The organism is Bacillus sp. DC4300-2b2, from assembly GCF_049895685.1.
GTDB lineage: Bacteria > Bacillota > Bacilli > Bacillales > Bacillaceae > Bacillus > Bacillus safensis.
This window is the reverse complement of record NZ_JAFCSW010000003.1, coordinates 686819-802161: the sequence shown is the minus strand read 5'-3', so window position 1 is coordinate 802161 and position 115343 is coordinate 686819. Positions and strand designations below refer to the sequence as shown.

Below are 115343 nucleotides of genomic sequence, written 5' to 3'. Positions count from 1 at the left end.
TAGACCAATGGCTATCGTCTCTTTTATACTTAAACTATTTTTCAAAATAGTCCCTCCTCAATCTCAATCAGTGTAGTGTGTCAAGTTAAAATATTCTGACAATTTAAATGTTTATGTGACAATTGCACTATGGATGATATAGTGAAAATGAAAAGTTGTCAACTGCCATTTTCAGAAAATTCTCTGTCTGACTTTATTATGGTAACATATAATTGCATTTATTTTTAAGCTTTTTGTAAGGAGTTACATTTATGATCTATCTTGATAATAGTGCAACAACCAAGCCTTATCCTGAGGTTTTACAAGTATATCAGCAAGTGAGTGAGCGTTATTTTGGAAATCCATCTTCGCTTCATCAGCTCGGAATAGATGCAAGCCGGCTGTTAAATGAAACGAGAAAACAAATGCTTCACTACACGGGCTTAAAACAATATGAGATTATTTTTACTTCTGGTGCTACAGAAGCGAATAACATTGCCATTAAAGGAGCAGCACTTGCCAAAATGAATCGTGGCAAGCACATTGTGACGACAGCAATTGAGCATCCTTCTGTCATTGAATCGTTTGAACAGCTGAAGGCGTTATTTGGCTTTGACATCTCCTATATTCAAGTAAATGAGCATGGCCATGCAGATATGACGCATTTAAAAGAAGTGCTTCGCCCTGATACAGTGCTTGTCAGCATGATGCACGTCAATAACGAAACGGGTGCCATCCAGCCAATTGAAGAAGCTGCTGGCATCATTCGTGAGCATGCCGAAAACGCGCTTTTTCATGTCGACGGGGTGCAGGGAATGTGCAAAGTAGCACTTAATAAACAGCTGGATGTAGATCTTTTGACGATGTCAGGTCATAAAATTCATGGATTAAAAGGCACAGGAGCACTCTTTTTAAAGAAAGATGTCATTCTCACCCCTTTCATTACAGGCGGAGAGCAGGAATTAGGGCTTCGTTCAGGTACTGAAAACCCTGCTGGAGCTGTCAGCTTGGCAAAAGCCATGAAACAATCATTTGAACAGCTTGACAAGCATCATGATGAGATGCTGAACTTAAAAACGCAGCTGCAAAAACAGCTTGGAGACATAGAAGGTATTGTGATGAACACACCGAGGGCGCAAAGTGCGCCGCACATTGTGAATTTTTCAGTGCCGGGTATTCAAATTGAAGTCCTTCTCCATATGCTTGAAAAAGAAGGCATATATGTTTCTACAACCTCTGCCTGCTCAGCCAAGAAAAAAGAGCCAAGCCGTGTACTGCTGGCGATGGGAAAACCAGAGGAAGTGGCCAAAAGCAGTATGAGAATCAGCTTGACGTATGGACAAGGACCAGAGCTTGCATCGCAGATCATCACATCGATCACACAAAGTGTGAAAAAATTAAAAGGAATGAGATAACAGCATGAAATATGATCATATTTTAGTCCGTTTTGGTGAGATCTCAACAAAAGGGAAGAATAGAAAGAAATTCATTGAAAAACTAAGACAGCACATTCGGTTCGTCTTAAAGGATTTTGAAGCATTGAAGTATGCATCTGATAGAGACCGTATCACGATTATGCTGAACGGAGAAGACCCTGAACCGATTTCTGAACAGCTCAAAAGTGTATTTGGCATTCAGAGCTTTAGTCTTGCGGTTAAATGTGAGACGAATCTAGATGCGATTAAAGATGCGGCACTAACAGCGGTACAGGAAGTGTATGAACAAGGGAATTCATTTAAAGTCTCAACGAAACGTTCTTATAAACAATTTGAACTTGATTCAAATGAAATGAACCGCGAAATTGGCGGACATGTTCTAAGGAATACGGAAAATTTAACGGTCAATGTGAAACAGCCGGATGTGCATTTACGCATCGAAATCAGAGAGCAAGCCACGTATATTACATTTAAAGATGTCAAAGGCGCAGGCGGCCTGCCGGTTGGTTCTAGCGGAAGAGCAATGCTCATGCTTTCAGGCGGCTTTGACAGCCCAGTTGCCGGCTATCAAGCAATGAAACGCGGAATTGAAATTGAAGCTGTGCATTTCTTTAGCCCGCCGTATACAAGTGAACGTGCCAAACAAAAGGTCATTGATCTTGCAGAATGCCTAGCAGCATATGGAGGCGAAGTGAAGCTTCACATCGTGCCTTTTACAAAAATTCAAGAGCTGATCCACAAACAAGTACCTGAAAACTATACGATGACATCAACAAGACGAATGATGCTGAAAATAGCTGACAAAATAAGAGAAAAGCGTGATGCCCTTGCGATTATTACCGGAGAAAGCCTTGGACAAGTGGCAAGTCAGACACTTGAAAGCATGTATGCCATTAATCATGTGACCAATACACCAATCATCCGCCCGCTCATTGCTGTCGATAAAAATGACATTATTGATGAAGCGAGAAGAATTGGCACATACGATACAAGCATTCAGCCTTTCGAGGATTGCTGTACGATCTTTACGCCGCCGTCCCCAAAAACAAAACCAAAGCTTGAGAAGGTAGAACGCTACGAAAGCTTTGCTGATTTCGAGCCAATGCTGGATGAGGCAGTAGAGCAAATTGAAACGATTATTGTGACAAATGAAAAGAAAGCGGCAGACGAATTCGCTGATTTATTCTAAAACGAAAATTTCATAATAATTACCATAAAATCAATCGCATGAAGTCATGTGTTTCTACACATTCTATATTCACAAGGAGGTGAGAACACATGGCTCAACAAAACAGACAAAGCAGTTCTAACCAATTACTAGTACCAGGCGCTGCACAAGCTATCGACCAAATGAAGTACGAAATCGCTTCTGAATTTGGTGTAAACCTTGGTGCAGAAACAACATCTCGCGCTAACGGATCAGTTGGTGGAGAAATCACTAAGCGTCTTGTATCTTACGCTCAACAACATATGGGTGGCGGATCTTTCTAAGACACACAATTTAAAAGCTATGGCTTATGAGCGGGATGATTCCCGCTCTTTTCTTTTTGTACATATAAATAGTTAGAATATTTTTAAAAAAGGAGACGGATTTAAAAAATTATGGCATAATACTAGGAGTAGGTCCTAATTCAAGCATTTTTCAGTTATGAGTGTTAGAATAGGTAAATTGAAACATGTTTCGTTTCATAAGAAAGAGGCTAAAAGGAGCTGTACCATGAAAAGAGAAGACTTAATTGCACCAGAACAATATAACTTAGTCAGTGAGATTGAAGCGTTCAGTCATGATCAGGAGAAAATGGCCCTGCACTGGCAGGACGGAAATGGCTACGAAGCGCATGTGACATATGCAGCATTAGTGGAAGAGGCAAATAAAATTGGACATGTTTTATTAAATGCAGGCTTCAAAAAAGGCGATAAAATCATTGTGATGGTGCCGCGCATGCTCGAGGCATACAGCATTTATTTAGCGATTTTGAAAACAGGAATGGTCGTGATTCCTTGTTCTGAAATGCTGCGTGCGAAAGATTTAGATTACCGAATTGAACACGCAGAAGCAAAGGGAGCGATCGTTTATTCTTCATTCATTCAATCGTTCGACGGAACCAAACAGCCGAACGATTTTAAAACATTCTCAATCGGTGAAAACGATCATGGCTGGACAAACATTCTAGCGCAAAAGGAAGAGCAATTAAACGAACTTGAATTGGCAGATACAAAACGCACAGACATGGCGTTTTTATCCTATACATCAGGTACAACAGGGAACCCAAAAGGGGTTGTTCATACACACGGATGGGCGTATGCACATTTACGCACAGCTGCCAAAGCATGGCTCTCCATTAATGAAGGAGATAAAGTATGGGCGACAGCAGGACCAGGCTGGCAAAAATGGGTGTGGAGTCCCCTCTTATCTGTGTTAGGAAGTGGAGCAGAAGGCTTTGTATATGGAGGAAAATTCAATCCAAATACATACTTAGAGCTGCTTCAAAAAAATGAAATCAATGTCCTATGCTGTACACCGACAGAATATCGCTTTATGGCAAAAGTAGATGATTTGAGTCAGTACGCGCTGCCGAAGCTGCATAGTGCTGTTTCTGCGGGAGAACCGCTGAACCGTGAAGTCATTGATACATTCAAAAAGCATTTTGATATAGAAGTACGAGACGGCTATGGCCAAACTGAAAGCACACTGCTTGTAGGGGTGCTAAAAGGAATGGATATCAAGCCAGGAAGTATGGGGAAACCAACTCCTGGAAATGAAGTAGATATCATTGATGAGGACGGAAACGTCTGCCCACCTGGAGAGATTGGTGACATTGCGGTTCATCTCGAAACACCGGCTCTATTTAAGGAATACTATAAAGACGAAGAGCGTACAAAGGCGCAGCGCCGAGGCAATTACTTTATTACGGGTGACCGCGCGAAAAAAGACGAAGATGGGTACTTCTGGTTTGAAAGCCGCAGAGATGACATCATTGTCAGCTCAGGCTATACGATTGGACCGTTTGAAGTAGAGGATGCGCTGATCAAGCATCCAGCAGTGAAGGAATGTGCAGTTGTGGCGAGCCCAGATGAAATCAGAGGATCAATCGTGAAAGCATACGTCGTCCTTCGTGATGGAACTGCGCAAAGTGATGAACTGATCAAAGAGCTGCAAACACATGTGAAAAACACAACAGCACCGTACAAATACCCAAGAGAAATCGAATTCATTGACGAACTGCCAAAAACACCGTCAGCGAAAATTCGCCGTGTAGAGCTGAGAGAAAGAGAGCTTGCACGAAAAAGTAAATAATGAAAAAATGAGAAGCGTTTGGATGGAAGCATCCAGCGCTTTTTTTGTACGGAAAATTAAATTTGTTGAAAGCAGGCAGGGTGCTTTATGTTAAAATATGTAGGAATTTCTGAAAAAGGAGAATGTTAGTAGATGTCGATTGCGATCATTCATGGAATTGTACTTGCCTTTGGTCTCATTTTACCTTTGGGCGCACAAAATGTATTTGTATTTCAACAAGGAGCGCTGCAGCCTCGATTATATCGAGCAATGCCTGTCGTCATCACAGCTGCTCTTTGTGACACACTTTTAATTGCTTTAGCTGTCGTAGGTGTTTCTGTTGTGGTGTTTACCATTCCAGTGCTGCAAATTGGTCTTTATATCGTTGGTTTTTGTTTTTTAGTTTATATGGGATGGTCCGTATGGAACACAAGCTCATCATCAGGTGATCAAGAGAAGCAGAAATTAATGCCTGCAAGAAAACAAATTGTATTTGCTTGTTCAGTTTCTCTTTTAAATCCCCACGCGATTCTCGATACGATTGGTGTCATTGGGACAAATTCGCTGCAATATAGCGGCGCAGAAAAGCTGGCGTTCACACTTGCCTGTATCATCGTGTCCTGGTTATGGTTTATTGGGCTTGCCCTTTTAGGGAAGATGTTAGGGAAGTTAGATACAAACGGCAAATGGATGAACCGTATCAATAAGGCTTCGGCGGTCATGATCTGGCTGGTTGCGTTATACATTGCATATCAATTGATTGTGTAAAGGTACAAGAAGAGTTTGGACGAAATGATCCAGCGCTTTTTTATGTGTTGGAAGTACAATAACCCAATCCTGCATGAGCATAGTGCTCATGCTTTTTTTAGGTCATTTTTTAAAAATCGTTTGATTTAATAGACGGAGAGCTTGTACGATATCATCCATTTGTTCTATATCTGAGGGAGATAGGCTATCTATTAGCATCCTTTCGATATGCTGGAAGGCTTCGTTCATACAGGCCCGGCCTTTGTCAGAAAGTATAATGACATGCTTTCGTTTGTCATTACGGTCTTCTTCTCTAGCAATGAATTGTTTTTCTTGCAGCTTTTTCAGTTCTCTGCTGACATTTGGAAGAGACATATGCTGGCAGTCTGCGATGTCACTAGGGGTAAGCGGTTCGCTGACCGCTAGCTGCTCTAAAATTAAATATTGTAAGGGTGTTAATTCTGGTGGTTTGACTTTGCTCATCATATTATGTTTTAACTCTGAAAAAGTAGAAGCAAATGAGACGAATTCCTTGAAGAAATGTGGATGTTGCATGATGATCACCTCCTACGTAACATATCAAATTTATTATCAAAAAACAATTATCATTTGACAACCAATTGGGTGCGGTGTATCATTTTGTTATCAAATGATAACTAAAGGAGAAAAATATGAATGTACTCATTATTTATACTCACCCTCATCACAATAGTTTAAATGGTGCTTTTTTTAAAGAAATTGTTAGAGGCAGCGAAGAAAATCCAATCGTTGAAGAAGTGAAAATCATCGATTTATATCAAGAAAAATTTGATCCTGTACTTGTTTTTAATGAAGAGAAAAAGAGACGTGATATGCATAAAGATCCTGACATTCGCGAGTATCAGGATAAGATCAAGTGGGCGGATAAAATCGTGTTCGTTTATCCCATTTGGTGGGGGCGACCGCCAGCTATGCTGCTTGGCTTTATTGACCGCATGTTTGCTGCGAATTTCGCTTATCGTCAAGCAGGTGGTCTGCTGCCAGAAGGATTATTAAAAGGGAAAAGTGCCGTTTGTGTATCGACAATGCAAGGACCAACCAACTACCCTTTGTTCTTTTTACAAAATGCGCACAAGATGTTAATGAAACGAGCTCTCTTGCAATATGTCGGAATCAAACCTGTGAAGTTCTTTGAGTTTGGGATGATGGAAAGTCCAAAAGGGAAGCATGACATCAAATTAAAGCGCACATACAACTATTTCAGAAACATCAGCTCTTAATATATTTTGATAAGTCACTTTTCTTCTAATTTGATCCTGTTCTGTTTTAAAATGACATTGAGGCGGGGTCACTTATCCTCGTCATTTGAAAGGGGGATATGGATGAAGAAAACATTGTTTAAAGATGCAGCACTCTTAACACTTGATCCATCTTTAGGTTTTCTTGAAAAGGGAGATTTATTAATTGAAGGGAAACACATTTTAGAAGTTGGACCTTCAATTGAAGTAAGTGATGCAGACATTGTGGATGCATCTGATATGGTCATCATGCCAGGTCTTGTAGATACACATCGGCATGTGTGGCAGTCTGTCATCCGAGGCATAGGGACAGATTGGTCTTTGCAGACATATTTAAGCAAAATCTATTATGGCAACTATGGAGCAATGAGACGCCCATCCGACGATCGAATCGCCAATTATTTAGGGGCATTAGAGGCTTTAGATGCAGGTGTGACCACGTTTTTAGATTGGACGATGATCAATTCAATGGATCATACAGAAGAGCTCATTGGAGGATTAAAAGATGCGGGTATACGAGCTGTTTTTGCTTTTGGTTCCTCTGGAGATGCTGAATATTGGGATAGAGAGAGTACGCTCACCAATATGGAGGACGCAGCACATGTGAAAAAAGCGCATTTTCAATCATCAGATCAGCTTTTAACAATGGGACTTGCGATTCGTGGTCCAGAGTTTTCTTCATGGGAGACGTCGGTATTTGAAATTGAAACAGCCCGGTCTCTAGATGCTCTATGCAGTATGCACATCGGCTTTGGAAATTGGGGAGCGGAGGATCGATCGATTGAGCGGCTTCACAAAGCAGGGCTGCTCGGACCGGATTTGAACATGGTGCATATTAACGCAATCGATGCGGATCAAATGAAGATGCTGGCAGACAGCGGAAGCTCCATCTCCATTACCCCTGAAATTGAAATGATGATGGGTCACGGTTATCCTGTCACAGGACTTGCGATTGAACAAGGTGTTCTTCCAACGCTCGGTGTAGACGTAGTGACAGCGACAGGTGGAGATTTGTTTGCTCAAATGAAATTCGGGCTTCAGGCAGAGCTCGCGATCCAAAATCAATCGTTGTTAATGGATGGGATCATGCCGGGACCTGAACTTGGGCTGTCAGCTCATCAAATGCTTGAGGCTGCGACGATCAATGGTGCTTGTGCATTACAGCTTGATCATAAAATTGGGTCGCTTACACCTGGGAAAGAAGCGGATTTTATTCTGATCGATCGGACAAGCATGAATCTTCTTCCGATGACAGATCCAGCTGGAGCGATTGTTCAAACGGCACATCCTTCAAATGTTGATTCTGTTTATGTGGCTGGAAAAGCAGTGAAACAGAACGGAAAGCTTGTCGGTGTGAACCTAGAAGAGGTCAAACGAAAAGCTTATGCGGCAAGAGACCATATTTTATCACACAAGTTTGAATCGACACCTTCGTAAATAAAATAACCCCATAGGCGATGCCTATGGGGAATTGATTACAAGGATTCTTTAATGACTTTTTTATAATATTGGACAGATAGGAATCCGAAGATAGAATAGAGGGCAGTGTAAATCGACATAACGATAAGCATTGGAGTCCACAATTCTCCGCCGAATAAAAACCAGCCTGATTGTACAGCAAAGTAGCTGTGCAGCAATCCGACGATGAGCGGAATCCCAAAGTTAAACAGCTGTTTAAGCCTGATACCTTTTAACAGGTCCTTCTCAGTAAAACCAAGCTTGCGCAAGATCGTGTAGGAGCTTTGTTCCTCTTCACTTTCATTCATTTGTTTAAAGTATAAAATACAGCCAGATGTGACGAGGAAGCTAAGGCCTAAAAACCCGACCACAAACATCATTAGTCCTATTGTTTGTTTTTGCTGCTGAGCTGAAGCTAGTTGAGACATGCTGTTGTCACCTAGTTTTAAAGATGTAAACACGCTATTTGCTTGTTCAAGATTTTTATCATCTTTTATATTGACTGCGATATATTGGTTATTCTCAAGCTGTAGCTTTGGATCTTTCTGTTGATCGAGCTGCTCAAAAACATCTTGACTCACGACGGCAACTGGTAGACCGCCAAAAGTGAAGTTGTAAGAAATGAGGTAATCTTTCTTCATATCTATGACTTTCAAATCAAGCGGTTTCTTAATGAGAAGCTTCACATCGCCTGAGCTTTGAATCGGCATGAATTTTTTTAATAGATCACTGTAGCCGCTTAAAATAACTTCGTTGTTCTCCACATGAATATTTGGTGCGTTTTTCTCACTGATCACAGGCAGTGTCAATACGCCTGGATCATTCTTCATATTTTTCAACTCTGAATCCACTATTTTTTTCGCATCAAATTTCGCTTGAATCACTTTGACCTGCTTTTGATCATAAGCAATATGTTTGTCAGAAAGTGCACGAGTGAAGGTTGCTGCTTCTTTTTCTGAGCCCATGACGAAATGAGCTGGAATTTGCTGTTCAGCGGTTTTTTCTGCTGAGTAATAGGAAATGTAGCTAAGGGCCAGCAAACCGATGGCAAGTGCAGATACGGTTGTAATAATCGTTAAAAGCAGTGCATTTGATTTTAGCCGGAACATAATGGATGACAGAGACAGGACTTCATGAATGGCGAGATAGCCATTTTTTCTTTTACGTACGATATTGGCAATGAAAGAAACAGAGCCCTTATAAAAAAGAAAGGTACCGATGATGACAGAGGCTAGAATATAAATCATGGCTAAAAGTAACTCAAGCATGGATGTATATGAGCCGGTAAAAAGCTTAGAAGAAATATAATAGCCTGAACTGATCAAGACAATACCGAAAACTCCAATGATGATTTCAAACACAGAGATCTTTTTCACACGCTGTTCTGTCGAAGACGTTGTTCTAAACAAAGATAAAATCGTCTGTTTATTAATAAAGCGTCTATTTCTCAGCATAATCAATCCATAGATGATGAAAAAGACAATGAGTGTTTGCAGAAGGGCCATGCCTGAAAAATGCAGATTGGCGATGGCATTAACACCAGTCACTTTAAATAACACCATCAGCATCAGCTTTGAACCGATAAAGCCGGCAATGATGCCGATAGTCATGGCTGTCACGTATAGGATAAAGTTCTCTGCATTGAGCAGTCTGGAAATTTTTTGTTTCGTCATACCTATGAGCTGCAGGAGACCTATTTCTTTTCCTCTGCGTTTAATAAAAATGCTATTCGCATATAGCAGGAAAATACCGACGATGGCTATAAGCAGAACTGAAGCGGCTTTAATCGAAGCACCGCCTTTAATGGAGCCTTTTACATCATCAAGTGCTGGTGAGTACTGCAAGGTGACAAAGGAAAAATAGAGCGCCACACTAAACACGAGAGCAAACACATATAAATAGTAATTCTTCAAATTTTTCTTCAGGTTACGGAAGATGAGCTGATTAATGTTCATGCTTCACACCGCCTAAGACACCTTGCGTTTTCATAATATCCTCGAAAAACATTTTTCTTTCTAAAGCGCCTTTATTCAACTGTGTATAAATCTGTCCATCCTTGATAAAAATGACGCGGCTTGAATAGCTGGCTGCGACAGGATCATGTGTCACCATCACAATGGTCGCTTTTCGTTTACGATTGAAATCTTGCAGTTTGTTGAGCAGGTCAGATGCAGATTTGGAATCAAGTGCCCCTGTAGGTTCATCAGCGAAGATAAGACTTGGTTCATGAATGAAGGCACGAACCGCCGATGTCCGTTGCTTTTGTCCGCCAGAGAGTTCGTTCGGGTATTTGTCTCTTAGTTCATAAATCCCCATGTCTTCTGCAAGCTGTTGAAAACGTTCAAAAGCTTCTTTTTTTGGCGTTTTGGAGATGGATAAAGGCAAAAGGATGTTTTCTTTGACTGTGAGTGTATCAAGTAAATTATAATCTTGAAAAACAAAGCCAAGCTGCTTTTTTCTAAATTCCGCAAGCTGCTGATCCTTCATTTGGGTCATCTCAGCATCTGCAATACGAATGGATCCGCTGGACACATGATCGATAGACGACAATACGTTCAGAAGAGTTGTTTTCCCCGAGCCTGATGGCCCCATGATACTAACAAATTCCCCGGCTTCAATGGTTAAATCAATACCACTCAGCACCTCTTGTTTATTGAATTTATTTCCGTAGCTTTTATAAATTTTACGAGCTTCTAAAATGTTCATTTGCTGAACCCCTTTTTCTTTTAATTGATAACTCTAGTATAAAAAGAAGCCTGCCAGACGTCCTTCGATTTGGCGAACAAAACAGACGAGCATGTGACATTGTTGTCACATGCTCGCAATATGAACAAAATCATTCTTTTTCGGAAAGGTGAAGGTGAAGGTTGTACCTTGATCTATCGTGGAGTTGACCTCGATCGTGATATGAAGAGCGTCAGCTCCTTTTTTCGTTAAATAGAGTCCCATTCCTGTAGAGGCGGTGTCATTGTGATGTCTTGTCGAGGTAAAGCCCTTTTCAAAAATACGAGAGATGTCTCTTGAATCAATGCCTCTGCCTTGATCTGTGATTGTCAGCATGACTTGGTCATTTATTTGCTTGCTCTTAATGACAATATCAGATGAATGGCTGTATTTGACTGCATTTGTGAGTACCTGTCTGATCATAAAGGATAACCATTTTATATCACTTAATACGGTCCGTTCCTCCAGCGCCAGCTCAAAGCCGATTCCTTTTTGCATGCACCATGATTGGAGCGCTTTGATTTCCTTTGCGATGATGCTTTGCAGGTCCAGCTTTTCAATGAATAAATCATTTTCGATATGACGTACTCTGCTTTGGTGCAGCTGGGCATCAAGTAATAAATGTATTCTGAGCCACTCGTACGTCATATTTGATTTCAGCGGCTGATCTGTTAATCGGTCAATCATTAAGCGCATCGCTGTAAGCGGTGTTTTGACCTCGTGTATCCAAGAGAGCAATTCATCTTTTTCTTCTTCAAGAGCGATTTTCTGCTCTGCTGCCATCTGCCGGTAGCGTGCAATTTGCTCTGACGTCGCATCATGTATGAGCTGCTCAAATGGGGAAGAGGGGGTTAGCCTCATTTGATGCTCAATGTCATCATCCCATTCTTTCAGCCTCTCGTAATAAGCCGTTTCTTTTCGGTATCGGAAAAAGAGAAAGACAATCATGAGAAACGTAGACAATAGCACAATATAAAAAAGAGAAGCAATTGGAATAGTCGTATCCAAATAAGCAACAAATAGAATGAGGAGCTGCAAACTAAGAAAGAAAAGAATCCAGCTTCTTCGTTCTTTTAAAAATGCTTGCAGCATCATTGATCATCCTTTTCTTTTGCAAGATAGCCTTGACCCACTTTTGTCTCAATGAAGGCGCCAAGGGAGATCTCGTCTAGTTTTTTTCTGAGCCGGTTGACGTTTACAGTCAGTGTATTGTCACTGACAAATCGTTCATCCTCCCACAATGCTTGAATGAGTGATTCCCGGCTGACGATATGATTTTTATGCTGAATCAATTCCTTGAGAATAAATAACTCATTTTTTGTTAATTCAACCTCGCCGTGATCATTTGTTACGGTGTTTTTTTCTAGGTCGATGGCAGCACCGCACCACACCTTTAGGCTGGCCGGTTCTGCATTATAATCATGCACGCGGCGAAGAACAGCACTAATTTTGGCAATGAGCACGTCAAAGTGGAAGGGCTTTTGTACAAAATCATCGGCTCCGAGCTGCATCGACATGACCATATCAGCAGGGTGATCTCTTGAGGAAAGGAAGATGATTGGAACATTTGAATGATGCCGAATCATCCGACACCAGTGAAAGCCATCGTATTTTGGCAGCTGTATATCAATAATGACGAGATCAGGCTGGACAGATGTGAATTCCTGCAGAATCTGGTTAAAATCGTGAATCCCATAGACATCATAGGACCAGTTGACTAGACGTTCTTTGATTTCTTGGAAGAGGGTTGTATCATCTTCAATCAGTAAAATTTTAAACAAAATCAGCACCACACTTTTTGTATTCGCTTGTATGTCATTGTAGCGGAAAAAAAGCGCTGCCGCTAGAAGTAGACAAGAAAAAAGCAAGGGAAGAGATCCCTTGCTTCAGCTTATTTACCTAAAAAGTGCTTTTTAAAGAATGAGAGTTGGTATTCAAGTGTGATCGGGTCATTAAAATAGAATTCTTCTGCATTGGCCTCATACACACGATGTTTTTTGACAGCTGGGATGGACTTGTAAATTTCACTGTTTTGATAAGAATTGTCCATTTCGCTGTTTTTACTAATGATCATATAGTCACCAGCAAATTCAGGGATGACCTCCTGCGAAACAGCGTAGTAGCCGGCTTTTAATGCTTTTTCTTTCACTTTCTCAGGCATTTTCAGTTTCATTGCTTGATAGAGAATTTCTGTTCCACGGCCCCATGCATCTCCAAAGACGTAGAGCTCTTTTGTGCCACTTTCAAAGACAGAAACTGTTGCATCTTTACCGATTTTTGCTTTGATTTCTTTTCCAGCTTCATCTGCACGTTTTTTGAAATCTTTTACCCAAGCTTTTGCTTCTTTTTCTTTGTTTAAAACTTTTCCAATTTCAATGTGCTGCTGAAGGTAATCCACTTTGTTATACGTAAACAAAACGGTTGGTGCGATTTTTTTGAGTTTTTCTACATTTTTAGTATTGCTTAAGCCAATGATGACATCAGGCTTTAGCTTCATGATTTTCTCTACATTCGCATCCGATACTTCTTCCACATCTTTTAATTCCTTTTGGAAGCGCGGATTCTTTTTGGACCAAGAGTCAACGCCGACAAGGTTCACACCAAGTGACATGACATTCCCTGTGTAAGAACCAAGAACAACAACACGTTTTGGATGCGCTGGCAGCTTTACAGGGCCATTTTCAGATTGATATGTAATTTTGTCTGATGATGTTGATTGATTTCCTTTATTTGAGGAAGAGCTGCTGCTATTGCCACATGCGCTCAATGCAAGTACGAAGATGAGCATCAGAGGAAACAATATTTTCTTCATGAATGTAGACTCCTTTGAAATCGGCACATAAGCCGGATATTGGTTGTATTAGTGATAATGATAATTATTATCACTTGGATATCATATCATAGGACTGTGGGCTGTTGTCAATGACATTTTGATAGCTGGTAATAAAAAATAAAGGGGGATTTTCGATAAAAAAAAGATCAAGGCAGCATGTGTCCTGATCTTTTTTCTTATTTAAACCAGCCTTTTTCTTTTGAGCGGGTAATGGCCTCGATGCGGTTTTTCACTTCTAGCTTATCTAAAATAATGGAAATGTAGTTCCGGACAGTGCCGCTTTTAATGCTGAGTTCTTTTGCAATTTCTTTTGTGTTTTTACCGTCTGCGACGAGTTCAAGAACCGATTTCTCTCGCTCTGTTAAAGGGTTTTCGTCACTATATAAGTCTTCCATCAATTCAGGGGCATACACCTTTTTCCCTTTCATCACACTGCGAATCGCACTTGCGAGTTCCTCGCTGGGGCTGTCTTTCAGCATATAGCCGCTGACGCCAGCTTTTAACGCTCTTTGGAAATAACCAGAGCGGGCAAAGGTCGTCAAAATGATGATTTTCACATCAGATCCTTTGAGCTCTTCCGCTGCATCCAGTCCGGATTTTCCCGGCATTTCAATATCCATTAAGCAAATATCAACAGGGTGTGTTTTGGCAAAATTGATGGCATCTTGGCCATTCGTCCCTTTCCCAACAACCGTCATATCGTCTTCTAAATCGAGAAGTGAACCGAGTGCACCAAGCAGCATTTGCTGATCTTCTGCGATAAAGATGTTGATCATTTCATTACCTCCTTTTCTTTTGCTGCTGAGTCATTTGGAATGGTCATAATGAGCTTTGTCCCATCCTTTGTCTCAATACGCAGACGGCCATTTGCAAATTCCAATCTTTCTCTTATTCCTAAAAGGCCGTGTCCCTTCGTTTGAGAGGATGGATAGTCTTCTTTAAATGTTCCGTCATCCTCAACGGTGATGATCGCTTCCTTTGATTTTTGGTGAATGGTGATTTTACAAACCGTTGCGCCACTATGTTTGACGACATTCGTCACCGCCTCTTTGATGCACATGCTCACAATATTTTCGTTCAGAAGTGAGATGTGTTTCGGTGCTTCTTTTTCATCATAGATCAATTCAATTCCAGCTGCTTCGAGAATTTGCTCAATGTTTGATATTTCATCTTTGATTCGAATGCCCTTCATGGAGGAAACAATCTTCCGCACTTCATTGAGAGACGTTCTGGCGGTCTGCTGAACGCTTTTGAGTTCGGCACGAGCCTGTTCAGGATCTTTATACACGAGTTTACGGGCAAGATCACTTTTTAAACCGATCAAAGAAAGCTTTTGTCCAAGGGTGTCATGCAGGTCGCGTGCAATGCGCTGCCTTTCTTCAAGCTTCACAAGATCAGCAATTCGTTCATTGGCATATTCTAATTTCTCCTCAAGCCGTTCACGTTCCTTCCTGCTTCGAATGCTTAGGGGAAGAAGGATGGCACTAATCAGTGTGATGACGACAAAAGGAATTTGTGTAAGAAACCAGCCCTTTTTTAAGATCAAACTAAAGTTCACTGCCACGGCGGCGCTCGCCAGATGGATATAGTACAAGATATAGAAGGGGATTTTTCGTTTGATATGTCCGTTAAAATAGGCGATGCAAAAAGCGAAATAAATATAGCTGTAGAGCATCACATAACCAGTTGAAATACCGATCAATAAAAGACCGAAGACATATAAAGACCAGCCTTTTGCGACAAAGGCAAAACGATACACAGCGAAAAAGACGACGTTCAAAATAATCCCGATCACAATGCCTAAAGTCGAAGGTGTCTTAAAGATAAAATAGAAGGGCAGGATGAAAAAAATGGCCCATATATAAGGGGAAATCCCATGCAATTTTTGAATTTTAAACTGTTTTTTCATCCGTGTGCCACCTTTTTCATTCTTTTTCCTTACTTTATCAAATTCAACATGCGGCTGCATCCTGTAAATGATAACAAGCTCCTTCTAGTGTAAGAAAGAGCTTGAACCAATTATGCATTTTTCTTCAGAATGTCTCCTTTGATTACAGGGACGTTCATCTTCTTAGATTGCCTTGCCTCTTTGAAGGTAACGAATGCTTTCGTTTCTTCATCCCACAATCTAAATTTCATGGATTCAATACTAGTTTTTAATGTAATGGTTGGGACATTTTGCAGCGGTTCACTTTGCTCATGGGCATGCTCTAAATGATAATTCGGTACTCTTGGGCTTAAATGATGGACATGATGGTAACCAATATTACCTGTTAACCATTGAAGAAGCTTTGGTAATTTGTAAAAAGAGCTTCCTTCAACAGCTGCCTGCACATAGTTCCAATGTTCATCTGCTTCAAAATAAGAATCCTCAAACGTATGCTGTACATAAAACAACCATACACCGATAGATCCTGAGATTAGGAAGATCGGACCTTGGACAAGCAGGAATTCCTGCCAGCCAAAAAGAAGACATGTTGCGGCTGCTAACGCAATGATGCTCACGTTTGTGAAATACGTGTTCCAACGCTCTTTTTTACGAGCATTTTTGACGTTGAAACGGTTTTTTAAGAGAAAGACAAAGATCGGTCCTAAAATAAACATCACAAAAGGGTTACGATAAAATCTGTAGCGAAATTTCGTCCATGCTGATGCTTCTTGATATTCTTTGACTGTTAATAGCCAAATGTCGCCAGTACCTCGTTTGTCTAAATTACTGCTTGTGGCATGGTGAATTGAATGATCTCGTTGCCATTGAAGATAAGGGAAAAGGGTGAGTACGCCCGTTAAAAAGCCGAACAGGTGATTTAGCGGCTTCTGTTTAAAAAAGGATTGATGGCAGCAGTCGTGAAAAATAATAAAGACACGTACTAAAAACCCAGCTGCAATAACCGCAAAGAAGAGGGTTAAAAGGTAGGAGATATTCAGGCTATAATAGGCAAGAAACCAAAGCCCTAAAAATGGAATGAATGTATTAAAGAGTTGAATGATACTTTTTTTCGAATCAGCACCAGAGAATTGACCCACTTGTTTTCTTAAAGTGGCTTGCTGCTTTGTGTTTGTTGAAGTCGTCATGAACGTTCAAGTCCTTTCCGTTTCTTTCTACTTCCAAGTATAGAAGGAAAGGTGTCATGCTCATAGTAGCACCCATCATGTATTCAATATGACATTTGTCATGTTTGTCATCAAAAAGACTGATGGGATCACGGTTTGTGCGTTTATTTCATCATCAATAAAAAAGTAAAGGCGCTGGGCCTTTACTTTTTATGAACGTGCTTCATGTACTTTTAACTGCTTGCCTTTAATGGTTGTGTGGCGCATGGCATTCAGCACAAGAGGACCTTTGCCGTTTAAAATATCTACATATGTTTTCGTGTCTTGAATTGTAATAATCCCAATGTCATCGAATGCAACGCCATCTATTTTGGCAATGGTCCCAACGAAATCAACAGCTCGCAGCTTCTTTTTCTTTCCACCGTTAAAATAAAGCTTCATAATATCCTTCTCAACGCCTGCCTGTTTATTTTCCTTTTGAATAGGCGTTTCAATTTTCTCTTCAAAGCTTTCTACATGCTTTTCTGCTTCTTCCTTCGTTGGATAAGGCTGAGTTTGAAAATCTATGCCGGCATCCTGCTTTAATTCATCAATAAGCGGCTTAGCATTCTTTGTCATAAACGCAATCGTTTTTCCGCTTTTTCCCGCTCTGCCTGTTCTACCAGTTCGGTGAATATAGCGCTCTTTTTCATAAGGAAGATCATAATGAATGACATGTGTCATATCACTGACATCAATTCCCCGGGCTGCTATATCTGTTGCGATCAGATAACGGAATTCACCTTTTTTAAATTCATCCATCACATCAAAGCGGTCTTCCTGTCTCATGCCGCCGTGAATTTTGTCACAGGGCACATCCCATTCATCCAGCTTCATCGTGAGTTCATTCACCCGGTCCTGTGTATTACAGAAAATAATGCAGCTATCTGGATTTTCAATGACGATCGTACGCTGAAGAAGGGAGAATTTCGATTCTTCTTCTGTCTCAATCACGGTGTGGGAGATTTGCTGTACAGAAGCTTCTTCACGTGCGATTTCAATGACTTTCGGTGATTGTAAAAACTGTTCGCTCAATTTCTCCATATCATCAGACATTGTCGCTGAAAACAGCATCGACATGCGCTTTGGCGGCAGATATTGAATAATAGAAGAGACTTGATCGATAAATCCCATGTTCAGCATTTCATCCGCTTCATCTAACACGAAAAATTTGAGGTTTTCTAAAGAAAGGGTGCCTTTCTCAAGGTGATCCAAAATGCGGCCTGGTGTCCCGCACACAATATGGTTTTTCTGTGAAAGCTCTACTTTTTGCGCTTGAAAAGAGGCTTTTCCATAAATGGCTGCGGCTTTGATCCGTTTGAATCGCCCAAGGCTTGTGAGGTCTTGTTTGACCTGCATGGAGAGTTCACGTGTCGGAACGAGGATAAGGGCTTGAGGTTTATTTTCAGCCCAATCAACCATTTCACAAATCGGCAGACCATAGGCTGCAGTCTTGCCGCTCCCAGTCTGAGATTTGACGATTAAATCCTGCTTTGAAAAAGCAACAGATAATGTCTCGTGCTGAACGGGTGTAGGTGTATGGAAGTGAAGCGCTTCTAACGCTTGTTTCAATTCATTACTTAATGGATATTGATCAAAATGTTCTAATGTCATCGTGTTCTCCTTTTCGTACATTCATACTTGTGACATCATACCATAACCATGACCGTGAATGAAAAGACATAAAAAAAGCCCCGTAAAGGAGCTTTCAGCGCGCGGACAAATTCTCAAAGGAATCTGCGTTTTACTTTTTCCCAGTAAGAGTTGTCTTTTAATTTCACCGTTTTAATCACTTTTCCTGAAAGGCCAATGTCAATTTGTTTGACGTGTTTTGTGCCAAGCGCTTCGTTATCAAGCCCGATAATTGGATGGTCGTTTCCATCTTGCACTACCTTCAGCGTCAGCTTGCGGTCACTGCTCAAGATAAAAGGAGCGCCTAATGTACGGTATGAGTTGTTGTTCAGCGATGCAAGCTCTGTGACTTGCATACAAGGAAGCATCGGATCAACCACGGCGCCACTCACGGATTTATTGTAAGCCGTTGAACCAGTCGGAGTGGAAATAATCATGCCGTCGCCTCTAAAAGTTTCAAAGTGGAAATCATCTATATACACATCGATCACAAATGTTTTAATAATGCTGGAGCGGATTGACAGTTCATTTAAGCAATGGAACTGGTTTGTGCTGTCAACGCTTACATCGATGATCGGATATTTTCTCACTTCAAGCTGTTCAGTATTCATGGCATCAATCATTTTATCAAAATGCTCTAACGAGAAATCGCAGTATAGGTGCGTATTTTCTGATTTTGATACCCCTACATACAAGCAGTCATCCCGGAAGTTTGTTTTACGTACTGCTTGAAGAAATGTGCCATCCCCGCCAATTGAAGCAATAATATGGGCATCCTCTGCACGCTTGACGACGTGAAAGCCCTGATCGGTAGCGAGCTTCTCGAGAGAAGAAATGTGTCCATCCAATTCATGATCTTTTTTGTAAAAGAAAAATACATTGCGACGATTGTCTGTCATTGACGTTCTCCCCTTTGCTGTCAAAAATAATTTTCAATGATAAAGGGCTTACATGAAAACCCTTGCTCACATTTTACACTTTTTTCATATGAAAGTAAAAACTTTAGAAAGAACCTTCTGATGATCGGATTGCTTTATGAGAAATGAGTCGATGTGAGTGATTTGAAATGGCTGAATCCTGAGCATAATTGAATAGCCGTTTTCTCATGAAAGAATGGTTTAGGTGTTTCGTTGCGGTGAAGATCTAGCCTATTAGGTGCAGGGAGAGGATAAAAAAGCCAATTTTCCGTCATGCCCTTGTCTATGTAGACGACGTAAAGTTGATCGTTATTTAAGAGAGGTGCTATCATATGCCTACATGAAATGTAAAAAAACCACAATTCCTGTGAAACATTTCATGTGGGCATTCGTATGAATGAAGTGAGATAAAAAGGAGGAGAAAAAGATGAATGCGAAAAGATGGGTAGCGCTAATTATTGCACTTGGTGTTTTCGGATTTTCAATTGTGATTAGTGTCACGATGGCCTTGTTCGATAGCTTCAATGACAATAAAATGAGCTATCAATTCGGGGATGAAATAGAAGAGAAGGTACTAGAGAATGGCAGCGGTGCAGGCAAGATTGCTGTTCTTGAGATTAATGGAACCATTCAAGATAATGGCGGCGCATCGAGCCTATTAGGCGGAGAAGGTTATGATCATCGTGCATTCCTCAAGGAACTAGATAAAGCGAAAGAGGATGCTTCTGTAAAAGGCGTACTGCTGCGCGTAAACTCTCCTGGCGGCGGTGTCTATGAAAGTGCTGAAATACATAAAAAATTAGAAGAAGTGAAAAAAGCGAAGAAGCCGATTTACGTATCTATGGGTTCAATGGCAGCTTCTGGCGGCTACTACGTGTCAACTCCAGCGAAGAAAATCTTTGCTTCACCTGAAACATTAACAGGATCGTTAGGTGTCATCATGCAAAGCTTGAATTATTCAAAGCTGGCAGATAATTTGGGTATTAAATATGAAACGATTAAGAGCGGGAAATTCAAAGATATCATGTCTCCAAACCGTGATATGACAAAAGATGAGCGCAACATCATGCAAAGCATGGTCGATAACTCTTATGAAGGATTTGTCAAAGTGATCTCTGAAGGACGCGGCATGTCAAAACAGGAAGTCAAGAAAATTGCTGACGGCCGGGTATATGACGGGACACAGGCAAAATCGAACGGATTAGTCGATGAGCTTGGGTATTATGAAGATGCATTAAAAGCGATGAAGAAAAATGAAAAAGGCTTAAAAGGAGCAACAGTGGTCAGCTATTCTCAAAGCTTTGGCTGGAACTCTCTCTTTAATATGAGTGCTAGCAAGCTCTTTAAAAGCGAAATTGATTTTCTGAATTTAAAAGAAACACTGGCTGGCTCAAATGGGTCTAAACCGATGTATCTCTATTCAAAATAAAGGAGGGATCATAGATGGATTCTACATTCGATGAAGTAAGCGAAAGCCGCAGCCAAGAGGAAGAATCGAAGCCGGCCTTTGTGAAGCGCGCTTCAATTGAAGCACAGGCGTTTGCAGGTTTTTGGATTAGATTTTGGGCGTTTATTCTTGATTGGCTCGTCGTCTGGGGTGTCAACCATTTGACGGTTTCTCCAATCTTTAGTCTGTTTGGCTGGTCCAAAGGAGGGGGATGGTTTTCTCCATTTTCCGTCACAACGACGATTGTATTCCTCCTTTATTTCGCCATCATGACGAAAATCTTTCAGCAAACACTCGGCAAAATGGTGTTTGGGATTAAAGTGGTCTCACTTCAGCCTGAGAAGAAGCTGGCGTGGGATGTTATTTTCTTTAGAGAGATTGTGGGACGCTACATTAATACGATCTTTGTTCTCTATGCAATCGTTGGGTTCTCGCCGAAAAAGCAGGGGGTTCATGATTACTTTGCTGATACGGTGGTCGTCCATGAACATTTATATGAAAAAACAGAATCAAACGTATAATCAGAGGAGTTTGGCCGCGTACTGGTCAAACTCTTTTTTTGTTGATTGGGTATAAAATCCAGAATGAGAGCCATAATCGTAGGGGAAGCATCATTTGTTATGGAGGAAGTGAGCACAGTGCTTTACGTTTGGATCGCAGCGTTTTTGTTTCTTGTGATCTTGTTGATTTTCATGAAAGTAACCATTTCGCTGGACTATTCGCATACAAACGACAATGACCATATTGCACTGAAGGTCATCACCTTATATGGATTGGTCAGACTCAAAAAAGAGATTCCGATGGTGAGGGTCAATCCAGAAGACCAAACGATTGATATTCGTGAAAAGAAAATGGAAAGCGCCAAAACCCCTGATCACGAAAAAGAATCGATGCATAAAAAAGTAGGAAAACGTGATATGAAGCAAATCCTTCATCAAATGGAGCGCATCACAAAAGAGATTGTCGATTTAAATCGGATCATGCGCAAGTTCTTCATTCACATAAGGGTTGTCTCATTTCACTGGTCGACATGGATCGGCTTTCATGACGCCGCTTTAACAGGTGTAGCAGCCGGCGGTGTGTGGTCAGTTAAAGGAGCGCTGCTTGCCTTTATGCAGGAGCATCTCACCTTTAAGCATAAACCTGTATATGAAGTCATTCCGGCCTTTCAGCACAATGTGTCACAGACTCAGTTTACATGTATAGCTTATTTTCGTATTGGACATGCTATGCTTGCAGCCATTCGTTTACTTGTTCATTGGTTAAAAGGGAGAAAGGCGAGAAAAAGTGCCTCTCTTCAAGCAACGAAGAATGAATCATCTGTTTAAGGAGGAACCCGAAAATGGCAGATCATCCAATCCAAGGTCTCATGAAGACTGCGATGGAAAACTTAAAAGAAATGATAGATGTGAATACAATCATCGGCGATCCAGTCGAAACCCCTGACGGCAGTGTCATTCTCACTGTGTCAAAGGTTGGTTTTGGATTTGCAGCCGGCGGCAGTGAATTTAACGGGAACCAAAAGAAGGAAAAGCGTTCTGATGATCAAGAACGAAAAGAACCGAGACTCCCATTTGGCGGCGGAAGCGGCGGCGGGGTATCGATTACACCAATTGCCTTCTTAATTGTAGGAACAAACGGAGTTCGAATGCTTCATTTGGATGAACACACACATCTGCTCGATAAAATATTGGATTCTGCTCCTCAAGCAATTGAACGTCTTCAGCACATGTTTAAGAAGGATGAGCGGGAGCACCGTCATAAAGAACGAAAACTAGATGACATAGACCTTTAAAAAGTTAGCTGCGCTGCAGTTAACTTTTTTTTCAAAATGGACGATTAGGCTTTGCAGTTTTTTGCTTTCTCTACTATGATAGAACCATACATTTGAAAAGGGAGGAATTGTTTTGGCATCGATCACATTTAAAGGAAGTCCTGTCACGCTTGTAGGTAATGAAGTAAAAGTAGGCGAGCAGGCTCCTGATTTTACGGTTTTAACGAACTCACTTGGAGAAGTTTCACTTTCTGATTTAGCAGGAAAAGTGACGATCATCTCAGTGATTCCTTCTATTGATACAGGTGTGTGTGACGCACAAACAAGACGTTTCAATGAAGAGGCAGCGGGTTTAGGTCCGGTCAATATTTATACGATTAGTGCAGACCTTCCATTTGCACAAGCACGCTGGTGCGGAGCAAACGGAATTGAAAATGTCGAAACATTATCTGATCACAGAGATATGTCATTTGGTGAAGCATTCGGAGTGTATATGAAAGAATTGCGTTTATTGGCGCGCGCAGTCTTCGTATTAGACCCTAACGGAAAAGTGGTTTACACTGAATACGTAAGTGAAGCAACGAATCACCCAAATTATGAAAAAGCCATTGAAGCTGCAAAATCACTGTTATAAAAGCAGCATCGACAAGAGCTCCGGCTTCATCCTGGGGCTCTTTTCAATGAGAACATATAGCTTTTAACAAAGCGAGGAGAGAAAAGCATTGCAGAAAGATCAAGTAAGTACTATTTTTGAACTGCTCGATACAGCTTCTATTCGATTAAAAAAGGAACAGAGCATTTCCTATATTGAGGCATTGGCAGAAGCAGGAGAAGCCTTTTTCCAAGCAAATGATCGAAACGGTTTATTAAAGGATTTAATAGAGAAAGCAGATTTTGCTTCTTATGATCATGAGCAGATTCGTAAGGCGTTTCAGCTCGCCGTATTGAAAGGTCAAAAGGATATTTCTCATCCAAATCGCCAGATGACGCCAGATACGATTGGACTGTTTGTCAGCTATTTGGTGAATAAATTTTTAGAAGGTCAAAAAGAGCTTGTTGTCTTTGATCCAGCAGCGGGAACAGGAAACTTACTTCTTGCGGTTTTAAACAATCTCACTGCAGAAACAAAGCGCGGCTTTGCGTCTGAAATTGATGATGTGCTCATTAAAATTGCTTGGGCCCAGGCGAATTTAGAGGAGAAAGAAGTCGAGCTTTTCCACCAGGACAGTCTTGAACCGCTTCTGATCTCACCGGCAGATGTCACTGTATGCAGCCTGCCAGTCGGCTATTATCCAAATGATGAACGTGCAGCAGACTTTGAATTAAAGGCAAAAGAAGGACATGCCTTTGCCCATTATTTATTCATTGAACAAAGCCTCCGCTACACAAAAGAAGGCGGCTTCTTATTCTTCATCATTCCAAACGACTTGTTTGAAGGAAAAGAAAGCGTACAATTAAAGGATTTCATCAAAGACCATGCGTATATGAATGCGTTAATTCAGCTGCCAGTGTCCATGTTTAAGGATAAAAAACACGCCAAAAGCTTATTTGTGATGCAAAAGAAAAAAGAAGGGCTGGAAGCACCAAAACGAATGCTGTTTGCCAATCTTCCATCTTTCTCACAAAAGGAAGCAATGGTCGGTGTGATGCGAAAACTAGACCAGTGGTTTATAGAAGAAAAAGAAGCGAAAGAATAGCCAGAGTAATTTCTGGCTATTTTACTATTCAGAAAATAATGACTTATCGATGTAAGCGATAACAGTTTGAAGGTGCACTTGAAATGCAAAGTTTTCAATGTTTAAATGAAAAAGTCAGATATTTTTCGGACTTATCGTTAAACTATAAAAGACCCGTCAAACAGGTTGAATATAGCACCGGAAAAAACGTGAACCTTATATAACAACTGAGTAAAAGGAGCGACAGTAATGTCCAAAATTATTGCAATCAACGCAGGAAGCTCATCTCTTAAATTCCAATTGTTCGACATGCCAGAAGAAACCGTTTTAACAAAAGGGCTTGTTGAAAGAATTGGAATGGACAACAGTATCTTCACGATTTCTGTAGATGGAGAAAAGAAAACAGAAGTGACAGATATTCCAGATCACGCAGTAGCGGTCAAAATGCTGCTTGAAAAACTAACTGAATTTCACATTATCAAAGACTTTAATGAAATTGATGGCGTAGGACACCGTGTTGTTCACGGCGGAGAGAAATTCAGCGATTCTGTACTTTTAACTGATGAAGTGATTAACGACATTGATCAGCTTTCAGAGCTTGCACCACTTCACAACCCTGCAAACGTTGTAGGAATCAAAGCATTCAAACAAATTCTGCCTGACGTACCAGCGGTTGCTGTGTTCGATACAGCGTTCCACCAAACTATGCCAGAGCAGTCTTACCTATACAGCCTTCCATACGACTACTACAAAAACTTTGGTATTCGTAAATACGGATTCCACGGGACAAGCCACAAGTTCGTTACAGAGCGTGCAGCAGAGCTATTAGGCCGTCCACTAGAAGAGCTTCGTCTGATTTCTTGCCACCTTGGTAATGGTGCGAGTATCGCAGCAGTTGAAGGCGGAAAATCAATCGATACATCTATGGGCTTTACACCACTTGCTGGTGTTGCAATGGGGACACGTTCAGGTAACATTGACCCTGCTCTTATTCCATTCATTATGGAAAAAACAGGACATACTGCTGAAGAAGTGCTTTCTACTTTGAATAAGAAGAGTGGTCTTTTAGGTGTGTCTGGTCTGTCAAGTGACCTTCGTGATATCGAAGAAGCAACAGAAGAAGGAAACGACCGTGCAGAAGTTGCTCTTGATATTTTTGCGAGCCGTATTCATAAATACATCGGTTCTTATGCAGCAAGAATGAATGGTGTAGATGCGATCATCTTCACAGCTGGAATCGGTGAAAACAGTTCAGAAGTAAGAGCACGTGTACTTCGTGGTCTAGAATTCATGGGCGTTTACTGGGATCCTTCCCTAAACAACATGAGAGGCGAAGAAGCATTCATCAGCTACCCGCACTCTCCTGTAAAAGTGATCGTCATTCCAACAAACGAAGAAGTAATGATTGCAAGAGACGTTATGCGTTTAGCGTAATCAAGTTTGAAAAGCTCTTTTCCAATAAGGAAAAGAGCTTTTTTCTGTTAAAAGCAGCATGCTATAATGTTGTCCAATATGAAGTAAAAGGGAGCGGTGCGGAAAATGAGCGTGACAGAACATAAACGTGAGGCGAAAGAAAGGCTTTATGTGAAGGTCATTACGGTCAGTGATACAAGAACGAAGGAAACAGATAAAAGCGGGCGCCTAATGATTGATTTGCTCAAAGAACAGGGACATCTTGTTCTTGCATACGATATTGTAAAAGATGATATTGGATCGATTCAAGACGCTGTGCTAGAAGGAACAAGCGAACCGAAAATAGATGCCGTCTTGTTAAATGGCGGAACAGGAATTGCTGCAAGGGATGTGACCATTGAAGCGATTACCCCTCTTTTTTCCAAGGAGCTGCCTGGCTTTGGTGAAATCTTCCGCATGCTCAGCTATACAGAAGACATAGGTTCAGCTGCTATCTTGTCCCGGGCAACGGCAGGGGTCGTCAATCAAAAGGCTGTCTTTGCCACGCCGGGATCTACCGGAGCCGTTCGTTTAGCCATGACAAAACTCGTGATTCCAGAGCTTCCTCACGTCTTACGAGAGCTTGAAAAAGATCAAAAATAGCCCAAAATGACTCTGCCAAGAAAATTTGGCAGAGTTTTTTTCATAAAGGGGTTGAAAAAACAATTTTTCCTTGTTACAGTGTATACATACTAAATGCATGTTTATAAATTAAAACTTATTTTTATGCAAAAAACATTCACAGAATCAAAACAAGCGAGAGGAGCTTTTCAATCATGTCACAAAATAAAAAAGTTGTATTAGCATATTCCGGAGGTCTTGATACCTCTGTTGCAGTTAAATGGTTACAAGAGCAAGGATACGAAGTTGTTGCTTGCTGCCTTGACGTAGGTGAAGGAAAAGACTTGGCATTCGTTCAACAAAAAGCGCTTCAAGTCGGGGCAGTTCAATCATACATGATTGACGCAAAAGAAGAATTTGCTGAAGAGTTTGCACTCACTGCATTACAAGCACACACAATGTATGAAGGAAAATATCCACTAGTATCTGCACTATCCCGTCCGCTAATTGCAAAAAAATTAGTGGAAGTAGCAGAAAAAGAAAATGCAGTAGCAGTTGCTCATGGATGTACTGGAAAAGGGAACGACCAAGTTCGTTTTGAAGTATCCATTAAAGCATTGAATCCAGATCTAGAAGTTCTTGCGCCAGTGCGTGAATGGAAATGGTCTCGTGATGAGGAAATCGATTATGCACAAAAACACGGTATTCCAATTCCGATTAACTTAGACAGCCCATATTCAATCGACCAAAACCTTTGGGGCAGAAGTAACGAATGTGGCATTTTAGAGGATCCTTGGGCTGCGCCGCCAGAGGGTGCATATGATCTGACAAATCCACTTGAAAAAACGCCTGACACACCTGAAATCATTGAAATCACGTTTGAAAAAGGAAAACCGACAGCGATTGACGGAATCCAGTATTCATTATCTGATCTTATCCTTCATTTAAATGAAGTCGCTGGTCAGCATGGTGTTGGCAGAATCGATCACGTTGAAAACCGTCTTGTTGGGATCAAATCTCGTGAAGTGTACGAGTGCCCAGGTGCAGTCACACTTCTTAAAGCACATAAAGAGCTTGAAGACTTAACGCTTGTTAAAGAAGTCGCACACTTTAAACCAATCGTGGAACAAAAAATGGCTGAATTAATATACAACGGCTTATGGTTCTCACCGCTTAAAGAAGCACTAGATGCTTTCTTACAGGAAACACAGCAAAACGTAACAGGTGTTGTACGTGTGAAACTATTTAAAGGCCACGCCATTGTAGAAGGACGTAAATCACCATATTCACTTTATGATGAAAATCTCGCAACTTATACAAAAGCAGATGAATTTGATCATGATGCAGCTGTAGGATTTATTAACCTTTGGGGCTTACCGACAAAAGTAAATAGCATCGTGAATAAAAAGGAGCAGGTTAAAGCATGAAAAAGCTTTGGGGAGGCCGATTTCAAAAAACACCAGAAAAATGGGTCGATGAGTTTGGCGCGTCCATTCATTTCGACAAACAATTAGTCAAAGAAGATCTGACCGGCTCCCTTGCTCATGCAAGTATGCTGAATAAATGCGGTATCCTCGGTGATGAGGAGGCCGTTGCCATCAAAGACGGACTAAATACGCTCATGAAAAAGGCAGAGGCGGATGAACTGGAATTTTCAGTAGATTATGAGGACATTCATTTAAACCTTGAAAAAATGCTCATTGATGAGATTGGTCCGCTTGGCGGCAAATTGCACACAGCGAGAAGCCGGAATGATCAGGTCGCAACTGATATGCACTTATATTTGAATAACCAAGTAGAGCATATCATTGAACTGATCTCTTCCTTTCAAACGGTGCTTGTAGAAAAGGCAGAACAGCACGTTGAAACGATTTTCCCAGGATATACGCACCTGCAGCGTGCACAGCCTATTTCGTTTGCCCATCATATGCTCGCCTATTTTTGGATGCTTGAGCGTGACAAAGCGCGCTTTCAAGATTCATTGAAGCGAATTAACGTATCTCCGCTTGGATGCGGAGCGTTAGCAGGAACGACATTCCCGATTGATCGTGAATATACTGCAGAGCAGCTTGGCTTTGACCACATTTACGAAAACAGCCTTGATGGTGTGAGTGATCGGGACTTCATTTTAGAGTTTTTGTCTAATAGCAGTCTTGTGATGATGCACCTCTCACGTTTTTGTGAGGAAATCATTTTATGGTGCTCGCAAGAATTCAAATTCATTGAACTCGATGATACGTATGCAACAGGCAGCAGCATGATGCCGCAGAAGAAAAACCCGGATATGGCTGAATTAATCCGCGGGAAAACAGGCCGTGTGTATGGCAACCTGATGGGGCTTCTCACGATTATGAAAGGCTTGCCGCTTACGTATAACAAAGACCTGCAAGAAGATAAAGAAGGCATGTTTGATACAGTGAAAACCATCGCTGGCAGCCTGCAAATCTTCACAGGTATGATCCAAACGATGACAGTCAACGAAGATGTCATGAAAAAGGCAACAAAAGAAGATTTCTCAAATGCGACAGAAGTGGCAGACTACCTTGCGAAAAAAGGCATGCCATTCCGTGAAGCACACGAAATCGTTGGCAAGCTTGTGTATACATGTATTCAAAAAGGCATCTACTTAAGTGACCTTCCTTTTGAAACTTTTACAGAAGCAAGCGAGCTTTTTGAACAAGACATTTACACTGTTCTTGATCCGTATGTGGCGGTTGAAAAAAGAACAAGTGCAGGCGGAACTGGATTCAAACAAATCCAGCTCGCTTTAGAAAAAGCAAAAGCCTGTCTGGCATAACTTACCAAAACCATTCGTTTATACGGATGGTTTTTTTGTCATGGAAAAAGGAGATTAATGACCATTGGAGAAAATGAAAGCATACCAGCGTCAAGCAGAAAAGGGAGTGACAGCAGATCATGAAGAAAACGCTTGAGGCTTTGTTTCATCAACCGATCGTATCAGTGAAAACGTTAGGAGAACAATATGACGGACGGGCCAATGATGTGTGGCTGATCTCCTTACAAGATAAAACGGAATATGTGATCAAATCTCCTAAAACTTTAAGAGAAGAAAGTGAATTTGTGTCTGGGATCAATATGATCTATGGAGTAGATGAACGTACTGTACAAGAGCATATCGATCAAATCAATCAAAAGCTGTCTCATACGAATTCCTTTCATATTCCAGAAGTTGTTCGTAAAGTGAAGAAGGCAGGGAGACATTTTTATGTAATGGAAAAAGTAGAAGGAACACCTTTTACATCTTTTGAGGGACGTTCATCAGACTTTTATAAGGATTATGGGAGGAAACTAGCACAACTTCATTCATATCGTACTGACTTTTTTGGTGCAGTATACGGAGCTGAAAAGAAACATTTGAGAGAATTTCATGCGGTGTTAAAAAAGGTTGTACCCAAACTCATAGAGCGTTATTATGCTGATCAGACTGAATTTCACTGTTATGCAGAAATTGTGCTGCAAAAGATTGAAAAGCTTAAGCCTCCTGATTCAGCCAGTCTCATTTTAATTGATTTAGATCCGTCTCAATATATTGAAAAAGACGATCAAGTGACGAGTTTAGTTGATACAGAATATGTCGTATATGGACCAGCTGCGTTTGATTTTATTGCATTGGAATACCTTTTGACGAAAGAAGCTGCCCGCGATGTCCAATTGGGCTATGAAGAAAATTGTCCACTTCCTCGTGATCTTCATGAGGTGAGAGAATGCTATCGTTTTGTTTCGCTGCTTCTCGATATCCATGGCTCATGGGATCTGAAAAAATGGATGAATCACCCTATACTGTTTTACTCATATCGATAAAGGGTTCATAAGTGCGCCAGATGACGGTTTATAGTAAAGTAAAAGATAAGATAAGAAACACGTGAACTTGCAACCTTTGTTTTAGGAGGAGATTGTGTGCGACACGCATTAATAACAGCGGGTTCTAAAGGACTTGGCCGGAAAGTCACCGAGTCTTTACTGAATATGGGGTATTCTGTGACAGTGAATTATCGAAGTGATGATGAAGCTGTCCGGCAGATGAAAGAAGAATTACAGCAGTACGAAGATAAGCTTCAATTTGTCCAAGGTGATGTGACAAAAAAAGAAGATTTAAAAAACATGGTAGAGCTGGCAGCAGAGCGATTTGGGCGGATTGATGCCTTAATTAATAATGCTGGTCCTTACATTTTTGAACGAAAAAAACTGGCGGATTACTCTGAAGATGAATGGTACAAAATGATGGAAGGCAACTTATCAGCAGTATTCCATTTATTCCGAATGGTCATCCCAATGATGAGAAAACAAGGCTTTGGCCGTATTATCACTTATGGCTTTCAAGGTGCAGACCATGCGCCAGGCTGGATGCACAGATCAGCCTTTGGAGCGGCAAAAGTGGGCCTTGCGTCATTGACGAAAACCATTGCGATTGAAGAAGCCGAAAACGGCATCACCGCCAATATGGTTTGTCCAGGCAAAATCGTAGGAGAGATGAAAGAATCGACAATAGAGGAAGCACGTCAGGTCAAAGATGATGAAACGCCGATAGGCAGGTCTGGTACTGGAGAGGATATAGGACGTATCATCTCATTTCTATGTGATGACCGTTCAGACCTCATTACAGGGACCGTCATTGAAGCAACAGGTGGCCTTAACGTCATTCACAGGCATTAAGTTTTTCAGCTTTTTATAGAGGGAATAAATGATATGAGATCAAAATTGAAAGGTGGATATACTACATGAAAGCTACATATCATGGACATTCAGTTGTACACATTGAAACAAACGGATACCATATTTGGATTGACCCATTTTTAAACGGAAATAAGCACACAGATATCAAACCGCAAGATGTGAAAGCAGATGTCATTTTGCTGACACATGGACATGGAGATCACATCGGTGACACCATTGAAATCGCTAAAAACAATGATGCACTTGTTGTCGCGCCTTTCGAACTTGCCACGTATTTAAGCTGGCAAGGGGTGAAAACGCACCCGCTTTCTATTGGAGGCGGACGTGAGTTTGAATTTGGTAAAGTGAAGCTTACGCAAGCGTTCCACGGTTCAGCTGTCATTGATGAAGAGGCACAGACGATTACGTATACAGGGATGCCATCAGGTATTTTATTTACCGCAGAGGGCAAAACAATTTATCATGCTGGAGACACTGCACTCTTTTCAGATATGAAACTAATTGGTGAGCTGAATCATATTGAGCTCGCATTCCTTCCAATTGGTGATAACTTCACGATGGGACCGGAAGATGCAAGAATCGCAGCAGAATGGCTGCGGGCAAAGCAGGTCGTTCCGATTCACTACAGCACATTCCCGCCAATTGAACAGGATCCGCATGCATTTGCAGACAGCCTGCATGGCGGAGTCGGTCATGTGTTAAACAGCGGGGAATCAATCGAGATTTAATCCTCATATGAAAAAAGCTGGCACACAATTGCCGGCTTTTTTGTTTGCCTTCATCTGTCGAAAGAAAAGACAAATTGCTATTAAAAGCCTCCTGCCCTTATAATGAAACATAGATGAAAACGCTGAAAACAAAAAGGGTGAACGGGATTGGCGACAAAGCATGAGCAAATTTTATCGTATATTGATTCATTAGATGTCGGAGAGAAAATTTCTGTCCGGCGCATAGCGAAAGAAATGAAAGTGAGTGAAGGTACCGCTTATCGGGCCATCAAAGATGCTGAAAATAAAGGATTCGTCAGTACCATTGAACGAGTCGGGACCATTCGAATTGAACAAAAGAAAAAAGAAAATATTGAAAAACTCACATATGCAGAAGTGGTTAATGTCATTGATGGTCAGGTCCTTGGAGGACGCGCCGGCTTACATAAAACTTTAAATAAATTTGTTATCGGAGCGATGGAGCTGGACGCAATGATGCGCTATACGGCTGCTGGCAACCTGCTCATCGTCGGAAACCGGATCAATGCCCATAAGCAGGCATTAGAGGCAGGGGCGGCTGTGCTGGTCACAGGCGGATTCTCAACAGATGATGAAATCATTCAGCTTGCAGATGAGCTAGAGCTTCCAATTTTATCGACAAGCTACGATACATTTACCGTAGCGGCTCTCATTAACAGAGCCATTTATGACCAATTAATTAAAAAAGAGATTGTGCTTGTAGAAGATATTTTAACGCCGATTGAACGCACTGTGTATTTATCACCAGAGGATAAGCTTGAAAAATGGTATGAAAAGAATTATGAAACTGGTCACGGCCGTTTCCCGGTCGCAGATGATCAAATGAAGATTCACGGAATCCTCACCTCAAAGGATATTGCGGGGCATGACCGCTCCACACCGATTGAAAAGGTAATGACGAAAAATCCGCTGACGGTCATTGGCAAAACATCTGTCGCCTCTGCTGCACAAATGATGGTGTGGGAAGGCATTGAGGTGCTGCCAGTTGTGGATGATCATGTGAAGCTGATCGGGATGATCAGCCGTCAGGATGTGCTCAAGGCGCTCCAAATGATTCAAAAACAGCCGCAGGTCGGAGAAAAGCTGGATGATGTTGTCTCAAGAGGGTTTAAAGAAACTGATACAGAAAAACCAAAAGCAGATGCGGTTTATCAATACGAGGTCACCCCGCAAATGACGAACCAGCTTGGAAACATTTCATATGGGGTGTTCACACAAATTTTAATCGAATCAGCCAACCGCTTCTTAAAATCTCATAAAAAGGGCGAGCTGATCGTCGAGAGTCTTTCTGTCTACTTCTTAAAACCAGTACAAATGGAATCCACAATCCAGATCAAGCCGAATATTTTAGAAGTAGGGCGCAAGTTTGGAAAGCTGGAAGTAGAAGTTTATCACCAATCGAATATCGTAGGTAAAGCGATGCTGATGGTGCAACTGATGGAGAGGGGATAATGATAAAAAGGGCGAACCCATGTCGCCCCTTTCCTTATTACGCGTGATCTTTTTCGCCTTCCTTTAAAAAGAGCGGAAGGTAATGCTTGTAGGCTTTATATCCTGCCCATGTACTGCCGATACCGACAGCAACAAAAATAAATCCAATGACAAATGCGAGTGACGAGCGGTTTAAAAATAATTGATTCACACCGAAGAGCAGGACAAAGCAGCCAAGGGCCATACTGGATTTCGCCGACCAGAATTTTTTCTCAACTGGCCGGTTCGTACGGACATTTTTTGCTTTGTAGTATAAATAAAACATGGCAGAACAAATAATAAACACAATCAAAACAAGCATGTGCCAAGCCTCCATTGTAAGTGGTTACAACCCTATTTTAAACGTAAATAGGCTTGCTTACTAGAATAAATTGTCTATTCCTCACTTTTCCGTCACGATAGATTATGATTTAATAATAAAAAGAGTATCGCATGAGAAGGAGTTTTTATGAAAAAAGAACTGATTAGAACCATATCATTATATGACACCATCATCATTCATAGACATGTAAGACCAGATCCTGACGCGTATGGATCGCAGTGCGGCCTTACGGAAATCTTGCGTGCCACCTATCCAGAAAAAAATATTTATGCGACAGGAACCCCTGAGCCATCCCTTTCATTTTTATATGAACTCGATGAGGTACCAGACGACGTGTATAAAGGGGCCCTTGTCATTGTCTGTGATACGGCCAATCAAGCAAGAATTGATGATCAGCGCTATTTAATGGGCGATAAACTGATGAAAATCGACCATCACCCGAATGAAGATCCTTATGGTGATTTGCTTTGGGTGGATACAGAGGCAAGCTCTGTGAGCGAGATGATTTATGAATTGTACTTAGAGGGGAAAGAAGAAGGATATCAGCTGAATACAAAGGCGGCTGAATTGATCTATGCCGGCATTGTAGGAGACACAGGCCGCTTCCTTTTCCCAAACACAACGAAAAAGACACTCAAATATGCAGGGGAACTCATCGAATATCCGTTTTCATCTTCAGATCTTTTCAATCAATTGTATGAGACAGATTTGAATGTTGTGAAATTAAATGGCTATATTTTTCAACATATTTCTTTGTCAGAGAACGGGGTTGCATCTGTGTTCATTAAGCGTGAAATTTTGGAATCGTTCCAAACAACAGCGCAGCAGGCTTCACAGCTTGTTGGGACACTAGGAAATATTGCAGGCATTAAGGCATGGGTCTTTTTTGTGGAAGAAAACGATCAGATTCGTGTCAGATTCCGCTCTAAAGGTGTCGTCATTAACACCATTGCGAAAAAATATCATGGAGGCGGTCACCCGCTTGCAGCCGGTGCGTCCATTTATGATTGGGCCGTAGCAGATGAGATTTTGCGTGATTTAGAAGAAGTATGTAAATCATCATCATAAGAGAGGAGGGATAGGAAGTCCCTTCTCTCTTTTTTGTCATGGAGAAAAGGGTTACTTGCATACAGGGATAAACCAGCAGCCGATGTCTGTTGAATCTTCATAGGCTTGGAGATTTTGATGCTTTAATTCTTTTTTAATTAAATGAGCCATCATTTCTGTCTCAGCATAAGCACACATGCCGTCTTTGATCCGGCTTGCTTTGTCTCGTGCCATTTGACGATAGCTGTAAACCTCCATTGTCCTCACCTCTTTCTATTTAAGATCTCGTTCTACTTTTAGTGTATAAAAATGAAGCGTAAAAAGCGATCATTGAGGGCAGAAATTCATAAAAATTCCACAACCTCTTTATTCAGCAAATGAAATACGTACTTCAAGTGAAAGCTTCGTATAAATTGTCAGCTCTGTCACTTTCGCTCGGTATGCCTTTTCCCGAATGGTATATTCTTTATTCTCCACTGTCCGTTTTAGTAATTCCTTTGTTTTATAGACACTTTCAATATCCTTGGTAATGACTTCTGAGATATCCTCCTTGACCTGATCTTCAAACTTTAGCGTATCTGGCTCTGGGATTTTATATTGCTCACGATTCACGAGATGAACATCTACGCTTTGGATCAGCAGCCGCTTCTTATTATCCTCATTTAACTTATGCAAATCTTCCCGATAGAGTGTGATTTGTTCCTTCAAACTGTCCATATGATGCTGCTGACTTCTCAGCAGTGTCACTTGCTTTTCCTGAAAGGTTCCGTATGTAAAGAGAAAAATGAGCCAGCTTACAATCGCACCAAACATCATTCCTGCAAAAAAACGCTGCCAGCCTGGGCGTTTATACAGCTCCGGCACCCTCATGATGACACATGCTCCTGGGTGAGCCACGTAATAATGAGATACCCCGTTTGTGCGCCGCCCATGGCAGAGATAATTAATAAAATCTGCTTGAAAATATCACGTGTGTTTCCTTCGAAAATGCCTCGTTCAAAGCTATAAACAGCATCAAATGTTCCGCCGATAGCGGCGACAAGCGCCCAAATCTTTAAACGGTTGGCAAGACTAGTAATAATGGATAAAGGCGGCTGACCAGATAAATACGCACCAACACCGCCTATGATCGCACCACCCAAAATGACCCCAAGGGCGATAAAATAACAGCTGATAAAATTCGGAATAAAAGCTTCCTTCACATCCATTTTGTCCACCTCACTCTATTCAATATATGGTGTGTGCTGGACAAGTATGAACGGACAGAAAAGAAAGAACATTTGTTTCTCATCGCATCGCGTTTTATAATGAAAGAATGACTTTAGACGAAAGGAGTGGATTTAGCATGTCTTATGTTCATCTTCAGGTCCACAGTGGATACAGCTTGTTAAGCAGTGCAGCTAAAGTAAAGGAGCTTGTACTGAAAGCAAAAGAACTTGGCTGCAAGGCGCTCGCTCTTACCGATGACCATGTGATGTATGGAACGGTTGAATTTTATAAGGAATGTAATAAACATGGCATCAAGCCGGTTATCGGTTTAACAGCTTCTGTCTTCATAGATGAACAAGAGACAGAGGCTTATCCCTTGGTACTCCTTGCAAAAAACAATGAAGGCTATCAAAACCTGATCAAAATCAGCAGTGTGCTGAAATCAAAATCAAAAGCCGGACTGAAAGAAAAATGGCTCAAAAGCTATCATCGCGGGCTCATTGCGATCACACCAGGCGCATCTGGGTATATTGAAACGCTTTTGCAGCATGATCAAATAGAAGAAGCGTGTGAAGCTGCAAAACAATTGAAGCATATATTCGGCGAGGATCATGTGTACATCGCACTTCAGCCATTTCAGCAGGACGAATCGCTCACCAGCAAACTGTGGGATGTCTCACAAAGTGTGGACATACCTCTTGTTGCGACGGGGGATGTTCACTACATCAATCGAGAGGATAAAATGGCTTATACGTGTTTAAAGGCTATTAAAGCAGGGGATCAGCTTTCAGAGATAGAGGAAGACCGAGGAGAAAAGCATTTCAGATCCTTTGAAGAAATGTTGGAATGGTATAGTGATGATCGAGAGCTGCTGACAAGAACGGTGGAGATTGCAGACCGCTGCGAGGTCGATTTAAATCTTGGGCAAACAAAACTCCCTTCCTATCCAACTCCTGATCAATCAACAGCAGATCAGTTTTTACGCAGAGTGTGCGCAGAAGGAATGAAGCAAAGAAAGATTGCTTCACATGACATGTATGTCAAAAGGCTTGAATATGAGCTGAGCATTATCCAAAAAATGAATTTCAGTGATTATTTTCTCATTGTGTGGGATTTTATGAAGTATGCGCATGACAGAGGGATTGTCACAGGCCCTGGACGGGGGTCAGCAGCGGGTTCACTTGTTGCATATGTTCTGTTTATTACGGATGTCGATCCGATCCGTCACGGTCTTTTATTTGAGCGCTTCTTAAATCCAGAGCGAATCAGCATGCCAGATATTGATATTGATTTCCCCGACACGAGAAGAGACGAAATCATTTCTTATGTAAAAGATAAATACGGAGACATGCATGTGGCGCAAATTGTCACGTTTGGAACACTTGCAGCAAAGGCTGCTTTAAGGGATGTTGGACGTGTGATGGGAATCGATTCAAAGGCAGCGGACCGTCTTGCCAAGCTGATTCCATCAAAGCCAGGAACGACGCTGAAAGAAGCGGTGACTGCATCTCCTGAATTAAAAACGATGCTTCAGCAATCTGAAGAGCTTCGAAAGGTCTTCCAAACTGCTTTAAAGGTAGAAGGCTTACCGAGACACACCTCGACACATGCAGCTGGCGTTGTGCTGAGCGAAGAGCCGCTGACAGAGGTCGTTCCGATTCAAGACGGCCATGAAGGTGTGTATTTAACGCAGTATGCCATGAATTATTTAGAAGATCTCGGACTTTTAAAGATGGACTTCTTAGGACTCAGAAACTTAACATTAATTGAATCCATTAAAAACCAGATTGAAAGACAGGAAAACGTCCACATTAACTTTAGTGACATTTCATATGAGGATCAGAAAACGTTTGAATTGTTATCTGCGGGCGATACAACTGGAATATTCCAGCTTGAATCACAGGGAATGCGTCAGGTGCTGAGACGTCTGAAGCCGTCTAGTTTAGAAGATATCGTAGCGGTCAATGCCCTCTATCGTCCAGGTCCAATGGAAAATATCCCGCTTTTTATCGACCGAAAGCATGGCCGAGTTAAGGTCTCCTACCCTCATCCTGATTTGTATGACATATTAAAGGATACATATGGGGTCATCGTCTATCAGGAGCAAATCATGCTGATTGCAGCGAAGATGGCTGGTTTTCAGCTGGGCGAGGCAGATCTATTAAGAAGAGCTGTTTCGAAGAAGGATAAAAAGGTCCTTGATGAAGAGCGAAGCCATTTTGTTGAAGGATGCCTAAAAAAGGAGTATCCTGTTAACATTGCAAATGACGTTTATGACTTAATCGTCAAATTTGCAAACTATGGTTTTAATAGAAGCCATGCTGTTGCATATAGCATGATTGGCTTTCAGCTTGCTTATTTAAAAGCGCATTATCCGTTATATTTTATGTGCGGTCTTTTAACGAGTGTAATTGGAAATGAAGACAAAATTGCTCAATATTTCTATGAGGCGAAGGAAAAAGGGATATCTGTGTTGAAGCCTTCTATTAATAAGAGTGAGTTTCCATTTACGGTTGAAAAAGGGGAGATCCGCTACAGCTTAAGAGCGATTAAAAATGTCGGAGTGTCAGCTGTAAAGGATATATACAGAGCAAGACAGGAAAAGCCGTTTGAAGATTTATTCGATTTTTGCGCAAGAGTATCACCAAAGAGTGTCAACCGAAAAACGATTGAAGCGCTCATTTTTTCAGGGGCGATGGATGAGTTTTATCCCAATCGTGCTTCGTTATTAGCATCGATAGATATTGCGTTAGACCACGTGTCATTTTTAAATCCTGAGGATCAGCTGGACTTTCTTGGGGATACAACCTTCTCCATTAAGCCAAAATATGCGGAGATAGAAGAAATGCCGCTTGTTGATCTCCTGCAATTTGAAAAAGAGGCACTTGGGTTATATTTATCAAATCACCCAGTACAAGCATACCGAGACCGCTTAAGAGAGAATGGTGCAGTGGAAATAATCAGACTTTCTTCCTATATTAAGCGGAAGATTTCAATGGGTGGTCTTTTGACAAAAGTGAAATCGATTCGGACAAAAAATGGACAATCGATGGCATTTGTTACATTTGGGGATGAAACGGGAGAAATGGAAGGCGTCGTCTTTCCAGAGCAATTTAGAAAGCTGTCCCCCTTACTTGAGGAGGGCACCATGCTTTATGTGGAAGGCAGAGTAGAAGTCAGAAATGACAGCAGTCAAATCATCGTGCAAGAAGCTGCTTTGCTTGAAGAGATGGACGCAAAAAGAAAAGAGTCTGTCTACATTCGGGTGAAAGAAGAGAAGCATACGCAGGAGCTGCTAGAGCAAGTAAAACGAGTCCTCTCGATGCACAGCGGAGAAGCAGATGTCTATTTGTATTATGAGAAGCAAAAAAAGACAATGAGACTTCCAGATGCATACAAAGTTCATGCAGATCATGCTGTGATTTTCCAGTTAAAAGAGCTGCTCGGTGAACAAAACGTTGTGATTAAATGATGACAAATCGCCTGAATATGTTTTACAAATTCACCTATTGTGTTATCATTTTAAAGATTCTGTGTATTTAAAACTGCCAGTATGTGCTTATCAATTTAGCAAATCATTAAATCATTTTCCACTTGAAGGAGTGTTCATCACATGTCATTAAGAGAAGAAGCATTACATATGCACAAAGAGAATCAAGGCAAACTCGAATCAAAATCAAAAGTACAAGTGAAAAATGCAAAAGACTTGAGCTTGGCTTATTCACCTGGTGTTGCAGAACCATGTAAAGATATTTATGACGACACAAGCAAAGTGTATGATTATACAATGAAAGGCAATATGGTCGCTGTTGTCACAGACGGAAGCGCTGTTTTAGGGCTTGGAAATATTGGTGCAGAAGCCTCTCTTCCAGTAATGGAAGGGAAAGCCGTATTATTCAAAAGCTTTGCAGGCGTAGATGCCTTCCCAATCGCGCTTGCAACGAACGATGTAGACAAAATCGTTGAAACAGTGAAGCTTCTTGAGCCGACTTTTGGCGGTGTGAACCTTGAAGATATTGCAGCTCCTAACTGCTTTATCATTGAAGAGCGCTTGAAAAAAGAGACAAACATTCCAGTTTTCCACGATGATCAGCACGGAACAGCCATTGTGACAGTAGCAGGACTTGTGAATGCACTGAAGCTTTCTGGAAAATCTATGTCTTCAATCAAAGTAGTGGCAAACGGCGCCGGGGCAGCAGGAATTGCAATTATCAAACTTCTTTATCATTTCGGTGTACGTGATATCATTATGTGTGATACGAAAGGTGCCATTTACGAAGGCCGCCCGAATGGTATGAATGCAGTGAAAAACGAAGTAGCTAAATTCACGAACCAAGACCGCAAAGAAGGTTCATTAGAAGAAGTCATTGAAGGCGCAGACGTCTTTATCGGGGTTTCTGTAGCAGGCGCTTTAACAAAAGAAATGGTTGGAAAAATGGCAAAAGATCCTGTCATCTTTGCTATGGCTAATCCAAATCCAGAGATTATGCCAGAAGATGCACATGCAGCAGGTGCAAGTGTTGTAGGAACTGGCCGTTCTGACTTCCCGAACCAAGTGAACAACGTACTGGCATTCCCAGGAATTTTCCGCGGAGCATTAGATGTACGTGCAACTCACATTAACGAAGAAATGAAAATCGCAGCTGTTGAAGCGATTGCTTCTCTTGTTTCAGAGGAAGAATTGTCAGCTGAATATGTCATCCCTGCACCATTTGATGCACGCGTGGCACCAGCGGTAGCAAAAGCGGTGGCAAAAGCAGCAATGGAAACTGGTGTTGCAAGAATCAAAGTCGACCCAGAAGCGGTCGCTGAAAAAACAAGAAAATTAACGATTATCGGCGAATAATCAACTGGAAAAGTGTGCACGTTCTTTCTGAAATTGGAGGAAAAACGTGCACCATTTCCTCTCTTACGCGAAAATTTTTTCATCCGGAATGAGATTTTTTTGTAGACGTTCACAATTCAAACATATCAACTGCTCAGCGCCCCAAACACATACTCATTTCTCATCAATTCCCCACTGAAAAAATTGAATGAAGGATGACAGCGTTTGACAAAAAAAGTACAATAGTTTCGGTACAGTTATGACATGTCCTATAATAGTGGATGTGCGTGTAAAGAAAAAACCCTTCAAAAAGGGAGGTAGTCATTTGTCAATTAAGAATATTTTCAGTAAAAAGAAAAAATATGCATCTGTACCCTCTGAACAGGCAAGCCAAGATGTGCCTGAAGGCATCATGACCAAATGTCCGCAATGTAAAAAAATAATGCTCACCAAAGAACTAGATAAAAATTTACGTGTTTGTATGAATTGCGGCAGACATTTGCAAATGAATGCAAAGCAGCGTATTGAAAGCCTTGTAGATGAAGGCACATTTGAAGAATTTAACGGGCACCTCATCTCAGCAAACCCGCTCGGTTTCCCAGGCTACGAAGAAAAGCTTGAGAAAGACAGAGAAAAAACATCTTTGAATGAAGCCATTGTCACAGGTAAAGGTGAGATTGAAGGCCAAAGTGCTGTGATTGCTGTCATGGATGCCACGTTCCGTATGGGTAGCATGGGATCGGTTGTTGGTGAAAAGATCACACTGGCGATTGAGAAAGCAAAAGTGGACAAGGTGCCATTTATTATCTTTACTGCATCTGGTGGAGCGAGAATGCAAGAGGGAATTCTCAGTCTGATGCAGATGGCAAAAACAAGTTCAGCATTAAAACTGTTCAGCGAGGATCAAGGTTTGATTATCTCTGTGATGACGAACCCAACAACTGGCGGTGTATCAGCTAGTTTTGCGTCTCTCGGTGATTACAACTTTGCAGAACCGGGTGCTTTAATTGGTTTTGCAGGCCGAAGAATCATTGAACAAACGATTCGTGAAGACCTGCCAGAGGACTTCCAAACGGCTGAATTTTTAATGAAGCATGGACAGCTTGATGCTGTCATCCATCGTGCAGAAATGAAAGAAACACTAGGCCGAATCTTAGCGCTACACAGCACAGGAGGTGAACGAGAGTGGCTGGAGAACTAGAATTTGAAAAACCTGTCATTGAACTTCGAGCGAAAATTGATGAACTGAAAAAGTTCACACAAAACTCAGAAATGGATTTAAGTGCAGAAATTGAGCGCCTTGAAACACGTCTGAGCAAGCTTGAAGCAGACATTTATACAAATTTAAAGCCGTGGGACAGAGTGCAGATTGCTCGGCATGCAATGCGCCCAACAACTCTCGATTACATTCAAGAGCTGTTTGACAACTTTTTCGAATGTCACGGTGACCGTTTTTATGGTGATGATGAGGCGATCGTTGGAGGAATTGCCACGTTTAAAGGGCTTCCTGTCACTGTTATTGGCCATCAGCGCGGTAAAGATACAAAAGAAAACTTGCGCCGTAATTTCGGAATGCCTCATCCAGAAGGCTACCGTAAAGCGCTGCGTTTGATGAAACAAGCAGATAAATTTAATCGCCCGATCATTTGCTTTATTGATACAAAAGGAGCTTATCCTGGAAAAGCTGCTGAAGAGCGCGGACAAAGTGAAGCAATTGCGAAAAACCTATTCGAAATGGCAGGACTTCGTGTACCGGTTGTCTGTATTGTCATTGGAGAAGGCGGAAGCGGCGGCGCACTAGGCCTAGGCGTAGGAAACCACCTATTCATGCTAGAAAACTCAACGTATTCAGTGATATCACCTGAAGGTGCAGCAGCACTGCTCTGGAAGGACTCATCACTTGCAAAAAAAGCTGCAGAATCAATGAAAATTACCGCTCCAGACCTAAAAGAATTAGATATTATAGATGATGTTATTAAAGAAGTGCAAGGTGGAGCACATCGAGACGTGAAACAACAAGCAGCCTACATGGAAAATGTATTAAAACAATCACTTACATCTTTGCTCAAACTAACACCTGAAGAACTAGTCGAACAAAGATATGAAAAATACAAAGCAATCGGGAAAGTATCGATTGAAAATCAATATATTGGGGTAAACTAAATAAACGTACAGCCTTTTTGGCTGGCGTTTATTTTTTTCATCTTTTTTCATGAAAACCGACCTCATGTAAGCGCTATTTGAAAATAATTTTCTTTTGTTTTCATAAAATTTGAAACGTCTGAAAACCTTGATATGATAAGGTTTATAGTACTTGCCTCTAAAGATTTCAGAGAGATTTTCTTTCATGACGTTCTTAACTTTTGTTTAAAAACGGTTTATTTAATTGTATAATAAGTACGGTTTTAGAAATTCGTATTGAAAACATCCAAATTTGCTCATGATTGTTTTCAAGCAGTGGAAATGGTATGTTTAATTCATATATGGTCTCTGAGGTGAAAAAGATGAAGCGTATAGGAGTTTTAACAAGCGGTGGGGATTCCCCAGGAATGAATGCAGCTGTGCGCGCAGTTGTAAGGAAAGCAATTTACCATAATGTTGAAGTTTACGGTATTTATAATGGATACTCAGGTCTAATTAACGGTAAAATTGAGAAACTCGAAATAGGTTCAGTTGGCGATATCATTCATCGTGGAGGAACAAAACTTTACACGGCAAGATGTCCTGAATTCAAGACAGTTGAAGGTCGTGAAAAGGGAATTGAAAACTTAAAAAAATTCGGTATTGAAGGGCTTGTAGTCATTGGTGGAGACGGGTCATTTATGGGAGCGAAGAAATTAACAGAGCTCGGTTTTCCATGTGTAGGTGTCCCTGGCACGATTGACAACGATATTCCAGGTACTGATTTCACTATCGGCTTTGATACAGCACTGAATACTGTCATTGATGCCATTGATAAAATTCGTGATACAGCCACATCTCATGAACGTACATACGTAGTGGAAGTAATGGGAAGACATGCTGGTGATATTGCCCTTTGGTCAGGTCTTGCGGGCGGAGCCGAATCTATTTTGATTCCTGAAGCAGACTATGACATGGACGAAATTATTGCTAGGTTAAGAAGAGGTCACGAGCGCGGCAAGAAGCATAGTATTATTATCGTTGCAGAAGGCGTAGGCAGCGGTGTTGAATTTGGTAAGCGGATTGAAGAGGAGACAAGCCTTGAAACACGTGTATCTGTCTTAGGACATATTCAGCGCGGAGGTTCTCCTAGTGCCTTTGACCGTGTACTGGCAAGCCGTTTAGGAGCATACGCAGTCGAGCTTCTCCTTGAAGGAAAAGGCGGACGCTGTGTAGGCATTCAAAGCAATGAACTTGTCCATCACGATATTTTAGAAATCTTAGATAAAAAACATACAGTCGATAAAAATATGTACCGACTTTCACAAGAGCTCTCTATATAAAACGAGAAGACCTTAGGAGGAACAGTAATGAGAAAGACAAAAATCGTTTGTACAATCGGTCCAGCAAGTGAAAGCATTGAAAAGCTGACTGAATTGATTGAAGCAGGAATGAATGTAGCCAGACTAAACTTCTCCCACGGAGATTTTGAAGAGCATGGTGCACGCATTGAAAACATACGTAAAGCAGGTAAAACATTAGGCAAGGACATTGCGATCCTTCTAGATACAAAAGGTCCAGAGATCCGTACACGTACAGTTGAAAACGGCTCAATTGAGCTAGTCGCTGGTGCTGATCTTATCGTGAGTATGGAAGACATTGTTGGAAATACGGAAAAAATTAGTGTGACGTACGAAGATTTAATTCATGATGTAGAAGTGGGCTCAACGATTCTATTAGATGATGGTCTGATTGGTTTAGAAGTAAAAGAAATTAACATGGACCGCAAAGAAATCGTCACTAAAGTCATGAATACAGGCACACTCAAAAACAAAAAAGGCGTCAACATACCTGGCGTCAGTGTGAACCTGCCAGGTATTACAGAAAAGGATGCCAATGATATTCTGTTTGGAATTGAACAAGGCGTCGATTTCATCGCAGCTTCTTTTGTTAGACGAGCTTCTGATGTTCTTGAAATTCGTGAGCTTCTTGAAAAGAACAATGCGACTGATATTCAAATCATTCCTAAGATTGAAAACCAAGAGGGTGTTGATAACATCGACGAGATCCTTGAGGTATCTGACGGTTTAATGGTTGCTCGTGGAGATCTTGGTGTAGAGATCCCGGCAGAGGAAGTACCGCTTGTTCAAAAAATGCTGATCAAAAAATGCAATCGTTTAGGCAAGCCTGTCATCACAGCGACTCAAATGCTGGATAGCATGCAGCGTAACCCTCGTCCAACCCGCGCGGAAGCAAGTGACGTGGCAAATGCTATTTTTGACGGTACAGATGCGATTATGCTTTCTGGTGAAACAGCAGCAGGAACATATCCAGTAGAAGCTGTACAAACGATGCATAACATTGCATCGCGTTCAGAAGAAGCACTTAACTATAAAGCAATTCTTTCTCGCAGAAGCGAAGAAGTAGAAGTCAGCATTACAGATGCGATCGGTCAATCTGTTGCACATACAGCAATGAAGCTTGATGTGGCAGCAATTGTGACGCCTACGGAAAGCGGACATACAGCAAGAATGATTTCAAAATATAGACCAAAAGCACCAATCGTAGCAGTTACAGCAAACGAATCAGTGGCAAGAAAGCTTTCACTCGTATTCGGTGTATTTGCAAAGAGCGGATCAAAAACGACGTCTACTGATGAAATGCTTGAGAATGCAGTAGAAAAGTCTATTGAAACAGGCTATGTAAGACATGGTGATTTAATCGTGATTACAGCAGGTGTGCCAGTTGGTGAAACAGGTACGACGAACTTAATGAAAGTATATGTTGTCGGTGACATCATTGCGAAAGGTCAAGGTATTGGCCGTAAATCTGCATTTGGACCGGTTGTCATTGCACAAAGCGGAAAAGAAGCAGAAGAAAAAATGTACGATGGTGCGATCCTAGTCGCAAACTGCACAGATCGTGATATGATGGGAGCTTTAGAAAAAGCATCTGCTCTTATCACAGAAGAAGGCGGTTTAACAAGCCATGCAGCTGTTGTTGGATTAAGCCTTGGCATTCCAGTGATTGTTGGTCTTGACAGCGCAACAACACTATTAAAAGAAGGCGAAGAGATTACAGTAGATCCAGCACGCGGAGCAATCTACAAAGGCCGTGCAAGCGTCCTTTAAATCATCCAAGAGGGGAGTTGTCTGACTCCTCTCTTTTTTTATGTTACACTAAAAAAAGTAAACAGCTTTCGATGAAAGATACCCCATGAGGTGATATGGTTGAAGAAATATTTTCTACTATTATTAATTCTGTTCCCTGCGGTGGAAATTAGCTTATTTTTAATCTCAAGTAAAATCATTGGCATTTTGCCAACGATGCTGCTCATAGTGCTGACAAGTGCATTAGGTGCTTATTTCGCAAGAAAACAAGGAATAGAAGCCTTCCAAAAGGTACAGCGAGATTTACAATATGGCAAGATGCCAGGGGGAGCGATTGTCGATGGTTTTTGTATTCTGATTGGCGGTCTGCTGCTGCTCATTCCAGGCTTCTTATCGGATCTCATTGGGGCTTTGCTGCTCATTCCGGTGACGAGAAAAGGAATTAAGCCGCTTTTTGAACGCTGGCTTAGAAACTTGTCTAATCGCAACCGCTATACAATCATTCGCTAAAGAGACCTTCAGCCTAGGTCTCTTTTATTTTTGCATGCCATACCGAATGTACTCAAAAATATCTCTGAAAACTCCTGCATTACGGAATGCCTGCCACACGACAAGGGAAGCAGGGCCAATCACAAGTCCAAGAAAACCAAACCATTTTAACCCGACAAATAGCGCCACAAGCGTTGCTAAAGGATTAAGTCCAATGGATTTGCTCAAGACTTTTGGCTCTGATATTTGTCTTTGAATGAGGACAACAATATACAAAATACCCAGTCCAATGGCGAGTGATAGATTTCCTGTCATAGCAGAATAAATGATCCACGGTAGAAAAACAGTGCCGCTCCCGATATATGGAAGTAAATCGACAAACCCAATACATAAAGCAATCACAAGGGCATGCTCGACTTTTAAAATGATGAGTCCAATCAATACAATACCAATCGTCATGGCCACAAGCAAAAGCTGGGCTTTCATAAAGCCGGTAATGGCTTTTTTGATTTCAGATAAAATGGCGCGTGTATGCTGCATCCATTTTGCGGGAAAGATACGTGAGCCATATGTTTTTAATGTAAACCAATCTTTCGTGATAAAAAAAGTTGCCAGAGCAGAAAATAAGAGAGTGGCTACTGCATCAGGCAAAAGACCTAAAAAAGCCGGAATAAGCTCAAGTGTTTTTGAAAGAAAGGTCCCGATTTTTGCGGCAGCTTCATCACCGAGTGCTTGAATTTGTCCCAAAATGGATTCCTTTTGACCTGCTTGAAGCGTATTAAATTGGGCTGTGACATCATGATATAAAGGCAGAATTTTATCTGTAAAAAATTGCTCTACAATACCAATCAATTGATCAAGATGGCCAGGCAGTACCTTTGCCAAATAAGCACTTCCTGAAATGATTTCAGCAACTAAAAGCGTCATGAAGCCGGCGGCTGCGACTAAAAAGAGCAAAAGTACAATGACCACAACTAGTCCTCTTGGCATCCCGGTAATCTCTTCAATTTTGCATACGGCAGGGTGAATCAAACAAGACACAATAAGGGCGATCCAAAAAGGATATAAAAACGGAAAAGACTGATATAAAAAGACAACAGCAAAAACAGCAATGCTGATCATCATCAAACTTCGCAGAAAAATGGCCACATAGGCGTGATTCACACAATCCCCTCCAAAAAACAAGCATGTCCGATACTTCATTTTATTCAAAAAGATTAGTAATATGAAAAGGTCGCAATAAAAAGAAAGAAAGGAGCGGCGTATGTTTACTCAAGCAAATTTATTTTTGGTACTTTTACTCGTTATTGCACTTATTGCAAAAAACAATTCGTTAATTTTAGCGGTCTCTGTACTGATCGCGATTAAGCTGATTGGCCTGGATCAAAAAATTTTCCCGGTTCTCCAATCTAAAGGTATTAATTGGGGAGTGACCGTCATTACCATTGCTGTGCTGGTCCCGATTGCAACAGGTGATATTGGATTTAAGCAGCTTGGAGAAGCGATGAAATCCTCCTATGCTTGGATAGCTCTTGGAGCGGGTATATTAGTAGCATTAATTGCAAAAAACGGGATTGTGCTACTCGAAAATGATCCGCATATTACGGCAGCGCTTGTGTTCGGTACCATTTTGGCAGTCAGCTTATTTAAAGGTGTGGCTGTTGGACCGCTCATCGGGGCAGGAATTGCTTATTTGGCGATGCAGGCTGTGAAATTTTTCAGCGGGTGAAAAGAGAGTGGTTCTTGCCACTTTCTTTTTTTAATTTTTTCTTGCGTGAGCTTTTGCAAAAAAACATAATTAAATATATTAAAAGAAGCAAATTCCCTTTATTCCATGCCTGATATGGGAGACTGGAAAAAAAAATATCAAAAAAAATTATAGTTAAACATTTAACAAATGTCTGATTATTGTTTATAATGGGAATAGGCTTAATTTTGAACTCATTGATCACACAAGAGATATGAGGCTAAAAGCGCTCTAACCGTATAGGTAAATGTAAGCATTTTCTTTTCAGAACCTGCCATCTTATTCGGATTGGATAGCGCTTTCAAAAAGTGAGAATTCTGCAACGAAGGGGAATCTTTTTAAAAAGGGGAGATTGAACATGACAGCAACAAGAGGTCTTGAAGGTATCGTGGCAACAACTTCATCCGTAAGCTCAATTATTGATGATACTCTTACTTATGTAGGGTACAATATCGATGATTTAACTGAAAAAGCTACATTCGAAGAAATTGTCTACCTGTTATGGCACTTAAAGCTGCCGAATGAGCAGGAGCTGAGTGAATTAAAACAGCAGCTCAATGAAAATGCTCAGATTCCGCAAGAAATCATTGAGCATTTTAAATCTTATTCGCTCGATGGGGTTCATCCAATGTCTGCGATTCGTACAGCAGTATCCTTACTAGGTTTACTCGATGACGAATCAGAGATTATGGACAAAGAAGCGAATTACAGAAAGGCAATTCGCTTACAGGCGAAAATTTCTGGACTAGTCGCTGCGTTTTCACGCATTCGCAAAGGACTTGAGCCTGTACAGCCAAAAGAAGAATACAGCTATGCTGCAAACTTCTTGTATATGCTAAATGGCGAAGAGCCGTCACCAGTAGAAATTGAAGCCATTGATAAGGCGCTTATTCTACATGCGGATCATGAATTAAACGCATCGACATTTACAGCACGTGTATGTGTTGCTACACTATCAGATATCTACTCTGGTGTGACAGCGGCTATCGGTGCGCTGAAAGGACCGCTTCATGGCGGCGCTAATGAAGGCGTGATGAAGATGCTTTCAGAAATTGGCGAAGTTGAAAACGTAGATTCCTATATTCATGGTAAGCTAGAGAAGAAAGAAAAAATTATGGGCTTTGGCCACCGCGTATACCGTCAAGGTGACCCGCGTGCAAAGCATCTAAAAGAAATGAGCCAGCGTTTAACAAACCTCACTGGCGAGCCGAAATGGTATGAAATGTCTGTTCGCGCAGAGGAAATCGTGACATCAGAGAAAAATCTTCCACCAAATGTTGATTTTTATTCTGCATCTGTATATCACAGTCTTGGCATTGATCATGACTTGTTTACACCAATTTTCGTGATCAGCCGATTCTCTGGATGGATTGCTCATATTCTAGAGCAATATGACAACAACCGACTCATCCGTCCAAGAGCTGATTACATTGGACCTGATCTTCAAACCTTTGTTCCGATCAGTGAAAGAGACTAATGTTTATAGAATAAGCGGGGGCTGATTTCAAAAGGCCAATCAGCCTCCATATCAACAAAAAAACGAATCACGTGAAAAACTTTTTTGCTTGCAGACATCAAGCCAAGAAGTTTCAAATATTCACTACATAACCTGGGAGGTAATATCATTGTCACAAGGCGAAAAAATTACAGTTACTGGCGGCGTATTGAATGTACCAAATAATCCAATCATCCCGTTTATCGAAGGGGACGGAATCGGTCCTGACATTTGGAAAGCAGCATCAAGAGTACTTGAAGCAGCTGTAGAAAAAGCATATAAAGGTGAAAAGCAAATCACTTGGAAAGAAGTATATGCAGGTGAGAAAGCTTACAATAAAACTGGAGAGTGGCTTCCTGAGCAAACGCTTGAAGATATTCGTGAATACTTAATTGCGATTAAAGGACCACTAACAACACCAATTGGCGGAGGAATCCGTTCATTAAACGTGGCACTTAGACAAGAGCTTGATTTATTCACATGCTTACGTCCTGTTCGCTGGTTCAAAGGTGTACCTTCTCCTGTGAAACGTCCAGAAGACACAGATATGGTGATCTTCCGTGAGAACACAGAAGATATCTATGCTGGTATTGAGTATGCAAAAGGTTCAGACGAAGTGAAGAAGTTAATTGACTTCTTGAAAAACGAATTAGGTGTGAACAAAATCCGTTTCCCAGAAACGTCTGGTATCGGAATCAAGCCAGTTTCTGAAGAGGGAACATCCCGTCTTGTCAGAGCGGCTATCCAATATGCAATTGACCAAGGCCGTAAATCTGTGACGCTTGTTCACAAAGGAAACATCATGAAATTTACAGAAGGTGCCTTCAAAAACTGGGGCTACGAAGTGGCTGAAAAAGAGTTTGGCGACAAAGTCTTTACATGGGCACAATATGATCGTATTGTAGAACAAGATGGAAAAGATGCGGCAAACAAAGCGCAAAGTGAAGCAGAAGCTGCTGGCAAAATCATTGTCAAAGACAGCATTGCAGATATTTTCCTTCAACAAATCCTAACTCGTCCAGCTGAGTTCGATGTTGTGGCTACAATGAACTTAAATGGAGATTACATCTCTGATGCACTTGCAGCACAAGTTGGTGGAATTGGTATCGCACCAGGAGCGAACATCAACTACGAAACAGGACACGCTATTTTTGAAGCGACTCACGGAACAGCACCAAAGTATGCTGGTCTTGATAAAGTGAATCCATCTTCTGTTCTTCTATCAGGCGTGCTGTTACTTGAGCACCTTGGCTGGCAGGAAGCAGCTGATCTAGTGATTCAATCTGTTGAAAAAACAATTGCATCTAAAGTCGTCACTTACGATTTTGCTAGATTAATGGATGGCGCAACAGAAGTAAAATGTTCTGAGTTTGCTGACGAGCTCATCAAAAACTTGTCTTGATTCTTAAACTTTAAAGTTAAAGGGGAAAAAGGAAATGGCAAACAAGCGTAAAAAAGTATCTGTCATCGGAGCAGGTTTTACTGGAGCAACTACAGCATTTTTAACAGCTCAAAAAGAATTAGCGGATGTCGTATTAGTTGATATCCCGCAGCTTGAGAACCCAACAAAAGGGAAAGCTCTTGATATGCTGGAAGCGAGCCCTGTTCAAGGCTTCGATGCGAACATTACAGGCACTTCTAACTACGAAGATACAGCCGGTTCTGATGTCGTGGTCATTACGGCAGGAATTGCAAGAAAGCCGGGAATGAGCCGTGACGATCTCGTGTCAACAAATGAAAAAATCATGCGCAGCGTGACACGCGAAATCGTTAAATATTCTCCAGAAGCCATTATTGTTGTGTTAACAAACCCTGTTGATGCAATGACATATGCAGTTTATAAAGAATCAGGATTACCAAAAGAAAAAGTCATTGGACAATCGGGTATTCTTGATACAGCACGCTTCCGTACGTTTGTTGCTCAAGAATTAAATCTATCTGTCAAAGATGTGACGGGCTTTGTCCTTGGTGGACATGGCGATGACATGGTTCCGCTTGTTCGTTACTCTTATGCAGGCGGTATCCCGCTTGAAACATTGATTCCAAAAGATCGAATTGATGCGATTGTTGAAAGAACAAGAAAAGGCGGCGGCGAAATCGTGAACCTATTAGGTAACGGTAGTGCCTATTATGCACCTGCTGCTTCACTTGTAGAAATGGTTGAGGCGATTCTAAAAGATCAGCGCCGCGTGATCCCAACGATTGCATACCTTGAAGGTGAATATGGCTACGAAGGCATTTACCTTGGTGTACCAACAATCGTAGGTGGAAACGGCCTTGAGCAGATCATTGAGCTTGAGCTGACAGAAGAAGAAAGAAGTCAGCTTGACCGTTCTGTTGAATCTGTTAAGAACGTCATGAAAGTATTGTCTTAATATGAAAAAAAGAAGGCTTCTCTTATGAGGGGCTTTCTTTTTGTTTACAAAACAAATCTTGTCGAAATTTTAAATTGTCCTCTTGTTAAGCTTTCGTTAAAATGAAAGAGAAAGCATGACTTCTCGCTTTTCACATAAGATACAAAAAAACGGATGCAGGGGAAATCACTAATTGGAGGCACAACATGAATAAAAAAATATTAGTTGTGGATGATGAAGAATCGATTGTAACACTTCTAAGCTATAACCTTGAAAGGGCGGGCTATGATGTCGTCACAGCAAGAGATGGGGAAGAAGCGCTTGAAAAAGCAGCAAGTGAACAGCCTGATCTCATTGTATTAGATTTAATGCTTCCGAAGATGGACGGCATTGAAGTGTGCAAACAACTGAGAATTCAAAAAATGATGTTCCCTATTTTAATGCTGACAGCAAAGGACGATGAATTTGATAAGGTGCTCGGCCTTGAACTTGGAGCCGATGATTACATGACAAAGCCATTCAGTCCTAGAGAAGTGGGTGCTCGGGTAAAAGCCATCTTAAGAAGAGCGCAGCAATCTCAGCCTGCCCCCACGCAAGAGGACAAGGAAGAGGTCATTGCAGACCAAATCAAAATTGGTGAACTGCGCATTTTACCAGAACACTACGAAGTCTACTTCCAAGAAGAACGTCTAGAGCTTACGCCGAAGGAATTTGAACTGCTGCTTTACTTGGCTAAGCATAAAGGACGTGTCCTCACACGTGATCTGCTGCTAAGTGCTGTTTGGAATTATGACTTTGCAGGTGACACTCGTATTGTAGATGTACACATCAGCCACTTGCGGGACAAAATTGAAAAGAATACGAAAAAACCAACATACATTAAAACCATTCGCGGCTTAGGCTACAAATTGGAGGAGCCAAAGCCAAATGAGTAAAATTAGAACCCGCCTGTTTTCGGGACTTATTTTTCTCCTTTTTATTGTGTTTGTCGCACTTGGCCTTTTTCTGGATCACATGTTCCATGTTTTTTATCAAACAAAATTAACGGAACGAATGGAAAATGAATCGAGCTTTCTTCTTTCTTCCATGGATGGTGATGATCTGCAGGCGAAGCACAACAAGGAGATCCTCAATCAGGCAAAGCAGCATCTCGATATGAATGCGTCAATTGTGGATCTGAAGGGGAATATCATACATACAACGGGTCAAGCGGAGCAAAGGGGCATCATTCAAAACACACTGAACAATGAACGGCTTCAAACAAAAGGCGTCGTCATTGAGGATGAGAAGGATGCGCTGTTTCATTACGCAGTCCCTATTTTGAAACAAAACGAACCGGTAGGCTATTTATTTCTCCATGCGTCATTCCAGCCTTTAAATGAAATTGACGGCCAGCTTTGGCTCGCATTAGCCGTTTGTCTTGGCTCGGCGATTATTATCATCGTTTTCTTTGGATACCGCATGTCGATGAAATATGTAAAACCGATAGATTATGCCACAAAGGTAGCCAAACAGCTGGAACGCGGGAACTATGATACCAACCATTATGAAGAGCTCATCATTGAAACAAGTGAGCTTAATACATCAATGAAGCGCCTGGCAGAAAGCCTTCAAGAAATGACAAGCACTGGGGAAATGCAGCGAGACCGTCTGCAAACAGTCATTGAAAACATCGGAGCAGGGATTATTTTGATTGATAAGATGGGTTATATTAACCTAGTCAATCGAACCTTCCGCAAGCAGTTTAAGGTGCAAAAGCACATTTACATGCACAAGTTGTATCATGAAGCATTTACACATGAAGAAATTATTGAACTGATTGATGAAATTTTCATGACAGAAACGAAGGTGCGGAAGTTTTTACGCCTAGCCGTTGACATTGAACGGCGCTACTTCCAAGTGGATGGTGTCCCAATTTTAAGTACAGACGATGAATGGAAAGGAATTGTCCTTGTGTTTCATGACGTGACAGAAACAAAGCAGCTGGAGCAGATGCGAAAAGATTTTGTCGCCAATGTGTCTCACGAATTAAAGACGCCGATTACGTCGATTAAAGGATTCTCCGAAACCCTTCTTGATGGAGCGATTGATGACAAAGAAGCGCTAACACAATTCCTTTCCATCATTCTAAAAGAGAGTGTCCGACTCGAAACTCTCATTCAAGATTTACTCGATCTTTCCAAAATCGAGCAGCAGCATTTCAAACTGAACATTCAAGACGCCAATGCGACAGAAATCATTCAAGAGATTGAAGTTCTTTTAAAACAGAAAGCCGCAGAAAAAGGCATTCAATTACAAGTGCGTATCCCGAAAGAGCCTGTCTATGTGATGGCAGATCCGCTGAGATTAAAGCAAATCTTCCTCAATCTCGTGAACAATGCCCTTACCTATACACCAGAGGGAGGGAGTGTCACCATTTCTGCAAGACCGCGGAAAGGCGCCTATGAATTTGATGTAGCAGATACAGGAATCGGCATGAAGAAAAGAGAGATTCCAAGAATATTTGAGAGGTTTTATCGAATTGATAAAGATAGAAGTAGAAATTCAGGCGGAACAGGACTTGGTCTTGCGATTGTCAAACACCTTGTGGAGGCGCATGAAGGGACGATTTCAGTCCATAGCAAACAAGGCAAAGGAACGACTTTTACAGTGAGCCTGAAATCAAAATAGGGAAAAAAGGAAAGTCGCGTTAAAATTTACATGATCTTTACAATGGATTCATGTTGAGTTAAACAATCATTGGTAGGATGAATAGGAACCCCTTCATCCAAGGAGCCAATTTTGTAAGGACGAAAACTCTTGTAGTTTTCGTCCCTTTTTTTATGCAGGTTTGACTATTTTCTTTTCAAAATAAACTTTGATAAAATGATGATACAATGTGTGAAAGAGACGGCTGAAATGGCTCAGCCGATGGAGGATTAAAACATGACAGACAAAAAGAAATTAGTACTAGTGGATGGAAACAGTCTCGCTTATCGAGCTTTTTTTGCTTTGCCGCTATTATCAAATGATAAAGGCGTCCATACAAATGCCATTTATGGCTTTGCAATGATCTTAATGAAGATGCTCGAGGACGAGAAGCCAACCCATATGCTCGTCGCATTTGATGCGGGAAAAACAACATTCCGCCACGAGACATTTAAAGAATATAAAGGCGGAAGACAAAAAACGCCGCCAGAGCTATCAGAACAAATGCCCTTCATCCGTGAACTATTAGATGCCTATCAGGTGAAAAGGTACGAGCTTCCTCAATATGAGGCTGACGATATTATCGGTACATTGGCTGTGGAGGCAGAAAAAGACGGCTTTGAAGTCAAAATTTTCTCAGGAGACAAGGACTTGACGCAGCTCTCAACAGACCATACGACGGTGGCGATTACGAAAAAAGGCATTACAGAAGTAGAATATTACACACCGGCTCATATTGAAGAAAAATATGGTCTGCGCCCAGATCAAATCATCGATATGAAAGGCTTGATGGGAGATTCCTCAGATAATATCCCAGGGGTGCCGGGTGTAGGGGAAAAAACAGCGATAAAATTGTTAAAGCAGTTTGAAACGGTAGAAAACCTGCTTGAACATATTGACGAAGTCAGCGGTAAAAAACTCAAAGAAAAGCTTGAAGAATATAAAGAGCAAGCGGTGATGAGTAAACAACTCGCAACGATTCTTGTAGAAGCGCCAATTGATGTATCAAGCAAGGATCTCGCATATGAAGGTCCTCATATGGATCAAGTGATCTCTCTTTATAAAGAACTAGGCTTTCAAACGCTGCTAGAGCGACTAGGAGAAGCACCAGAAACAGGTGAACAGGTCGAAGTTGAAGCATTAGAAGTGAAAAAAATGACCGATGTAACGGATGAGATGCTGACAGATCATGCCGCCCTTGTGGTAGAACAGCTTGGAGATAATTATCATGAAGCGGATTTGATCGGTTTTGCGATCCATAATGAAAACGGTGCGTTTTTTATCACGAAAGAAGATGCACTTCAATCAGATGCATTTAAACAATGGGTACAGGATGAAACGAAGAAGAAATGGGTCTTCGATTCAAAAAGAGCAGTTGTCGCCCTCAGATGGCATGATGTCGATCTAAAAGGTGTCGATAACGATGTTCTGCTCGCTTCCTATGTCGTCAATCCTCAGAAATCCTATGAGGACGTCGCAAGTGTGGCGAAGGAATACGGTCTTAACATCGCATTTTCTGATGAAAAAGTGTACGGAAAAGGAGCAAAGCAGGCGATTCCACCTGAAGATGAACTGAAGGAACATCTTGGGCGAAAAGCAGCGGCGATCTCTGCTCTGCATGACTTAACACTTGAAGCACTAGAAAAAAATGATCAACATGAACTGTATGAAGACTTAGAGCTGCCGCTTGCCCTCATCTTAGGTGAAATGGAATCACTTGGCGTAAAGGTAGATATTGAGCGCCTAGAGAAGATGGGTGAAGAGTTAGCGAAAAAGCTGAAAGAATATGAAGAAACCATTCACCGCTTAGCAGGAGAAACGTTTAACATCAATTCTCCTAAACAGCTTGGCGTGATTCTTTTTGAAAAATTAGGTCTGCCGATTATTAAAAAGACAAAAACAGGCTACTCGACATCTGCGGATGTTCTTGAAAAGCTAGAAGATAAGCACGAAATCATTCGGTCTATTCTGCATTACCGCCAAATTGGAAAGCTGCAATCGACCTATGTGGAAGGCTTAATGAAGGTAACGCGCAAGGATACACATAAAGTGCATACACGATTTAATCAAGCGCTCACGCAAACAGGAAGACTAAGCTCAACAGATCCAAACCTGCAAAACATCCCAATTCGTTTAGAGGAAGGACGGAAGATTCGTCAAGCATTCGTTCCATCAAAAGAAGGCTGGCTTATGTTTGCTGCTGACTATTCACAAATTGAGCTGCGTGTACTCGCTCATATTTCTCAGGATGAGAATTTGATCGAAGCGTTTACGCAAGATATGGATATTCACACGAAAACAGCGATGGATGTGTTCCATGTTTCAGAAGAAGAAGTGACTTCCTCTATGAGAAGACAAGCCAAGGCTGTCAACTTCGGAATTGTATATGGAATCAGTGACTATGGATTATCTCAAAATCTTGGGATCACAAGAAAAGAAGCAGCTGCCTTTATCGAACGCTATTTAACAAGCTTTAAAGGCGTGAAAACCTATATGGAAGAGATTGTGCAGGAAGCGAAACAAAAAGGATATGTCACGACGCTTCTCAAACGCAGACGGTATATCCCGGATATCACCAGCCGCAATTTTAATATCAAAAGCTTTGCGGAAAGAACAGCCATGAACACACCAATCCAAGGCAGTGCAGCTGATATTATTAAAAAAGCCATGATTGATATGGCGCGTAAGTTAAAAGAAGAAAACTTGCAGGCAAATCTTTTATTACAGGTGCACGATGAATTGATCTTCGAAGCGCCGAAAGAAGAAATTGCCATACTCGAAAAAATTGTCCCTGAAGTCATGGAAAATGCACTTCAGCTAGATGTGCCGCTAAAAGTTGATTTTGCTTCAGGCCCATCTTGGTACGACGCAAAATAATAGAGAGAGAAAAAGGAGCGAGGAGCATGCCGGAATTACCAGAAGTTGAAACCGTCCGGCGCACACTCAAGCGGTTAGTCGAAGGAAAAACGATTGAAACGGTCGATATCAAATGGCCAAATATCATCAAACGTCCTGGGGAGCCGGAAGAGTTCGCAAGAAGGATGGTAGGAGAAACGATACAAACCATTGAAAGAAGAGGAAAGTTCCTGCTCTTTCATTTAGACCACTACGTAATGGTCTCCCATTTAAGGATGGAAGGGAAATACCGTGTACATGAAGCGCATGAGCCATACGATAAACATGTACACGTCGTCTTTACATTTACAGATGGTACTGAGCTTCGGTATCATGATGTGCGAAAATTTGGCACGATGCATTTATTTCAGCCGGGTGAAGAGGAAAAGGAACTCCCGCTCTCACAGCTGGGGTATGAGCCTTTTGATGATCAATTCAGTCCAGAATATTTATGGGAGCAATTGAAAAAAACATCCCGCGTGGTCAAAACAGCGCTGCTTGATCAAAAGATTGTCGTGGGATTAGGTAATATTTATGTAGATGAGGTTCTGTTTAAAGCAGGCATTCATCCAGAAACAAAAGCGAATCGGCTCAGCCTTGAATCGTGTAAAGTACTTCACAGGCATATTATCGATACACTTCAAGTAGCGGTAGATGCAGGAGGAAGCACGATTCGCTCATATATCAATTCACAAGGTGATATTGGAACATTTCAGCTGCAGCTTCTTGTGTATGACCGGCGGGGAGAGCCTTGTCAAACATGCGGAAGCATCATTGAGAAAACAGTAGTCGGAGGGCGCGGCACACATTTTTGTGTGACCTGCCAAAAACGTCCTCAATAAAAATCAGCCATCAGCATGCTTCCTTTTTGCTGTGCATACGATAAAAAACATTCATTTTTCAGCAAGGTGTAGACTGACACACAGCCCACCTGCTCTTCATATAGTGAAGAAGAGTCTAAGGACGCTTAGAGACTCTTGATCATCGTTGCATGAACAGAAAGGAAGAGTTCAGGTATGATTTCGATTTCGCTCCTGTTTTTAGCTATTGCAGTCAGCATTGACAGCTTTTCTGTAGGCTTTACGTATGGACTTCGTAAAATGAAGATTCCATTTAAAGCGATTGTCATTATTGCATGCTGTTCAGGGATTGTGCTGCTCATTTCTATGCTGATTGGCAGCCTGCTGACGACATTCCTCCCTGTCTCAGTGACAGATAAACTTGGTGGAGGCATTTTGATAGCCATTGGACTTTGGGTCCTTTATCAATTTTACAAACCAGCGAAAGAGCGTGATTTGCTTCTTCATGAAAAGACATTGCTCAATGTGGAAGTGCAGTCACTTGGTCTTGTCATTCAAATTTTGCGAAAGCCGATAAGCGCAGATATTGACCGTTCTGGGACGATCAATGGAATAGAAGCGGTGCTTCTTGGGATTGCTTTATCCATTGATGCATTTGGCGCAGGGATTGGCGCTGCGATTCTAGGCTTTTCTCCAATTGTCATGAGTATCACTGTGGCCGTGATGAGCTCACTCTTTGTGTGTATCGGGCTTCGTTCTGGCCATTACTTGGCAAATTGGCGCTGGATCGATAAACTTGCATGCTTACCAGGGCTTCTGCTCATTTTAATTGGGGTGTGGAAGCTGTAAAGGAGGAAATCAATTGACGCTTGTCATTGGATTAACAGGCGGGATTGCTACTGGAAAAAGCACTGTCTCGCAAATGATAAAAGAGCAGGGCATCCGGGTCGTGGACGCAGATGTCATTGCAAAAGAAGCTGTTGCCAAAGGAACACCAGCTCTTCAACAAATCGTTCAAACCTTTGGCGAGGATGTTCTCCTGCCAAATGGGGAGCTGAACCGGAAGCAGCTTGGAGCCATCATTTTTTCTGATGAAGAGAAAAGAAAGCAGCTGAATGCGATTGTTCATCCTGAAGTGAGAAAGGAAATGCTCAAACAGAGAGATGAAGGGGTTAGTCAGCAAGAAACCTTCGTTGTCCTCGATATCCCGCTTTTATTTGAAAGTCAGCTGGAAAGCCTCGTCGACCGCATCATTGTGGTGTATACAACTCCTGAATTGCAGCTGTCGCGGCTCATGAATCGAAATGACCTCAGCGAGGAAGAAGCGCTGAATCGTATTCACTCTCAGAAGTCTCTTGAGGAGAAATGTAAAAAAGCAGACCGCGTGATAGAGAACACACAAGATCTTGCTTTTATCAGAAAGCAATTGCAAAACATATTAAATGAATGGGAACATACAGATAAGTAAGAGTACATACACGTACTCTTCTTTTTTTATGCTTTATTCTAATTTCCTTTGAAAAGAACAGCCCTTTTTAGAAAATATACGTTTATATACTGGCAATTACATTCTAATGTGATATACTAATTTCATAAATAAATTTATTGAGTATAACACATAATAGAGGAGTGACCTGTTCATGAAGGTAAAAGCAGCGATCAATGGGTTTGGCAGAATTGGACGCATGGTCTTCAGAAAAGCAATGCTTGATGATCAAATTCAAATTGTAGCGGTGAACGCAAGCTATCCTGCCGAAACGCTAGCACATTTAATTAAATATGACACAAATCATGGACGTTACGAATGTGATGTGACAGCAGAAGATGACGCCTTGATTGTAAATGGCAAAAGAGTGCTTTTGCTTAATAATAGAGACCCAAAGCAGCTTCCATGGGGAGAGCTTGGAATTGATATCGTCATTGAAGCAACAGGTAAATTTAATTCAAAAGATCAAGCGATGGGCCATATAGATGCCGGAGCGAAAAAAGTCGTTCTAACAGCTCCAGGTAAAAATGAAGACATTACAATTGTGATGGGTGTCAATGAGGATGATCTTGATCCTGAAAAGCACGTCATTATTTCAAACGCATCTTGTACAACAAACTGTTTAGCACCAGTTGTGAAACTGTTAGATGATGAATTTGGCATCGACAACGGTTTAATGACAACGGTTCATGCTTATACAAATGATCAAAAAAATATCGATAACCCGCATAAGGATCTGCGCCGGGCAAGAGCATGTGCTCAGTCCATTATTCCAACTACGACAGGTGCCGCTAAAGCGCTTTCTTTAGTGCTTCCGCACATGAAAGGGAAATTGCATGGGCTTGCACTTCGCGTGCCAGTTTCCAATGTGTCGATGGTGGATCTTGTGGTAGACCTAAAAAAAGATGTCACAGCAGAAGAAGTCAATGCAGCCTTCTCGAATGCATCTAAAACATCTCTTGCTGGTATTTTAGATTACACAGATGAGCCGCTTGTCTCTACCGACTTTAACACGAACCCTTATTCAGCAGTCGTTGATGGATTGACAACGATGGTAATGGAAGGGAGAAAAGTAAAAGTTCTTGCATGGTATGACAATGAATGGGGTTATTCATGCCGAGTGGTTGATCTTGTGAAATTTGTCGGCGCACAGATGAAAGAGCTTTCTGCTGTTTGAAATGAAGAAGACGATCGTCCCTTTTCAAGAAATGAGAGAAAATCCCACTAAAAACACAGCTTGCAAAATGGGTCTAAACAAAGTATACTATTTTTCGTGAACTTCTTGTTCGCAGACTCATTCGGGTATACTTAAAGGGTTAGGACCTCTTAGGACTAACTTTCCCCCGTGGTATATGTCCGGTCCGGCTGCTTAGAACTTCACTCTTTCATTCTTGTTTAAAGGGGGGTCCATGATGGAAACAATCGGACGTCACGTTATCTCCGAGCTATGGGGATGCGACTGTGATAAACTGAACGACATGGATTTTATTGAAAAAACGTTTGTAAATGCAGCTTTGAAATCAGGAGCTGAGGTAAGAGAGGTTGCTTTTCACAAATTTGCACCTCAAGGAGTAAGTGGAGTTGTCATTATTTCTGAATCTCATCTGACAATTCACAGCTTTCCTGAACATGGTTATGCGAGCATAGATGTTTATACTTGCGGCGACCTAGATCCGAATATTGCAGCAGATCATATCGGAGATGAATTAGGTGCTGAAACAAGAGAAAACATCGAAATTCCTCGAGGCATGGGTCCTGTACAAGTAAAACAGGCACAAGCCAAAGCACTGTAAACATAAAAAAGATTGCAATGGGAGCTGGCCAAAAGCATTAGATGCCTTTGTGTTATGCTCCTTTTTATATTTATTTGAGAAAAAATCCAACATTCCCCAGCTTGTCTATACTTTTGTTCTAGGAAAACAAAGGTTTTTTTTATAAAATAAAGAAAGAGGCATTATGGCAAAGGGGATACGTGTATGATTTTAAGACAAAATTTTAAACGGTTCATGTCAAACCATACAGAAACATCTGACGAGCATCCAGTGTCAGAACTGAAAAGCCATTACTACAAATCGACGAATGCACAAGTTTTTCAAGCGGTGGAAGCCATTCTTTCCCGAAACGATTCCTATCAAGTGACATCTGTTTCAGCAGAACGAGGTGAAATCAGTGCAAACATACGATTGCCGAAAAAAGCCTTTCTCGTGGCGACTGTCATTTCAATTCGTCCTTTTGAAACAGCTGTCGATTTTAATGTAACAACAGAAACGGCCCTGCCAACAGATTTCGGCTATAGCCAGAAGACCGTTCTGTCCCTTTATGATGAACTAGACAAACAACTTCCAAGAATAGATCGGAGCTGATGATATGAAATGTCCCACATGTCAGCACCTTGGCACAAGGGTGCTTGATTCAAGACCAGTAGATGAGGGGAAATCCATCCGTCGTAGAAGAGAGTGCGAAAGCTGCCAATATCGCTTTACGACGTTTGAGAAATTAGAAGAATTACCGCTAATTGTGGTGAAAAAAGAAGGGATTCGAGAAGAATTCAGCCGCGAAAAAATGCTGAGAGGACTCATCAAAGCGTGTGAAAAGCGTCCTGTCGCTTTAAAGCAGCTGGAGGATGTCTGCTTTAATATCGAAAAAGAACTTCGCAATCAAGGCATGTCAGAAGTAAAAAGCGAGCTTGTAGGTGAAATGGTGATGGACGAGCTGGCGAAAATTGATGAAGTGTCTTACGTTAGGTTTGCCTCGGTTTACCGGCAGTTTAAAGACATCAATGTCTTTATTGATGAATTAAAAGATCTATTAAAGAAAGAACGCTAAAAAGAGCTGGAGATTCTTCATGCTCTTTTTCCTGCGTAAAGCGTAAAACGCAAAAAGAGTGTACAATGGAAACAATCGCAATTCATGGGGAGGATCAGCATATGACAGAGCATTGGAAGGAAGTGCTAGCCGTCGATCCGTATGTCGTCAAAAGCGCTTCATTGCTCGGTGACATCGATAGACAGCTCATCACTCTTTTATATCAGCCGCTTATTGGCATGTCCGCTTTCAGCTTATACATGACGCTGTGGGGAGAGCTGGAACAAAATCGTATGTGGGGAAAACCTGCACCTCATCGGCAGCTCATGGTCATGCTGCAGACGAATTTAAATGATATTTTTGAGGAACGTTTAAAGCTTGAAGCGATCGGCTTACTCCGCACATATGAACAGGAAACGGAAGAAGGCAGACTGTTTACATATGAGCTTGTACCGCCGCTAAGACCGGATGAATTTTTCCAAGATGGTATGCTGAATGTCCTGCTGTACCATCGTGTAGAGAAAGCAAAATATATGCAGCTTCGTGATTATTTCTCTTACCCAGGTGTTCCTGCAGAAGCAAAGAACATTTCACGGTCGTTTGAAGAAGTCTTTCACGTATTGCAGCCAGGCGAACGCAAGATGACAGAAGAGATTCATCAGGCGACATCGCTTGATCAAGGCTATGAATATGTGACTGTTGGATCGAGTCAGCCGGCACCGCTCTCAGACGAATCCTTCGATTTCGATCTATTGTTAGCGGGTATGTCTGACATGATGATTCCAAGAAAGGCTTTGACAAAGCAGGTAAAAGAAACAATTAAGAAGTTAGCTGTTGTATACGGCATCACCCCGCTTCAAATGCAAAATATTGTGGCAGGTGCATGCGGTTCGGATCAAATGATCTCAACAGAAGAGCTGAGAAAAGCAGCAAGAGACTGGTACCAAATTGAATACAGAGGCGAACAGCCAAAGCTGATTGATCAAAAACAGCCAAGACACTTGCGACAAGATGCTTCAAAGACGCCGGCAGCGGATACTCCAGATGCAAAATTGATTGAAAAGCTGGATCATATTTCGCCTAGAGAGCTGCTAAAAGACATGGCAGATGGCATTGAGCCAACATATGCTGACTTAAGAATTGTCGAAGATATCATGCTCGAGCAGCAGCTAGAGCCAGGTGTCATGAATGTTCTCATCTACTATACCTTACTCAAAACAGATATGAAGCTGTCGAAAACATACATGCAAAAAATCGCCGCTCATTGGGTAAGAAAGAAAATCAAAACCGTTGCCGCGGCGATGAAAATTGCCAAAGAAGAGAACAGACAAATGACAGAGTGGGCGCAGCAGAAAAAGCAGCGCAGCACATATGGTTCAGGAAAAGTCGTCAGGGAAGAGAAACTGCCTGACTGGATGAAAGAAACCGAAACAAAAGAACAGCCGGCAAAAGAGCAAACGGACAATCTGTCTACAGAAGACCTCGAACGAGAAAAAGAAAAACTGTTAGATCAGTTTAAAAATATGAAAAAGTACAATGCACATTAAGGTGAGGTGAGATGGGATGAAACCGATCGGTCGTTCATTTGAACAGCTAAAAGGACGAGTAGATTTTCGCGTGAGATACAATCAGATTAAAGAAAGTGTGTTATCTGATGAAGATGTGAAGGCCTTTTTACAGAAGCATCAAGAAGAGATACATGAAGACATGATCAATCGCAGCTTGAACCGGCTCTTTGAATATGTGCAGCAGTCGAAGGGCTGCTCTTACTGCTTAGATGACGAAAACGTCAATGCCATTTTAGATGGGTATCACCCGAAGCTTGTGATCAAAGGTCAGAGTATTGATATTGAATATTCCCCTTGCCCAGTCAAGCTGCGGCTCGATAGACAGAAAAAACAGCAAGAGCTGATGAAAAGCATGTATATTCCGCAAAATGTCCTTCAAGCGACGTTCGCTGATCTGAACGTTGTGGGAAGACAAGAGGTCATCCAAAAAGTAGGTCAATTCCTCCAAAGCTATGATGAGACTGGAAAAGGAAAAGGCTTGTATTTACACGGAAAATTTGGAGTGGGGAAAACGTATATACTGGCAGCTATTGCGCAGCAGCTAGCGGAGAAAGAATACCCATCTCTCCTTGTTTACGTGCCTGAATTTGTAAGAGAGTTAAAAAATTCGTTAGCTGATCATACGCTAGAAGAAAAGCTGAATATGGTCAAATCCACCCCGATTTTAATGCTTGATGATATTGGGGCAGAATCGATGACAAGCTGGGTGCGGGATGAGCTTCTCGGTACGATCTTACAATACCGTATGGCAGAGCAGCTGCCGACGTTTTTCTCTTCTAATTTCTCACCAAATGAGCTGAAGCATCACTTTACGTACTCACAGCGCGGGGAAAAAGAAGAGGTCAAAGCCGCCCGTTTAATGGAACGGATTCTCTATTTAGCAGAGCCGGTCTTGCTCGAAGGAGAAAACCGCCGTCATTTATAAAAGCGTATGTCACTTGAAGGAGGAGCAAATGAAATGAACAAAAGAAAATGGCTGCTTTTTCTCGTGATTGGCATTCTTGCTGCTGCGCTGTGGTGGCTGAATAAACAGCATCTTCAGCTCGCGCCGAAAGATGTGAAGAATTGGGTGCTTCAATTTGGGATACTGGCTCCCTTTGTTTTTCTTTTCTTATCTCTTTTTCGCCCGTTTGTTCTCGTCCCGATTACGGTCTTTTCGCTGGCAGCAGGTTTGGCATTCGGCAGTGTCCTTGGGACGATTTATGCCCTCATTGGGGCTACAGCCGGGGCAACAGGCTCCTTCATGATTGCGTCAACCTTTCGTGCAAAAAAGAAGGAAACGGAATCAAACAGCCGAAAGCTGAAAGCGGTGACGTCCCGCATTCAGGAGCATGGATTTCTTTATATTTTGTTATTGCGTATTGCACCGATTCATTTTGATTTTGTCAGCTATGCGGCAGCCGCTTCACGTGCAAATTATCGTGCATTTGTGGCAGCCACCTTTTTAGGCTTAATACCGGGTACAATTGCGTTAAATGTTCTCGGCTCAAGCTTTGTCAGCGGCAATTATGCCGCCTTAGTGGTTGTTTGTTTGATTTATTTGATCTTTATCTCCGTTCCACTCATTTTAAAAAGAAAGATGCCTGATTTATTTTAGGCGTCTATTTTTTATGTTTCCCCCATATATATGTAACAGATGTCGTTAGGGGGGACAAACATGCTTGAAATAATCTTTGAAGATGAATATGATACCGCCGCTTTTTTACATCTTGCTGAACACTTGGACAGTCGGCATCACATGTCAATTCAACAAGGGAAAGACCGGCTTCTTATAGAGGCGAAGGAATCAGAAGAAGCACTTGAGCACATTGTGCGGCCATTATTGGTTCACTTTTTTTTGGAATGCAAAGAAAATGAGCGCATGCGCAGCATCCTTGAAAACACTTATTTTTTTAAAGATCCTGAAGAGCAGCACCAAATTCTTTCCATCGCTCACAGTATCATGAACGGGGACTTAGATGATATTCCCGGCATTCAGCAAGATCCGTCAAGAGAAGCCCTTTTAAAAAAGGAGCTTGAGGCAATTTCTTTACAGCAAGGTGTTTTTTCAATTGGTTCATTTATGACATTTAGGCTGTCAGAGTATGATCGAAGGCTGAAGAACTATGTTGAAGTGTCCATTGAAGAATACAAAATGGAGCAAGAGTATCAAAACTTCATTCAATCGCTTCGAGACTATGTGATGGCAAGAGAGCCTAGGCTCGAAAAAGTACATGTTGTGCATCAGGACCGCCTGGTGATTTGGGAATTTCGCTACGCTTCTGAGCGTGATCAAAAACAATACATAGACAGACAGTTTGTAAGAGAGCATCCAATGTATATTGATTCGCAGCTGATTGCACCGCTTGTCTCCATTGCACCGCAAAAAATTGACCTGTTTACAAATGATACAGGTCACTCGATGGTGCAAACTATTCAAAATATTTTTCAAGAAAGGGTCGAGGTGTTCCCGTCTCATTCATTCCAAGAGCAGAATGTTCAATTTGTACATGACCATTTCGACAAGAAAAGTGAAAAGCTTTCTTGATTTTCACGAAAAAACGTTTTATAATACGGTGTAACTTCATACAGAGACCGTATTGATAAGGACATGAACAAATGAACACCCGCTTAAAGAGAGGGAAGCCGCGGCTGAAAGCTTCCTAGCAGAGGACCATTTGCTTTACCACCTTTGAACATCAGCTGTGAACTTTTTAGTAATGGCTGACGGGAATTCCCGTTATCGAACCGCAAGCCGTATTTGCTTATGAAAAGCAAGTTGCAAATACGGGAAAAAGGGTGGAACCACGATTCCGTTTATTCAACCTCGTCCCTTTCCAGGGGGCGGGGTTTTTATATTGCCAAAAAAAGGAGTGACCAGAGATGTCAGAACAAATTCAACTTACATTTCCAGATGGAGCAGTCAAGGAGTTTGACAAAACAGCTACAACAGAAGACATCGCGGCATCAATTAGCCCGGGCCTAAAGAAAAAAGCACTTGCCGGTAAATTGAACGGTAAAGAAATAGATCTGCGTACGCCGCTATTAGAAAGTGGAACAATCGAGATCATCACAGATAAAAGTGAAGAAGCACTCGACATTATGCGCCACAGCACAGCCCATTTGCTAGCGCAGGCGATCAAACGCCTTTATGGAAAAGAGCATCACGTTCAGTTTGGCGTAGGTCCTGTCATCGAAAATGGCTTCTACTACGACGTGGACATTGATGTTGCCATCACACCTGAAGACCTACCAAAGATTGAAAAAGAAATGAAGAAAATCATTAACAGCAATCTTCCAATTGAGCGAATTGAAGTATCAAGAGAAGAAGCGAAAAAGCGCTTTGAAGCGATTGGTGATGAGTTGAAGCTTGAGCTGTTAGAGGCGATTCCAGAAGGTGAAGCTGTGACGATTTATGAGCAGGGTGAATTCTTTGACCTCTGCCGCGGTATTCACTTGCCGTCTACAGGGAAAATCAAAGAATTTAAACTGTTAAGCCTTGCAGGTGCATACTGGAGAGGTGACAGTAACAACCAAATGCTTCAGCGTATTTACGGAACAGCTTTCTTCAGCAAAGAAGATTTAAATGAGCACTTACGTCTGCTTGAAGAAGCGAAAGAGCGCGATCACCGTAAGCTTGGAAAAGAGCTGAAGCTGTTTGCGAATTCCCAAAAGGTTGGTCAAGGTCTTCCGCTTTGGTTGCCAAAAGGCGCAACGATCCGCCGCGTCATTGAGCGTTACATTGTCGATAAAGAAGTGCGTCTTGGCTATGAGCATGTGTACACACCAGTTCTTGCGAGTGTTGAGTTGTATAAAACATCAGGACACTGGGCGCATTATCAAGAAGACATGTTCCCCGTGATGGAAATGGACAACGAAGATCTTGTTCTTCGTCCGATGAACTGTCCGCACCATATGATGATTTACAAAAACGAGCCGCACAGCTATCGCGAATTGCCAATTCGTATTGCAGAGCTTGGTACAATGCACCGCTATGAAATGTCAGGTGCTTTATCCGGCCTTCAGCGTGTCCGCGGTATGACATTAAACGATGCACACATCTTTGTTCGTCCAGATCAAATCAAAGACGAGTTCATCCGTACAGTTCGCTTAATTGAAGAAGTGTATCAAGACTTTGGCTTGAATGACTACACATTCCGCTTATCTTACCGTGATCCAGAAGATACTGAGAAGTATTTTGATGACGATGCGATGTGGAATAAAGCACAATCGATGCTGAAGGATGCAATGGACGAGCTTGGCCACGATTATTATGAAGCAGAAGGCGAAGCAGCATTTTATGGTCCGAAGCTTGATGTACAAGTGAAGACAGCTCTTGGAAAAGAAGAGACATTATCCACTGTACAGCTTGATTTCTTACTTCCAGAACGCTTCGATCTCACATATATCGGAGAAGATGGAAAGCACCATCGTCCAGTCGTCATTCATAGAGGCGTTGTTTCTACAATGGAACGCTTCGTTGCCTTCTTAATTGAAGAATACAAAGGAGCTCTGCCAACATGGCTGGCACCTGTACAATTCCAAGTCATCCCGGTTTCACCGTCTGTTCATTTAGACTATGCAAAAAAAGTACAAGAACGTTTACAGCTTGAAGGTCTTCGTGTAGAGCTTGACAGCCGTGATGAAAAAATCGGATACAAAATTAGAGAAGCGCAAATGCAAAAGATTCCGTACATGCTTGTTGTCGGAGATCAAGAAGCAGAAAATGGCGCTGTCAATGTTAGAAAATACGGGGAACAAGATTCAGAAACAATGGATCTTGAAGCCTTTGTGAAACATGCAGTAGCAGAAGCAAAAAAATAATGAAGCAGCCAGTGATTCTTTTTAGATCACTGGCTTTTTTCTTTTTGGAAAACTTCCTCCACTAGTGATCCAATTCCTAAAAAGAGACGTTTAGATAGTACAAAAGTAAGGGTAAGTATGTACTATTGGTTTGAGACAAATTGGGGGAATGAAATCGATGAAGCAAACAATAAACTCTTTATCGTCACAAGTATTGGAGCAATCAGCTGTTTTTCGTGCATTAGAGCACTCGCTGGCAATGATTGAATTTAATGTGACAGGTGAAGTTCTATGGGTGAACGATATTTTTGCTAAAGCCATGGGTTATTCAAAAGAAGAGATGATCGGTCTTAAACATAGACAGTTTTGTCCTCGGCATATTACAGAACACAAAAGCTATCACATGTTTTGGAAGCGTTTGAGAGAAGGTCAAGTCTTTCAGGAAAAAGTACAACGGATCACAAAAAACGGCAGCAGCTTATGGCTCGAAGCGACATATTCACCTGTTCGAGATGAAGAAGGAAACGTAGTGGGTGTTGTGAAAGTGGCGACAGATATTACGGAGAGAGAACTCTCGATGAAACAGGTTGTAGAAGACTTAAAGGAGATGTCTGCGAAATTAATGGAACGAGCAGAAGTTGGCATTCAGCATAGCCAAAGTGTCAATGCCTCCTTTAATCATATAGCAAACGAAACCGATCAAAATATGAGCTTGCTAAAAGGATTAACGGAGCAGGTAGAGTCCATCAGCTCCATTGCGGCAACCATTAACAGTATTTCTTCGCAAACCCAGCTACTCGCCTTAAATGCGGCAATAGAAGCGGCCCATGCGGGTTCCTATGGAAATGGCTTTAGTGTAGTGGCAGCAGAAATTCGAAAGCTTGCGACAAATTCAAAAGAAGCGATCATCAAGGTAGATCAATATGTGAAGGCGATCCATGCAGAAGTAGAGAAGGTCAGCAGCGGAACAAGCCGGGCGAAGACAACTGTGTTTACAAACCGGGATCTTGTAAAGCAGGCAAGCGAGGAATTCATCATTGTAGGAGAAGCAGCACGTGGCTTAGACCGGCAAGCGCAAAGTCTAGCAGCAATCATTTAGCTCTGTGAATAAAAAACACCCAATCTCGTCAGGAGAAGGGTGTTTTTTTGTTCTATTTTAATATATCAAACAATTCATGTAAGTCTTTGATTTCATAATCAGGCGTCACATCTGTTTCATTTTTCTTGCCATGACGGTTGATCCAAACGGTTTGGATACCTACACGAGATGCTCCGAGAATATCTGTTTTTGGATTATCTCCAACCATGATCACTTCGTCTTTTGTTAAGTTTAACAGCTGAAGGCAGTGCTCAAAGATACCTGGATCAGGCTTGCCTTTCCCATAATCCCCTGAAATCACAATCTCGTTAAAATAAGGAGCAAGCTCAGGAACACCTGCAAGTTTTTCCTTTTGAAGGCTAGGATCTCCGTTTGTTAAAAGGAGCAATTCGTAGCTGCCTTTCAGGCGGTTTAAAACAGGGTATGTTTCTTCATAGACATATGGGCGTTTCCTACGCTCTGCTGCAAAGAAATCAGCCAAATATTGTCCAAATGCCTCATCGTCAATTCCCGCTGCCCTTAAGCCATTGGTCCAAGCATTTTTGCGATATTCTGGTGCAATGGCGTTCAGCTTTTGAAAGCCTTCGCTAATCGGTTCACTAAAATTGGACCACAGTCCTTCGAAAGGATTAATGCCGATCATGACAGTATAATCATATGTTTCATAGGAAGAGTACAGCTTTCTTGCTTCTTCACGTACAATCTGTTCAAACGATTCTGGATCGAGTCCATATTTCTTTTCCGCTTCCCGGCAAGTTTCCTGAAAAGTTGTGTGAATGCTTTTTTCGTCCCAAAGCAAAGTATCATCTAAATCGAAAAATACGGCTTTCATGATCTTCTCCCTTGTTATGTATGTGTTACCTTCAATTGCAAGTGACAGGCTCATGTTCATTTTACAATAGAAGAAGAGGCCAATAAAGAAAAGATTTGAGAGATCTTTGATCATTGACCGCACATGATAGAATAGAAAGACAGTAGATATGACATACATCATTTGAGGTGGCCGGTTTGCTTCATTTAATTATCATGATGATCGAGCGTGTAGGGATCATCGTTATTCTAGGATTTGTACTTGCCCATGTGAAGGGCTTTCGCAATCTATTGCTTCATAATCAAGGATTTCAAAAAAAGGCAATCCTTATCTTCATTTTTGCTTCTTTTAGCATTATCAGCAATTACACAGGAATTGAAATCCAGCAGCAAATTGTCATGAATCATGAGTTTTCTTATCATCTCGGCTCGTCAAGTTCTATCGCCAATACGAGAATTATGGGGATCGAAATGGGCGGTTTGATCGGGGGGCCGTTTGTAGGGATTGGCGCAGGGCTTTTAGCTGGAATTCATCGCTATTCCCTTGGGGGAAGCACCGCGCTCAGCTGTGCGATTTCTTCCATTTTAGCCGGTGTCATTGCAGGTTATGTCGGCAGCAGGTTTAAGCGGAGGAATCGGATGGTGACACCTCGCCAAGCAGCTTTTTTTGGTGTGGCGATGGAATCATTACAGATGATCATTATCCTTCTGTTTGCAAGGCCATTTGCGGATGCATGGGGGCTTGTCAGTATCATTGCCCTGCCGATGATTCTTGTGAATGGAATCGGCAGCTTTATCTTTTTATCTATTTTACAGTCAGTCATTCGGCAAGAAGAGCAGGCAAAGGCGATGCAGACGCATCGTGTATTTTTGATCGCCGATCAAACACTGCCTTTTTTCCGCCAAGGGTTAAATGAACAGTCTTGTAAAAGTGTGGCGGAGATCATTCATCGGTTGACTGAAACAGATGCAGTCTCCTTAACAGATACAGAAAAGATTTTAGCACATGTCGGAGATGGAACAGATCATCATATTCCATCTAAAAGCTTGATTACGGGGCTGTCGAAACAAGTCTTGATGAGCGGCAAGATTATGAAGGCACATTCGAAGGGCGAAATCAATTGTTCCGTCGCTCATTGCCCTCTTGAAGCCGCCATCGTGCTGCCGCTCACTTCTAACGGTCAAACGATCGGGACGTTAAAAATGTATTTCAATTCTCCGGTCGGATTAAGCAGGGTGGAAGAGGAGCTTGCAGAAGGTTTGGCGATGCTGTTTTCCACACAGCTTGAGCTTGGAGAGGCGGAAACCCAGAGCCGCCTGCTAAAAGATGCAGAGATCAAAGCCCTTCAAGCACAAGTGAACCCGCACTTTTTATTTAACGCCATTAATACCATCTCTGTTTTATGCAGAACCAATGTGGAGATGGCAAGGAAGCTGCTGCTGCAGCTAAGTATTTATTTTCGCTCCAATATGCAAGGTGCCCGCCAGCTGCTGATTCCAATGCATAAAGAGATTCAGCATGTGGAGGCATATTTGTCACTTGAACAAGCAAGATTTCCAAATAAGTACCATGTGACCTTTCAAATTGAAAAGGAGCTGGAGCAGGTGATGATTCCGCCCTTTGTGATTCAGGTGCTTGTTGAAAACGCTGTGAGACATGCTTTTCCTAAACATCAAACAAATTGTGAAGTCATCGTATCCGCTTTGATGAAAGATGGGCATGTTTATATGAAAGTAACAGATAATGGGCAGGGAATTGAAGATGATAAGATGGCTCAACTATTAAAAGCGCCTGTCGAATCACTAGAAGGAACAGGGACAGCTCTTTTTAATTTAGATCAGCGGTTAAGAGGGATTTTTGGTAGACAAGCTGCTTTATCGATTCATAGTGACCAAGGCACTGACATCTCATTTCGCATTCCAATGGATTATGTAAAAAAGGATGATTCTCGTTGATAAAGGTATTAATCGTAGATGATGAAGTGTTAGCAAGAGATGAATTAAAATACTTATTACGAAGAACGAAAGAGGAGGTTCAAATAGAGGAAGCAGAAAATATAGAATCTGCTTTTGATCGGATGGTCGATCAGAAGCCGGATCTGCTCTTTTTAGACATTGATTTATCTGGTGAGAATGGATTTGATATTGCTAAAAGGCTCAACCGGATGTCTGATCCGCCAGCAGTTGTATTTGCTACAGCCTTTGATCAATATGCTCTGAAGGCGTTTGAGGTAAGTGCGCTTGATTATTTAACAAAACCATTTGATGAAGAGCGGCTGCTCCAGACCATTCAAAAGTTTAAAAAATGGAAATCTGTTGAAACGCAAGAGCACCAGCTGTCAGATGAGAAAATACCCCAACAGCAAAAATTAGCGATCTCAGTTGATGACTCAATTGTGATCCTGCAAGTTGAAGAGATCATGTATGTAGGACTCAGCGAGGGGAAAAAGGTTGTGAAAACAAAGGATCACATGTATGAGGTCACAGAACCGCTGGTGGTCATTGAAAAGAAACTTCCTGAGGCTTACTTTATGAGGGTCCATCGCAGCTATATCGTGAATACCTCTCATATGAAAGAAGTACAGCCGTGGTTTAATTCGACGTACAATCTGCATATGACAGACGGGTCCATCATTCCTGTCAGCCGCACATATGCCAAAGAATTAAAGAAGTCACTCCTGCTAGAGTAGGAGGGCTTTTTTTGTTTGTATTTCAATACTCGTTTTTTGCATTTCAGTCATTGAATTCAGCGAGTTTTATTGTAAACGCTTCATTCATTTATTTCATGCCTTATACTGAGGGCAGTCGAAGAAAGAGGTGAAGGGGCATGAGTGCCACGAAAGTTTATGGATTTCTATCTCAAGCATTTATTTTTGCAACTGTAATGTTCGTTTCTAATCTCATTTCAATGTATTTACCGATTCCGATGCCCGCATCCGTTATTGGTTTGGTTCTATTATTTGTTTTGTTAACAACGAAAATCGTCAAACTGGAGCAGGTGGAGCAATTAGGTACATCATTGACAGGACTCATTAGCTTTCTATTTGTTCCCTCTGGGATCTCAGTTATTCAATCACTAGGTGTCATGCAAGAAGTAGGTGTGCAAGTAGTCGGCGTCATTATCATTGCAACCATTATGTTACTTGCAGCGACAGGGCTGTTTTCACAGCTTCTCATGCAATTATCAGAAAGACCGCAGAAACGTAAAGAGACAAAGGAGAGTAAATCTGCTCCTTCTCATTCAAATAAACCAGCTTCAAGTACGCATTAAAGGAGAGATGCAAAATGGGTACAAGTACAATGAGTCCTTATTTTGGCATTGTCGTCTCATTAGTCGCTTTTGGAATAGGGACATTCTTATTTAAAAAATCAAAAGGTTTCTTCTTGTTCACCCCGCTGTTTGTGGCGATGGTACTGGGCATTTTATTTTTGAAAGTTGGCGGTTTTTCCTACGCAGATTATAATGAGGGCGGCAAGATTATCAAATTTTTCTTAGAGCCTGCCACGATTGCTTTCGCTATCCCGCTTTATAAGCAAAGAGCCTTGCTTAAAAAATATTGGTGGCAAATTTTATCCGCTATTTTTGTAGGTTCACTTTGTTCCATTACGATCGTATACCTCGTAGCAAAAGGAATTCATTTAGATGCGGCTGTGATGAAAAGCATGCTTCCACAAGCAGCGACAACAGCGATTGCTCTCCCGATTGCAAAGGATATTGGCGGAATTGCAGATATCACAGCCTTTGCGGTCATATTTAATGCCGTCATTGTCTATGCACTAGGTGCCTTCTTCTTAAAATTGTTTCGCATTAAAAACCCAGTGGCAAAAGGTCTTGCACTTGGTACATCAGGACATGCGCTTGGGGTTTCTGTTGGAATTGAGATGGGAGAAGTAGAAGCAGCTATGGCAAGTATCGCCGTTGTGGTCGTAGGGGTTGTGACAGTTATCGTCATCCCGATCTTTATGCAATTGATTCTTTGATGGCGTCATTGTGTGAAAAAGTCTTGCCCAATTCGTCTCATCATGTTACACTGAAAAAGTTGTTTCAAGAGTTCGGTTACTTGACGGACAAATGAAAATTGTGTAGAATAGTTAACGAATTGAATAGATATCACAAGCAGAAGCACCCGCTTCTCACCTGATTGACACATGTTTGTAGTTGACAGGTTGACCGTACATTTATTTTTTCATGCAAATGTTCGCAGTGTGGGTGTTTTATATGCCCACACTTTTTGTTTGCCTGTAAAACATACAACGAAATGGTCAAAATGAATTGTGAACTCAATTCAAAATCTCATGGAGGTGGCTCACTATTAGCAAAGATCAATTAGTTAATGAAGGTATTCGTGCGCGTGAAGTTCGTTTGATCGGACAAAATGGCGATCAGCTTGGGATTAAAACCCGCCAGGAAGCTCTGGAAATTGCTGCTAAAGCTAATCTTGACCTTGTGTTAGTTGCTGCAAATGCAAAACCACCTGTTTGCCGAATCATGGACTATGGTAAGTTCCGATTCGAACAGCAGAAGAAGGAAAAAGAGGCACGTAAGAATCAAAAAATCATTAGCTTAAAAGAAGTTCGGTTGAGCCCGACAATCGATGAACATGATTTTAACACGAAGCTCCGTAATGCAATCAAATTCCTTGAAAAGGGAGATAAAGTGAAAGCTTCTATCCGCTTTAAAGGCCGTGCGATTACGCATAAAGAAATCGGACAGCGCGTGTTAGACCGTTTCTCTGAAGCTTGCGCTGAAGTAGCAACAGTAGAAACAAAACCTAAGATGGACGGACGCAGCATGTTCCTCATGCTTGCACCAAAAGTCGAAAAGTAAAGTAACAGAGGGAGGAAACATCCAATGCCAAAAATGAAAACTCACCGCGGATCTGCTAAACGTTTCAAAAAAACAGGTTCTGGTAAACTTAAACGTTCTCATGCGTACACAAGTCACTTGTTCGCTAACAAATCTACAAAGCAAAAACGTAAATTGCGTAAGAGCGCAATCGTAAGTGCTGGAGATTTCAAACGTATCAAACAACAACTTGCAAACATTAAGTAATTTGGAATAGGAATCATAGGAGGGAATTACAATGCCAAGAGTAAAAGGCGGAACTGTGTCGCGTCAGCGTCGTAAAAAGGTTCTTAAATTAGCAAAAGGTTATTTCGGTTCAAAACATAGATTATACAAAGTAGCAAACCAACAGGTGATGAAATCTGGAAACTACGCTTTCCGTGACCGTCGTCAGAAAAAACGTGACTTCCGTAAACTATGGATCACTCGTATCAACGCTGCAGCTCGTATGAACGGTCTTTCTTACAGCCGTTTAATGCATGGCTTAAAGCTTTCTGGTATCGAAGTAAACCGCAAAATGCTTGCTGACCTTGCTGTGAATGACCTAAATGCATTCAATCAGCTTGCTGATGCTGCAAAAGCACAACTAGACAAGTAAGTTTTATAAAAGATCATTCCTTCGAGGGGTGATCTTTTTTTTCTCATCATGTGAGGTGAAATGAATGAATATGGCTTTGATCCTGCTGCTTATTTTAATGAATGGCTACGGCTTTTTTCTCATGGGTGAGGACAAACGACGTGCCAAAGCACATAAATGGAGAATTTCAGAGGCGCATTTATGGAGTGCTGCGGTGCTTTTTGGCGCCGCTGGATCGTATCTAGGAATGCAGTATTTCCGGCATAAAACAAAGCATCCTGCCTTTCAAATCGGCATGCCTGTATTAATGATTTTGCAGTTGATCCTATTGGGATATATCCAAGTTATTTGAAAAAGGAGCAGACGCCATCAGGACGGCGTGTCTGCTCCTTTTTTTTGTTTGATTTTTTTAATGGGCTGATCCCAATCAATTTTGGTTTGAGGATAACGCTCGATAATGTTTTCCTCTAGTTTTTCAAAGTCTTCTAATGTAAATTCACTCAGCTTCTCAGGTGACTCCGTCCAAACGTAAATGGAGTGGACAAACAGAGGATGATCCTTAGAAGGAACATGCTTCTCCCCTTCAAACAAGACACCTTTATAGACGAAATTAAAGTTTTTGCGCGCATTTTGCTGTTCGTCCATAAAATAAAAGCCTTCTTTTAATTGTGCTTGTTTCAGCTTTCTTCTCGGATTTGAGAAGAATTTTACCGCCATGTAGAAGATGTAGACAAGCAGTGCAACAAGAGCTAGTCTCATGAGGATTACAAACATGACAGGATGCACCTCCAATACCGTTATCTGATGTACTACGAATGAAAACGCCAAAAGGTTTCAACTTTTTTTAAAAAAATATTTCGTAAAACGAAAAAATATTCATAAAAAGATCGTATTGAACGAAAGAGGTTTTGTATAATAAGAATGCACCATGAAGATAAAGGAGGATAAATGGAATGACAAAGCTAGATCAAACATTAACTATGCTGAAAGACCTAACGGATGCAAAAGGGATCCCAGGAAATGAACGTGATGTCAAAAAAGTCATGCAGACATACATAGAATCATATGCAGATGAAGTCTCTACAGACCGCCTTGGCAGCTTGATCGCTAAAAAGGAAGGAAACGCAAACGGGCCTAAAATTATGCTCGCAGGTCACTTAGATGAAGTAGGATTCATGGTGACAAAAATTGATGACAAAGGCTACATTCGTTTTCAAACAGTCGGCGGATGGTGGTCACAGGTCATGCTCGCTCAGCGTGTCACCATTGTGACGAAAAAGGGTGAGATCACAGGGGTCATTGGTTCAAAACCACCACACGTCTTGTCACCTGAAGCTCGCAAAAAGTCAATTGAGATTACGGATATGTTTATTGATATTGGGGCGTCAAGCAAAGAACAGGCAATGGAGTGGGGTGTGCTGCCTGGAGATCAAATCGTTCCTTACTTTGAGTTTACAGTCATGAATGATGAAAAAATGCTCCTTGCAAAAGCATGGGACAACCGCATTGGCTGTGCAGTGGCCATTGATGTCATGAAAAACTTACACAATGCTCAGCATGAGAATATTGCTTACAGCGTCGCAACTGTCCAAGAGGAAGTAGGCCTGCGCGGAGCCAAAACAGCAGCGGCTACGATTCAGCCTGATATTGGATTTGCCATTGATGTAGGTGTGGCAGGAGATACACCAGGCATCACTGAGAAAGAAGCAACAAGCAAACTTGGCAAAGGCCCAACGATTGTTGTCTTTGATGCTTCAATGGTCTCTCATAAAGGACTTCGTGATTTTGTTGTCCAAACAGCGGATGAGCTGAACATTCCTTATCAATATGACTCAATGCCTGGCGGCGGGACAGATGCTGGCGGTATTCATTTAACGGGTCATGGTGTTCCATCACTATCTATCGGAATTCCGAGCAGATATATTCATACCCATGCTGCAATGATTCACCGAGATGATTATGAAAATGCAGTGAAGCTTTTAACAGAAGTGATCAAAAGACTTGATCAAAAAACTGTCGAACAAATTACGTACGGTTCATAAGTAAGGAAGCCTTTCCTCAGTACAGGGGAAAGGCTTTTTTTATTGAATTTCCCAGGAAATGAACGGTGTTTTTTCAAGATGCGCCAAAAGAACTGTTTTTGGTAAAAGAAGAGAATGTTTCCTAGTGAATAAGGCACATGTGATCAAGCGTTTATTTTTGTAAGATGAAAGCAATAAAAAGGACAGAGCCATAGAATGCCCTGCCAAAAGAGAGTTTATGGAAGTAGGTGAAGCTACCTTAAGAATAAACATATTATTCTTATTTGTCAACTTGGTTTTAAAAGAAAGAAAAATCAATCAATTTATGTTATATTTGTAACAAATTGTTTATACAAAGGGGATGGTTAAATGAATGCGGTTACAATTGTAATAGGATCTATGTGTATTTTAGCGATTGCCTATCGTCTTTATGGCACATTTATGATGGTCAAGGTATTAAAGGTGACAGATGATCATCCTACACCGGCTCACACACTAGAGGACGGGAAAGATTATGTGCCGACAAATAAATGGGTCACATTTGGGCATCACTTTGCTGCGATTGCAGCTGCTGGTCCGTTAGTGGGTCCGATTTTAGCCGCTCAATTTGGGTATTTACCTGGTCTCCTTTGGCTTTTAATTGGTGCAGTCATAGGCGGAGCTGTACATGATCTAGTCGTCTTATTTGCGTCGATGCGTAAAAAGGGGAAATCATTATCAGAGGTAGCGAAGGAAGAGCTGGGACCTGTTGCAGGATTTTGTACAGGGCTTGCGATGCTGTTTATTATTACCATCACAATGGCAGGTTTGTCTATGGTTGTGCTTCATGCTTTAGAACGAAACCCTTGGGGGACATTTGCAGTTGGAATCACGATTCCGATTGCGATGGGGGTTGGTCTGTATTATAAAAAAACAGGCAATTTAAAGCTGGCGACATCTGCGGGATTTATTTTGCTGATGTTTGGTGTATTCCTTGGTCCAAATATTCAAGGAACGGCACTTGGTGATTTTTTAATGCTTGATACAAAAACGCTTGCTCTTGCCCTGCCAATCTATGCCTTCTTTGCTGCGGCTCTGCCAGTTTGGCTGCTGCTTGCACCGAGGGACTATTTAAGTAGTTTTATGAAAATTGGTGTATTCATTGCGCTGATTGCCGGAATCTTTGTCGTGAATCCGTCCATTCAATTCCCGGCGTTTACAGAGTTTGTGAATGGAGGAGGACCTGTATTAGCCGGTCCTGTCTGGCCATTTATTTCGATTACCATTGCTTGCGGTGCCATTTCTGGCTTTCACGCATTTGTTGGTTCAGGGACAACACCTAAGATGCTGGACCGCTGGAGTGATATGAAGCCTGTTGCGTTTGGCGCAATGCTGGTGGAATGCTTAGTTGGGATTATGGCTTTAATTGCGGCTACGGCTTTGCATCCAGGAGATTATTTTGCGATAAACAGTACGCCAGAAGTGTTCCGGACACTCGGTATGAGCGTTGAAAACCTTCCGCAGCTGAGTAAGGAAATCGGCCTTGATTTAGAAGGAAGAACGGGTGGTGCCGTAACATTAGCGGTAGGGATGGCGTATATCTTTACGGGAATTCCGTTCTTTAGTCATTTGGCTTCTTACTTCTTCCAGTTCGTCATTATGTTTGAGGCTGTTTTTATTTTAACCGCTATTGATGCGGGGACACGTGTGGCACGCTATTTGATTCAAGACTTCTTAGGTGAAGCATATAAACCGCTTAAACGAACTGACTGGGTACCTGGTTCGGTGTTTGCAAGTGCGCTTGCTTGTTTTATGTGGGGATACTTACTTTACTCAGGTGACATCGGGTCTATTTGGGCGCTGTTTGGGGTTTCAAATCAGTTAATGGCCTCGGTTGGGTTGATCATCGGTGCAACCGTTGTATTAAAAATTGCAGATAAAAGACGTTATATGCTGACTTGTTTAATTCCGCTAGCTTACTTATATGTGACGGTGAATTATGCAGGCTATTGGATGGTAGCGAATGTATATCTCAATCCTGAAGCATCCGGCTATAGTGTGCTGAATGCGGTGCTTTCGATCATCATGCTGATCTTAGGGTTTGTGATTATTGTGTTTGCGATGAAAAAATGGGTTGAAATCTGGCGTGATCCAGCGCTTCGAATGGAAACGCCTATCACTGGCTAAATAAAAAAGGCCGGCTTGCTTTTATAAGCAAACCGGCTTCTTTTATTGCTGCTGCTGAGGCTTCAAGCCTTGCTCTAATGTTTCAAGGATTTCATTTTTCTCGTTTTCTGATGCTTCTTGCCATAGTACCTCGAACAACACGCCAAGACCTGGCAGCATTTTTTCCTCGCCGCTTTGAATAGCATCTAAAATCGTATGTTCAAGCTGCTCTTGATTATGGCCAGTAATGTTTTGAATGACTGCGCCTCTTAAATTAAAATCCATTGCCCACACTCCTTTTTTGATGGTAATAGCCCTATTCTGTCTCAAAGACAGGTTTATTATGTAGTGTGCATGAGATATAATAAATTCATGATAATCAAAGGAGTTAACGTCGCTTGAAATATATAGAATCAGCTAAAAACACAAACATTAAACAGTGGAAAAAGCTCCATACGAAAAAAGAACGAACGAAAACGGGGCTGTTTCTCGTTGAGGGAATACACTTAGTCGAAGAAGCATTAAAGAGCGGGATTGTGAAGGAATTAATGTTCACTTCGCCCGATATGCTTCCTTCTCATATTCAGCCTGACATTGAGCTTTATGAACTGAGCGAAGAGGCCTTTTCTGCCATGACAGAAACAGAAACGCCTCAGCACATTGCCGCGGTCTGTACAGTTCCTGTTTTTGAAGAAAAAAAGGTTGAACGGCTTCTTTTATTAGACGCAGTGCAGGACCCGGGGAATTTAGGCACACTTATTCGAACAGCAGATGCTGCTGGTCTTGATGCTGTGATCTTAGGAGAAGGAACAGTTGATGCGTTTAATGGAAAAACGCTCCGTTCCGCACAAGGGTCTCATTTCCACCTGCCTATCTTAAAGCAAACCCTTAAGCAGGCGATCACGGAACTGAAAGAACGAGGTATTCCTGTATACGGCAGTGCTTTAAAAGATGCGAAAGAGTATAGAAGCGTAACGGCAGAAGGTCCGTTTGCATTAATTGTTGGAAATGAAGGGGCTGGTATTGATCCAGAGATTCTGCAAATGACAGACCAAAATTTATATGTGCCAATGTATGGGCAGGCAGAATCATTAAATGTAGCTGTTGCAGCAGCTGTTCTTGTCTATCATTTGCGTGGATAATGTTGCAACATGCGTTCATTTTCACTATAATGAAACTAATATTTTAAAAACCATGATAGAGGAAGATTGTTTCAAGAAGCGGCCTTATAGGGAGAATGCATCGTAGACTGAAAGTGCATTTAAGGAATGCTGAAACAGGAATTCACCTCTGGAGTTGTCACCGGGACCGCAGGCGTTGATCTGCGTAAAGGTGAACCGGATTCGTTTGATTCCGTTATGTCAATGAAGCTTATTCGCACATGCATTTGTGCTTAACAAGGGTGGTACCGCGACCACAACTCGTCCCTTCTTTTATGGAGGGACGGGTTTTTTTATTGTCTTCAAACGATCAAACAGCCGTTTATCCGAGCGGTTTTGTATATCAAAAGGAGGATTACACTCATGCAAGAAACGTTAAAACAGCTTGAAACAGAGGCGATAGCGAAGGTTGAAGCAGCTAGCTCGCTCAAAGAGGTCAATGACATTCGGGTTCAATATTTAGGGAAAAAAGGACCGATTACAGAAGTACTTCGCGGAATGGGCAAGCTCTCCGCAGAAGAAAGACCGAAAATGGGTGCACTCGCAAACGAAGTAAGAGAGCAGATTGCTGGTGCCATTGCTCAAAAAAATGAACAACTGGAAGCAGAAGAAGTGAAGAAAAAACTTGCTTCTCAAACGATCGATGTTACTTTGCCGGCAAGTCCAATCAAAATGGGGGCAAGACATCCATTAACGATAGTTGTCGAAGACATTGAAGATTTATTTATCGGAATGGGCTATACCGTTGAGGAAGGTCCTGAAGTGGAAACGGATTACTATAACTTTGAAGCATTGAATCTTCCAAAGGAGCATCCGGCACGTGATATGCAGGACAGCTTCTATATTACCGAAGATACACTGATGAGAACACAAACGTCACCAGTTCAAGCACGTACACTTGAGAAATATAAAGGACAAGGTCCTGTGAAGATCATCTGTCCTGGGAAAGTATATAGACGTGACAGTGATGACGCGACTCATTCACATCAATTTATGCAAATTGAAGGGCTTGTCGTCGATCACAATATTAGCATGAGTGATCTAAAAGGAACGCTGGAGACAGTCGCAAGAAAAATGTTTGGAGAAGATCGTGAAATTAGACTGCGTCCAAGCTTTTTCCCATTCACAGAACCGTCTGTTGAAGTTGATGTGTCTTGCTTTAAATGCGGCGGGAAGGGCTGCTCTGTATGTAAAGGAACAGGCTGGATTGAGATTTTAGGTGCAGGAATGGTTCATCCGAATGTCCTGAAAATGAGCGGATTTGATCCAGAAACTTACCAAGGCTTTGCTTTTGGAATGGGTGTGGAACGGATTGCGATGCTGAAATACGGCATTGATGATATTCGCCATTTCTACACAAATGACATTAGATTCACAAAGCAATTCAAGCAGGACTAAGAGGAGGAAATCAACATGTTTGTTTCATATAAATGGTTAGAAGACTATGTCGATTTAGAAGGCATCAAGCCAGATGAATTAGCAGAAAAAATCACAAGAAGCGGAATTGAAGTGGAAGCCGTTGAATATAAAGGTGAAGGCATCAAAGGGGTTGTCGTTGGACACGTCATTGAACGTGAACAGCATCCGAATGCAGATAAATTAAACAAATGTCTTGTTGATATCGGCGAAGACGCACCGGTGCAAATTATTTGCGGGGCTCCGAATGTGGAGAAAGGACAGCGTGTGGCCGTCGCAACGGTTGGTGCAGTCCTCCCTGGCAACTTTAAAATTAAAAAAGCAAAACTGCGCGGTGAAGAGTCTCATGGCATGATTTGTTCTCTGCAAGAATTAGGCATAGAAAGCAAGCTCGTACCAAAAGAATATGCAGAAGGCATTTTTGTTTTCCCGAATGACGTGAAACCAGGGGATGATGCCCTTCAAGCACTTCAATTAGATGATGCAGTACTTGAGCTTGGCTTAACACCAAATCGTGCCGATGCCCTGAATATGCTAGGTGTCGCTTATGAGGTTGCGGCCATTTTAGGAAGAGACATCAAGCTTCCAGATACAGCACATGACACTTCTTCCGAAAAAGCAGCAGACTATATTTCTGTTAAAATTGAGGATCAAGAAGCGAATCCACTTTATGCAGCAAAGATCATTAAAAATGTAAAGGTTGGACCAGCACCGCTTTGGATGCAAACAAGATTGATGAATGCAGGCATCCGTCCAATTAACAACGTCGTGGATATTACAAACTTTGTACTGCTTGAATACGGCCAGCCGCTTCATGCCTTTGACTATGACCGCTTTGGTTCAAAACAGGTGGTCGTTCGTAAAGCGACTGATAGCGAAATCATTCAAACACTCGATGAACAAGAGCGTACATTGTCATCAAAGCATCTTGTCATCACGAATGGAACGAAAGCGCACGCGGTAGCAGGCGTCATGGGCGGCTTTGAATCAGAGGTGCGTGAGGAGACGACGACGATTCTTTTAGAAGTGGCATATTTCAACGGTCAAACAGTCCGTCAAGCATCTAGAGACTTAGGACTTCGCAGTGAATCAAGCACACGATTTGAAAAAGGACTCGATCCGCAGCGTACGAAGCCGGCAGCAGAAAGAGCAGCTCAATTGATCAGCATGTATGCAGGCGGCGAAGTGCTAAGCGGTACAGTTGAGGAAAATCACCTTGAAGCAAGTATGAATGTCATCCATGTATCAACCGAGCGTGTGAACAAGGTGCTTGGAATGAGCATTTCAAAAGAAGATATGATTCAAATTTTCAACAAACTAGGCTTCACAGTCGGCGAATCAAATGATGTTCTTGTCGTAACAGTTCCTTCCCGCAGAATGGATATTACGATTGAAGAAGACCTCATTGAAGAAGTCGCAAGATTATACGGCTACGATAATATTCCATCTACACTGCCTGCGACAGCTGGCACCGTTGGCGGTCTCACGCCATACCAAGTGAAGCGCAGAAAGGTAAGACGTTTCTTAGAGGGCGCAGGACTTTCTCAAGCGATTACGTATTCATTGACGAATCAGCATAAGTCCACAGCTTTTGCCCTGCATCCAGCTTATGAAACGAGGCTTTCTTTGCCAATGAGTGAGGAACGCAGTGTACTAAGACAAAGTCTTCTGCCAAACTTACTTGATTCTGTAGCATATAACTTGGCAAGACAAGCTGATTCATTTGGATTTTATGAAACGGGTTCTGTTTTCTTAGCAGAAGCTGAAGGAGCAAAACCGGTGGAAAAAGAACACGTCGCTGGTGCGCTGACAGGCTTATGGCATAAAAATCTTTGGCAGGGCGAGAAAAAAGCCGTCGATTTTTATGTAGCGAAAGGAATTGCTGAAGGGTTGTTCGAAAAGCTTGGTGTGTCAGACCAAATCACATATGTTCAAGCAGAGCGTGAGGGTCTTCACCCAGGGCGAACAGCAGATGTTCACTTAAATGGTAAAGTCATTGGCTTTGTTGCCGCCCTCCATCCAGTTGTTGAAAAAGAATTGGATTTAAAAGAAACGTATGTGTTCGAGCTTGATTTAACAGATGTGATGACATCTGAAACGAAGGATATGAAATATACAGCGATTCCGAGATTCCCTGCTGTGACAAGAGATATCGCACTTGTTGTCGATCAGCATATTTCAAGCGGACAGCTGGAGCGTGTCATTTATGAAGCAGGCGGTCATCTACTCACAGACCTATCTGTATTTGATGTGTACGAAGGGGAACATATGGAAGAAGGCAAAAAATCTGTTGCATTCTCTCTTCAATATTTAAACCCTGAACAAACGTTGACCGAGGAAGAAGTGACGGCTGTTCATACAAAAGTATTGAAAGCACTAGAAGATACGTATCAAGCCGTCTTACGCGGTTAAAGAAAAAAGCTAAGGCCTCATGGGCCCTAGCTTTTTTATAGCATTTTTTTCGCTTTTAGTGTGTTGGCAAAATGCAGCTTTGTAAATTGACGTAAAGCATCTTCACCATGCAGCTTGATGAGCTTGGCGGCGGCCTTGTCTACATGAGGGCCGGCTCCTTTTGGGATGTCAAAGCCTGCAGCCTTTGATAATTTGTCCATTTCAATTAAAAAGGCGTACCTTGCGATAATGGAAGCCGCAGCGACTGACAAATGGATGCCTTCCGCTTTTGTACTAAAATACGTCCGCTCCCGAATGATTTTTTTCCCAGCCAGATGCCTGAAATAAATGCCTGGTTCTGCAAATTGGTCAATCAAAATAGCCGCAGGCTGCTGTCCGCCCAGTTTTTCTAGCACAGAGGTAATGACTTGGTTATGAAGCAGTGCCTTCATTTTTCCTTGACTCATGCCCTTTTCCTGCATCGTATTGTACTTTTCATTTCGGAGAACGAGAAGGCTGAACGGAATGGTTTTGATGAGATCTTTGGCAATGTTAATAATTTGCGGGTCCTTTAATCCCTTTGAGTCTTTTACGCCAAGCTCTTTCATTAAAGCAAGCTGGCTTGCATCAACATAAGCCGCACAAACTGTAATCGGTCCGAAATAATCACCTGTACCTACTTCATCTGAACCGATGACCGACATGGAAGCGATGCCGGGCGGCGGACTGTACTTTGTAACAGCAGGTGCTTTTTGACTTTTCGTATCAGCTGCTTGCAAGTGGCTGAACTGACTGGCTTCAGCTTCTGCCTTTTGTCCTTGAAAGAGCACTTTCCCAGATCGATAGGCTGTAATCGTACAGCCAGGGACTTTTGCTTGAAAGAGGGCACCTGGCGGCAAAGTGTCTGTTAAATGGTGCGCATACGCGCTCTTCATCTTTTTGAGGTCTTCTGATGTTGCTTTTAAAACGGATTGGGGCACAGTGGATAACTCCTTTTTACCTTGATATCATTGATTTCTAAAGTGTACCATAACAGGGAAGGGCTCGTCTTTCCATTCAATGTCTAAACATGTTATGATAGAGACTAGGATTCTCGTGGAATGGAGGAGAAACGTTGTCTGACGGCGGTAAAACGAAAACAACAGTTGAGATTTACGGACAGTCCTATACGATCATCGGACAAGAAACGAAGATGCATATGCGACATGTTGCGTCAATTGTTGATGATAAAATGAGAGAAATAAATGAAAAAAATCCATACCTTGATATAAACAAATTAGCTGTACTGACAGCAGTCAATGTCGTCCACGACTACTTGAAATTAAAAGAGCAATACGAAAAATTAGAGATTCAGCTAAAAGAAAAGGAATGAAATTACCGTGATCGATATCATCATTTTGTTTTTGCTTCTAATGGGAACGCTTGTCGGTCTAAAACGCGGGTTTATTCTTCAATTTATTAAATTGATCAGCTTTGTTGTTTCTATCTTAGTGGCTTCCATGTTTTATCAGTCACTTGCACCACAGCTTACGTGGATTCCGGCACCTAATTTTAGCGGCGGTCAACCACAGCTCGCTTTCTTTAGTGGGAATCTAGAAACAGCTTATTATAATACCATTGCGTTTATCATTCTGTTTATCTTGACCAAAATCCTGCTCGCCATCATTGGCGGATTGCTCACAACCATTGCAAGTATACCTGTGATTAAACAGGTGAACAAACTGCTTGGCGGTGTTTTAGGATTTCTTGAAACCTATTTATTTGTGTTTATTCTATTGTTTGTCGCTGCATTACTACCAGTAGATGCGCTGCAAACAATGATGAGCAAATCAATGTTAGCAGATGTGATCGTAAACAACACCCCTTACCTATCCGGTCTTGTTAAAGACCTATGGTCGACGTATGGAGTTTAAAAACTTCTCCTTTCCTGGAGAAGTTTTTTCTCATTCCATGACAGAAAGTTGTAGGATGAAGGGAAAGTTTGTATATTTATATAGGAAGATGCCAAAGCGGCTGGAGGATGAGAGATGAATAAAAAAGATATTATCAAACTTCTTGAAACAATTGCAGTATATATGGAACTAAAAGGAGATAATCCGTTTAAAATTTCTGCCTTTCGTAAAGCAGCAGCGGCACTGGAACAAGACGACCGCAGCCTTTCGCAAATAGATGATCTATTAGCATTACCCGGCATTGGAAAAGGAACCTTTGCTGTGATCACAGAGTATATTGAAAAAGGACAATCAGAAACACTTGAACAATTAAAAAAGGAAGTGCCTGAAGGACTTGTCCCGCTCTTAAAGTTGCAAGGACTTGGCGGGAAGAAGATTGCTAAGCTTTACCAAGAGCTTGGTGTCCATGATGCACAGTCGTTAAAGGAAGCATGCGAAGCGGAAAAAGTACAAGCGCTTGCAGGCTTCGGTAAAAAAACCGAAGAAAAGATTCTCGCTGCTCTTGAGGAGGCTGGAAAACAGCCAGAACGACTGCCAATTGGCTTTGCATTAGATGTGGCAGAGCGGATTGATCATGCGCTTGAACAGATGAAGGGGATTATTCGTTTTTCAAGAGCTGGCAGTTTAAGACGTGCACGGGAAACTGTCAAAGATTTAGATTATATCATCGCGACTGACAATCCTGAACAAGTCAGAGAGCAGCTCGTTGCACTTGAAGATGTCAAAGACGTCATCGCAAGCGGTGATACGAAGGTATCTGTCATTCTTGCCCTTGATTTTGAGATCAGTGTAGATTTCCGGCTTGTGACAACAGACCAATTTGCAACAACGCTGCATCATTTCACTGGCTCAAAAGATCACAATATTCGAATGCGTCAGCTGGCGAAGGAGCGCGGAGAGCGTATTAGTGAATATGGTGTGGAAACAATTGAAACTGGAGAAGTCAAAACGTTTGAAGACGAGGCCGCTTTTTATGCGCATTTTCAACTTCCGCTCATTCCACCAGAAATTCGTGAAACCGGAGCGGAGATTGATACGTATAAAGAAAGTATGCAATTTGTCGAGCTAAAAGATATTAAAGGCGACCTTCATATGCACTCGACTTGGAGTGACGGCGCATTTTCTATTCGTGAAATGGCAGAGGCATGTATTGCAAAAGGCTATGAATACATGGCGATTACAGATCACTCGCAATATTTAAAAGTAGCAAACGGTTTAACAAAAGAACGTTTACGTCTGCAAGCAAAAGAAATTGACAAGCTCAATCAAGAATTCGAGCATTTTCACATTTTCAAAGGGATCGAAATGGATATTCTCCCGGATGGATCATTAGATTATGATGATGACTTTTTAGCAGACATGGATTTTGTGATTGCGTCTATCCATTCTAGCTTTTCTCAGCCGGAGGAAGTCATCATGGAGCGCCTTGAAAATGCCCTGCGGAATCAGCATGTAGATTTAATTGCACATCCAACAGGCCGTTTGATCGGCAGACGAGACGGCTATGCCTTAAATATAGATCAGCTCATAGAGCTTGCGAAGAAAACGGGAACTGCACTAGAGCTCAACAGCAACCCGTCAAGGCTTGATTTAAAAACAGAGCATTTAATGAAAGCAAACGAAGCAGGTGTGAACATCATGATCAATACAGATGCACACAATATCGCCATGCTGGATCATATGGAAGTTGGTGTAACAGCTGCAAGAAAAGGCTGGACACCAAAAGCAAATGTCGTGAATACTTTTTCTCTAAACGAGATCAAAAAGTTTTTAACACGTGACAGGTAGTCGTTAGGAGGCTGGACCATGCTGCAACAAAAAGTGTTAGCATCATTAGAATTTCATAAAGTAAAAGAAAAAGTCATGTCCTATACCGCATCCTCATTAGGAAAAGAAAGAGCGCAGGACTTAACGCCGCTGACGGATATCGAAACCATTCAGCATTTGCTTGAAGAGGTAGCAGAAGCACAGGATGTCATCCGCTTAAAGGGATCTGCGCCGTTTGGCGGGCTGACGGATATTAGACGCGGGGTCAAACGGGCAGAAATCGGCAGTACATTAAGCCCATCTGAGCTCATGGAAATTGCAGCGCTATTATACACTGCGAAAAATATGAAGCACTTTCTCACGTCCCTGTATGAAGATGGTGTAGAGATACCGCGCCTTCATACATATGCAGAGACGCTGATATTACTGCCTGAAGTCAGAAAGGAAATCGAAAGCTGTATCGGTGATAATGGAGAAGTGCTTGATCATGCAACTCCGGCGCTACGAACAATACGTACGCAATTACGTTCATTAGAATCAAAAGTTCGAGATAAATTAGAATCCATGATTCGTTCACAATCTGCTTCAAAAATGCTGTCAGACACGATTGTTACCATTCGTAATGACCGGTTCGTGATTCCAGTAAAGCAGGAGTACCGTTCGAATTACGGCGGAATTGTTCACGATCAGTCATCATCTGGGGCAACGCTTTTTATCGAGCCGCAAGTGGTCGTGGATTTAAATAACACCTTGCAGCAAACCCGTTTAAAAGAAAAACAAGAGGTCGAAAAGATCCTGCAAATGCTGACAGCGAGCGTGTCAGAACAAATTGAGGAACTGCTTCACAATGTAAAGGAGCTTCAAACGCTAGATTTTATTTTTGCTAAAGCCAAATATGCAAAGGCAGAAAAGGCCACAAAGCCTGCTGTGAATGATCAAGGGGAGATTTATTTAAAGCGGGCAAGACATCCTTTATTGCCTCGTGATCAGGTTGTGGCAAATGACATTGAGCTCGGCAAAGATTTTTCAACCATCGTCATTACTGGACCAAATACAGGTGGTAAGACAGTTACCTTAAAAACGCTTGGTCTTTTGACACTTATGACGCAGGCAGGCCTTCATATTCCAGTTGAAGAAGGCTCGGAAGTGGCGATATTTGACCAAGTCTTTGCTGATATTGGAGATGAACAGTCCATTGAGCAAAGCTTGAGTACGTTCTCATCGCATATGGTCAATATTGTGGATATCTTAAAGAATTTGACATCTAACTCACTCGTGTTATTTGATGAATTAGGGGCAGGAACAGACCCTGCTGAAGGTGCCGCGCTGGCCATGAGTATCTTAGACGAGGTGCATCAGACAAATGCACGCGTCATCGCAACAACTCACTATCCTGAGCTGAAGGCTTACGGATATAACCGAGAAGGTGTCACAAATGCGAGCGTGGAGTTCGACATTGAAACCTTATCACCAACGTACCGCTTGCTCATCGGTGTACCTGGACGAAGTAACGCATTTGAAATTTCTAAACGTCTTGGTTTGCCAGATCACCTCATTGACCGGGCAAAAGCGGATATGCATGCCGAACATAATGAAGTAGACCAAATGATTGCTTCATTAGAAGACAGCAAGAAACAAGCAGAAGAAGAGCTGCATGAGACAGAAGTCTATAGAAAAGAAGCAGAAAAGCTTCATAAAGAATTGCAGAGACAAATTCTTGAATGGAATGAGCAAAAGGACAAACTGCTTGAAGAAGCTGAACAAAAAGCGGCAGAAAAAATTGAACAAGCCTCAAAAGAAGCAGAAGACATCATTCAAGAGCTCAGGTCGATAAAAAATGAGCATCGCTCATTCAAAGAGCATGAACTCATCGATGCGAGAAAGCGTCTTGAAGAAGCAGTGCCTGAGTTTGACCGAAAAAAAAAGCCAGAGCCGGTGAAAAAAGCAGCAAGACAGCTAAAATCAGGCGACGAAGTGAAGGTGCTCACCTTCGGGCAAAAAGGAACGCTGCTTGAACAAACAGGTGACAAAGAATGGAGTGTCCAAATGGGCATTCTGAAAATGAAAGTAAAAGAAAAAGACATGGAATTTATCAAATCAGCACCTGAATTTAAGCAGGAGAAAGCCATTACGGCAGTCAAAGGAAAAGACTATCATGTATCGCTTGAGCTTGACTTAAGAGGAGAGCGTTATGAAAATGCCTTAAGCAGAGTCGAGAAATATTTAGATGATGCTGTCTTAGCCGGTTATCCCCGTGTGTCGATCATTCACGGAAAAGGAACTGGCGCCCTTAGAAAAGGGGTTCAGGAATTACTGAAACAGCACCGAAGTGTGAAAAATGCTCGTTTTGGGGAACAAGGCGAGGGAGGATCAGGCGTCACCATCGTCGAATTAAAGTAAAAAGGAGAAAACGCATGAAAGCCTTTTGGGAAAATGAACTTGTGGAAATTGCCGCCTATTACAGCGTGGCCGTCCTATGTCTTGTCTTATTTCTAACCATTTTTGAACTCGTTACCTCCTATAAAAACTGGGAAGAGATCCAGCGTGGAAACTTAGCTGTTGCCATGGCAACAGGCGGAAAGATTTTTGGGATTGCGAATGTGTTTCAGCATTCAATCGCACAGCACAATTCCCTTCTACAAATGGTTGGGTGGGGCGTATACGGCTTTGTGATGCTGCTTGTCAGCTATTTCATTTTTGAATTTTTAACACCAAGATTTAAAGTAGATAAAGAGATTGAGAATGATAATAGAGCGGTCGGGTTTATTTCACTCATTATTTCAGTTGGGCTGTCTTACGTAGTAGCAGCCGGCATTTAAGGAGACGACATGGAAAAGCTAGCAAAAGTTTTAATCGTAGTTGCCTGTACTTTTGCGGTCATTGGTGCCGTTTACATGTTCCTGTAAAATGAAGAAGACAAAGTGAGAAAGCTGTCAGGGGTCCCTTGGCAGCTTTTATCTCACCCGAAGGCGGCGAATCACATGAAGCAAATTCTGCAAAAAGACGAACTCATAAAACGTATTGATACTTGTCTCCAAATGACATCCCTGCCAAGAGACATATATGAACCGTATATTGCACGTCCATTTCAAACGACTGGATTTTTTGATGATTTGAGCCCTTATGTTCAAATCGATCCGAGCGGCTATATTCTCATTCAATATGAACGAGGAATCCAAATGCTGCACAAAGAACAAAAGCGGCGGATGAAGTCATTTACTGGATTTTAGAAGACACGATCTTTCTCACAGTCTACATCGACATGATGAGGCAGTATCAAGTCGACAACATCCAGACGCATTTACCTAATGACCCAAGTATCCATCAACAGATTGTGGAGAGAGTAAATGAGTCATTTCGTGCAATTGGTGGATTATATGAACAGTGGCATCATGAAGGAAAAAGAGCATCAATCGAAACAACAGCGAAGAAATAAAGATGTTATGGAACCAAGCTGTATTTGAAAAAAGCAAACTGCCTTGAGGAAAAGTTTGCTATAATAAAATAGTACGAAAGTTCAGGAAGGAGGGTTTTTATGCAGTCAGATAAACGTTGGCTTCTGCATTACCCGAATCAAATTCCCCACGAACTCACCATCCCAAATGAGACGTTACAATCTTACTTATTCAGCTCCGCAGAGGCTGCACCTGAGCATACAGCCATTCATTTTCTAGGAAAAAACATCACCTATGAACAGCTCCAGGAAGAAGCATTAAAACTAGCTGGTCATCTGATGGAAATTGGCGTGAAAAAAGGCGATAGAGTAGCAATCATGCTGCCAAACTGTCCTCAATCCGTCATTTCTTATTATGCTGTTTTAATTGCAGGCGGCATCGTTGTTCAAACGAACCCGCTTTATACGGAGAAAGAACTGGCATATCAAATGGAGGACAGCGGCTCAAAAGTGCTGATTACATTGGATTTATTGTATCCAAAGGCCTATAAAATGAAAGCGCTGACAAGTATGGAGCACTTGATCATCACAAAACTACAGGATTATTTACCATTTCCGAAAAACATTCTGTTTCCTATCGTCCAAAAAAGAAAAAATAAAATGGTCATCCAAGTAGAGGAAAGTGAGACCATTCATCACTTCTCACAAATCATGAAAGAATCGTCAGTAGACCAGATTCCGGCGCTTGCCTTTGAACCGAAAGAGGATGTCGCTGTTTTGCAATATACAGGCGGAACGACTGGTTTACCAAAAGGGGTCATGCTTACGCATGAAAATATTTTAGCGAATACTGAAATGTGCGCTTCTTGGATGTATAAAACGACAAGAGGAAAAGAACGAATCCTTGGCATCATTCCATTTTTTCATGTATACGGAATGACGACCGTATTAAACCTTGCTGTCAAAGAAGGACATTCAATGATTCTACTTCCGCGATTTGACGCAGCTGATACCCTCAAAACGATTGAAAAACAGAAACCGACGCTCTTTCCCGGTGCACCAACCATGTATATCGCCTTGCTGCATCATCCGAACATTGAAAAGTATGACCTGTCGTCCATCACCGCATGTTTAAGCGGCTCGGCGGCTCTTCCTGTTGAAGTCAAACAGAGCTTTGAGAAATTAACAGGAGGACGTTTAGTGGAGGGGTATGGTCTTTCAGAAACATCACCAGTGACCCATTCTAACTTTTTATGGGGAGCGAACAAAACAGGCAGCATTGGCTGTCCGTGGCCTGGGACAGACGCAGGCATTTATTGCGAGGAAACGGGTGGACTTAAAGAGCCGTATGAGCACGGAGAAATTATCGTCAAAGGACCGCAGATTATGAAGGGATACTGGAATCAGCCAGAGGAGACAGCAGCTGTATTAAGGGATGGATGGTTTTTCACCGGAGATATTGGGTATATGGATGAGGACGGTTTTTTCTATATCGTTGACCGGAAAAAGGATGTCATTATTGCGAGCGGTTATAATATTTACCCAAGAGAGGTCGAAGAAGCCCTTTATGAGCATGAGCTTGTACAAGAAGTTGTTGTCGCAGGTATACCAGATCCTTATAGAGGAGAAACAGTAAAAGCATTTGTTGTGCCGAAAAAGGATGCTTATTTAACAGAGGATGAACTCGATCGCTTTGTGAGAACGAGAATTGCTTCATTTAAAGTACCGCGCGTGTATGAATTTAAAGAGTCACTGCCTAAAACGGCCGTCGGAAAAATTTTGCGCAGAGTTTTAATTGAAGAAGAAAAAAGAAAGCACGCTTCATCTGAAACAGCTGTTGATCAATTAAAGAAATAACGACCTTTATCATCCGGTCGAGCGACCGGATGATTTGAATGATGATAGTCTGCACTGGTATGATAAAGGTTGAAAAGAAAGAAGAAGATCTCTTGACAAATCACCCGTTTCTTTTTAACATAAAGTTATGAATGAATGCTCATTCAATTTAGAAAGGGACGAAGCACATTGAAGCAGAAAAGACCGAAGTACATGCAAATTATTGATGCAGCAGTTGTGGTGATTGCAGAGAATGGCTATCATCAATCACAAGTTTCAAAGATTGCGAAACAAGCAGGGGTCGCAGACGGAACCATTTATCTTTATTTCAAAAACAAAGAGGATATTCTCATCTCATTGTTCAAAGAAAAAATGGGACAATTCATCGAACGGATGGAAACAGATATCCAAAAGAAGCCGTCTGCCAAAGAAAAGCTTCTACTGTTGATTGAGGAGCATTTTCGCATGCTGGCGCAAAATCATCATTTGGCTCTTGTGACACAGCTTGAACTCAGGCAGTCAAACCTTGAGCTGCGGCAAAAAATCAATGAAGTGCTAAAAGGGTATTTAAATATGCTCGATTCAATTTTAACAGAAGGAAAGAAAACAGGAGAATTCAGACAAAATTTAGATGTTCGCTTAGCGAGACAAATGGTATTTGGGACGATTGATGAAACCGCAACAACATGGGTCATGAATGATCAAAAGTATGATCTGCCTGCACTCGCAGAAAATGTACATGATCTGCTGTTAAACGGAATACATCAATCCTAAAGACACTGTGAAAAAGGATGATTACATGGAAAAGATACTCAGCTTACATCATGAAGGACAGACAGCGCTCATCACGATTCAGAACCCACCTGCAAATGCCTTATCCTCTCAGCTGCTCACTGAGCTTAATGACATGTTCGATGAGCTCGAACAGAATGAAGAAGTAAGAGCGATTGTGATTCACGGAGAAGGAAGATTCTTCTCAGCAGGTGCTGATATTAAAGAATTTACCACTTTACAGGAAGAGTCTGATTATGCAAGCCTTGCAGATAGAGGACAGCAAGTTTTTGAACGGATTGAACAATGTCCAAAACCAGTCATTGCCTCGATTCACGGAGCAGCATTAGGCGGAGGACTTGAGCTTGCCATGTCTTGTGATATTCGAATCGCAACAAAAGATGCGAAGCTTGGACTTCCAGAACTAAACCTCGGCATTATTCCAGGATTCGGCGGCACGCAGCGCCTCCCGCGCTACGTTGGTTCTGCTAAAGCGCTTGAAATGATGGGAACAGCTGAACCGATTACAGGTGAAGAAGCATTTGCTTGTGGACTTGTTACAAAGCTGGCAGAAACAGAGGAAGAAGCGCTCGCAGTGGCCAAAACACTTGCGGGGAAATTTGCAGCGAAAAGCCCAAAATCACTTGAGTATGTGCTTGATTTATTGAACGCAACAAAATTGTATTCATATGACGGCGGAATGAAGCTGGAAGCCAAAAAGTTTGGTGAGGTTTTCCAATCAAATGACGCCAAAGAAGGCATCCAGGCCTTTATCGAAAAGCGCAAACCGAACTTTAAAGGGGAATAAGGGATAAGTACGACACAAGGGGGAGAAATAAATGAATATATTTGTTTTGATGAAGCGTACGTTTGACACGGAAGAGAAAATTTCTATACAGTCTGGTGCAATTCAAGAAGATGGAGCAGAGTTCATTATTAATCCTTATGACGAGTATGCCATTGAAGAAGCCATTCAGCTTCGCGATGAGCACGGGGGAGAAGTGACCGTTGTGACAGTTGGCGGTGAAGATGCGGAGAAACAGCTGAGAACAGCGCTTGCTATGGGCTGTGACAGGGCCGTCTTATTAAACGTGGAAGATGACTTAGAAGAGTGGGACCAATATTCAGCTTCTACCATTCTTTATCACTATTTAAAAGACAAAGAGGCTTCCTTGATCTTAGCAGGGAATGTAGCAATTGACGGCGGCTCTGGACAGGTAGCCCCGCGTCTTGCTGAATTACTCGGCTTTTCATATGTGACAACGATAACAAGCATTCAAATTGATGGCGGCTCTGCGTCGATTGAACGAGATGCAGAGGGTGATGTGGAAGTCATTTCTGCCGAGCTCCCGCTTGTCGTCACAGCTCAGCAAGGACTCAATGAGCCGCGCTATCCATCATTACCAGGCATTATGAAGGCAAAGAAAAAGCCTTTAGAAGAATTGGAACTTGATGATTTAGATCTGGACGAAGACGATGTACCATTTAAAATCAAAACAATTGAACGTTACTTACCGGAGAAAAAAGAGGGTGGCAAGGTGCTGAGCGGCGAGCTTCAGGATCAAGTCAAAGAACTGACAGATCTACTCAGAAATGAAGCGAAAGTCATCTAAACATCCACTTTACGATATCACGAGAACAAGGGGGAGCTTGAAGATGAGTAAAAAAGTTGTTGTACTTGGAGAAGGTCGTGACGGTAAATTAAGAAATGTGACATTTGAAGCCATTGCTGCCGCTCACAAAGTGGCAGATGGCGGTGAGGTCATTGGCGTGTTAATAGGGGATGACGTCAAAGGCCTAGCGGATGAACTGCTTTACTATGGAGCAGATCATGTCATGATTGTGGAGCATCCGCACCTTTCATATTATACGTCAGATGGTTTTGCGCAGGCGCTTCAAGCTATATTAGATCAGGTCGATCCAGATGCTGTGCTTTTTGGCCATACGTCTATCGGAAAAGACTTGTCGCCGAAAATAGCCGCACGTCTTCAGACTGGCTTGATTTCAGATGCGATCGATGTAAGCGTTACCGGCGAACATCTTGTTTTCACTAGACCGATTTACTCTGGAAAAGCCTTTGAAAAAGTCATTTCAACAGACCGCCTGCTTCTAGCGACCATTCGGCCAAACAACGTGGCGCCACTTGAGCGGGATGCGTCACGAGGCGGAGAAGTCACACCAGTTTCTGTCGATATTCAGAACCTTCGGACGATCGTGAAGGAAGTCATTAAAAAAACGTCAGAGGGTGTAGATTTATCGGAAGCAAAGGTCATTGTTGCTGGAGGGCGCGGGGTTAAAAGCAAGGAAGGCTTTGAACCGCTGAATGAACTTGCTGAGACGCTCGGGGCAGCAGTCGGAGCCTCGCGTGGCGCCTGTGACGCCGATTACTGTGATTATGCCCTGCAAATTGGTCAAACGGGAAAAGTCGTCACACCTGATCTTTATATTGCATGCGGGATATCAGGAGCGATTCAGCATTTAGCGGGAATGTCTAACAGTAAAGTCATTGTGGCCATCAACAAAGACCCAGAAGCAGAAATCTTCAAAATCGCCGATTACGGAATCGTCGGTGACTTGTTTGAAGTGGTACCGCTTTTGAATGAAGAGTTAAAAAAGATGAATATCCACTCGTAACGCTCATACACTCAGAATGCCTAGGTATTCTGGGTTTTTTTGTATGTAATTAAGAAGAAAAGGAGCGGTTGACAAGTGAAGGGGACAGTAAAAGTCAATGACGTGATCGGACGCATTTCTAAACACATTTATGGGCACTTTCAGGAGCATTTAGGAAGAGGGATTTATGACGGGATTTGGGTAGGAAAAGACTCAGAGATTGACCATATTGAAGGGATTCGTACCGATGTGCTGAAGGCCCTTCAAGCATTACATATTCCGGTGCTGAGGTGGCCGGGGGGCTGTTTCGCAGACGAATATCACTGGGCAAATGGTGTAGGTGATCTCAGTGAACGAAAGCCGATGGTAAATACCCATTGGGGTGGTACGGTTGAATCCAATGCATTTGGTACACATGAATTTATGGCATTGTGTGAGCTGCTTGAATGTGAGCCATACATTTGCGGCAATGTGGGAAGCGGGTCTGTTCAAGAATTAGCCGATTGGGTCGAATACATGACATTTCCAAAAGGGACACCTATGTCCGATTGGCGCATTCAAAATGGAAAACAAGAACCTTGGCAGCTGACCTATGTTGGTGTAGGCAATGAAAGCTGGGGCTGCGGCGGGAATATGACGCCTGAATACTATGCAGATTTATATAAACGCTATCAAACGTACGTAAGAGAATTTGCAGGGCAGCGTATTTATAAAATCGCCTGCGGTGCGAATTCTAATGACGTGAATTGGACGAAAGTATTGATGGAGCGGGCTGCACCGTGGATGGATGGGCTCAGCTTACATTATTACACCGTACCTGGTACATGGGAGAAGAAAGGGTCAGCGACTGAATTTGATGAGGATGAATGGTTTATCACGCTGAAAAAAGCCTATGAGATGGAACGGCTTGTCGAGGACCATGGTGAAATCATGGATCGTTATGACCCAGACAAGCGAATTGGGATGATTATTGATGAATGGGGGACATGGTATGACCCAGAGCCAGGGACAAATCCTGGGTTTTTATATCAGCAAAACACACTAAGAGATGCCCTTGTGTCCGCCCTCCATTTTCATATTTTTCATCGCCATTGCGAGCGGATTCATATGGCAAATATTGCTCAGACGGTCAATGTGTTGCAAGCGATGGTATTAACAAAGGACGAAAAGATGCTTCTGACGCCTACGTATCATGTATTTCACATGTTTCAAGTACATCAAGAGGAAGAAGCGCTTGAAGTGGAGTTCGTTTCACCGCCGTATGAACGAAAAGGTGAAAAAATTCCTCAGGTCAGTGTGTCAGCCTCACGTTCATCAGGTAAGATGCATATTAGCTACTGTCACCTGAATCCGCATGAACAAAAAGAGGTATCCCTTGCCATTGAAGGGGTTGATGCACAAACGAAAGTCATCGGACGTGTGCTGACAGCTGATCGCATGAATGCGCATAATACATTTGATGATCCTCATTCTGTTCAGCCAAAAGATTTTCAGCAAATGACTGTAAATCCCGGTGAATTAACGGTAGAGCTGCCGCCAATGTCAGTGGTCATGATAACTGTCGACCTCACTTGATTGCATATTTCGATGTTTGATGAGAAGAATGTTGGGGCATCATACATTGTAAATGAAGCGGAAAGGATGTCATGTCATATGCTTAGAACCATTCTCATGATCATCGGTGCGATTGTTGTCATTGGTGCGATTATACGGTTTGTTTTTTAATTCATTTCCTAAAAAATGATTCGTAAGCATTTCATTCGCAAGTCACATTGGTAGATGCTATACTAAAAAGCATAATTTACATTGGAGGAATGAATAATGGCAATCGTAAAAGCTACTGACGCAACATTTTCACAAGAAACTGCAGAAGGTGTTGTTCTTGCAGATTTTTGGGCACCATGGTGTGGACCTTGTAAAATGATTGCTCCAGTTCTTGAAGAACTTGATCAAGAAATGGGCGACAAAATGAAAATTGTAAAAATTGATGTAGACGATAACCAAGAAACTGCTGGTAAATACGGCGTTATGAGTATCCCAACACTTCTTGTTCTAAAAGACGGTGAAGTTGTAGAAACTTCTGTTGGTTTCAAACCAAAAGAAGCACTTGCTGAACTTGTCAACAAACATCTATAAACCGATCTATGTCCAAGCGGCATAATCATTGAAGCGGTTCTCGTAAAGACGAGAGCCGCTTTTCTTTCAACATGGTATAAAACAAATGTTCGTGATACACTAGAAGGAGTGAAAGAGGAAAACAAGGACGGATGAAAATATGAACAAACTAATCAAAGAAAAGCTGTCAGTCCTGCCGGATCAACCAGGCTGTTACTTAATGAAAGATAGACAAAATACGATCATTTACGTGGGAAAGGCAAAGGTGTTAAAAAATAGGGTGCGCTCTTATTTCACTGGATCACATGACGCCAAAACGCAGCGGCTTGTCAGTGAAATTGAAGACTTTGAATACATTGTCACCTCTTCTAATATGGAGGCGCTCATTTTAGAGCTGAATTTAATCAAAAAATATGACCCAAAATACAATGTCATGCTCAAGGATGACAAGACGTATCCATTTATAAAAATTACGAATGAACGCCACCCTAAGCTGATCGTGACCCGCAATGTAAAAAAGGACAAAGGGAAATATTTCGGTCCATACCCAAACGTACAAGCAGCACGAGAAACGAAAAAGCTGCTCGACCGCTTATATCCACTGAGAAAATGTGCCACCCTTCCTGATCGCGTCTGCCTTTATTATCATCTTGGGCAATGTCTTGCACCATGTGTGTATGACATTTCCGAGGAAACGAATAAGCAGCTCGTGGACGAAATCACAAGGTTTCTAAACGGAGGACATCAGCAAATCAAAAAAGAACTGACCGAAAAGATGCAGGAAGCTGCTGAAAATTTAGAGTTTGAACGGGCAAAAGAACTGAGAGACCAAATCGCTTATATCGACTCAACGATGGAAAAACAGAAAATGACGATGAGTGATTTATCAGATCGAGATGTCTTCGCCTATGCCTATGATAAAGGCTGGATGTGTGTCCAAGTTTTCTTTATCAGACAGGGGAAATTGATTGAACGTGATGTCAGCCTGTTTCCTATGTATCAGGACCCTGAAGAGGAGTTCCTCACGTTTATGGGGCAATTTTATGAAAAGAACAACCATTTTCTGCCGAAGGAAATTTTGGTGCCGGACAGTGTCGATCAAGAGATGATTGAGCAATTACTTGAGACAAACGTTCACCAGCCGAAAAAAGGAAAGAAAAAGGATTTACTTTTACTTGCCCATCAAAATGCCAAAATCGCTTTAAAAGAAAAGTTTTCGCTCATTGAGCGTGATGAAGAGCGGACAATTGGTGCGGTGAAGCAGCTTGGGGATGCGCTTAATATTTATATGCCGTACAGAATTGAGGCGTTTGATAACTCCAATATTCAAGGAGCAGACCCGGTTTCTGCCATGGTCGTCTTTCAGGACGGGAAGCCATATAAAAAGGAATACCGAAAATACAAAATTAAAACCGTCTCAGGACCAGATGATTATGCATCCATGCGTGAAGTCATTAGAAGACGATATACCCGCGTGTTAAAGGATGAACTGCCGCTGCCAGATTTAATTTTAATTGACGGAGGAAAAGGACAGATCAACGCAGCCATCGATGTGCTTGAAAATGAATTGAATCTGTCTGTCCCAGTCGCAGGTCTTGTAAAAGATGAAAAACATCGGACATCGAATCTCATGATGGGAGATACACTTGAAATTGTTGCGCTAGAGCGAAATAGCCAAGCTTTTTACTTATTGCAGCGCATTCAAGATGAAGTGCACCGATTCGCCATTAGCTTTCACCGACAGCTGCGCGGAAAAAATGCATTCCAGTCTATTTTAGACGATGTACCAGGTATCGGAGAAAAGCGTAAAAAGCAGCTCCTCAAACATTTTGGCTCTGTGAAAAAGATGAAAGAAGCCTCTATCCAAGACTTTCAGGAGGCTGGCATTCCGAAACAGACGGCTGAACTTTTAATGGAAGCATTAAAAAAATAGATTGTACTTTTACCAAAAGTTTGTTAAGATGTGACTAATTTAATAAATGAACGTGTTGTTTGTTGAAGATAGAGGTGCGAACTTCAAGAGTAAGCCTTCGGAGATCGATGGGATCTAAGAAGAGGGCTGAAAGGGGAGCGTCGCCGAAGTGAATAAAATCCACTCATTTTATTCGCTGGCTGTACATTGAAGAAATGTAGGGCTGTCAAGAATTCAATTCTTGGAGGGCTATCTCATTGTTTGCATCGTTTAATGATGATTTTAAAGCAATGGGAGATTTGTCTCTCATTGCTTTTTTATTTGCAGTGAGCGGACAGTCTCCAAAGCAGCCTCTTCTCTCACACGTGAACTTTTGAAAAAGGGTGGTAGACATGGGACTAATTGTACAAAAATTTGGCGGAACTTCCGTTGGGTCAACAGAAAAAATTCGCAATGGCGCAGAGAGAGTGATCGCTGAACGCGAGGCAGGACATGATGTGGTTGTGGTTGTATCAGCGATGGGTAAATCAACAGATGTTCTAGTAGAGCTAGCGAAAGAACTTACAGACGATCCAAGCAAAAGAGAAATGGATATGCTGCTCGCAACTGGTGAACAGGTGACCATTTCATTATTAACGATGGCGCTCCAAGCAAGAGGCTATGATGCCATTTCCTTTACAGGCTGGCAGGCTGGTATGAAAACAGAGCATGTACACGGAAATGCAAGAATCGTGGACATTGATGAAGCAAGAATAAAAGAGGAATTAGGTGCGGGGAAAGTCGTTGTTGTGGCAGGCTTCCAAGGAATTGCAGATGACTTACATATCACAACACTTGGACGCGGAGGATCAGATACGACTGCTGTGGCACTGGCTGCCGCATTAAAAGCTGATAAATGTGATATTTACACAGATGTACCAGGTGTGTTTACGACAGATCCGCGTTATGTACCATCCGCGCGGAAACTTGCGGGTATTTCATACGATGAGATGCTTGAGCTGGCTAATTTAGGAGCTGGGGTCCTGCATCCAAGAGCTGTTGAATTTGCGAAAAATTATCAAGTCCCGCTAGAAGTCCGTTCTAGTATTGAAAATGAATCGGGTACGTTAATTGAGGAGGAATCATCCATGGAACAAAATTTAGTCGTCAGAGGCATTGCGTTTGAAGATCAGATTACACGAGTGACAGTGTGCGGGCTTTCAAGCGGTTTAACAACATTATCGACCATTTTTACGACGCTTGCGAAACAGAATATCAATGTTGATATCATCATTCAGTCTGTCACAAGCACCAACCAGACGTCGATCTCTTTCTCTGTGAAAACGGATGATTTGTCCAAAACAGTTGAAGTATTAGAAGAATATAAAGGGGCGCTTGGCTACGAGCAGATTGAGACAGAAAGCAAATTAGCGAAAGTATCCATTGTGGGATCTGGAATGGTCTCAAATCCAGGCGTAGCTGCTGAAATGTTTGCTGTATTAGCGCAAAAAGACATTCAAGTGAAAATGGTCAGTACGTCTGAAATCAAAGTCTCAACAGTAGTCGGCCGTGATGATATGGTCAAAGCGGTTGAAGCGCTGCATGATGCGTTTGATTTATCAAAGGTGAGCGCAGCTGCTCACTCTTAAAAAGGTAAAGAGGTGATCTCATGAAAGTGGGACGCCTCTTTTTTCTATATGGAATTGGTTGAAACGAGCGTAAACCCATTCATTAAGTATGCTATGATAGATGAAGACATATAAAAAGGCGTGACCTAAAGTCCGCGCCTTTTATCAAGAGTATTAGCTAGGGTCTCTTAAATCCCATTTAACGGTTAAAATGACTTTCTCAGCACGCTTTTTCACTTGTTCATAGGATTCAGCTACGTGCTCATTAAGAAGCTGAATTTGTTCAGCAATAAAACCGGCTTCCATCTGAAAGCATGGCTCCTTTTGATAGGTGAGTCGATTTGATACTAGTGGACCTTCGAGCTCAAACTCAATTTCCTGTTTTTTCGAATGGACCATTGTGAGAGTCCCCCATCCGGCAGCATGGAAAAATTCGGGGATCTTTTCCCATGACTCTTGAGGAAATTTACGAGCAAGCAGTTTACCCGCAAAATACATCATAGATGAATGGTCCTGACCAAGAATATCTGGTAGCAGAACTTCGCGTATCAGCTCGTAGGCAAATCCATTGACTTCAATTTCTTTTAGCTGTTCTAAGTTAGATTCGAATTTATTCATTGTACGGCTCCCCTCTTTCAACAATTTATTATAGCTTATGTGGGCATATGATGACAGAGTTTTCCCTGAAGTCTAAGAAATTCTTATTGTAGTAAAACGAATTTTGATTTAAAACTTTTAAATTTCGGAAAATTTTAATTTATGTACGCGGTTTCTTGACGCTTTTTTGACATAGGAGTAAAATGAAATTGTCAATAAATTTGAATAAAGTGCTTACAATTGAAAGAAGCGGGGGTAAGACAATTTTCAAGCAATTGCACTTTTTTTACTAGGGGGTAAAGTAATGTCGGGGAACAAAGAATTTTTTTATCGGAGATTGCATTCTTTGCTTGGCGTCATTCCGGTCGGTCTATTTTTAGTACAGCACTTAGTGATTAACCACTTTGCGACGGATGGACCAGAGGCGTTTAACAAAGCTGCACACTTTATGGAACAGCTGCCATTCAGGTACGCACTTGAGCTGTTCGTGATTTTCTTACCACTGATCTATCATGCTGTTTATGGGGTGTACATAGCCTTTACGGCACAAAACAACACGTCTCGCTTCAGTTACTTAAGAAACTGGTTGTTCAGACTGCAAAGGATTTCAGGTATTATCACATTGATTTTTGTCACTTGGCACGTATGGGAAACGCGCATTCAAGCTCAGCTTGGAGCTGAAGTTAACTATGACATGATGGCGAATATTTTAAGCTCTCCATTTATGCTAGGCTTCTATATTGTCGGCGTTTTATCTACTATTTTCCACTTTGCTAATGGCTTGTGGTCATTTGCTGTCAGCTGGGGAATTACGGTTTCACCACGCTCACAAAGAATCTCCACATTTGTGACATTAGGTATATTTATAGCGCTTTCATATGTAGGGCTAAGAGCAATTTTCGCTTTTGTTTAAGAGGAAATAGATTAGTAGAAGAGGGAGAGGGGCTACAATGAGTAATTCTAGCATCATCGTTGTCGGAGGCGGCTTAGCTGGTCTCATGGCAACTATTAAAGCAGCAGAAGCGGGAACAGCTGTTCAACTATTTTCAATCGTACCAGTGAAACGTTCGCATTCTGTATGTGCACAGGGCGGAATCAACGGAGCGGTTAATACAAAAGGTGAAGGGGATTCACCTTATGAGCATTTTGATGACACGGTATACGGCGGAGATTTCTTAGCCAACCAGCCGCCAGTAAAGGCAATGTGTGAAGCAGCGCCGTCCATTATCCACTTACTTGATCGCATGGGTGTTATGTTTAATAGAACACCAGAGGGATTATTGGACTTCCGCCGCTTCGGGGGAACACAGCACCACCGTACAGCGTTTGCTGGAGCTACAACAGGCCAGCAGCTATTATACGCACTGGATGAGCAGGTTCGCCGCTATGAAGTAGCAGGGCTTGTCACGAAATATGAAGGCTGGGAATTCCTTGGCGCTGTTTTAGATGACGAGGAAGTATGCCGCGGGATTGTCGCGCAGAACTTAACGACAATGGAAATTCAATCCTTCCGTTCAGATGCGGTTATCATGGCAACAGGCGGCCCTGGAATCGTGTTCGGTAAATCAACGAACTCCATGATTAACACTGGGTCTGCTGCATCTATCGTTTATCAGCAAGGTGCACATTATGCAAATGGAGAATTCATTCAAATTCACCCAACAGCGATTCCAGGAGATGACAAGCTTCGTCTCATGAGTGAATCAGCTCGTGGTGAGGGCGGACGAGTTTGGACATATAAAGACGGGAAGCCTTGGTACTTCCTTGAAGAAAAATACCCAGCATACGGGAACCTTGTACCGCGTGACATCGCAACGCGTGAAATCTTTGACGTATGTGTCGAGCAAAAGCTTGGCATCAACGGAGAGAACATGGTATATCTCGATCTTTCTCATAAAGATCCAAAAGAGCTTGATATTAAGCTTGGCGGAATCATTGAAATCTATGAAAAATTCATGGGTGATGACCCGCGTAAGCTGCCGATGAAAATCTTCCCTGCTGTTCATTATTCAATGGGCGGATTATGGGTCGATTATGATCAAATGACGAATATCAAAGGTCTGTTCGCTGCTGGAGAATGTGATTACTCAATGCACGGCGGAAACAGACTTGGTGCAAACTCACTTCTTTCTGCGATTTACGGCGGAATGGTCGCTGGACCAAATGCGGTGAAGTACATTAGCGGTCTTGAGAAATCTGCGGAAGACCTATCTTCTGCAACATTTGACAGTGCCGTGAAGAAAGAGCAGGAGAAATGGGACAACATCCTCAGCATGGATGGTACAGAAAATGCGTACGTGCTTCATAAAGAGCTTGGAGAATGGATGACGGATAACGTTACAGTGGTTCGTTACAATGACAAACTCTTAAAAACAGATCAGAAGATCGAAGAACTAATGGAGCGCTACAAGAAGATCAACATCAATGATACCGCATCATGGAGCAACCAAGGCGCTGCCTTCACGCGTCAGCTTGACAACATGCTTCAGCTGGCAAGAGTCATTACGATCGGGGCATATAACCGGAATGAAAGCCGAGGCGCACACTATAAACCGGAATTCCCAGAAAGAAACGATGAAGAATTCCTTAAAACAACGATGGCTACGTTCAAAGGGAAAAATCAAAAGCCTGCATTCCACTATGAGGACGTCGATGTATCGTTAATTGCACCTCGTAAACGAGATTACTCGAAGAAAAAGGTGGAGAAATAAGATGAGTGAAAAAAACACAATTCAATTCATTATCACACGTCAAGATACAGCAGATGGAAAGCCTTATGATGAAGAATTCGAAATCCCTTACCGCCCAAATATGAACGTCATTTCTGCACTCATGGAAATTAGACGTAACCCGGTCAATAAACAAGGTGAAAAAACAACGGCGATCAACTGGGATATGAACTGTCTTGAAGAGGTGTGCGGAGCTTGTTCTATGGTCATTAATGGAAAACCGCGCCAGTCATGTACAGCCCTGATTGATAAGTTAGATCAGCCGATCCGTCTTCAACCGATGAAGACATTCCCGGTCGTGAGAGACTTGCAGGTTGATAGAAGCCGCATGTTCAACTCCTTGAAAAAAGTAAAAGCATGGGTGCCGATCGATGGCACATATGATCTTGGACCTGGACCAAGAATGCCTGAGAAAAAACGTCAATGGGCGTATGAGCTTTCTAAATGTATGACGTGTGGTGTCTGCCTTGAAGCTTGTCCAAACGTGAATGATAAGTCTTCCTTTATGGGCCCTGCACCGCTTTCGCAAGTACGTCTATTTAACGCACATCCGACAGGTGCGATGAATAAGTCAGACCGTCTAGAAGAAATTATGGGTGACGGCGGTCTTGCGAACTGCGGGAACTCTCAAAACTGTGTGCAGGCTTGTCCGAAAGGAATCCCGCTGACAACGTCAATTGCAGCACTAAACCGAGATACAACATTACAAGCTTTCCGTAACTTCTTCGGAAGCGATCACGCAGAATAACATCACATTCAGTCCTCTTTGCCAATCATGATGAGTGTTTACAAGAGGCTGGGTGGAACACAGAATAAACGCCTCTTCCAATATGGGAGAGGCGTTTATTGATGAATAAGGAGATGATGAAGTGAGACTTCCGTCATATATTGAGGAACCGTTTGAAGAGTGGAGGGCATCCTTTCGATTTTATGTCGAAACGACTGTCCGTTTTTCAGAAACGGATATGTTTGGCCATATGAACAATGTCACCCCATTTGTGTATTTTGAAGAAGCACGTATTGCCTTTTTTCAAAAAACAGGAATTGTGGATAAACGAATGAAACGTGTGAAAGAGACGATTACAGTCGTGGCAAACCTGCAATGTGATTACATCAAACAGGTGGAGATAGGGGAGCGGCTTCGTGTGTATGTAAAGCCGGAAAAAGTCGGATCAAGCTCACTTATCCTTCATTACTTAGGAGAAAACGAGCAGCAGGAACCATGCTTTACAGGTTCAGTCACGATGGTCCAAATTAATAAAGAAACAGGCGCTCCCGTCCCATTTACAGAGGAAGAAAAAGAGACATTTCAAGCTCAGCGAAATGGGTAGTATGCAGCCTCGTCAACGTGTAAGCTTCATTTTGTTATAATAAAAAGACCATATCAAGAAGAAACAAAAGGAGAACACATGAAGATTTTTCAATATGACACCATTGATAGTACTAATAATGTAGCGAAAAGGCTCATTCAGCAAGGAGAAAAACCTTCATTTGCTGTCTATGCACATCAGCAGACAGCAGGAAGAGGCAGGCTGGGCAGGCCGTGGGAAACGCCTGCAGGAAATGTCGCTGTGACCATGACAGTTTTGCCGCCAGAAGAACTCTCCACCCAGTCAACGATTGCTCCGCTTACGGCACTAGCGATCTACGATGTTCTCAAACCTCTCATAAGGGCTGAGGATCAGCTGGCGATTAAATGGCCAAATGATATTCTCATCAATGAAGCAAAGGTATCAGGCACATTGATTGAAGCAGATCGTACCGCCATTTATATCGGTGTTGGCATCAATGTGAAGACAAAACCGGAGCATGTTCCGTACAAAACCATTTGCCTATCAGAGCTTACAGAGGTGAAATCGGATCAGCTTGTGAAGGAACTTGCAGCCGCTTTTGAAAAATATCATACACGCTGGAAGAATGAAGGGTTTGAAGCACTCACTGCCCTTTACAACAAACGGTTATATCGTCTTCATAAACCGCTGCGGATTTCGTTAGACCGTGAAAAACAAACATGGGAAGAGGGCATTTGCTGCGGGGTCAACCGTTACGGTCATCTCCAGCTAAAAGATGAAAAAGGGCAGATAAAAGCTCATTCTGCCGGAGATATAGATGCACCGCTACAGCATTAAAAAAAGCAGACGAGGTTCTCGTCTGCTCAGCGTGTAGACAAACCCTCGCATTCGCCCGCAGGTCTGCGCTCCGGTGCTCACGAATGTCACATTCGCTCCGCTCCTGTGCTCGTCCTTCCTAGGGCTGCAAAGGTTTTCTATCACGCTGAAAAGAAGACAAAGGGCTAAAATCAAGATCATTTTAGCCCTTTGTCAACAATCTGAGCAGACGATGTTCTCGTCTGCTTTAAGCTTCTCTTTTAATCTGAGGCTGAACCACATAGTCTTGTTTTGTGAAGACAACTCCGTCTAGAATTTCTCTTGCGGTTCGAATAACTTTGACTCTTTTTTCAGAGATGTCAATTTCAGTTTGCATAATACCAGCAGGATGCCCAATACGAAGGGTGTCATCTTTTCCTTGAAACAGCTGAGAAGGAAGCGTTTCATCTAAGAAACAGCTGGCTGTCACGCAGACAGAGCCGGTAATGGCAAGTGCTTGGTGCGGTCGTTGCATCGATAGCATACGAACGATAATGTCCATATCTTCTGCTCGTCTCAAGATGCCATTTGTATCTACATAGTCAGTAGGCTCACTAATGAGCGCAAGCTTTGGAACAGCTGGAGACTGTAATGTGGCCATTTCTTTTGGTGCAAAATGACACATTTCAGCAGCAAGGGAACGAATTTCTTCTAAATCATCCAGTAATTCGTCTGTAAACTCTTCAGGCAATTCAGTTCCTTTTAATTGTATATCTTTCGCGCGAATAAAGGCAATTGGATTTGCAATGTCAACGATCGAGATTGGAATCTCCCCAAACTTTGTTTGAATCGTATCAATTTTGTTTCCAGTCGGAAAGGTTTTACCTGTGACAGCGCCTTCAGGTTTCTCGAAGGATAAATAAATGGGAGACCCAGTTCCTTTTACGCCTGGAATTTCTGCCTGTCCTTCAAATTTTACTTCTCCATTTTCAACCTCGACCTCTGCCGTAATGACTTTATTTGTATTGGTATTGAGGATACGTACAGTCGTAATGGGCTCAACCGCTTGAACAAGTCCTTTAATGATGGCATACGGCCCAACGGCTGATGAGATGTTCCCGCAGTTTCCTTTAAAGTCGACATATCTCTCATTTATGCTGACTTGTGCAAATGTATAGTTCACATCCACATCCGGGCGTGTGGCTTTATCGATAATGGCCACTTTGCTTGTTAAAGAATTACCGCCACCTATTCCATCGACCTGCAGCCGGTCAGGGCTGCCCATAATGTCTAATAGAAATGCTTCGAGCTCATCGTGTTCATATGGTGCATTGTTCGCGTGAATGAATACCCCTTTGCTTGTACCGCCTCGCATGATTGTGATTGGAACTTTTCTCATTACTCTCACCCTCAATTTTTAATAAACTGTTTATCTAACCAAAATGGTAAAGTATAATAAGAAATAAGTTAAATACATTATTTTAAGAGAAATTAATAAAAATATTTTATAATTAGTAAAAAAGGAGGGTAAACAATGGATGAAAAAGATTGGCGGTTTTTAAAGGTACTTTATGAAGAAAAGAACATCACAAAAGCGGCAGAAAAATTATTTGTCTCTCAGCCTGCCTTAAGCTATCGATTGAAACAGCTTGAAGAGGAGTTTGATATGAAGCTTTTCTTTAAAAGAAAACGAGGAATTGAATTTACATCAGAGGGCGAATACTTGGCTAAATATGCAAATGACATGCTCAAACAGCTGCAGCAAACAAAAGATGGCATGCTCAATATGCAAAAAAAGGTCAAAGGAACGATCCGGTTAGGGGTCTCAAGTAACTTTGCCCAGTATAAACTGCCAGAAATATTAAAAGAATTTTCTAAGCAGTATCCACATGTTCAATTTATGGTCAACACAGGCTGGAGCACAAAGGTAATGGATTTATTAGGAACATCAAGTGTGCATTTAGGGATTTTAAGAGGCGATTATGACTGGAATGGAGAGCGCTTTTTGCTCGATAAAGAGCGTCTTTGCATCATTTCAAAATCAGAAATCCAGCTAAAGGATCTCCCGAATCTGCCGCTCATTGACTATCATACAGACAGTTCATTGAAACGGCTGATTAACAGATGGTGGCAGGAAACATTCACAATGCCTCCGCTTGTCACGATGGAGACAGACCGTCAGGATACATCAAAAGAGATGGTGAAGCATGGTTTAGGCTATGCCATTGTCCCAGAAATTTGCCTCAGACCAAGTGATGAGTTATTTGTAAAAGGTCTTTCGTATAAAGATGGACAGCCTGTTTTAAGAGATACATGGCTCATGTACCAGCCAGACTCACTTCATTTGTCTGTTGTGAAAGCGTTCATTGAGTTTTTAAGAAATCAGCAAGGTTGATTATAAAAGAAATTTATTGAATATACGAAAAAATCGATATTTTCATTATAAAAAAAGCTATTATATCCTTGAAATAGAAAGCGCTAACATATAGATCGCAAGTGCAAGGGGGCGCTTGCAGATCATGTGAAGAAGAGGATGGAGGGATATAAAGTGCTAGCTATTTTAGGGATCTTGATGGTCTTGACATTTACATTTCTCATTATGACTAAACGTATGCATCCGGTGGTGGCTCTAACCGTTGTACCTATCATATTTGCATTGATCGGTGGCTTTAACAAAGGATTAGGGGACATGATGCTTGATGGACTGAAAACTGTTGCACCATCAGCTGCTTTATTGTTATTTGCGATTTTATTCTTCGGTGTCATGCTGGATGCTGGATTGTTTGATCCTCTGATTAAACTCATTCTACGTATTGTAAAAGGTGATCCTGTCAAAATTGCTTTTGGGGTAGCGATTTTGTCTATGCTTGTTGCATTAGATGGTGATGGAACAACAACGTATATGATTACCGTATCAGCTATGCTGCCACTTTTCTTAAGAATTGGGATGAACCCATTAATTTTAGGAACAATTTCATTATTATCATTAGGAATTATGAGCGGAATGACGCCATGGGGCGGACCAGCTACTCGTGCCATCGCGGCGCTTGGATTAGATGCAGGCGAATTTTTCATTCCATTACTCCCAACGATGGTTGGAGGCGGTCTTTTTATACTTTTTACTGCTTACGTACTTGGAAAAAAAGAAAGAAAACGGATTGGGATTGCAGAGATTCAGTACAAAGAAGAGCCGTCCATTTCTCCTGAATTGGCTGCATCAATTGAGGATGGAGTAGCCGATATCAAAAGGCCGAATCTGATTTGGATTAACTTCTTCCTTACAATTGCTGTCATGGTCACACTAGTCCTGGATATCATCCCAATTCCTGTACTCTTCTTAATTGGATTTGTCATCGCTCTTATGATTAACTATCCAAAGGTTGAAGATCAGCGCGAGCGAATTTTATCTCATGCAGGTAACGCATTAACGGTTATCACACTTGTATTTGCAGCAGGAATTTTCACTGGGATCTTTTCAGGAACAAAGATGGTTGAGGCCATTGCCAATTTGGTCATTTATATGATTCCAGATTCCTACAGCTCATTTTTCCCGCTGATTGTTGCTTTGACGAGTATGCCATTTACATTTATTCTTTCAAATGATGCTTACTATTTCGGTGTGCTGCCGATCTTGGCTGAAGCCGGCGCAGCTTACGGGATTGATCCGGTGGAGATTGCACGTGCTTCTATCATAGGACAGCCTGTCCACTTACTGAGCCCACTTGTGGCTTCAACGCTGCTGCTTGTCGGTATGCTGAACAAAGATATTGGTGATTTGCAAAAATACGCACTTCTATGGACCGTGTTAACTGCCCTTTTTACAACACTTATTGCATTGTTAACAGGCGCCATTACAATCTTTTAAATACCACGTAAAAAAGGACGATGTCTCGGGAGGAGACTCGTCCTTTTTTGCGTGGCTGAAAGCGCAGTAAATTGGACGCTGATATGCGGGATTTCTTGATTTTAACGTCACCTACCTCAGGCCCCTGGCATATGATATCTCGACTATACAGAATCCCATTCTATAGAGACTAGAGCTCTCACCTTAGCAAGGAGGGTTACAATACTTGAAGGAGAAAGAGTTTCAATCCAAGCCGCTATTAACCAAAAGAGAAAGAGAAGTATTCGAATTGCTCGTCCAAGATAAAACAACAAAAGAAATTGCAAGCGAGCTTTTTATTAGCGAAAAGACTGTTCGAAATCATATTTCGAATGCCATGCAAAAGCTAGGAGTTAAAGGCCGTTCACAGGCCGTAGTCGAGCTTCTGCGTATGGGTGAGCTAGAGCTCTAAAGTCAGCCGGTTTTCCTTCCATATCGGGAAGGAACCGGTTATTTCTATATGGTTTCCATGAGTCTCTTCTTGCATTTTCTTTGAAAAACGAGGAAAATAGACATGTACGTTTTAATCAAAGTGAGATGCTATAGTGAGGTATCAATAAAATGGAAACGAATGAGTCTGGCCATGTTGCAGAGATTGAAAAATCATTGCGCCACATTGCTGCAATTATTAAGCAAAAAGGCAGAGAAATCCTGAATCAATATACAATTACACCTCCACAATTCATCGGGCTTCAGTGGCTTTATGAATTCGGAGATATGACAATAGGTGAACTGTCACAAAAGATGTATTTGGCTTGCAGCACAACCACTGATTTAATTGATAGAATGGAAAAAAGTGAACTTGTCGAACGGGTGAAAGATCCATCTGACCGCCGCGTGGTTCGCATTCATTTATTGCCTGAAGGCGAGAGGATCATTCAAGAAGTGATTGCTAAACGCCAAGAATACGTCAGTGAACTTCTAGGGGCTTTCTCAGAAGAAGAAGCCATCGTTTTCAACCAATCCTTAACGAAACTACAGCAGCAAATGAAAAGAAAATGAGGCGATTTTGTTGGATCAACCAATCGGCGTCATTGATTCCGGCGTCGGCGGTTTAACCGTTGCAAAGGAAATCATGAGACAACTGCCAAAAGAAAACATCATTTATGTAGGCGATACAAAACGATGTCCATATGGCCCTCGTAAAGAAGAAGAAGTTCTTCAATATACTTGGGAAATGGCGCACTACTTATTAAAACACCACCATATTAAAATGCTCGTCATTGCGTGCAACACAGCAACAGCGATCGCACTGGACGAAATCAAAGCAACGCTTGATATTCCGGTCATTGGTGTCATTCAGCCCGGCGCCCGTACAGCGATCAAGGTGACAAACAATCAGCACATTGGCGTTATTGGCACAGTCAATACGATCAAAAGCGAGGCATACAAAGAAGCGCTGCTGTCACTAAAAGCAGGTCTAACGGTTCAAAGCCTGGCGTGTCCGCTCCTTGTCCCATTTGTGGAAAGCGGTACGTTTTTAGATCAGACAGCAGAGGCAGTGGTGAAAGACTCCCTTGAACCAATGAAAGAAACAGGGATTGATACACTTATTCTGGGCTGCACACACTATCCGATTTTAAAAGAGCCGATTCAGCGCTTTATGGGCAGTGAAGTAAACATCATTTCATCAGGGGATGAGACAGCGAGAGAAGCGAGTACGATTCTTTCATATAAAGGGCTGTTAAATACCTCTAAAGAAGCACCTGTCCATACATTTTACACAACAGGACAGCAGCAAAATTTCCAAAACATCGCTCGTGACTGGTTTGGCTACCTGCCAGGAAAGGTCGAAACCGTGTCACTTGAACACATCTACCAGCAATAACCCCTTCTACTTGAAGCGGGTTATTTTTTTATGAAAAGGGTCTAATCCTCTGATGGAGCTCGTATACATAGTAGTACAAACTACTAGAGGAGGGTGAAGTATGCTGAAAAAAGGATCTACAGCAGCTGTTACGTGTATCGCGTCAGCCATGCTTTTGTCAGGATGCGGATTGTTTCAAACAGACCAAGCGAAAACAGAGATTGATCCACCACAAAACGTCACATATGTGAAAGAAAATAAAGAAGACAAACAAACAGCCAAAGAAGGAAAAGAAGAGAAGCAGGCTGATACAGTCATGAGAGAATTATATTTAATTGATAAAAACGGGTATGTCGTATCTCAATCCATTCCGCTGCCGAAAAATGAAGGAAGTGCCAAACAAACCCTTGAATATCTCGTGGACGGGGGACCTATTTCTAACTTAATGCCGAATGGTTTCAGAGCAGTGTTACCTGCGGACACGAGCGTATCTGTCGATATTAAAGATGGAACGGCGATTGTGGATTTTTCAAATGAATTTAAAAACTATAAAAAAGAAGACGAACAGCGAATCCTGCAATCTGTTACTTGGACGTTAACACAGTTTGATTCCATAGCCAAAGTCAAATTGAAGATGAATGGACATGAACTAAAAGAAATGCCTGTGAACGGTACGCCCATCTCAGATGATTTAAGCAGAGAAGACGGGATTAATATCCAGCACGAGGCTGCCGCTGATATGACTTCAACAAAGCCTGTTACTGTCTACTATTTAGCTGAATCTGATGAAAAGACGTACTACGTTCCGGTCACCACAAGAGCACCAAAAGACGAGGATGATCCGATTATA

Annotated in this window: 111 protein-coding genes, 1 riboswitch and 2 other annotated features (2 of these 114 running past the window's edge); of the genes, 88 read left to right on the top strand and 23 right to left on the bottom strand. The window is 41.9% G+C overall.

The genetic code is table 11. From position 1 onward, the window contains the following. Nucleotides 1–45 carry the start of a branched-chain amino acid transport system II carrier protein gene (gene brnQ / locus ACP69X_RS14085; RefSeq protein ID WP_041086642.1) on the bottom strand. The gene continues 1299 nt to the left of window position 1, outside the view, so the window shows 45 of its 1344 coding nt (coding positions 1–45); its start codon is at nucleotides 43–45; its stop codon lies off the left edge, out of view. A gap of 206 nt (nucleotides 46–251) precedes the next feature. On the opposite strand from brnQ, the gene ACP69X_RS14080 reads away from it, so the two are divergent. From ACP69X_RS14080 to ACP69X_RS14060, 5 genes are all read left to right on the top strand, one after another. Continuing rightward, nucleotides 252–1394: a cysteine desulfurase family protein gene (locus ACP69X_RS14080; protein WP_041086640.1), complete on the top strand. Its 1143-nt coding sequence runs from the start codon at nucleotides 252–254 to the stop codon at nucleotides 1392–1394. A gap of 4 nt (nucleotides 1395–1398) precedes the next feature. Then, nucleotides 1399–2604 carry a tRNA uracil 4-sulfurtransferase ThiI gene (gene thiI, locus ACP69X_RS14075; protein ID WP_041086638.1) on the top strand — a complete coding sequence of 402 codons (1206 nt, stop codon included), beginning with the start codon at nucleotides 1399–1401 and terminating at the stop codon, nucleotides 2602–2604. Nucleotides 2605–2693: 89 nt separating this feature from the next. Next, nucleotides 2694–2906, top strand: a complete 213-nt coding sequence (locus ACP69X_RS14070; RefSeq protein WP_024424829.1) for an alpha/beta-type small acid-soluble spore protein — start codon at nucleotides 2694–2696, stop codon at nucleotides 2904–2906. 226 nt (nucleotides 2907–3132) lie between these two features. Continuing rightward, nucleotides 3133–4713 (top strand): acyl-CoA synthetase MbcS, encoded by a 1581-nt coding sequence (gene mbcS, locus ACP69X_RS14065; protein ID WP_041086636.1) that lies wholly within the window; start codon nucleotides 3133–3135, stop codon nucleotides 4711–4713. A 132-nt stretch (nucleotides 4714–4845) separates the two neighbouring features. After that, entirely contained in the window at nucleotides 4846–5460 is a 615-nt protein-coding gene (locus ACP69X_RS14060) for a LysE/ArgO family amino acid transporter (RefSeq protein ID WP_426052756.1), read from the top strand. 102 nt (nucleotides 5461–5562) lie between these two features. Here ACP69X_RS14060 and ACP69X_RS14055 read toward each other — a convergent pair whose 3' ends face one another. Continuing rightward, complete coding sequence (locus tag ACP69X_RS14055; protein WP_041086633.1) at nucleotides 5563–5994, bottom strand: MarR family winged helix-turn-helix transcriptional regulator; 432 nt, start codon at nucleotides 5992–5994, stop codon at nucleotides 5563–5565. Between the two features lie 116 nt (nucleotides 5995–6110). Between ACP69X_RS14055 and ACP69X_RS14050 the strand changes: the two genes are divergently transcribed. Next, entirely contained in the window at nucleotides 6111–6698 is a 588-nt protein-coding gene (locus tag ACP69X_RS14050) for an NAD(P)H-dependent oxidoreductase (protein ID WP_041086631.1), read from the top strand. Between the two features lie 102 nt (nucleotides 6699–6800). Beyond that, nucleotides 6801–8153, top strand: a complete 1353-nt coding sequence (locus ACP69X_RS14045) for an amidohydrolase family protein (RefSeq protein WP_426052755.1) — start codon at nucleotides 6801–6803, stop codon at nucleotides 8151–8153. A gap of 38 nt (nucleotides 8154–8191) precedes the next feature. Here ACP69X_RS14045 and ACP69X_RS14040 read toward each other — a convergent pair whose 3' ends face one another. From ACP69X_RS14040 to ACP69X_RS13995, 10 genes are all read right to left on the bottom strand, one after another. After that, a complete protein-coding gene (locus tag ACP69X_RS14040; protein ID WP_426052754.1) occupies nucleotides 8192–10129 on the bottom strand; it encodes an ABC transporter permease in 1938 nt (645 codons plus the stop codon). Next, nucleotides 10119–10880 (bottom strand): ABC transporter ATP-binding protein, encoded by a 762-nt coding sequence (locus ACP69X_RS14035; protein WP_024426158.1) that lies wholly within the window; start codon nucleotides 10878–10880, stop codon nucleotides 10119–10121. Before ACP69X_RS14035 ends, ACP69X_RS14040 begins: the two co-directional genes overlap by 11 nt. A gap of 105 nt (nucleotides 10881–10985) precedes the next feature. Further along, the gene (locus tag ACP69X_RS14030; RefSeq protein WP_411242969.1) at nucleotides 10986–11990 is read right to left on the bottom strand and encodes a sensor histidine kinase; all 1005 of its coding nucleotides are present in this window, start codon (nucleotides 11988–11990) and stop codon (nucleotides 10986–10988) included. After that, nucleotides 11990–12679: a response regulator transcription factor gene (locus ACP69X_RS14025; RefSeq protein ID WP_426052766.1), complete on the bottom strand. Its 690-nt coding sequence runs from the start codon at nucleotides 12677–12679 to the stop codon at nucleotides 11990–11992. Before ACP69X_RS14025 ends, ACP69X_RS14030 begins: the two co-directional genes overlap by 1 nt. 110 nt (nucleotides 12680–12789) lie before the next feature. Then, nucleotides 12790–13710 carry an iron-hydroxamate ABC transporter substrate-binding protein gene (locus ACP69X_RS14020; RefSeq protein WP_041086620.1) on the bottom strand — a complete coding sequence of 307 codons (921 nt, stop codon included), beginning with the start codon at nucleotides 13708–13710 and terminating at the stop codon, nucleotides 12790–12792. A gap of 197 nt (nucleotides 13711–13907) precedes the next feature. Next, entirely contained in the window at nucleotides 13908–14507 is a 600-nt protein-coding gene (locus tag ACP69X_RS14015) for a response regulator transcription factor (RefSeq protein WP_041086618.1), read from the bottom strand. After that, the gene (locus tag ACP69X_RS14010; RefSeq protein ID WP_411242965.1) at nucleotides 14504–15640 is read right to left on the bottom strand and encodes a sensor histidine kinase; all 1137 of its coding nucleotides are present in this window, start codon (nucleotides 15638–15640) and stop codon (nucleotides 14504–14506) included. Before ACP69X_RS14010 ends, ACP69X_RS14015 begins: the two co-directional genes overlap by 4 nt. Nucleotides 15641–15750: 110 nt before the next feature. Then, nucleotides 15751–16806 (bottom strand): fatty acid desaturase, encoded by a 1056-nt coding sequence (locus ACP69X_RS14005; RefSeq protein ID WP_041086616.1) that lies wholly within the window; start codon nucleotides 16804–16806, stop codon nucleotides 15751–15753. Between the two features lie 189 nt (nucleotides 16807–16995). After that, nucleotides 16996–18438 (bottom strand): DEAD/DEAH box helicase, encoded by a 1443-nt coding sequence (locus ACP69X_RS14000; protein WP_426052753.1) that lies wholly within the window; start codon nucleotides 18436–18438, stop codon nucleotides 16996–16998. A 113-nt stretch (nucleotides 18439–18551) separates the two neighbouring features. Continuing rightward, a complete protein-coding gene (locus tag ACP69X_RS13995; protein ID WP_024424814.1) occupies nucleotides 18552–19355 on the bottom strand; it encodes an NAD kinase in 804 nt (267 codons plus the stop codon). 445 nt (nucleotides 19356–19800) lie between these two features. Here ACP69X_RS13995 and sppA point away from each other — a divergent pair, with 445 nt between their 5' ends. The 14 genes from sppA (at nucleotide 19801) to ACP69X_RS13925 (ending at nucleotide 33176) form a co-directional block, all read left to right on the top strand. Then, nucleotides 19801–20802, top strand: a complete 1002-nt coding sequence (gene sppA, locus ACP69X_RS13990) for a signal peptide peptidase SppA (protein ID WP_024424813.1) — start codon at nucleotides 19801–19803, stop codon at nucleotides 20800–20802. Between the two features lie 14 nt (nucleotides 20803–20816). Next, complete coding sequence (locus ACP69X_RS13985) at nucleotides 20817–21341, top strand: RDD family protein (RefSeq protein ID WP_041086612.1); 525 nt, start codon at nucleotides 20817–20819, stop codon at nucleotides 21339–21341. A 99-nt stretch (nucleotides 21342–21440) separates the two neighbouring features. Continuing rightward, nucleotides 21441–22148, top strand: a complete 708-nt coding sequence (locus ACP69X_RS13980; protein ID WP_075611760.1) for a DUF2953 domain-containing protein — start codon at nucleotides 21441–21443, stop codon at nucleotides 22146–22148. Nucleotides 22149–22162: 14 nt separating this feature from the next. After that, a complete protein-coding gene (gene ytfJ / locus ACP69X_RS13975) occupies nucleotides 22163–22615 on the top strand; it encodes a GerW family sporulation protein (RefSeq protein ID WP_024424811.1) in 453 nt (150 codons plus the stop codon). Nucleotides 22616–22727: 112 nt separating this feature from the next. Beyond that, nucleotides 22728–23228, top strand: coding sequence for a thiol peroxidase (gene tpx / locus ACP69X_RS13970; RefSeq protein ID WP_024424810.1), 501 nt, complete (start codon nucleotides 22728–22730; stop codon nucleotides 23226–23228). Between the two features lie 88 nt (nucleotides 23229–23316). Continuing rightward, nucleotides 23317–24291, top strand: coding sequence for a class I SAM-dependent methyltransferase (locus ACP69X_RS13965; protein ID WP_041086607.1), 975 nt, complete (start codon nucleotides 23317–23319; stop codon nucleotides 24289–24291). Between the two features lie 228 nt (nucleotides 24292–24519). Next, the gene (locus ACP69X_RS13960; protein ID WP_024424808.1) at nucleotides 24520–25704 is read left to right on the top strand and encodes an acetate kinase; all 1185 of its coding nucleotides are present in this window, start codon (nucleotides 24520–24522) and stop codon (nucleotides 25702–25704) included. A 105-nt stretch (nucleotides 25705–25809) separates the two neighbouring features. Continuing rightward, the gene (locus ACP69X_RS13955) at nucleotides 25810–26325 is read left to right on the top strand and encodes a MogA/MoaB family molybdenum cofactor biosynthesis protein (RefSeq protein ID WP_041086605.1); all 516 of its coding nucleotides are present in this window, start codon (nucleotides 25810–25812) and stop codon (nucleotides 26323–26325) included. A 173-nt stretch (nucleotides 26326–26498) separates the two neighbouring features. Next, nucleotides 26499–27710, top strand: a complete 1212-nt coding sequence (locus tag ACP69X_RS13950) for an argininosuccinate synthase (protein ID WP_024424806.1) — start codon at nucleotides 26499–26501, stop codon at nucleotides 27708–27710. Beyond that, a complete protein-coding gene (argH, locus tag ACP69X_RS13945) occupies nucleotides 27707–29080 on the top strand; it encodes an argininosuccinate lyase (RefSeq protein WP_073978745.1) in 1374 nt (457 codons plus the stop codon). The genes ACP69X_RS13950 and argH overlap by 4 nt, the downstream gene beginning before the upstream one ends. 119 nt (nucleotides 29081–29199) lie before the next feature. After that, nucleotides 29200–30105, top strand: a complete 906-nt coding sequence (locus ACP69X_RS13940; RefSeq protein ID WP_073978746.1) for an aminoglycoside phosphotransferase family protein — start codon at nucleotides 29200–29202, stop codon at nucleotides 30103–30105. A 96-nt stretch (nucleotides 30106–30201) separates the two neighbouring features. Continuing rightward, on the top strand, nucleotides 30202–30957 hold the full coding sequence (locus tag ACP69X_RS13935; protein ID WP_073978747.1) for an SDR family oxidoreductase: 756 nt from the start codon (nucleotides 30202–30204) through the stop codon (nucleotides 30955–30957). A gap of 65 nt (nucleotides 30958–31022) precedes the next feature. Then, a complete protein-coding gene (locus ACP69X_RS13930) occupies nucleotides 31023–31706 on the top strand; it encodes a metal-dependent hydrolase (protein WP_041086599.1) in 684 nt (227 codons plus the stop codon). A gap of 147 nt (nucleotides 31707–31853) precedes the next feature. Continuing rightward, the gene (locus tag ACP69X_RS13925; RefSeq protein ID WP_041086597.1) at nucleotides 31854–33176 is read left to right on the top strand and encodes a CBS domain-containing protein; all 1323 of its coding nucleotides are present in this window, start codon (nucleotides 31854–31856) and stop codon (nucleotides 33174–33176) included. Nucleotides 33177–33213: 37 nt separating this feature from the next. Here the strand turns inward: ACP69X_RS13925 and ACP69X_RS13920 are convergent, their stop codons facing one another. Continuing rightward, nucleotides 33214–33516, bottom strand: a complete 303-nt coding sequence (locus ACP69X_RS13920; RefSeq protein ID WP_003216665.1) for a YtpI family protein — start codon at nucleotides 33514–33516, stop codon at nucleotides 33214–33216. A gap of 147 nt (nucleotides 33517–33663) precedes the next feature. Between ACP69X_RS13920 and ACP69X_RS13915 the strand changes: the two genes are divergently transcribed. Beyond that, entirely contained in the window at nucleotides 33664–34605 is a 942-nt protein-coding gene (locus ACP69X_RS13915) for a DHH family phosphoesterase (RefSeq protein WP_024424800.1), read from the top strand. A 51-nt stretch (nucleotides 34606–34656) separates the two neighbouring features. Here ACP69X_RS13915 and ACP69X_RS13910 read toward each other — a convergent pair whose 3' ends face one another. From ACP69X_RS13910 to ACP69X_RS13900, 3 genes are all read right to left on the bottom strand, one after another. After that, nucleotides 34657–34842: a hypothetical protein gene (locus tag ACP69X_RS13910; RefSeq protein ID WP_003216400.1), complete on the bottom strand. Its 186-nt coding sequence runs from the start codon at nucleotides 34840–34842 to the stop codon at nucleotides 34657–34659. 108 nt (nucleotides 34843–34950) lie between these two features. Beyond that, nucleotides 34951–35454 carry a sporulation membrane protein YtrI gene (gene ytrI, locus ACP69X_RS13905; protein WP_003216226.1) on the bottom strand — a complete coding sequence of 168 codons (504 nt, stop codon included), beginning with the start codon at nucleotides 35452–35454 and terminating at the stop codon, nucleotides 34951–34953. Next, the gene (locus ACP69X_RS13900; RefSeq protein WP_024424798.1) at nucleotides 35451–35792 is read right to left on the bottom strand and encodes a YtrH family sporulation protein; all 342 of its coding nucleotides are present in this window, start codon (nucleotides 35790–35792) and stop codon (nucleotides 35451–35453) included. Before ACP69X_RS13900 ends, ytrI begins: the two co-directional genes overlap by 4 nt. Nucleotides 35793–35929: 137 nt before the next feature. On the opposite strand from ACP69X_RS13900, the gene dnaE reads away from it, so the two are divergent. The 7 genes from dnaE (at nucleotide 35930) to ACP69X_RS13865 (ending at nucleotide 46359) form a co-directional block, all read left to right on the top strand. Next, nucleotides 35930–39265 carry a DNA polymerase III subunit alpha gene (gene dnaE / locus ACP69X_RS13895; RefSeq protein WP_426052752.1) on the top strand — a complete coding sequence of 1112 codons (3336 nt, stop codon included), beginning with the start codon at nucleotides 35930–35932 and terminating at the stop codon, nucleotides 39263–39265. A gap of 141 nt (nucleotides 39266–39406) precedes the next feature. Further along, entirely contained in the window at nucleotides 39407–40639 is a 1233-nt protein-coding gene (locus ACP69X_RS13890; RefSeq protein ID WP_041086592.1) for an NAD(P)-dependent malic enzyme, read from the top strand. Nucleotides 40640–40943: 304 nt separating this feature from the next. Continuing rightward, nucleotides 40944–41819, top strand: coding sequence for an acetyl-CoA carboxylase, carboxyltransferase subunit beta (gene accD / locus ACP69X_RS13885; protein WP_041086590.1), 876 nt, complete (start codon nucleotides 40944–40946; stop codon nucleotides 41817–41819). Then, a complete protein-coding gene (accA, locus tag ACP69X_RS13880) occupies nucleotides 41804–42781 on the top strand; it encodes an acetyl-CoA carboxylase carboxyl transferase subunit alpha (protein WP_039180569.1) in 978 nt (325 codons plus the stop codon). Before accD ends, accA begins: the two co-directional genes overlap by 16 nt. 341 nt (nucleotides 42782–43122) lie before the next feature. After that, a complete protein-coding gene (gene pfkA / locus ACP69X_RS13875) occupies nucleotides 43123–44082 on the top strand; it encodes a 6-phosphofructokinase (RefSeq protein WP_041086887.1) in 960 nt (319 codons plus the stop codon). Between the two features lie 27 nt (nucleotides 44083–44109). After that, nucleotides 44110–45870 carry a pyruvate kinase gene (gene pyk, locus ACP69X_RS13870; protein WP_041086588.1) on the top strand — a complete coding sequence of 587 codons (1761 nt, stop codon included), beginning with the start codon at nucleotides 44110–44112 and terminating at the stop codon, nucleotides 45868–45870. A 99-nt stretch (nucleotides 45871–45969) separates the two neighbouring features. Next, nucleotides 45970–46359: an FxsA family protein gene (locus ACP69X_RS13865; protein WP_039180564.1), complete on the top strand. Its 390-nt coding sequence runs from the start codon at nucleotides 45970–45972 to the stop codon at nucleotides 46357–46359. Nucleotides 46360–46383: 24 nt separating this feature from the next. Here the strand turns inward: ACP69X_RS13865 and ytvI are convergent, their stop codons facing one another. After that, entirely contained in the window at nucleotides 46384–47502 is a 1119-nt protein-coding gene (gene ytvI / locus ACP69X_RS13860) for a sporulation integral membrane protein YtvI (RefSeq protein WP_073978749.1), read from the bottom strand. Between the two features lie 100 nt (nucleotides 47503–47602). Between ytvI and ACP69X_RS13855 the strand changes: the two genes are divergently transcribed. From ACP69X_RS13855 to ACP69X_RS13760, 20 genes are all read left to right on the top strand, one after another. After that, nucleotides 47603–48067 (top strand): DUF441 domain-containing protein, encoded by a 465-nt coding sequence (locus tag ACP69X_RS13855; protein WP_007501699.1) that lies wholly within the window; start codon nucleotides 47603–47605, stop codon nucleotides 48065–48067. A 376-nt stretch (nucleotides 48068–48443) separates the two neighbouring features. Further along, nucleotides 48444–49562 carry a citrate synthase gene (citZ, locus tag ACP69X_RS13850; protein ID WP_024424790.1) on the top strand — a complete coding sequence of 373 codons (1119 nt, stop codon included), beginning with the start codon at nucleotides 48444–48446 and terminating at the stop codon, nucleotides 49560–49562. 148 nt (nucleotides 49563–49710) lie between these two features. Beyond that, nucleotides 49711–50982: an NADP-dependent isocitrate dehydrogenase gene (gene icd / locus ACP69X_RS13845; protein WP_024424789.1), complete on the top strand. Its 1272-nt coding sequence runs from the start codon at nucleotides 49711–49713 to the stop codon at nucleotides 50980–50982. Nucleotides 50983–51016: 34 nt separating this feature from the next. After that, nucleotides 51017–51955, top strand: coding sequence for a malate dehydrogenase (mdh, locus tag ACP69X_RS13840; RefSeq protein ID WP_008356047.1), 939 nt, complete (start codon nucleotides 51017–51019; stop codon nucleotides 51953–51955). Nucleotides 51956–52140: 185 nt separating this feature from the next. Further along, a complete protein-coding gene (locus ACP69X_RS13835; RefSeq protein WP_039180559.1) occupies nucleotides 52141–52869 on the top strand; it encodes a response regulator transcription factor in 729 nt (242 codons plus the stop codon). Further along, nucleotides 52862–54604 carry a two-component system histidine kinase PnpS gene (gene pnpS, locus ACP69X_RS13830; protein ID WP_041086579.1) on the top strand — a complete coding sequence of 581 codons (1743 nt, stop codon included), beginning with the start codon at nucleotides 52862–52864 and terminating at the stop codon, nucleotides 54602–54604. The genes ACP69X_RS13835 and pnpS overlap by 8 nt, the downstream gene beginning before the upstream one ends. Before the next feature lie 255 nt (nucleotides 54605–54859). Continuing rightward, nucleotides 54860–57499, top strand: coding sequence for a DNA polymerase I (gene polA, locus ACP69X_RS13825; protein WP_041086577.1), 2640 nt, complete (start codon nucleotides 54860–54862; stop codon nucleotides 57497–57499). 26 nt (nucleotides 57500–57525) lie between these two features. Then, complete coding sequence (gene mutM, locus ACP69X_RS13820) at nucleotides 57526–58359, top strand: DNA-formamidopyrimidine glycosylase (protein ID WP_075611752.1); 834 nt, start codon at nucleotides 57526–57528, stop codon at nucleotides 58357–58359. 174 nt (nucleotides 58360–58533) lie between these two features. Next, nucleotides 58534–59166 (top strand): sporulation membrane protein YtaF, encoded by a 633-nt coding sequence (gene ytaF / locus ACP69X_RS13815; RefSeq protein ID WP_041086572.1) that lies wholly within the window; start codon nucleotides 58534–58536, stop codon nucleotides 59164–59166. A gap of 13 nt (nucleotides 59167–59179) precedes the next feature. Next, on the top strand, nucleotides 59180–59785 hold the full coding sequence (gene coaE, locus ACP69X_RS13810; protein ID WP_426052751.1) for a dephospho-CoA kinase: 606 nt from the start codon (nucleotides 59180–59182) through the stop codon (nucleotides 59783–59785). A 172-nt stretch (nucleotides 59786–59957) separates the two neighbouring features. After that, nucleotides 59958–60980 carry a glyceraldehyde-3-phosphate dehydrogenase gene (locus ACP69X_RS13805; protein WP_024425707.1) on the top strand — a complete coding sequence of 341 codons (1023 nt, stop codon included), beginning with the start codon at nucleotides 59958–59960 and terminating at the stop codon, nucleotides 60978–60980. Between the two features lie 235 nt (nucleotides 60981–61215). After that, entirely contained in the window at nucleotides 61216–61596 is a 381-nt protein-coding gene (gene speD, locus ACP69X_RS13800; protein ID WP_003216492.1) for an adenosylmethionine decarboxylase, read from the top strand. A gap of 183 nt (nucleotides 61597–61779) precedes the next feature. Then, a complete protein-coding gene (locus tag ACP69X_RS13795; protein WP_047202651.1) occupies nucleotides 61780–62166 on the top strand; it encodes a hypothetical protein in 387 nt (128 codons plus the stop codon). A gap of 4 nt (nucleotides 62167–62170) precedes the next feature. Continuing rightward, on the top strand, nucleotides 62171–62629 hold the full coding sequence (gene nrdR / locus ACP69X_RS13790) for a transcriptional regulator NrdR (RefSeq protein ID WP_003216720.1): 459 nt from the start codon (nucleotides 62171–62173) through the stop codon (nucleotides 62627–62629). Between the two features lie 101 nt (nucleotides 62630–62730). Continuing rightward, on the top strand, nucleotides 62731–64155 hold the full coding sequence (locus tag ACP69X_RS13785; protein WP_058838328.1) for a replication initiation and membrane attachment family protein: 1425 nt from the start codon (nucleotides 62731–62733) through the stop codon (nucleotides 64153–64155). Between the two features lie 16 nt (nucleotides 64156–64171). Beyond that, nucleotides 64172–65101 (top strand): primosomal protein DnaI, encoded by a 930-nt coding sequence (dnaI, locus tag ACP69X_RS13780; RefSeq protein WP_024425710.1) that lies wholly within the window; start codon nucleotides 64172–64174, stop codon nucleotides 65099–65101. A gap of 33 nt (nucleotides 65102–65134) precedes the next feature. Further along, nucleotides 65135–65773 (top strand): TVP38/TMEM64 family protein, encoded by a 639-nt coding sequence (locus tag ACP69X_RS13775; protein ID WP_039183253.1) that lies wholly within the window; start codon nucleotides 65135–65137, stop codon nucleotides 65771–65773. Nucleotides 65774–65833: 60 nt separating this feature from the next. Further along, nucleotides 65834–66703, top strand: coding sequence for a putative sporulation protein YtxC (ytxC, locus tag ACP69X_RS13770; RefSeq protein WP_041086566.1), 870 nt, complete (start codon nucleotides 65834–65836; stop codon nucleotides 66701–66703). Nucleotides 66704–66746: 43 nt separating this feature from the next. After that, nucleotides 66747–66993 (top strand) — a binding site (T-box leader). Nucleotides 66994–67038: 45 nt separating this feature from the next. Continuing rightward, nucleotides 67039–68979: a threonine--tRNA ligase gene (thrS, locus tag ACP69X_RS13765; protein ID WP_024426134.1), complete on the top strand. Its 1941-nt coding sequence runs from the start codon at nucleotides 67039–67041 to the stop codon at nucleotides 68977–68979. Between the two features lie 157 nt (nucleotides 68980–69136). Continuing rightward, nucleotides 69137–70057, top strand: a complete 921-nt coding sequence (locus ACP69X_RS13760; RefSeq protein ID WP_041086563.1) for a methyl-accepting chemotaxis protein — start codon at nucleotides 69137–69139, stop codon at nucleotides 70055–70057. 52 nt (nucleotides 70058–70109) lie between these two features. On the opposite strand, the gene ACP69X_RS13755 is transcribed toward ACP69X_RS13760, so the two are convergent. Then, complete coding sequence (locus ACP69X_RS13755; protein ID WP_041086561.1) at nucleotides 70110–70889, bottom strand: HAD family hydrolase; 780 nt, start codon at nucleotides 70887–70889, stop codon at nucleotides 70110–70112. A 176-nt stretch (nucleotides 70890–71065) separates the two neighbouring features. Here ACP69X_RS13755 and ACP69X_RS13750 point away from each other — a divergent pair, with 176 nt between their 5' ends. From ACP69X_RS13750 to ACP69X_RS13715, 8 genes are all read left to right on the top strand, one after another. Beyond that, on the top strand, nucleotides 71066–72823 hold the full coding sequence (locus ACP69X_RS13750) for a sensor histidine kinase (protein ID WP_041086559.1): 1758 nt from the start codon (nucleotides 71066–71068) through the stop codon (nucleotides 72821–72823). Next, nucleotides 72820–73557, top strand: coding sequence for a LytR/AlgR family response regulator transcription factor (locus tag ACP69X_RS13745; protein ID WP_041086557.1), 738 nt, complete (start codon nucleotides 72820–72822; stop codon nucleotides 73555–73557). The genes ACP69X_RS13750 and ACP69X_RS13745 overlap by 4 nt, the downstream gene beginning before the upstream one ends. Nucleotides 73558–73694: 137 nt before the next feature. Beyond that, nucleotides 73695–74138 (top strand): antiholin-like murein hydrolase modulator LrgA, encoded by a 444-nt coding sequence (gene lrgA, locus ACP69X_RS13740; protein WP_024425718.1) that lies wholly within the window; start codon nucleotides 73695–73697, stop codon nucleotides 74136–74138. Between the two features lie 14 nt (nucleotides 74139–74152). Continuing rightward, nucleotides 74153–74848, top strand: a complete 696-nt coding sequence (gene lrgB, locus ACP69X_RS13735) for an antiholin-like protein LrgB (protein ID WP_024425719.1) — start codon at nucleotides 74153–74155, stop codon at nucleotides 74846–74848. Nucleotides 74849–74976: 128 nt separating this feature from the next. Beyond that, nucleotides 74977–75108: a sequence feature (ribosomal protein L20 leader region), on the top strand. A 71-nt stretch (nucleotides 75109–75179) separates the two neighbouring features. Continuing rightward, the gene (gene infC / locus ACP69X_RS13730; protein ID WP_024425720.1) at nucleotides 75180–75695 is read left to right on the top strand and encodes a translation initiation factor IF-3; all 516 of its coding nucleotides are present in this window, start codon (nucleotides 75180–75182) and stop codon (nucleotides 75693–75695) included. Between the two features lie 24 nt (nucleotides 75696–75719). Then, nucleotides 75720–75920 carry a 50S ribosomal protein L35 gene (rpmI, locus tag ACP69X_RS13725; protein ID WP_003216324.1) on the top strand — a complete coding sequence of 67 codons (201 nt, stop codon included), beginning with the start codon at nucleotides 75720–75722 and terminating at the stop codon, nucleotides 75918–75920. Between the two features lie 31 nt (nucleotides 75921–75951). Beyond that, on the top strand, nucleotides 75952–76311 hold the full coding sequence (gene rplT / locus ACP69X_RS13720; RefSeq protein WP_007501659.1) for a 50S ribosomal protein L20: 360 nt from the start codon (nucleotides 75952–75954) through the stop codon (nucleotides 76309–76311). Between the two features lie 64 nt (nucleotides 76312–76375). After that, nucleotides 76376–76642, top strand: a complete 267-nt coding sequence (locus tag ACP69X_RS13715; protein WP_041086554.1) for a DUF1294 domain-containing protein — start codon at nucleotides 76376–76378, stop codon at nucleotides 76640–76642. Nucleotides 76643–76659: 17 nt separating this feature from the next. Here the strand turns inward: ACP69X_RS13715 and ACP69X_RS13710 are convergent, their stop codons facing one another. After that, nucleotides 76660–77064 (bottom strand): hypothetical protein, encoded by a 405-nt coding sequence (locus ACP69X_RS13710; RefSeq protein ID WP_024426127.1) that lies wholly within the window; start codon nucleotides 77062–77064, stop codon nucleotides 76660–76662. Nucleotides 77065–77243: 179 nt separating this feature from the next. Between ACP69X_RS13710 and ACP69X_RS13705 the strand changes: the two genes are divergently transcribed. Continuing rightward, on the top strand, nucleotides 77244–78332 hold the full coding sequence (locus ACP69X_RS13705) for a M42 family metallopeptidase (RefSeq protein WP_024425723.1): 1089 nt from the start codon (nucleotides 77244–77246) through the stop codon (nucleotides 78330–78332). Nucleotides 78333–78680: 348 nt separating this feature from the next. Then, nucleotides 78681–80477, top strand: a complete 1797-nt coding sequence (cstA, locus tag ACP69X_RS13700; RefSeq protein ID WP_338527410.1) for a carbon starvation protein CstA — start codon at nucleotides 78681–78683, stop codon at nucleotides 80475–80477. Between the two features lie 42 nt (nucleotides 80478–80519). Here the strand turns inward: cstA and sspI are convergent, their stop codons facing one another. Next, nucleotides 80520–80741, bottom strand: a complete 222-nt coding sequence (gene sspI, locus ACP69X_RS13695; RefSeq protein ID WP_024425725.1) for a small acid-soluble spore protein SspI — start codon at nucleotides 80739–80741, stop codon at nucleotides 80520–80522. A gap of 113 nt (nucleotides 80742–80854) precedes the next feature. Here sspI and ACP69X_RS13690 point away from each other — a divergent pair, with 113 nt between their 5' ends. From ACP69X_RS13690 to pheT, 3 genes are all read left to right on the top strand, one after another. Then, entirely contained in the window at nucleotides 80855–81598 is a 744-nt protein-coding gene (locus ACP69X_RS13690) for a TrmH family RNA methyltransferase (RefSeq protein WP_426052750.1), read from the top strand. 381 nt (nucleotides 81599–81979) lie between these two features. Then, nucleotides 81980–83014, top strand: a complete 1035-nt coding sequence (gene pheS / locus ACP69X_RS13685) for a phenylalanine--tRNA ligase subunit alpha (protein WP_041086547.1) — start codon at nucleotides 81980–81982, stop codon at nucleotides 83012–83014. Between the two features lie 15 nt (nucleotides 83015–83029). Beyond that, nucleotides 83030–85444 carry a phenylalanine--tRNA ligase subunit beta gene (gene pheT / locus ACP69X_RS13680; protein ID WP_426052749.1) on the top strand — a complete coding sequence of 805 codons (2415 nt, stop codon included), beginning with the start codon at nucleotides 83030–83032 and terminating at the stop codon, nucleotides 85442–85444. A 35-nt stretch (nucleotides 85445–85479) separates the two neighbouring features. Here the strand turns inward: pheT and rnhC are convergent, their stop codons facing one another. Next, entirely contained in the window at nucleotides 85480–86403 is a 924-nt protein-coding gene (gene rnhC / locus ACP69X_RS13675) for a ribonuclease HIII (RefSeq protein WP_269103190.1), read from the bottom strand. A gap of 134 nt (nucleotides 86404–86537) precedes the next feature. Between rnhC and zapA the strand changes: the two genes are divergently transcribed. From zapA to ACP69X_RS13600, 15 genes are all read left to right on the top strand, one after another. After that, a complete protein-coding gene (gene zapA, locus ACP69X_RS13670; RefSeq protein ID WP_012010831.1) occupies nucleotides 86538–86795 on the top strand; it encodes a cell division protein ZapA in 258 nt (85 codons plus the stop codon). 7 nt (nucleotides 86796–86802) lie between these two features. Continuing rightward, nucleotides 86803–87336 carry a CvpA family protein gene (locus ACP69X_RS13665; protein ID WP_024423226.1) on the top strand — a complete coding sequence of 178 codons (534 nt, stop codon included), beginning with the start codon at nucleotides 86803–86805 and terminating at the stop codon, nucleotides 87334–87336. 114 nt (nucleotides 87337–87450) lie between these two features. Further along, entirely contained in the window at nucleotides 87451–89163 is a 1713-nt protein-coding gene (polX, locus tag ACP69X_RS13660) for a DNA polymerase/3'-5' exonuclease PolX (RefSeq protein WP_426052748.1), read from the top strand. 21 nt (nucleotides 89164–89184) lie between these two features. Beyond that, on the top strand, nucleotides 89185–91542 hold the full coding sequence (locus ACP69X_RS13655) for an endonuclease MutS2 (RefSeq protein WP_426052765.1): 2358 nt from the start codon (nucleotides 89185–89187) through the stop codon (nucleotides 91540–91542). Nucleotides 91543–91556: 14 nt separating this feature from the next. Then, the gene (locus ACP69X_RS13650) at nucleotides 91557–91961 is read left to right on the top strand and encodes a DUF350 domain-containing protein (RefSeq protein ID WP_007501637.1); all 405 of its coding nucleotides are present in this window, start codon (nucleotides 91557–91559) and stop codon (nucleotides 91959–91961) included. A gap of 162 nt (nucleotides 91962–92123) precedes the next feature. Further along, on the top strand, nucleotides 92124–92372 hold the full coding sequence (locus tag ACP69X_RS13645) for a hypothetical protein (protein ID WP_426052747.1): 249 nt from the start codon (nucleotides 92124–92126) through the stop codon (nucleotides 92370–92372). Nucleotides 92373–92677: 305 nt separating this feature from the next. Then, nucleotides 92678–94393 (top strand): AMP-binding protein, encoded by a 1716-nt coding sequence (locus ACP69X_RS13640; RefSeq protein WP_269103192.1) that lies wholly within the window; start codon nucleotides 92678–92680, stop codon nucleotides 94391–94393. 168 nt (nucleotides 94394–94561) lie between these two features. Further along, the gene (locus ACP69X_RS13635; RefSeq protein ID WP_060697564.1) at nucleotides 94562–95146 is read left to right on the top strand and encodes a TetR/AcrR family transcriptional regulator; all 585 of its coding nucleotides are present in this window, start codon (nucleotides 94562–94564) and stop codon (nucleotides 95144–95146) included. Nucleotides 95147–95171: 25 nt separating this feature from the next. Next, nucleotides 95172–95951 carry an enoyl-CoA hydratase gene (locus ACP69X_RS13630; RefSeq protein WP_041086537.1) on the top strand — a complete coding sequence of 260 codons (780 nt, stop codon included), beginning with the start codon at nucleotides 95172–95174 and terminating at the stop codon, nucleotides 95949–95951. Between the two features lie 31 nt (nucleotides 95952–95982). Continuing rightward, nucleotides 95983–96756 (top strand): electron transfer flavoprotein subunit beta/FixA family protein, encoded by a 774-nt coding sequence (locus ACP69X_RS13625; RefSeq protein ID WP_073978758.1) that lies wholly within the window; start codon nucleotides 95983–95985, stop codon nucleotides 96754–96756. A gap of 43 nt (nucleotides 96757–96799) precedes the next feature. Continuing rightward, the gene (locus tag ACP69X_RS13620; protein WP_075611741.1) at nucleotides 96800–97777 is read left to right on the top strand and encodes an electron transfer flavoprotein subunit alpha/FixB family protein; all 978 of its coding nucleotides are present in this window, start codon (nucleotides 96800–96802) and stop codon (nucleotides 97775–97777) included. 75 nt (nucleotides 97778–97852) lie between these two features. After that, entirely contained in the window at nucleotides 97853–99331 is a 1479-nt protein-coding gene (locus ACP69X_RS13615) for an alpha-N-arabinofuranosidase (protein ID WP_073978760.1), read from the top strand. Between the two features lie 246 nt (nucleotides 99332–99577). Further along, on the top strand, nucleotides 99578–99892 hold the full coding sequence (gene trxA / locus ACP69X_RS13610) for a thioredoxin (RefSeq protein WP_007501629.1): 315 nt from the start codon (nucleotides 99578–99580) through the stop codon (nucleotides 99890–99892). A gap of 139 nt (nucleotides 99893–100031) precedes the next feature. Next, nucleotides 100032–101804 (top strand): excinuclease ABC subunit UvrC, encoded by a 1773-nt coding sequence (uvrC, locus tag ACP69X_RS13605; protein WP_426052746.1) that lies wholly within the window; start codon nucleotides 100032–100034, stop codon nucleotides 101802–101804. A 61-nt stretch (nucleotides 101805–101865) separates the two neighbouring features. After that, nucleotides 101866–102043, top strand: a riboswitch (Lysine riboswitch). Between the two features lie 132 nt (nucleotides 102044–102175). Then, a complete protein-coding gene (locus ACP69X_RS13600; protein ID WP_269103195.1) occupies nucleotides 102176–103411 on the top strand; it encodes an aspartate kinase in 1236 nt (411 codons plus the stop codon). A 153-nt stretch (nucleotides 103412–103564) separates the two neighbouring features. On the opposite strand, the gene ACP69X_RS13595 is transcribed toward ACP69X_RS13600, so the two are convergent. After that, complete coding sequence (locus tag ACP69X_RS13595) at nucleotides 103565–104008, bottom strand: YslB family protein (RefSeq protein WP_041086524.1); 444 nt, start codon at nucleotides 104006–104008, stop codon at nucleotides 103565–103567. A 283-nt stretch (nucleotides 104009–104291) separates the two neighbouring features. On the opposite strand from ACP69X_RS13595, the gene ACP69X_RS13590 reads away from it, so the two are divergent. From ACP69X_RS13590 to ACP69X_RS13570, 5 genes are all read left to right on the top strand, one after another. Then, a complete protein-coding gene (locus tag ACP69X_RS13590; RefSeq protein WP_041086522.1) occupies nucleotides 104292–104900 on the top strand; it encodes a succinate dehydrogenase cytochrome b558 subunit in 609 nt (202 codons plus the stop codon). A gap of 37 nt (nucleotides 104901–104937) precedes the next feature. Beyond that, the gene (sdhA, locus tag ACP69X_RS13585; protein WP_039180483.1) at nucleotides 104938–106698 is read left to right on the top strand and encodes a succinate dehydrogenase flavoprotein subunit; all 1761 of its coding nucleotides are present in this window, start codon (nucleotides 104938–104940) and stop codon (nucleotides 106696–106698) included. Nucleotide 106699: 1 nt separating this feature from the next. Beyond that, entirely contained in the window at nucleotides 106700–107464 is a 765-nt protein-coding gene (gene sdhB, locus ACP69X_RS13580) for a succinate dehydrogenase iron-sulfur subunit (RefSeq protein WP_034279749.1), read from the top strand. Nucleotides 107465–107585: 121 nt separating this feature from the next. Beyond that, entirely contained in the window at nucleotides 107586–108047 is a 462-nt protein-coding gene (locus ACP69X_RS13575) for an acyl-CoA thioesterase (protein ID WP_039180479.1), read from the top strand. Between the two features lie 78 nt (nucleotides 108048–108125). Next, entirely contained in the window at nucleotides 108126–108845 is a 720-nt protein-coding gene (locus tag ACP69X_RS13570; protein WP_426052745.1) for a biotin--[acetyl-CoA-carboxylase] ligase, read from the top strand. A 226-nt stretch (nucleotides 108846–109071) separates the two neighbouring features. Here ACP69X_RS13570 and ACP69X_RS13565 read toward each other — a convergent pair whose 3' ends face one another. After that, nucleotides 109072–110202 (bottom strand): 2-methylaconitate cis-trans isomerase PrpF family protein, encoded by a 1131-nt coding sequence (locus tag ACP69X_RS13565; protein WP_269103199.1) that lies wholly within the window; start codon nucleotides 110200–110202, stop codon nucleotides 109072–109074. A gap of 135 nt (nucleotides 110203–110337) precedes the next feature. On the opposite strand from ACP69X_RS13565, the gene ACP69X_RS13560 reads away from it, so the two are divergent. The 6 genes from ACP69X_RS13560 to ACP69X_RS13535 form a co-directional block, all read left to right on the top strand. Then, complete coding sequence (locus tag ACP69X_RS13560) at nucleotides 110338–111198, top strand: LysR family transcriptional regulator (protein ID WP_024423208.1); 861 nt, start codon at nucleotides 110338–110340, stop codon at nucleotides 111196–111198. A gap of 153 nt (nucleotides 111199–111351) precedes the next feature. Next, nucleotides 111352–112668, top strand: coding sequence for a CitMHS family transporter (locus ACP69X_RS13555; RefSeq protein WP_039183245.1), 1317 nt, complete (start codon nucleotides 111352–111354; stop codon nucleotides 112666–112668). Between the two features lie 205 nt (nucleotides 112669–112873). Then, nucleotides 112874–113098: a spore germination transcription factor GerE gene (gerE, locus tag ACP69X_RS13550; protein WP_003184172.1), complete on the top strand. Its 225-nt coding sequence runs from the start codon at nucleotides 112874–112876 to the stop codon at nucleotides 113096–113098. 149 nt (nucleotides 113099–113247) lie between these two features. Continuing rightward, nucleotides 113248–113688 carry a MarR family winged helix-turn-helix transcriptional regulator gene (locus ACP69X_RS13545; RefSeq protein WP_024423206.1) on the top strand — a complete coding sequence of 147 codons (441 nt, stop codon included), beginning with the start codon at nucleotides 113248–113250 and terminating at the stop codon, nucleotides 113686–113688. Nucleotides 113689–113695: 7 nt separating this feature from the next. Next, nucleotides 113696–114514: a glutamate racemase gene (gene racE / locus ACP69X_RS13540; protein ID WP_099663515.1), complete on the top strand. Its 819-nt coding sequence runs from the start codon at nucleotides 113696–113698 to the stop codon at nucleotides 114512–114514. A gap of 100 nt (nucleotides 114515–114614) precedes the next feature. Then, nucleotides 114615–115343, top strand: partial view of a GerMN domain-containing protein gene (locus tag ACP69X_RS13535; protein ID WP_426052744.1) — the 5' portion only. It continues 333 nt past the right edge of the window; only the first 729 of its 1062 coding nucleotides appear in the window; the start codon lies at nucleotides 114615–114617; the stop codon falls past the right edge of the window.

What these genes read in the sequence shown, in the direction of transcription:
- ACP69X_RS13980 (WP_075611760.1), top strand. Translation starts at nt 21,441, where the DNA reads ATGGAGGAAGTGAGCACAGTGCTTTACGTTTGGATCGCAGCGTTTTTG.
- ACP69X_RS13570 (WP_426052745.1), top strand. Translation starts at nt 108,126, where the DNA reads ATGAAGATTTTTCAATATGACACCATTGATAGTACTAATAATGTAGCG.
- ACP69X_RS13940 (WP_073978746.1), top strand. Translation starts at nt 29,200, where the DNA reads ATGAAGAAAACGCTTGAGGCTTTGTTTCATCAACCGATCGTATCAGTG.
- ACP69X_RS14055 (WP_041086633.1), bottom strand. Translation starts at nt 5,994, where the DNA reads ATGCAACATCCACATTTCTTCAAGGAATTCGTCTCATTTGCTTCTACT.
- ACP69X_RS13710 (WP_024426127.1), bottom strand. Translation starts at nt 77,064, where the DNA reads ATGTTTGTAATCCTCATGAGACTAGCTCTTGTTGCACTGCTTGTCTAC.
- ACP69X_RS13760 (WP_041086563.1), top strand. Translation starts at nt 69,137, where the DNA reads ATGAAGCAAACAATAAACTCTTTATCGTCACAAGTATTGGAGCAATCA.
- ACP69X_RS13920 (WP_003216665.1), bottom strand. Translation starts at nt 33,516, where the DNA reads ATGCTTGTTTTGATTGTGTTTATTATTTGTTCTGCCATGTTTTATTTA.
- ACP69X_RS14035 (WP_024426158.1), bottom strand. Translation starts at nt 10,880, where the DNA reads ATGAACATTTTAGAAGCTCGTAAAATTTATAAAAGCTACGGAAATAAA.
- pfkA (WP_041086887.1), top strand. Translation starts at nt 43,123, where the DNA reads ATGAAGCGTATAGGAGTTTTAACAAGCGGTGGGGATTCCCCAGGAATG.
- mutM (WP_075611752.1), top strand. Translation starts at nt 57,526, where the DNA reads ATGCCGGAATTACCAGAAGTTGAAACCGTCCGGCGCACACTCAAGCGG.
- ACP69X_RS13855 (WP_007501699.1), top strand. Translation starts at nt 47,603, where the DNA reads ATGTTTACTCAAGCAAATTTATTTTTGGTACTTTTACTCGTTATTGCA.
- ACP69X_RS13795 (WP_047202651.1), top strand. Translation starts at nt 61,780, where the DNA reads ATGATTTTAAGACAAAATTTTAAACGGTTCATGTCAAACCATACAGAA.
- ACP69X_RS13950 (WP_024424806.1), top strand. Translation starts at nt 26,499, where the DNA reads ATGTCACAAAATAAAAAAGTTGTATTAGCATATTCCGGAGGTCTTGAT.
- ACP69X_RS13590 (WP_041086522.1), top strand. Translation starts at nt 104,292, where the DNA reads ATGTCGGGGAACAAAGAATTTTTTTATCGGAGATTGCATTCTTTGCTT.
- ytxC (WP_041086566.1), top strand. Translation starts at nt 65,834, where the DNA reads ATGCTTGAAATAATCTTTGAAGATGAATATGATACCGCCGCTTTTTTA.
- ACP69X_RS13715 (WP_041086554.1), top strand. Translation starts at nt 76,376, where the DNA reads ATGAATATGGCTTTGATCCTGCTGCTTATTTTAATGAATGGCTACGGC.
- ACP69X_RS13890 (WP_041086592.1), top strand. Translation starts at nt 39,407, where the DNA reads ATGTCATTAAGAGAAGAAGCATTACATATGCACAAAGAGAATCAAGGC.
- dnaE (WP_426052752.1), top strand. Translation starts at nt 35,930, where the DNA reads ATGTCTTATGTTCATCTTCAGGTCCACAGTGGATACAGCTTGTTAAGC.
- ACP69X_RS14050 (WP_041086631.1), top strand. Translation starts at nt 6,111, where the DNA reads ATGAATGTACTCATTATTTATACTCACCCTCATCACAATAGTTTAAAT.
- pnpS (WP_041086579.1), top strand. Translation starts at nt 52,862, where the DNA reads ATGAGTAAAATTAGAACCCGCCTGTTTTCGGGACTTATTTTTCTCCTT.
- ACP69X_RS13565 (WP_269103199.1), bottom strand. Translation starts at nt 110,202, where the DNA reads ATGAGAAAAGTTCCAATCACAATCATGCGAGGCGGTACAAGCAAAGGG.
- ytrI (WP_003216226.1), bottom strand. Translation starts at nt 35,454, where the DNA reads ATGAGGGTGCCGGAGCTGTATAAACGCCCAGGCTGGCAGCGTTTTTTT.
- ACP69X_RS14005 (WP_041086616.1), bottom strand. Translation starts at nt 16,806, where the DNA reads ATGACGACTTCAACAAACACAAAGCAGCAAGCCACTTTAAGAAAACAA.
- argH (WP_073978745.1), top strand. Translation starts at nt 27,707, where the DNA reads ATGAAAAAGCTTTGGGGAGGCCGATTTCAAAAAACACCAGAAAAATGG.
- ACP69X_RS13650 (WP_007501637.1), top strand. Translation starts at nt 91,557, where the DNA reads ATGAAAGCCTTTTGGGAAAATGAACTTGTGGAAATTGCCGCCTATTAC.
- sppA (WP_024424813.1), top strand. Translation starts at nt 19,801, where the DNA reads ATGAATGCGAAAAGATGGGTAGCGCTAATTATTGCACTTGGTGTTTTC.
- trxA (WP_007501629.1), top strand. Translation starts at nt 99,578, where the DNA reads ATGGCAATCGTAAAAGCTACTGACGCAACATTTTCACAAGAAACTGCA.
- ACP69X_RS14015 (WP_041086618.1), bottom strand. Translation starts at nt 14,507, where the DNA reads ATGATCAACATCTTTATCGCAGAAGATCAGCAAATGCTGCTTGGTGCA.
- ACP69X_RS14045 (WP_426052755.1), top strand. Translation starts at nt 6,801, where the DNA reads ATGAAGAAAACATTGTTTAAAGATGCAGCACTCTTAACACTTGATCCA.
- ACP69X_RS13995 (WP_024424814.1), bottom strand. Translation starts at nt 19,355, where the DNA reads ATGACAGACAATCGTCGCAATGTATTTTTCTTTTACAAAAAAGATCAT.
- ACP69X_RS13705 (WP_024425723.1), top strand. Translation starts at nt 77,244, where the DNA reads ATGACAAAGCTAGATCAAACATTAACTATGCTGAAAGACCTAACGGAT.
- ytfJ (WP_024424811.1), top strand. Translation starts at nt 22,163, where the DNA reads ATGGCAGATCATCCAATCCAAGGTCTCATGAAGACTGCGATGGAAAAC.
- ACP69X_RS14040 (WP_426052754.1), bottom strand. Translation starts at nt 10,129, where the DNA reads ATGAACATTAATCAGCTCATCTTCCGTAACCTGAAGAAAAATTTGAAG.
- ACP69X_RS13640 (WP_269103192.1), top strand. Translation starts at nt 92,678, where the DNA reads ATGCAGTCAGATAAACGTTGGCTTCTGCATTACCCGAATCAAATTCCC.
- ACP69X_RS13955 (WP_041086605.1), top strand. Translation starts at nt 25,810, where the DNA reads ATGAGCGTGACAGAACATAAACGTGAGGCGAAAGAAAGGCTTTATGTG.
- polX (WP_426052748.1), top strand. Translation starts at nt 87,451, where the DNA reads ATGAATAAAAAAGATATTATCAAACTTCTTGAAACAATTGCAGTATAT.
- uvrC (WP_426052746.1), top strand. Translation starts at nt 100,032, where the DNA reads ATGAACAAACTAATCAAAGAAAAGCTGTCAGTCCTGCCGGATCAACCA.
- ACP69X_RS14010 (WP_411242965.1), bottom strand. Translation starts at nt 15,640, where the DNA reads ATGAAAAAACAGTTTAAAATTCAAAAATTGCATGGGATTTCCCCTTAT.
- pheT (WP_426052749.1), top strand. Translation starts at nt 83,030, where the DNA reads ATGTTTGTTTCATATAAATGGTTAGAAGACTATGTCGATTTAGAAGGC.
- ACP69X_RS13915 (WP_024424800.1), top strand. Translation starts at nt 33,664, where the DNA reads ATGAAAAAAGAACTGATTAGAACCATATCATTATATGACACCATCATC.
- ACP69X_RS14080 (WP_041086640.1), top strand. Translation starts at nt 252, where the DNA reads ATGATCTATCTTGATAATAGTGCAACAACCAAGCCTTATCCTGAGGTT.
- sdhB (WP_034279749.1), top strand. Translation starts at nt 106,700, where the DNA reads ATGAGTGAAAAAAACACAATTCAATTCATTATCACACGTCAAGATACA.
- pyk (WP_041086588.1), top strand. Translation starts at nt 44,110, where the DNA reads ATGAGAAAGACAAAAATCGTTTGTACAATCGGTCCAGCAAGTGAAAGC.
- ACP69X_RS14000 (WP_426052753.1), bottom strand. Translation starts at nt 18,438, where the DNA reads ATGACATTAGAACATTTTGATCAATATCCATTAAGTAATGAATTGAAA.
- nrdR (WP_003216720.1), top strand. Translation starts at nt 62,171, where the DNA reads ATGAAATGTCCCACATGTCAGCACCTTGGCACAAGGGTGCTTGATTCA.
- ACP69X_RS13910 (WP_003216400.1), bottom strand. Translation starts at nt 34,842, where the DNA reads ATGGAGGTTTACAGCTATCGTCAAATGGCACGAGACAAAGCAAGCCGG.
- sdhA (WP_039180483.1), top strand. Translation starts at nt 104,938, where the DNA reads ATGAGTAATTCTAGCATCATCGTTGTCGGAGGCGGCTTAGCTGGTCTC.
- speD (WP_003216492.1), top strand. Translation starts at nt 61,216, where the DNA reads ATGGAAACAATCGGACGTCACGTTATCTCCGAGCTATGGGGATGCGAC.
- lrgA (WP_024425718.1), top strand. Translation starts at nt 73,695, where the DNA reads ATGAGTGCCACGAAAGTTTATGGATTTCTATCTCAAGCATTTATTTTT.
- ACP69X_RS13805 (WP_024425707.1), top strand. Translation starts at nt 59,958, where the DNA reads ATGAAGGTAAAAGCAGCGATCAATGGGTTTGGCAGAATTGGACGCATG.
- ACP69X_RS13930 (WP_041086599.1), top strand. Translation starts at nt 31,023, where the DNA reads ATGAAAGCTACATATCATGGACATTCAGTTGTACACATTGAAACAAAC.
- ACP69X_RS13620 (WP_075611741.1), top strand. Translation starts at nt 96,800, where the DNA reads ATGAGTAAAAAAGTTGTTGTACTTGGAGAAGGTCGTGACGGTAAATTA.
- ACP69X_RS13595 (WP_041086524.1), bottom strand. Translation starts at nt 104,008, where the DNA reads ATGAATAAATTCGAATCTAACTTAGAACAGCTAAAAGAAATTGAAGTC.
- sspI (WP_024425725.1), bottom strand. Translation starts at nt 80,741, where the DNA reads ATGGATTTTAATTTAAGAGGCGCAGTCATTCAAAACATTACTGGCCAT.
- cstA (WP_338527410.1), top strand. Translation starts at nt 78,681, where the DNA reads ATGAATGCGGTTACAATTGTAATAGGATCTATGTGTATTTTAGCGATT.
- ACP69X_RS13960 (WP_024424808.1), top strand. Translation starts at nt 24,520, where the DNA reads ATGTCCAAAATTATTGCAATCAACGCAGGAAGCTCATCTCTTAAATTC.
- ytaF (WP_041086572.1), top strand. Translation starts at nt 58,534, where the DNA reads ATGATTTCGATTTCGCTCCTGTTTTTAGCTATTGCAGTCAGCATTGAC.
- ACP69X_RS13755 (WP_041086561.1), bottom strand. Translation starts at nt 70,889, where the DNA reads ATGAAAGCCGTATTTTTCGATTTAGATGATACTTTGCTTTGGGACGAA.
- ACP69X_RS13985 (WP_041086612.1), top strand. Translation starts at nt 20,817, where the DNA reads ATGGATTCTACATTCGATGAAGTAAGCGAAAGCCGCAGCCAAGAGGAA.
- ACP69X_RS13900 (WP_024424798.1), bottom strand. Translation starts at nt 35,792, where the DNA reads ATGGATGTGAAGGAAGCTTTTATTCCGAATTTTATCAGCTGTTATTTT.
- ACP69X_RS13785 (WP_058838328.1), top strand. Translation starts at nt 62,731, where the DNA reads ATGACAGAGCATTGGAAGGAAGTGCTAGCCGTCGATCCGTATGTCGTC.
- pheS (WP_041086547.1), top strand. Translation starts at nt 81,980, where the DNA reads ATGCAAGAAACGTTAAAACAGCTTGAAACAGAGGCGATAGCGAAGGTT.
- ACP69X_RS14030 (WP_411242969.1), bottom strand. Translation starts at nt 11,990, where the DNA reads ATGCTGCAAGCATTTTTAAAAGAACGAAGAAGCTGGATTCTTTTCTTT.
- ACP69X_RS13560 (WP_024423208.1), top strand. Translation starts at nt 110,338, where the DNA reads ATGGATGAAAAAGATTGGCGGTTTTTAAAGGTACTTTATGAAGAAAAG.
- rplT (WP_007501659.1), top strand. Translation starts at nt 75,952, where the DNA reads ATGCCAAGAGTAAAAGGCGGAACTGTGTCGCGTCAGCGTCGTAAAAAG.
- ACP69X_RS13645 (WP_426052747.1), top strand. Translation starts at nt 92,124, where the DNA reads ATGAAGCAAATTCTGCAAAAAGACGAACTCATAAAACGTATTGATACT.
- ACP69X_RS14070 (WP_024424829.1), top strand. Translation starts at nt 2,694, where the DNA reads ATGGCTCAACAAAACAGACAAAGCAGTTCTAACCAATTACTAGTACCA.
- ACP69X_RS14060 (WP_426052756.1), top strand. Translation starts at nt 4,846, where the DNA reads ATGTCGATTGCGATCATTCATGGAATTGTACTTGCCTTTGGTCTCATT.
- ACP69X_RS13630 (WP_041086537.1), top strand. Translation starts at nt 95,172, where the DNA reads ATGGAAAAGATACTCAGCTTACATCATGAAGGACAGACAGCGCTCATC.
- ACP69X_RS13600 (WP_269103195.1), top strand. Translation starts at nt 102,176, where the DNA reads ATGGGACTAATTGTACAAAAATTTGGCGGAACTTCCGTTGGGTCAACA.
- lrgB (WP_024425719.1), top strand. Translation starts at nt 74,153, where the DNA reads ATGGGTACAAGTACAATGAGTCCTTATTTTGGCATTGTCGTCTCATTA.
- ACP69X_RS14020 (WP_041086620.1), bottom strand. Translation starts at nt 13,710, where the DNA reads ATGAAGAAAATATTGTTTCCTCTGATGCTCATCTTCGTACTTGCATTG.
- thrS (WP_024426134.1), top strand. Translation starts at nt 67,039, where the DNA reads ATGTCAGAACAAATTCAACTTACATTTCCAGATGGAGCAGTCAAGGAG.
- dnaI (WP_024425710.1), top strand. Translation starts at nt 64,172, where the DNA reads ATGAAACCGATCGGTCGTTCATTTGAACAGCTAAAAGGACGAGTAGAT.
- ACP69X_RS13625 (WP_073978758.1), top strand. Translation starts at nt 95,983, where the DNA reads ATGAATATATTTGTTTTGATGAAGCGTACGTTTGACACGGAAGAGAAA.
- polA (WP_041086577.1), top strand. Translation starts at nt 54,860, where the DNA reads ATGACAGACAAAAAGAAATTAGTACTAGTGGATGGAAACAGTCTCGCT.
- mdh (WP_008356047.1), top strand. Translation starts at nt 51,017, where the DNA reads ATGGCAAACAAGCGTAAAAAAGTATCTGTCATCGGAGCAGGTTTTACT.
- citZ (WP_024424790.1), top strand. Translation starts at nt 48,444, where the DNA reads ATGACAGCAACAAGAGGTCTTGAAGGTATCGTGGCAACAACTTCATCC.
- rpmI (WP_003216324.1), top strand. Translation starts at nt 75,720, where the DNA reads ATGCCAAAAATGAAAACTCACCGCGGATCTGCTAAACGTTTCAAAAAA.
- thiI (WP_041086638.1), top strand. Translation starts at nt 1,399, where the DNA reads ATGAAATATGATCATATTTTAGTCCGTTTTGGTGAGATCTCAACAAAA.
- ACP69X_RS13835 (WP_039180559.1), top strand. Translation starts at nt 52,141, where the DNA reads ATGAATAAAAAAATATTAGTTGTGGATGATGAAGAATCGATTGTAACA.
- ACP69X_RS13775 (WP_039183253.1), top strand. Translation starts at nt 65,135, where the DNA reads ATGAACAAAAGAAAATGGCTGCTTTTTCTCGTGATTGGCATTCTTGCT.
- ACP69X_RS13545 (WP_024423206.1), top strand. Translation starts at nt 113,248, where the DNA reads ATGGAAACGAATGAGTCTGGCCATGTTGCAGAGATTGAAAAATCATTG.
- mbcS (WP_041086636.1), top strand. Translation starts at nt 3,133, where the DNA reads ATGAAAAGAGAAGACTTAATTGCACCAGAACAATATAACTTAGTCAGT.